At 69.9% G+C, this 112,165-nt stretch carries 113 protein-coding genes and 2 tRNA genes (1 of these 115 cut by a window edge); 48 read left to right on the top strand and 67 right to left on the bottom strand.

Annotation, left to right across the window (positions count from 1 at the left end):
- Positions 1-363: the 5' portion of an XRE family transcriptional regulator gene (locus ABZ194_RS06685; RefSeq protein WP_355593082.1), read on the bottom strand. Its footprint begins 222 nt before the window's first position; only the first 363 of its 585 coding nucleotides appear in the window; the start codon lies at positions 361-363; its stop codon lies off the left edge, out of view.
- A 77-nt stretch (positions 364-440) separates the two neighbouring features.
- Here ABZ194_RS06685 and ABZ194_RS06680 point away from each other — a divergent pair, with 77 nt between their 5' ends.
- Positions 441-1,367, top strand: coding sequence for a class I SAM-dependent methyltransferase (locus tag ABZ194_RS06680; RefSeq protein WP_355593080.1), 927 nt, complete (start codon positions 441-443; stop codon positions 1,365-1,367).
- 36 nt (positions 1,368-1,403) lie between these two features.
- On the opposite strand, the gene ABZ194_RS06675 is transcribed toward ABZ194_RS06680, so the two are convergent.
- From ABZ194_RS06675 to aceB, 6 genes are all read right to left on the bottom strand, one after another.
- Positions 1,404-1,682, bottom strand: coding sequence for a hypothetical protein (locus ABZ194_RS06675; protein ID WP_355593078.1), 279 nt, complete (start codon positions 1,680-1,682; stop codon positions 1,404-1,406).
- The gene (locus tag ABZ194_RS06670) at positions 1,679-2,401 is read right to left on the bottom strand and encodes an IclR family transcriptional regulator (RefSeq protein ID WP_355593076.1); all 723 of its coding nucleotides are present in this window, start codon (positions 2,399-2,401) and stop codon (positions 1,679-1,681) included. The genes ABZ194_RS06675 and ABZ194_RS06670 overlap by 4 nt, the downstream gene beginning before the upstream one ends.
- 131 nt (positions 2,402-2,532) lie before the next feature.
- Positions 2,533-3,771: a heterodisulfide reductase-related iron-sulfur binding cluster gene (locus ABZ194_RS06665; protein WP_355593074.1), complete on the bottom strand. Its 1,239-nt coding sequence runs from the start codon at positions 3,769-3,771 to the stop codon at positions 2,533-2,535.
- 1 nt (position 3,772) lies between these two features.
- Positions 3,773-4,987 (bottom strand): FAD-binding oxidoreductase, encoded by a 1,215-nt coding sequence (locus tag ABZ194_RS06660; protein ID WP_355593072.1) that lies wholly within the window; start codon positions 4,985-4,987, stop codon positions 3,773-3,775.
- Positions 4,987-6,444, bottom strand: a complete 1,458-nt coding sequence (locus ABZ194_RS06655; RefSeq protein WP_355593070.1) for an FAD-linked oxidase C-terminal domain-containing protein — start codon at positions 6,442-6,444, stop codon at positions 4,987-4,989. Before ABZ194_RS06655 ends, ABZ194_RS06660 begins: the two co-directional genes overlap by 1 nt.
- 122 nt (positions 6,445-6,566) lie before the next feature.
- Positions 6,567-8,153, bottom strand: coding sequence for a malate synthase A (aceB, locus tag ABZ194_RS06650; RefSeq protein ID WP_355593068.1), 1,587 nt, complete (start codon positions 8,151-8,153; stop codon positions 6,567-6,569).
- 228 nt (positions 8,154-8,381) lie between these two features.
- On the opposite strand from aceB, the gene ABZ194_RS06645 reads away from it, so the two are divergent.
- Together ABZ194_RS06645 and hflX are read left to right on the top strand one after the other, a co-directional pair.
- A complete protein-coding gene (locus tag ABZ194_RS06645; RefSeq protein ID WP_355593066.1) occupies positions 8,382-9,074 on the top strand; it encodes a DUF4097 family beta strand repeat-containing protein in 693 nt (230 codons plus the stop codon).
- 220 nt (positions 9,075-9,294) lie between these two features.
- Positions 9,295-10,662 carry a GTPase HflX gene (gene hflX, locus ABZ194_RS06640; RefSeq protein WP_355593064.1) on the top strand — a complete coding sequence of 456 codons (1,368 nt, stop codon included), beginning with the start codon at positions 9,295-9,297 and terminating at the stop codon, positions 10,660-10,662.
- A gap of 118 nt (positions 10,663-10,780) precedes the next feature.
- Here hflX and ABZ194_RS06635 read toward each other — a convergent pair whose 3' ends face one another.
- The 6 genes from ABZ194_RS06635 to ABZ194_RS06610 are packed head-to-tail and all read right to left on the bottom strand — an operon-like array spanning position 10,781 to position 16,719.
- Positions 10,781-12,334 carry a SpoIIE family protein phosphatase gene (locus ABZ194_RS06635; protein ID WP_355593062.1) on the bottom strand — a complete coding sequence of 518 codons (1,554 nt, stop codon included), beginning with the start codon at positions 12,332-12,334 and terminating at the stop codon, positions 10,781-10,783.
- A gap of 45 nt (positions 12,335-12,379) precedes the next feature.
- Positions 12,380-14,077, bottom strand: a complete 1,698-nt coding sequence (locus ABZ194_RS06630; protein WP_355593060.1) for an ATP-binding protein — start codon at positions 14,075-14,077, stop codon at positions 12,380-12,382.
- The gene (locus tag ABZ194_RS06625) at positions 14,074-15,084 is read right to left on the bottom strand and encodes an ATP-binding protein (RefSeq protein WP_355593058.1); all 1,011 of its coding nucleotides are present in this window, start codon (positions 15,082-15,084) and stop codon (positions 14,074-14,076) included. Before ABZ194_RS06625 ends, ABZ194_RS06630 begins: the two co-directional genes overlap by 4 nt.
- Complete coding sequence (locus ABZ194_RS06620; RefSeq protein ID WP_355593056.1) at positions 15,072-15,473, bottom strand: anti-sigma regulatory factor; 402 nt, start codon at positions 15,471-15,473, stop codon at positions 15,072-15,074. The genes ABZ194_RS06625 and ABZ194_RS06620 overlap by 13 nt, the downstream gene beginning before the upstream one ends.
- Positions 15,470-15,850 carry an STAS domain-containing protein gene (locus ABZ194_RS06615; RefSeq protein WP_355593054.1) on the bottom strand — a complete coding sequence of 127 codons (381 nt, stop codon included), beginning with the start codon at positions 15,848-15,850 and terminating at the stop codon, positions 15,470-15,472. The genes ABZ194_RS06620 and ABZ194_RS06615 overlap by 4 nt, the downstream gene beginning before the upstream one ends.
- Complete coding sequence (locus ABZ194_RS06610) at positions 15,850-16,719, bottom strand: STAS domain-containing protein (protein WP_355593052.1); 870 nt, start codon at positions 16,717-16,719, stop codon at positions 15,850-15,852. The genes ABZ194_RS06615 and ABZ194_RS06610 overlap by 1 nt, the downstream gene beginning before the upstream one ends.
- Before the next feature lie 770 nt (positions 16,720-17,489).
- On the opposite strand from ABZ194_RS06610, the gene hutI reads away from it, so the two are divergent.
- From hutI to ABZ194_RS06595, 3 genes are all read left to right on the top strand, one after another.
- On the top strand, positions 17,490-18,698 hold the full coding sequence (gene hutI, locus ABZ194_RS06605; protein ID WP_355593050.1) for an imidazolonepropionase: 1,209 nt from the start codon (positions 17,490-17,492) through the stop codon (positions 18,696-18,698).
- A gap of 632 nt (positions 18,699-19,330) precedes the next feature.
- Positions 19,331-20,008: a ComEA family DNA-binding protein gene (locus tag ABZ194_RS06600; protein ID WP_355593048.1), complete on the top strand. Its 678-nt coding sequence runs from the start codon at positions 19,331-19,333 to the stop codon at positions 20,006-20,008.
- A gap of 79 nt (positions 20,009-20,087) precedes the next feature.
- On the top strand, positions 20,088-22,484 hold the full coding sequence (locus ABZ194_RS06595) for a ComEC/Rec2 family competence protein (RefSeq protein ID WP_355593046.1): 2,397 nt from the start codon (positions 20,088-20,090) through the stop codon (positions 22,482-22,484).
- A gap of 32 nt (positions 22,485-22,516) precedes the next feature.
- Here the strand turns inward: ABZ194_RS06595 and ABZ194_RS06590 are convergent, their stop codons facing one another.
- A complete protein-coding gene (locus tag ABZ194_RS06590; protein WP_355593044.1) occupies positions 22,517-22,882 on the bottom strand; it encodes a glyoxalase superfamily protein in 366 nt (121 codons plus the stop codon).
- A 42-nt stretch (positions 22,883-22,924) separates the two neighbouring features.
- Positions 22,925-23,086 carry a hypothetical protein gene (locus tag ABZ194_RS06585; protein ID WP_355593042.1) on the bottom strand — a complete coding sequence of 54 codons (162 nt, stop codon included), beginning with the start codon at positions 23,084-23,086 and terminating at the stop codon, positions 22,925-22,927.
- Between the two features lie 100 nt (positions 23,087-23,186).
- On the opposite strand from ABZ194_RS06585, the gene holA reads away from it, so the two are divergent.
- The gene (holA, locus tag ABZ194_RS06580) at positions 23,187-24,170 is read left to right on the top strand and encodes a DNA polymerase III subunit delta (RefSeq protein ID WP_355593040.1); all 984 of its coding nucleotides are present in this window, start codon (positions 23,187-23,189) and stop codon (positions 24,168-24,170) included.
- Positions 24,171-24,504: 334 nt separating this feature from the next.
- On the opposite strand, the gene rpsT is transcribed toward holA, so the two are convergent.
- Positions 24,505-24,777 (bottom strand): 30S ribosomal protein S20, encoded by a 273-nt coding sequence (gene rpsT / locus ABZ194_RS06575; protein WP_355593038.1) that lies wholly within the window; start codon positions 24,775-24,777, stop codon positions 24,505-24,507.
- Positions 24,778-24,944: 167 nt separating this feature from the next.
- On the bottom strand, positions 24,945-25,946 hold the full coding sequence (locus ABZ194_RS06570; protein ID WP_355593036.1) for a hypothetical protein: 1,002 nt from the start codon (positions 25,944-25,946) through the stop codon (positions 24,945-24,947).
- Positions 25,947-26,020: 74 nt separating this feature from the next.
- On the opposite strand from ABZ194_RS06570, the gene lepA reads away from it, so the two are divergent.
- The 3 genes from lepA (at position 26,021) to ABZ194_RS06555 (ending at position 29,874) form a co-directional block, all read left to right on the top strand.
- Positions 26,021-27,859, top strand: a complete 1,839-nt coding sequence (gene lepA / locus ABZ194_RS06565; protein ID WP_355593034.1) for a translation elongation factor 4 — start codon at positions 26,021-26,023, stop codon at positions 27,857-27,859.
- Between the two features lie 147 nt (positions 27,860-28,006).
- On the top strand, positions 28,007-28,642 hold the full coding sequence (locus ABZ194_RS06560) for an MOSC domain-containing protein (protein WP_355593032.1): 636 nt from the start codon (positions 28,007-28,009) through the stop codon (positions 28,640-28,642).
- 575 nt (positions 28,643-29,217) lie between these two features.
- The gene (locus ABZ194_RS06555) at positions 29,218-29,874 is read left to right on the top strand and encodes a hypothetical protein (RefSeq protein ID WP_355593030.1); all 657 of its coding nucleotides are present in this window, start codon (positions 29,218-29,220) and stop codon (positions 29,872-29,874) included.
- A 45-nt stretch (positions 29,875-29,919) separates the two neighbouring features.
- On the opposite strand, the gene ABZ194_RS06550 is transcribed toward ABZ194_RS06555, so the two are convergent.
- Both ABZ194_RS06550 and ABZ194_RS06545 read right to left on the bottom strand, forming a co-directional pair.
- Positions 29,920-30,264 carry a hypothetical protein gene (locus tag ABZ194_RS06550; protein ID WP_355593028.1) on the bottom strand — a complete coding sequence of 115 codons (345 nt, stop codon included), beginning with the start codon at positions 30,262-30,264 and terminating at the stop codon, positions 29,920-29,922.
- Positions 30,261-31,991 carry a hypothetical protein gene (locus tag ABZ194_RS06545; RefSeq protein ID WP_355593026.1) on the bottom strand — a complete coding sequence of 577 codons (1,731 nt, stop codon included), beginning with the start codon at positions 31,989-31,991 and terminating at the stop codon, positions 30,261-30,263. The genes ABZ194_RS06550 and ABZ194_RS06545 overlap by 4 nt, the downstream gene beginning before the upstream one ends.
- Positions 31,992-32,194: 203 nt before the next feature.
- Here ABZ194_RS06545 and hemW point away from each other — a divergent pair, with 203 nt between their 5' ends.
- Positions 32,195-33,406, top strand: a complete 1,212-nt coding sequence (gene hemW / locus ABZ194_RS06540) for a radical SAM family heme chaperone HemW (protein ID WP_355593024.1) — start codon at positions 32,195-32,197, stop codon at positions 33,404-33,406.
- 50 nt (positions 33,407-33,456) lie between these two features.
- On the opposite strand, the gene ABZ194_RS06535 is transcribed toward hemW, so the two are convergent.
- Entirely contained in the window at positions 33,457-34,272 is an 816-nt protein-coding gene (locus ABZ194_RS06535; protein WP_355593160.1) for a DUF3097 domain-containing protein, read from the bottom strand.
- A gap of 52 nt (positions 34,273-34,324) precedes the next feature.
- Complete coding sequence (locus ABZ194_RS06530) at positions 34,325-35,071, bottom strand: hypothetical protein (protein ID WP_355593022.1); 747 nt, start codon at positions 35,069-35,071, stop codon at positions 34,325-34,327.
- Between the two features lie 184 nt (positions 35,072-35,255).
- Between ABZ194_RS06530 and hrcA the strand changes: the two genes are divergently transcribed.
- From hrcA to ABZ194_RS06515, 3 genes are read left to right on the top strand one after another with little or no spacing between them, the layout of a single operon-like run.
- Positions 35,256-36,269 (top strand): heat-inducible transcriptional repressor HrcA, encoded by a 1,014-nt coding sequence (gene hrcA, locus ABZ194_RS06525; RefSeq protein WP_355593158.1) that lies wholly within the window; start codon positions 35,256-35,258, stop codon positions 36,267-36,269.
- 12 nt (positions 36,270-36,281) lie between these two features.
- Positions 36,282-37,430 carry a molecular chaperone DnaJ gene (gene dnaJ / locus ABZ194_RS06520; RefSeq protein WP_355593020.1) on the top strand — a complete coding sequence of 383 codons (1,149 nt, stop codon included), beginning with the start codon at positions 36,282-36,284 and terminating at the stop codon, positions 37,428-37,430.
- A gap of 57 nt (positions 37,431-37,487) precedes the next feature.
- The gene (locus tag ABZ194_RS06515; protein ID WP_355593019.1) at positions 37,488-38,219 is read left to right on the top strand and encodes a 16S rRNA (uracil(1498)-N(3))-methyltransferase; all 732 of its coding nucleotides are present in this window, start codon (positions 37,488-37,490) and stop codon (positions 38,217-38,219) included.
- Positions 38,220-38,223: 4 nt separating this feature from the next.
- Here the strand turns inward: ABZ194_RS06515 and ABZ194_RS06510 are convergent, their stop codons facing one another.
- Complete coding sequence (locus ABZ194_RS06510; RefSeq protein WP_355593017.1) at positions 38,224-38,874, bottom strand: hypothetical protein; 651 nt, start codon at positions 38,872-38,874, stop codon at positions 38,224-38,226.
- Positions 38,871-39,350, bottom strand: coding sequence for a SigE family RNA polymerase sigma factor (locus tag ABZ194_RS06505; RefSeq protein ID WP_189792110.1), 480 nt, complete (start codon positions 39,348-39,350; stop codon positions 38,871-38,873). Before ABZ194_RS06505 ends, ABZ194_RS06510 begins: the two co-directional genes overlap by 4 nt.
- Positions 39,351-39,634: 284 nt before the next feature.
- On the opposite strand from ABZ194_RS06505, the gene ABZ194_RS06500 reads away from it, so the two are divergent.
- From ABZ194_RS06500 to era, 7 genes are all read left to right on the top strand, one after another.
- Positions 39,635-39,985, top strand: coding sequence for a histidine triad nucleotide-binding protein (locus ABZ194_RS06500; protein ID WP_355593155.1), 351 nt, complete (start codon positions 39,635-39,637; stop codon positions 39,983-39,985).
- Between the two features lie 91 nt (positions 39,986-40,076).
- Positions 40,077-41,153 carry a PhoH family protein gene (locus ABZ194_RS06495; RefSeq protein WP_355593015.1) on the top strand — a complete coding sequence of 359 codons (1,077 nt, stop codon included), beginning with the start codon at positions 40,077-40,079 and terminating at the stop codon, positions 41,151-41,153.
- A complete protein-coding gene (gene ybeY / locus ABZ194_RS06490) occupies positions 41,150-41,632 on the top strand; it encodes an rRNA maturation RNase YbeY (RefSeq protein ID WP_355593013.1) in 483 nt (160 codons plus the stop codon). Before ABZ194_RS06495 ends, ybeY begins: the two co-directional genes overlap by 4 nt.
- Entirely contained in the window at positions 41,629-42,933 is a 1,305-nt protein-coding gene (locus tag ABZ194_RS06485; RefSeq protein ID WP_355593011.1) for a hemolysin family protein, read from the top strand. The genes ybeY and ABZ194_RS06485 overlap by 4 nt, the downstream gene beginning before the upstream one ends.
- 450 nt (positions 42,934-43,383) lie before the next feature.
- Positions 43,384-44,031: a hypothetical protein gene (locus ABZ194_RS06480; protein WP_355593009.1), complete on the top strand. Its 648-nt coding sequence runs from the start codon at positions 43,384-43,386 to the stop codon at positions 44,029-44,031.
- 146 nt (positions 44,032-44,177) lie between these two features.
- Complete coding sequence (locus ABZ194_RS06475; protein WP_355593007.1) at positions 44,178-44,510, top strand: cytidine deaminase; 333 nt, start codon at positions 44,178-44,180, stop codon at positions 44,508-44,510.
- A 17-nt stretch (positions 44,511-44,527) separates the two neighbouring features.
- Positions 44,528-45,448: a GTPase Era gene (gene era, locus ABZ194_RS06470; RefSeq protein WP_355593005.1), complete on the top strand. Its 921-nt coding sequence runs from the start codon at positions 44,528-44,530 to the stop codon at positions 45,446-45,448.
- Between the two features lie 59 nt (positions 45,449-45,507).
- Here the strand turns inward: era and ABZ194_RS06465 are convergent, their stop codons facing one another.
- Positions 45,508-45,978 carry a hypothetical protein gene (locus ABZ194_RS06465; protein ID WP_355593003.1) on the bottom strand — a complete coding sequence of 157 codons (471 nt, stop codon included), beginning with the start codon at positions 45,976-45,978 and terminating at the stop codon, positions 45,508-45,510.
- 415 nt (positions 45,979-46,393) lie between these two features.
- Between ABZ194_RS06465 and ABZ194_RS06460 the strand changes: the two genes are divergently transcribed.
- Positions 46,394-47,521 (top strand): transporter substrate-binding domain-containing protein, encoded by a 1,128-nt coding sequence (locus ABZ194_RS06460; protein ID WP_355593001.1) that lies wholly within the window; start codon positions 46,394-46,396, stop codon positions 47,519-47,521.
- Positions 47,518-48,504, top strand: a complete 987-nt coding sequence (locus tag ABZ194_RS06455) for a hypothetical protein (protein ID WP_355592999.1) — start codon at positions 47,518-47,520, stop codon at positions 48,502-48,504. The genes ABZ194_RS06460 and ABZ194_RS06455 overlap by 4 nt, the downstream gene beginning before the upstream one ends.
- 26 nt (positions 48,505-48,530) lie before the next feature.
- Here ABZ194_RS06455 and ABZ194_RS06450 read toward each other — a convergent pair whose 3' ends face one another.
- Complete coding sequence (locus ABZ194_RS06450; protein WP_355592997.1) at positions 48,531-48,776, bottom strand: DUF2630 family protein; 246 nt, start codon at positions 48,774-48,776, stop codon at positions 48,531-48,533.
- Between the two features lie 317 nt (positions 48,777-49,093).
- Between ABZ194_RS06450 and leuA the strand changes: the two genes are divergently transcribed.
- The 5 genes from leuA (at position 49,094) to ABZ194_RS06425 (ending at position 54,605) form a co-directional block, all read left to right on the top strand.
- The gene (leuA, locus tag ABZ194_RS06445) at positions 49,094-50,806 is read left to right on the top strand and encodes a 2-isopropylmalate synthase (RefSeq protein ID WP_355592995.1); all 1,713 of its coding nucleotides are present in this window, start codon (positions 49,094-49,096) and stop codon (positions 50,804-50,806) included.
- Between the two features lie 337 nt (positions 50,807-51,143).
- Entirely contained in the window at positions 51,144-52,529 is a 1,386-nt protein-coding gene (locus ABZ194_RS06440; protein WP_355592993.1) for a HAMP domain-containing sensor histidine kinase, read from the top strand.
- A complete protein-coding gene (locus ABZ194_RS06435) occupies positions 52,483-52,932 on the top strand; it encodes a carotenoid oxygenase family protein (protein WP_355592990.1) in 450 nt (149 codons plus the stop codon). The genes ABZ194_RS06440 and ABZ194_RS06435 overlap by 47 nt, the downstream gene beginning before the upstream one ends.
- Positions 52,933-53,196: 264 nt before the next feature.
- Entirely contained in the window at positions 53,197-53,460 is a 264-nt protein-coding gene (locus tag ABZ194_RS06430) for a hypothetical protein (RefSeq protein ID WP_355592988.1), read from the top strand.
- Positions 53,457-54,605: a hypothetical protein gene (locus ABZ194_RS06425; protein WP_355592986.1), complete on the top strand. Its 1,149-nt coding sequence runs from the start codon at positions 53,457-53,459 to the stop codon at positions 54,603-54,605. The genes ABZ194_RS06430 and ABZ194_RS06425 overlap by 4 nt, the downstream gene beginning before the upstream one ends.
- Positions 54,606-54,703: 98 nt before the next feature.
- On the opposite strand, the gene ABZ194_RS06420 is transcribed toward ABZ194_RS06425, so the two are convergent.
- Positions 54,704-54,916: a DUF397 domain-containing protein gene (locus ABZ194_RS06420; protein WP_355592985.1), complete on the bottom strand. Its 213-nt coding sequence runs from the start codon at positions 54,914-54,916 to the stop codon at positions 54,704-54,706.
- A complete protein-coding gene (locus tag ABZ194_RS06415) occupies positions 54,904-55,731 on the bottom strand; it encodes a helix-turn-helix transcriptional regulator (protein ID WP_355592983.1) in 828 nt (275 codons plus the stop codon). Before ABZ194_RS06415 ends, ABZ194_RS06420 begins: the two co-directional genes overlap by 13 nt.
- Positions 55,732-55,882: 151 nt before the next feature.
- Here ABZ194_RS06415 and ABZ194_RS06410 point away from each other — a divergent pair, with 151 nt between their 5' ends.
- The gene (locus ABZ194_RS06410; protein WP_355592981.1) at positions 55,883-56,335 is read left to right on the top strand and encodes an ATP-binding protein; all 453 of its coding nucleotides are present in this window, start codon (positions 55,883-55,885) and stop codon (positions 56,333-56,335) included.
- Between the two features lie 262 nt (positions 56,336-56,597).
- On the opposite strand, the gene ABZ194_RS06405 is transcribed toward ABZ194_RS06410, so the two are convergent.
- Both ABZ194_RS06405 and ABZ194_RS06400 read right to left on the bottom strand, forming a co-directional pair.
- Positions 56,598-56,759 carry a hypothetical protein gene (locus tag ABZ194_RS06405; RefSeq protein ID WP_355592979.1) on the bottom strand — a complete coding sequence of 54 codons (162 nt, stop codon included), beginning with the start codon at positions 56,757-56,759 and terminating at the stop codon, positions 56,598-56,600.
- Positions 56,760-56,828: 69 nt separating this feature from the next.
- Positions 56,829-57,011, bottom strand: a complete 183-nt coding sequence (locus ABZ194_RS06400; protein ID WP_355592977.1) for a hypothetical protein — start codon at positions 57,009-57,011, stop codon at positions 56,829-56,831.
- Between the two features lie 54 nt (positions 57,012-57,065).
- Between ABZ194_RS06400 and ABZ194_RS06395 the strand changes: the two genes are divergently transcribed.
- Complete coding sequence (locus tag ABZ194_RS06395) at positions 57,066-58,298, top strand: transposase (RefSeq protein ID WP_355592975.1); 1,233 nt, start codon at positions 57,066-57,068, stop codon at positions 58,296-58,298.
- Here ABZ194_RS06395 and ABZ194_RS06390 read toward each other — a convergent pair.
- The 3 genes from ABZ194_RS06390 to ABZ194_RS06380 all read right to left on the bottom strand — a co-directional run bounded on the left by ABZ194_RS06390 (position 58,295) and on the right by ABZ194_RS06380 (position 61,784).
- A complete protein-coding gene (locus ABZ194_RS06390) occupies positions 58,295-58,594 on the bottom strand; it encodes a DUF262 domain-containing protein (RefSeq protein ID WP_355592973.1) in 300 nt (99 codons plus the stop codon). The genes ABZ194_RS06395 and ABZ194_RS06390 overlap by 4 nt on opposite strands.
- Positions 58,595-58,709: 115 nt before the next feature.
- On the bottom strand, positions 58,710-60,908 hold the full coding sequence (locus ABZ194_RS06385) for a DUF262 domain-containing protein (RefSeq protein WP_355592971.1): 2,199 nt from the start codon (positions 60,906-60,908) through the stop codon (positions 58,710-58,712).
- Positions 60,909-61,085: 177 nt separating this feature from the next.
- The gene (locus ABZ194_RS06380) at positions 61,086-61,784 is read right to left on the bottom strand and encodes a TetR/AcrR family transcriptional regulator (protein ID WP_355592968.1); all 699 of its coding nucleotides are present in this window, start codon (positions 61,782-61,784) and stop codon (positions 61,086-61,088) included.
- A gap of 249 nt (positions 61,785-62,033) precedes the next feature.
- Between ABZ194_RS06380 and ABZ194_RS06375 the strand changes: the two genes are divergently transcribed.
- On the top strand, positions 62,034-62,963 hold the full coding sequence (locus tag ABZ194_RS06375) for an NAD-dependent epimerase/dehydratase family protein (RefSeq protein WP_355592966.1): 930 nt from the start codon (positions 62,034-62,036) through the stop codon (positions 62,961-62,963).
- A 33-nt stretch (positions 62,964-62,996) separates the two neighbouring features.
- On the opposite strand, the gene ABZ194_RS06370 is transcribed toward ABZ194_RS06375, so the two are convergent.
- From ABZ194_RS06370 to ABZ194_RS06360, 3 genes are all read right to left on the bottom strand, one after another.
- Positions 62,997-64,007, bottom strand: coding sequence for an acetamidase/formamidase family protein (locus ABZ194_RS06370; protein WP_355592964.1), 1,011 nt, complete (start codon positions 64,005-64,007; stop codon positions 62,997-62,999).
- Between the two features lie 208 nt (positions 64,008-64,215).
- Positions 64,216-65,607: an APC family permease gene (locus tag ABZ194_RS06365; RefSeq protein ID WP_355592962.1), complete on the bottom strand. Its 1,392-nt coding sequence runs from the start codon at positions 65,605-65,607 to the stop codon at positions 64,216-64,218.
- A 79-nt stretch (positions 65,608-65,686) separates the two neighbouring features.
- The gene (locus ABZ194_RS06360; protein WP_355592960.1) at positions 65,687-66,775 is read right to left on the bottom strand and encodes a substrate-binding domain-containing protein; all 1,089 of its coding nucleotides are present in this window, start codon (positions 66,773-66,775) and stop codon (positions 65,687-65,689) included.
- A 79-nt stretch (positions 66,776-66,854) separates the two neighbouring features.
- Between ABZ194_RS06360 and ABZ194_RS06355 the strand changes: the two genes are divergently transcribed.
- Both ABZ194_RS06355 and ABZ194_RS06350 read left to right on the top strand, forming a co-directional pair.
- Complete coding sequence (locus ABZ194_RS06355; protein ID WP_355592958.1) at positions 66,855-67,340, top strand: MarR family transcriptional regulator; 486 nt, start codon at positions 66,855-66,857, stop codon at positions 67,338-67,340.
- Between the two features lie 469 nt (positions 67,341-67,809).
- Entirely contained in the window at positions 67,810-69,366 is a 1,557-nt protein-coding gene (locus tag ABZ194_RS06350; RefSeq protein ID WP_355592956.1) for an alkaline phosphatase D family protein, read from the top strand.
- A gap of 258 nt (positions 69,367-69,624) precedes the next feature.
- Here ABZ194_RS06350 and rocD read toward each other — a convergent pair whose 3' ends face one another.
- The 5 genes from rocD to ABZ194_RS06325 all read right to left on the bottom strand — a co-directional run bounded on the left by rocD (position 69,625) and on the right by ABZ194_RS06325 (position 74,754).
- Positions 69,625-70,836, bottom strand: a complete 1,212-nt coding sequence (gene rocD, locus ABZ194_RS06345) for an ornithine--oxo-acid transaminase (protein ID WP_355592954.1) — start codon at positions 70,834-70,836, stop codon at positions 69,625-69,627.
- 43 nt (positions 70,837-70,879) lie between these two features.
- Positions 70,880-71,674, bottom strand: coding sequence for a dimethylargininase (ddaH, locus tag ABZ194_RS06340; RefSeq protein ID WP_355592952.1), 795 nt, complete (start codon positions 71,672-71,674; stop codon positions 70,880-70,882).
- A gap of 108 nt (positions 71,675-71,782) precedes the next feature.
- Positions 71,783-72,256 (bottom strand): Lrp/AsnC family transcriptional regulator, encoded by a 474-nt coding sequence (locus ABZ194_RS06335; RefSeq protein ID WP_355592950.1) that lies wholly within the window; start codon positions 72,254-72,256, stop codon positions 71,783-71,785.
- 216 nt (positions 72,257-72,472) lie between these two features.
- Complete coding sequence (locus tag ABZ194_RS06330; protein WP_355592948.1) at positions 72,473-73,180, bottom strand: DUF5941 domain-containing protein; 708 nt, start codon at positions 73,178-73,180, stop codon at positions 72,473-72,475.
- A complete protein-coding gene (locus ABZ194_RS06325) occupies positions 73,177-74,754 on the bottom strand; it encodes a CDP-alcohol phosphatidyltransferase family protein (protein WP_355592946.1) in 1,578 nt (525 codons plus the stop codon). The genes ABZ194_RS06330 and ABZ194_RS06325 overlap by 4 nt, the downstream gene beginning before the upstream one ends.
- A gap of 160 nt (positions 74,755-74,914) precedes the next feature.
- Between ABZ194_RS06325 and recO the strand changes: the two genes are divergently transcribed.
- Both recO and ABZ194_RS06315 read left to right on the top strand, forming a co-directional pair.
- On the top strand, positions 74,915-75,652 hold the full coding sequence (gene recO, locus ABZ194_RS06320) for a DNA repair protein RecO (RefSeq protein WP_355592944.1): 738 nt from the start codon (positions 74,915-74,917) through the stop codon (positions 75,650-75,652).
- On the top strand, positions 75,649-76,428 hold the full coding sequence (locus ABZ194_RS06315; RefSeq protein ID WP_355592942.1) for an isoprenyl transferase: 780 nt from the start codon (positions 75,649-75,651) through the stop codon (positions 76,426-76,428). Before recO ends, ABZ194_RS06315 begins: the two co-directional genes overlap by 4 nt.
- 58 nt (positions 76,429-76,486) lie before the next feature.
- Here ABZ194_RS06315 and ABZ194_RS06310 read toward each other — a convergent pair whose 3' ends face one another.
- The 6 genes from ABZ194_RS06310 to ABZ194_RS06285 all read right to left on the bottom strand — a co-directional run bounded on the left by ABZ194_RS06310 (position 76,487) and on the right by ABZ194_RS06285 (position 80,630).
- Positions 76,487-77,035 (bottom strand): CGNR zinc finger domain-containing protein, encoded by a 549-nt coding sequence (locus tag ABZ194_RS06310; RefSeq protein ID WP_355592940.1) that lies wholly within the window; start codon positions 77,033-77,035, stop codon positions 76,487-76,489.
- A gap of 169 nt (positions 77,036-77,204) precedes the next feature.
- The gene (locus ABZ194_RS06305; RefSeq protein ID WP_355592938.1) at positions 77,205-77,609 is read right to left on the bottom strand and encodes a transcriptional repressor; all 405 of its coding nucleotides are present in this window, start codon (positions 77,607-77,609) and stop codon (positions 77,205-77,207) included.
- Positions 77,606-78,439, bottom strand: a complete 834-nt coding sequence (locus ABZ194_RS06300) for a metal ABC transporter permease (protein ID WP_355592936.1) — start codon at positions 78,437-78,439, stop codon at positions 77,606-77,608. The genes ABZ194_RS06305 and ABZ194_RS06300 overlap by 4 nt, the downstream gene beginning before the upstream one ends.
- Positions 78,436-79,188, bottom strand: a complete 753-nt coding sequence (locus ABZ194_RS06295; protein WP_355593153.1) for a metal ABC transporter ATP-binding protein — start codon at positions 79,186-79,188, stop codon at positions 78,436-78,438. Before ABZ194_RS06295 ends, ABZ194_RS06300 begins: the two co-directional genes overlap by 4 nt.
- A 57-nt stretch (positions 79,189-79,245) precedes the next feature.
- Complete coding sequence (locus ABZ194_RS06290) at positions 79,246-80,196, bottom strand: metal ABC transporter substrate-binding protein (RefSeq protein ID WP_355592934.1); 951 nt, start codon at positions 80,194-80,196, stop codon at positions 79,246-79,248.
- 44 nt (positions 80,197-80,240) lie between these two features.
- Positions 80,241-80,630, bottom strand: coding sequence for a DUF6703 family protein (locus ABZ194_RS06285; protein ID WP_355592932.1), 390 nt, complete (start codon positions 80,628-80,630; stop codon positions 80,241-80,243).
- A gap of 167 nt (positions 80,631-80,797) precedes the next feature.
- Here ABZ194_RS06285 and ABZ194_RS06280 point away from each other — a divergent pair, with 167 nt between their 5' ends.
- The 4 genes from ABZ194_RS06280 to ABZ194_RS06265 all read left to right on the top strand — a co-directional run bounded on the left by ABZ194_RS06280 (position 80,798) and on the right by ABZ194_RS06265 (position 87,173).
- Complete coding sequence (locus ABZ194_RS06280; protein ID WP_355592930.1) at positions 80,798-81,076, top strand: antibiotic biosynthesis monooxygenase family protein; 279 nt, start codon at positions 80,798-80,800, stop codon at positions 81,074-81,076.
- 122 nt (positions 81,077-81,198) lie between these two features.
- Positions 81,199-82,584: a glycine--tRNA ligase gene (locus ABZ194_RS06275; RefSeq protein WP_355592928.1), complete on the top strand. Its 1,386-nt coding sequence runs from the start codon at positions 81,199-81,201 to the stop codon at positions 82,582-82,584.
- 500 nt (positions 82,585-83,084) lie between these two features.
- Positions 83,085-85,727, top strand: coding sequence for a pyruvate, phosphate dikinase (gene ppdK, locus ABZ194_RS06270; protein ID WP_355592926.1), 2,643 nt, complete (start codon positions 83,085-83,087; stop codon positions 85,725-85,727).
- A gap of 213 nt (positions 85,728-85,940) precedes the next feature.
- Positions 85,941-87,173 carry a deoxyguanosinetriphosphate triphosphohydrolase gene (locus ABZ194_RS06265; RefSeq protein ID WP_355592924.1) on the top strand — a complete coding sequence of 411 codons (1,233 nt, stop codon included), beginning with the start codon at positions 85,941-85,943 and terminating at the stop codon, positions 87,171-87,173.
- Positions 87,174-87,217: 44 nt separating this feature from the next.
- Here ABZ194_RS06265 and ABZ194_RS06260 read toward each other — a convergent pair whose 3' ends face one another.
- Positions 87,218-88,042 (bottom strand): peptidoglycan DD-metalloendopeptidase family protein, encoded by an 825-nt coding sequence (locus tag ABZ194_RS06260; protein WP_355592922.1) that lies wholly within the window; start codon positions 88,040-88,042, stop codon positions 87,218-87,220.
- 189 nt (positions 88,043-88,231) lie between these two features.
- On the opposite strand from ABZ194_RS06260, the gene dnaG reads away from it, so the two are divergent.
- From dnaG to efeO, 3 genes are all read left to right on the top strand, one after another.
- Complete coding sequence (gene dnaG, locus ABZ194_RS06255; protein WP_355592920.1) at positions 88,232-90,094, top strand: DNA primase; 1,863 nt, start codon at positions 88,232-88,234, stop codon at positions 90,092-90,094.
- A 152-nt stretch (positions 90,095-90,246) separates the two neighbouring features.
- Positions 90,247-91,383 (top strand): RNA polymerase sigma factor RpoD, encoded by a 1,137-nt coding sequence (gene rpoD / locus ABZ194_RS06250; protein WP_355593151.1) that lies wholly within the window; start codon positions 90,247-90,249, stop codon positions 91,381-91,383.
- A gap of 252 nt (positions 91,384-91,635) precedes the next feature.
- Positions 91,636-92,493: an iron uptake system protein EfeO gene (efeO, locus tag ABZ194_RS06245; protein WP_355592917.1), complete on the top strand. Its 858-nt coding sequence runs from the start codon at positions 91,636-91,638 to the stop codon at positions 92,491-92,493.
- A 62-nt stretch (positions 92,494-92,555) separates the two neighbouring features.
- Here efeO and ABZ194_RS06240 read toward each other — a convergent pair whose 3' ends face one another.
- On the bottom strand, positions 92,556-93,047 hold the full coding sequence (locus tag ABZ194_RS06240) for a hypothetical protein (RefSeq protein WP_355592915.1): 492 nt from the start codon (positions 93,045-93,047) through the stop codon (positions 92,556-92,558).
- Between the two features lie 194 nt (positions 93,048-93,241).
- Here ABZ194_RS06240 and ABZ194_RS06235 point away from each other — a divergent pair, with 194 nt between their 5' ends.
- Positions 93,242-94,549 (top strand): hypothetical protein, encoded by a 1,308-nt coding sequence (locus tag ABZ194_RS06235; protein ID WP_355592913.1) that lies wholly within the window; start codon positions 93,242-93,244, stop codon positions 94,547-94,549.
- Complete coding sequence (locus ABZ194_RS06230) at positions 94,546-95,007, top strand: hypothetical protein (RefSeq protein WP_355592911.1); 462 nt, start codon at positions 94,546-94,548, stop codon at positions 95,005-95,007. The genes ABZ194_RS06235 and ABZ194_RS06230 overlap by 4 nt, the downstream gene beginning before the upstream one ends.
- Positions 95,008-95,185: 178 nt before the next feature.
- Here the strand turns inward: ABZ194_RS06230 and ABZ194_RS06225 are convergent, their stop codons facing one another.
- On the bottom strand, positions 95,186-95,509 hold the full coding sequence (locus ABZ194_RS06225) for a YtxH domain-containing protein (protein WP_355592909.1): 324 nt from the start codon (positions 95,507-95,509) through the stop codon (positions 95,186-95,188).
- A 163-nt stretch (positions 95,510-95,672) separates the two neighbouring features.
- Between ABZ194_RS06225 and ABZ194_RS06220 the strand changes: the two genes are divergently transcribed.
- The 3 genes from ABZ194_RS06220 to ABZ194_RS06210 all read left to right on the top strand — a co-directional run bounded on the left by ABZ194_RS06220 (position 95,673) and on the right by ABZ194_RS06210 (position 98,198).
- Positions 95,673-95,748: transfer RNA gene (locus ABZ194_RS06220), tRNA-Asn, on the top strand.
- A gap of 349 nt (positions 95,749-96,097) precedes the next feature.
- Positions 96,098-97,207: a nitric oxide synthase oxygenase gene (locus ABZ194_RS06215; RefSeq protein ID WP_355592907.1), complete on the top strand. Its 1,110-nt coding sequence runs from the start codon at positions 96,098-96,100 to the stop codon at positions 97,205-97,207.
- Positions 97,208-97,424: 217 nt separating this feature from the next.
- Entirely contained in the window at positions 97,425-98,198 is a 774-nt protein-coding gene (locus ABZ194_RS06210; RefSeq protein WP_355592905.1) for an enoyl-CoA hydratase-related protein, read from the top strand.
- A gap of 29 nt (positions 98,199-98,227) precedes the next feature.
- Here the strand turns inward: ABZ194_RS06210 and ABZ194_RS06205 are convergent, their stop codons facing one another.
- Both ABZ194_RS06205 and galK read right to left on the bottom strand, forming a co-directional pair.
- Positions 98,228-98,731, bottom strand: a complete 504-nt coding sequence (locus ABZ194_RS06205; protein WP_355592903.1) for a DUF402 domain-containing protein — start codon at positions 98,729-98,731, stop codon at positions 98,228-98,230.
- 97 nt (positions 98,732-98,828) lie between these two features.
- Positions 98,829-99,947, bottom strand: a complete 1,119-nt coding sequence (gene galK / locus ABZ194_RS06200) for a galactokinase (RefSeq protein ID WP_355592901.1) — start codon at positions 99,945-99,947, stop codon at positions 98,829-98,831.
- A 153-nt stretch (positions 99,948-100,100) separates the two neighbouring features.
- Between galK and ABZ194_RS06195 the strand changes: the two genes are divergently transcribed.
- Positions 100,101-100,174 (top strand) — tRNA-Ile (locus ABZ194_RS06195).
- Between the two features lie 141 nt (positions 100,175-100,315).
- Here the strand turns inward: ABZ194_RS06195 and ABZ194_RS06190 are convergent.
- The 16 genes from ABZ194_RS06190 to ABZ194_RS06115 form a co-directional block, all read right to left on the bottom strand.
- The gene (locus ABZ194_RS06190) at positions 100,316-101,713 is read right to left on the bottom strand and encodes an integrase (RefSeq protein WP_355592899.1); all 1,398 of its coding nucleotides are present in this window, start codon (positions 101,711-101,713) and stop codon (positions 100,316-100,318) included.
- The gene (locus tag ABZ194_RS06185) at positions 101,710-101,898 is read right to left on the bottom strand and encodes a helix-turn-helix domain-containing protein (protein ID WP_355592897.1); all 189 of its coding nucleotides are present in this window, start codon (positions 101,896-101,898) and stop codon (positions 101,710-101,712) included. The genes ABZ194_RS06190 and ABZ194_RS06185 overlap by 4 nt, the downstream gene beginning before the upstream one ends.
- Positions 101,899-102,060: 162 nt before the next feature.
- Positions 102,061-103,287 carry a DUF3631 domain-containing protein gene (locus ABZ194_RS06180; RefSeq protein WP_355592895.1) on the bottom strand — a complete coding sequence of 409 codons (1,227 nt, stop codon included), beginning with the start codon at positions 103,285-103,287 and terminating at the stop codon, positions 102,061-102,063.
- Positions 103,284-104,081: a bifunctional DNA primase/polymerase gene (locus tag ABZ194_RS06175; RefSeq protein WP_355592893.1), complete on the bottom strand. Its 798-nt coding sequence runs from the start codon at positions 104,079-104,081 to the stop codon at positions 103,284-103,286. Before ABZ194_RS06175 ends, ABZ194_RS06180 begins: the two co-directional genes overlap by 4 nt.
- Complete coding sequence (locus ABZ194_RS06170) at positions 104,081-104,608, bottom strand: bifunctional DNA primase/polymerase (protein WP_355592891.1); 528 nt, start codon at positions 104,606-104,608, stop codon at positions 104,081-104,083. Before ABZ194_RS06170 ends, ABZ194_RS06175 begins: the two co-directional genes overlap by 1 nt.
- Before the next feature lie 20 nt (positions 104,609-104,628).
- Positions 104,629-105,114 carry a hypothetical protein gene (locus ABZ194_RS06165; RefSeq protein ID WP_355592889.1) on the bottom strand — a complete coding sequence of 162 codons (486 nt, stop codon included), beginning with the start codon at positions 105,112-105,114 and terminating at the stop codon, positions 104,629-104,631.
- A 34-nt stretch (positions 105,115-105,148) separates the two neighbouring features.
- Positions 105,149-105,409, bottom strand: a complete 261-nt coding sequence (locus tag ABZ194_RS06160; protein WP_355592887.1) for a hypothetical protein — start codon at positions 105,407-105,409, stop codon at positions 105,149-105,151.
- 295 nt (positions 105,410-105,704) lie between these two features.
- Positions 105,705-107,840 carry a hypothetical protein gene (locus ABZ194_RS06155; RefSeq protein ID WP_355592885.1) on the bottom strand — a complete coding sequence of 712 codons (2,136 nt, stop codon included), beginning with the start codon at positions 107,838-107,840 and terminating at the stop codon, positions 105,705-105,707.
- 52 nt (positions 107,841-107,892) lie between these two features.
- A complete protein-coding gene (locus tag ABZ194_RS06150) occupies positions 107,893-109,689 on the bottom strand; it encodes a hypothetical protein (protein ID WP_355592883.1) in 1,797 nt (598 codons plus the stop codon).
- Positions 109,686-110,672 carry a hypothetical protein gene (locus tag ABZ194_RS06145; protein WP_355592881.1) on the bottom strand — a complete coding sequence of 329 codons (987 nt, stop codon included), beginning with the start codon at positions 110,670-110,672 and terminating at the stop codon, positions 109,686-109,688. Before ABZ194_RS06145 ends, ABZ194_RS06150 begins: the two co-directional genes overlap by 4 nt.
- Positions 110,669-110,830 carry a hypothetical protein gene (locus tag ABZ194_RS06140; RefSeq protein ID WP_355592880.1) on the bottom strand — a complete coding sequence of 54 codons (162 nt, stop codon included), beginning with the start codon at positions 110,828-110,830 and terminating at the stop codon, positions 110,669-110,671. The genes ABZ194_RS06145 and ABZ194_RS06140 overlap by 4 nt, the downstream gene beginning before the upstream one ends.
- 10 nt (positions 110,831-110,840) lie before the next feature.
- Positions 110,841-110,996, bottom strand: a complete 156-nt coding sequence (locus ABZ194_RS06135) for a hypothetical protein (protein WP_355592878.1) — start codon at positions 110,994-110,996, stop codon at positions 110,841-110,843.
- An 89-nt stretch (positions 110,997-111,085) separates the two neighbouring features.
- Positions 111,086-111,256, bottom strand: coding sequence for a hypothetical protein (locus tag ABZ194_RS06130; protein ID WP_355592876.1), 171 nt, complete (start codon positions 111,254-111,256; stop codon positions 111,086-111,088).
- A 2-nt stretch (positions 111,257-111,258) separates the two neighbouring features.
- Positions 111,259-111,504, bottom strand: a complete 246-nt coding sequence (locus ABZ194_RS06125) for a hypothetical protein (protein WP_355592874.1) — start codon at positions 111,502-111,504, stop codon at positions 111,259-111,261.
- Positions 111,504-111,821: a WhiB family transcriptional regulator gene (locus ABZ194_RS06120; protein WP_355592872.1), complete on the bottom strand. Its 318-nt coding sequence runs from the start codon at positions 111,819-111,821 to the stop codon at positions 111,504-111,506. The genes ABZ194_RS06125 and ABZ194_RS06120 overlap by 1 nt, the downstream gene beginning before the upstream one ends.
- 171 nt (positions 111,822-111,992) lie before the next feature.
- Positions 111,993-112,151 (bottom strand): hypothetical protein, encoded by a 159-nt coding sequence (locus ABZ194_RS06115; protein WP_355592871.1) that lies wholly within the window; start codon positions 112,149-112,151, stop codon positions 111,993-111,995.
- Positions 112,152-112,165: the final 14 nt, after the last annotated feature.

Raw genomic sequence — 112,165 nt, 5'->3', positions numbered from 1 at the left:
ATCCGGCTCGGCACCCCGGTCAGGGATGATCATTTTGTACGCCTGGAGGGGGCCCGGGCTCCGGGTCAGGGGGACGAACGTACCGCCGCTCGGCATGGCGCGGGGTGTCAGCCGTATCCGGGGATCCCCCACTTCGGGGGCGCCGACCAGGTCGTCCAGGGGCACGTGGTACGCGCCGGCGAGCGGCAGCAGCAGTTCCAGGCTGGGGCGGCGCTGTCCGGACTCCAGCCGGGAAAGGGTGCTCTTGGAGATGCCGGTCGCCTCGGAGAGCGCGGCCAGGGTGAGGCCGCGCTTGGCGCGCAGCCGTTTGAGGCGGGGGGCGACCCCGTCGAGGACCGCTTGGTAGGGCGGTGGGCTGTCCATGCGGACATTCCATCCCGCCGTCCCGGAATCGGCAACAGGAGTTGCCGTTATCGCCCGGCAGGTGCACGCTCCTCGGCATGAGCCCACACAGTGATTCCGGACATGGACATGGACATGGACACCACCACACCGACATCGACTGGGAGGTCATGGCCGACCAGCTGGAGAACAACGGCGAACTGCAACTCCCGGCCCTCCGCTGGACTGCGGCCCGTCTGAGGGAGCTGCTCGGCCCGGAGACGAAGGTCCGGCGCGTCCTCGACATCGGCAGCGGGCCGGGCGTGATGACCTGCGTGCTCGCCGAGGTCTTCGCGGACGCCGAGGTGGTCGCCGTGGACGGCGCTCCCGGACTGCTGGACCGCGCCCTGGCCCGCGCCGAGCGGCTCGGCCTCGGCGGCAGGGTGGCCGTCCGGCACGCGGAGCTGCCCGAGGGCCTGGACAGCGGTGACGAGCACGGGGAGGACGGCCTCGGTGAGGCGGACCTGGTCTGGAGCAGCCGGGCCGTGCACCACCTCGGCGATCAGCAGGGCGCGCTGAACGCGCTCGCCGGTGTGCTGAGGCCCGGCGGGCTGCTCGCCATAGCGGAGGGCGGTCTGCCGATGCGCTTCCTCCCACGCGACATCGGCGTCGGCCGGCCGGGTCTCCAGGCCCGGCTCGACGCCGCCCAGGAGCGCTGGTTCGAGATCATGCGAGCCGAGCTGCCCGGCAGCACCACCGTGGTCGAGGACTGGCCCGCGATGCTCGGCCGCGCCGGGCTCACCGGCGTCGGCGGCTTCGCCTCCCTCCTCGACCTGCCGGCACCCCTGGGCGAGACGACCCGCGCCTTCCTGCACGGCCATCTGACCCGGCTGCGCGAGACGGTGAGCGAGTCCCTGGACGTGGAGGACCGCGGGACACTCGACGTGCTGCTCGATCCCGGGGCGCCGGAGGGCGTCCTGCGGCGGCCCGACGCCTTCCTCCTCTCCGCCACCACGGTCTTCACGGGCGTGCGCCCGGCGCGGTGATCGCCGGGCCGGGCGGCCAAGATCAACTGCCTGGCGCTAACGGCTGTGCCGATGTTCCCCAAGGCCGAGTGAGGCCGGGGCCTCCTCCTGGCCGAAGGTGATCACGATGTACCTGCCGTTGGCGTAGCTGACCACGGGCCGCTGGAGCATCTCGCCCACCCGGCGGGCGACCGCCTGGAACAGCTCCACCATCTCCGGGGTGTCGGCGCTCACCCTGAACCGTCCGTCGGCGACGAGCCTCTGGGCGACATAGGGGGCGAAGTTCATCTCGCTCCGGGCCTTCTCCTCCGCGCTGAGAGGGGTGCGCCGGCTCATAGCCCGAGTTCGGAGGCGAAGTCGTCCGCGATCTTCCGCATGCCCCTGGCGAGTTCCTCCCGGTCGAGCGCGCCGATCCGCTCGGCGGGGCCCGACACCGACATCGCGGCGATCATCCGGCCGCCGTCGCGCACCCCCACGGCCAGGCAGTGCACGCCCGACTCCTCCTCGCCCAGGTCCACGGCGTATCCCTGCCTCCGCACCCGCTCCAGCTCGGCGAGCATGCCGGGCAGGTCGGTGATCGTGCCGGTGGTACGGCGGGGCATGCCGGTGCGCCCGACCAGCGACGCCACCTCACCGTCGGTCCGGCAGGCCATGAGGATCTTTCCCACCGCGGTGCTGTGCGGCAGCACCCGGCGGCCGACCTCGGCGAACATCCTCAGCCGCCGGGGTGACTGCACCTGCGCGACGTAGACCACGAAGTCTCCCTCCAGCACCGCCAGATTGGCCGTCTCACCGGACAGTTCGACCATTCTCGACAGGTACGGCTGCGCCCGGGTACCGACCATGCGTTCGGCCACCCCGCCCAGCCGTACCAGCGCGCCGCCCAGCGCGTAACGGCGGTCGGACTCCTGGCGCACGTAACCGCGGCCGAGCAGGGTGCGCAGCAGCCGGTGGATCGTCCCGTACGGCAGGCCCGTCCCGGCCGCGATCTCCGAGAGCCCGGCCTCCCCGCCCCGCTCGGCCAGCGCCTCCAGCACGTCCAGCGCCCGGTCCACCGACTGCACCGTGCCGCCGGCGCCCGTTCCGCCCGTTCCGCCCGTTCCGCCCGCACGTTCGGATGCCCCGGTGCCGGCTCCGCCGGTCCGGCCCGGGCCCCCCGGGTCCGCTCCACCCCTGTGCTCCGGGCTCATCGGACCTTCGCCAGACCGCGCAGCGAGGCGTCCAGGACCTGGGCGGTGTGCGCGACGGGGATCGGCTCGGCGCCCCGGCGGCGCAGGGCCGAGGTGATCTGCATGGTGCAGCCGGGATTGGCCGAGACCAGCAGGTCGGCGCCGGTGGCCAGCACCCGTTCCGCCTTGCGGTCGCCGAGGTCGCGGGCGGCCTCCGGCTGGAGGAGGTTGTAGATCCCCGCGGACCCGCAGCAGATGGCCGATTCGGAGATCTCCCTGAGCTCCAGGCCGGGAACGGCGGCCAGCAGCCGGCGGGGCTCGGACCGGATGCCCTGCGCGTGGGCCAGGTGACAGGCGTCGTGGTAGGCCACCGTGAGCGGCAGCGGATGCCGTTCGGCCGCCGGCCCGAGCTCGGCGAGATACTCGGCCAGGTCGACGGTCCGGATGGCCCGTGCCCGCTCGGCCCACTCGCCTTCGAGGATCTCGGCGTACTCCTTCATGGTCGACCCGCAGCCGGCGGCGTTGACCACGACCGTCGCCACGCCCGCCCGCTCGAAGGCGACGACGGTCCGCCTGGCGAACCGGGCGGCCTCCCGCGGGCGCCCGGAGTGCAGTGACAGCGCCCCGCAGCAGCCCTGCGACGCGGGGATCACCACGTCGCAGCCCTCCATCGCCAGCACCCGGGCCGTGGCCGCGTTGACCTGCGGGAAGAACTCGCCCTGTACGCACCCGGTGAGCATCCCGACCGTGGCTCTGCGCCTGCCCCGCGCCGTGACCCTGCGCGGCAGCCGTACCCCCGCCTGGGCCGGGGGAGCGAGATCGGCCATGGCCGCCAGGGACGGATTGATCCGCTCCAGCCTGGGCGTGATCCGGCGGCGCAGCCCCGCGCTGAGCCGCAGTGGCAGTCGCATCGCCCGCAGCCGCCGCGGGTAGGGGAAGAGCTGGAAGATCAGGGCGCGCAGCGCCCGGTCGTCCGGCTGCCTGACGTGTGTCCGCTCCACCTCGGCCCGCGTCCGCTCGATCAGCCGGTCGTACCGCACACCCGACGGGCAGGCCGTCACACAGGCCATGCACCCCAGGCAGGCGTCGAAGTGCCCGGCCATCTCCGGCGTCAGCGGCGTGCCCTCGACGTGCTGTTTCATCAGGTGGATCCGGCCTCGGGGAGAGTCCATCTCCTCGCCCCACAGGACGTAGGTGGGGCACGTGGGCAGGCAGAACCCGCAGTGCACACAGTCTTTGATCAGCTCGGGGTCCACATCAGATCCCTCCCACGAACCGGCCGGGAGACATTCTCCGGTCGGGATCGAACCGTTCCTTGACCCGCCGCATCAGCGGCAGCGCGCCCACCGGCCCCCAGCGGTCCACCAGGCTCGCCGGTCCGGGCGGCGCGGTGAGCACGGTCAGCCCGCCGCCGAGGCGGCGAAGTTCGTCGCGGACCGACGTGACGAACCCGGCGAACTCCGGCCCGTCGGTGTCCGGGGGCAGCGCCGTCCGAAGGACTCCCGACGCCGACGATCCCCGTACCCGCGCGGGCAGCCCGCGGGCCGCGATCGCCCGCAGCGCGCCGTCCACGGCGGCGGGCGGGACCCGCAGCTCCAGCAGCACGTCCTCGCCCGGCAGCGTGTTCCACCAGCCCGGCGGCCGGTCGGAGATCCGCACGGGGCCGTCGATCAGGGATCCCACGGCACGCGCCCGCTCCTCGGCGGCCGTCCCCTCGATGAGGACCGCCACGGTGAGCCCGCCCCGGAGGTCCGGCCAGTCCACCTCGATCGCGCTCGGCTCGGCCTGGGACGCCGCGAGCCCGGCGGGGACGCCGGGCGCGGGGAGTTCCGCGGTGATCCAGCGGCGGTCGGCCGGGACCGGATGGAGGCGGAAGATCGCCTCGGTGATGACGCCGAGCGTGCCGTAGGAGCCGCAGAACAGCTTGCCCAGGTCGTAGCCGGCGACGTTCTTGACCACTCGGCCGCCGGACCTGGCGATCGTGCCGTCGGCCAGTACGACCGTGACGCCGATCAGCAGGTCGCGGGCGGTGCCGTAGCGAAACCGGCGGGGGCCGGCGATCGCGGTGGCGAGCGTGCCGCCCACGGTGCCCGCCGGGAGCGGGTTGTCCAGCGCCAGCTCCTGCCGGAAGCCGGAGAAGCCGGGCAGCGAGGAGAGCGAGCCGACGGGCAGCCCCGCGCTGACCCGGGCCACCAGGTCGCCGGGGGCGTGCTCGACGGAGGATCCGCCGTCGAGGGTGAGGTAGCGGGTGTCGATCAGCAGGTCGCAGCGTTCCGGCGGGTTGCCCCAGTCCAGCTTCGTCCCGTCTCCCACCGGCACCACGGCGAGGTCGTGCTCGGCCGAGACCCGTAGCAGCGCGGCGACCTCCCCGGTGGTTTCGGGCAGCGCCACCCAGCGGGGTGACACCCCGGCCACGGCGTCGTCGGATACGGCCTTTCTGACCGTCACGCCCGTGTCGCGCAAGGCGTCCATCAGAACTGCTCCGCCCGCCCCGACTCGACCAGCGGATGCACGCCTCTGCGGACTCCCGGGGCCTCGCCGCACAGGCGCGGGGTGGGGAAGACCTTGCCCGGGTTCGACAGGCCGCGGGGGTCGAAGGCGCAGCGGACCAGTTGCATGGTGTCCAGATCGTCGTCGGAGAACATCTTCGTCATATATCGGGACTTGTCTACACCAACACCGTGTTCGCCGGTGATGGAGCCGCCGTGCTCGACGCAGAGATCGAGGATCCTGCCCGAGACGAGCTCGGCCCGCTCACCCGCGCCGGGCTCCGCGTCGTCGAACAGCACCAGCGGGTGCAGGTTGCCGTCTCCGGCGTGGAAGACGTTGGCCACCCGGATGCCGTACTTCCGCGACAGCCGGTCGATGCCCGCCAGCACCTCGGGCAGCGCGGTCCTGGGAACCACCCCGTCCTGCACGATGTAGGCGGAGCTGATCCGGCCCACCGCGGCGAAGGCCGACTTGCGGCCCTTCCAGATGGCCGCCCGCTCCACCGGGCCGGCGGCGGTCCGCAGCTCGAACGCCCCGCTCTCCCGGCAGATCCGCGTCACCTCGTCGAACTGGTGGGCCACCTCCCCGGCCGGACCGTCCAGCTCCACGATGAGCACCGCCCCGGCCCCCTCGGGGTAGGCGCAGGCCACCGCGGCCTCGGCCGCCTCGACCGCCAGGGCGTCCATCATCTCGATCGCCGCGGGCAGGATGCCGCCCCCGATGACGGCGGACACCGCCTGGCCGCCCCGCTCGACGCCGTCGAACGCCGCGAGCAGCGTCGTCACGGCCTCGGGGGCGCGCGTCAGCCGTACGGTGACCTTGGTGGCGATGCCGAGTGTGCCCTCCGAGCCGACGAAGACGCCCAGCAGGTCGTAACCCGGATCGGTGTCCGACAGCTCGACGATGTCGCCGTCCGGGGTGACGATCTCCAGGGCCGTCACGTGGTTGACCGTGAAACCGTGTTTCAGGCAGTGCGCGCCGCCGGAGTTCTCCGCAACGTTGCCGCCGATGGAGCAGACCTGCTGGCTGGAGGGGTCCGGCGCGTAGTAGTAACCCCGGTCGGCGACGGCCTCGGTGATCGCCAGGTTGGTGACGCCGGGCTCCACCACGGCTCGCCGGTTCGCCAGGTCGATCGAGAGGATCCGCCGCATCTTCGAGGTGACGATCAGTACCCCGTCCGTCCTGGGCAGCGCCCCGCCCGACAGCCCCGTCCCCGCGCCCCTGGCCACGAACGGCACGCCGTACTCGTCGCAGATCCTCACCACGGCCGCGACCTGCTCGGTGGTCTCCGGCAGCACGACGACCCCCGGGGTGGCGCGGTGGTGGGTCAGGCCGTCGCATTCGTAGGTGCGCAGCCGTACCGGATCGGTGATCACCGACCCGCGGTCGAGGAACTCCCGGAACCGCCGGGCCGGCTCGTCCAGTGCCCGCTCCGACATCGCCCCTCCTTCCGCGCGCCCGGGAGCCTCACCCCCCCGCCGCCGTGATCGATCAGCCGGTCGAGACCATCATCTCCCCGGGGCGGGAGGCCCTCGGCCGGGAGGGCCTCCCGCCCCGCGGTCTACGGCATGCGCTCGTAGGCGGGCAGGGTGAGGAAGTCCACGAAGTCGTCGTCCAGGGCGACCTCCTTGAACAGGGCGGTGGCCTGGGCGTAGAGCGCCTCGTCGTAGCCGGGTTCGGCCTTGATCCCGGCCAGCTCCTCGTCGATGATCCGCTCGACGAGATCCCTGGTGACCACGGCGCCGGTGTCGGCAAGCCTGATGTCGTTGTGGATCCACTGCCAGGTCTGGGAACGGGAGATCTCGGCGGTGGCGGCGTCCTCCATCAGGTTGTGGATCGCCACCGCCCCCAGCCCGCCCATCCAGGCCGCGAGGTAGCGCAGCGCCACGTCCACGTTGTTGCGCAGCCCCGCCTCGGTGATCTCACCGGGGGTCTTGGAGACCGCCAGCAGGTCGGCGGCGGAGACGGAGACGTCCTCGCGCAGCCGGTCGAGCTGGTTCGGCCGGTCGCCCAGGACGCCGTCGAAGACGTCGCGGCAGATCGGGACCAGATCGGGGTGAGCCACCCAGGAGCCGTCGAATCCGTCGGTGGACTCGCGGGTCTTGTCGGCGGTGACCTTCTCCAGGGCGACCCTGTTGACCTCGGGGTCGCGGCGGGAGGGGATGAACGCGGCCATGCCGCCGATGGCGTGGGCGCCGCGCCTGTGACAGGTGCGGACCAGGAGTTCGGTGTAGGCGCGCATGAACGGGGCTGTCATGGTCACCGCGTTCCGCTCGGGCAGCAGGAACTCCCGGCCCCGGGTACGGAACTTCTTGATCACACTGAACAGGTAGTCCCAGCGGCCCGCGTTGAGACCGGCGGAGTGGTCGCGCAGCTCGTAGAGGATCTCCTCCATCTCGAACGCGGCCGGGTAGGTCTCGATCAGGACGGTCGCCCGGATCGTGCCCCGCGGGATGCCGAGCAGGTCCTGGGCCCTGACGAAGACGTCGTTCCAGAGGCGGGCCTCCAGATGCGACTCCATCTTCGGCAGGTAGAAGTAGGGGCCTCTGCCCTTGGCGAGCTGCCGCCGCGCGCAGTGGAAGAAGTAGAGGGCGAAGTCGACGATCGAGGCGGAGAACGGGGCGCCGTCGAGGGTGAGGTGCTTCTCCTCCAGATGCCAGCCGCGCGGACGCACGACGACGGTGGCGAGCTCCTCGTCGGGCTTGAGCGCGTAGTGCTTGTCACCCGCCGAGAAATCGATGGTCCGGTCCAGCGCGTCACGCAGGTTGAGCTGGCCGTTGACCGTGTTCTCCCAGGTCGGGGCGTTGGCATCCTCGAAGTCGGCCAGCCAGACCTTGGCCCCGGAGTTCAGTGCGTTGATCGTCATCTTCCGGTCCACCGGGCCGGTGATCTCCACGCGGCGGTCCACCAGGCCGGGGGCGGGCGGGGCGACCCGCCACTCGGACTCGCGCACCCGCCGGGTCTCGGGCAGGAAGTCGAGGGTGCCGCCGGCAGACAGCTCCGCCTGGCGTGCCTGGCGGGCGTCCAGCAGCTCAAGACGCCGGGGGTCGAACTCCCGCTGGAGGGTGGCCGTGAAGGCCAGGGCCTCCGGCGTGAGGATCTCCTCGAACCGGTCCTGCGGGGGACCGGTGATCTCAACGCCGTCCATGGGCTTCCTTTCCGCATAGTGGAAAACCACTTCTGAATTGTGGAATCGACGCTACTTCATGGTCACTTACCGGTCAAAAACAGGGGTCTCCTAAGGGGCCGCGTCGGGGGCTTCCCCGATGAACGGGGGGACGCGCTCGACGACAGTTGAGGTGGCTCCCTCCACAGGGGAGAGGCGGAGCCGTTCGTGGGAGGCGAGACGCCTCCCGGAAATCGAGGACTGGGACTCATGAAGAAGACGATCGCCGCGGGGGCACTCCTGGGTTCGGTCCTCGTGCTGTCCGGCTGCCGCCTCGACGTCGACCTCGGTGACCAGGAGCAGGCCATCACCTCCTACGACGTAGGCGGGAGTCTGACCGCGCTGGAGGTTCACACCGACTCCGGGGACATCGAGGTCAACGAGTCGGATCGGTCCGGGGTCCGGGTGACCGAGACGCTCCACTGGACCGGCGACCAGAGGAACAGGCCCAAGACCGAGCACCCCGTGTCGGGCGGCACGCTCACCCTGAGCCAGGAGTGCTCCGGCGAGAACTGCTCGGTGGACTACAAGGTCGAGGTTCCCAGGGGCCTCAAGGCGACGCTCGGATCCAGCGCGGGTGACATCACCATGCGCGGGCTGACGGGTGAGGTGAACGCCCAAGCCGCCTCCGGCGACATCGAGGCCGCCTCCACGGGGGCCAAGCGGTTCGTCGCCACCACCGGCTCCGGCGACGTCGAGCTGAGGTTCGACGCCGTGCCCGACCACGTCGAGATCGAGACCGGCTCCGGCGACGCCGCCGTACGGCTGCCGCGGGCCGACTACAACGTGACGGCCGAGACCGGCTCGGGAGAGAGAACCGTCAAGGTCACCGACGTCCCGTCCTCCTCCCACCGCGTCTCGGTGCGGGCCGGCGCGGGGAGCGTCGACGTGCTGCCCTCCTGAGGTCGTCCACGGAACCCGGCCGGCGGTGACGGTGGGTGAGCGGCCGGATAACCAGATGAAGGCCCGGACGTTCGCGTGGCACCATCATGGGGAAGAGACCTGAGGTGTTCGGGCGTTCTCCTAAGAGAACACGGACCACGCATCTGAATGGAGCAACGACATAGACACTCGTGAGCCGCTGGACCTTGACCGATTCGACGACCTGCCCGAGACCGGTGAGATGGATCTGGCCGAGCGCCAGGCGCTGCGCCGGGTCGTGGGCCTCTCCACCGAGCTGGAGGACGTCACCGAGGTCGAATACCGCCAGCTGCGACTTGAGCGGGTCGTCCTGGTCGGCGTCTGGACCTCGGGTACGGCGATCGACGCCGAGAACTCGCTCCTCGAACTGAAGCTGCTCGCCGAGACCGCCGGCTCGGAGGTGCTGGAAGGGCTGATCCAGCGCCGTCAGAAGCCCGACACGGCGACCTATATCGGTTCGGGCAAGGCACAGGAACTCGCCGACATCGTCTCCGCCACCGGCGCCGACACCGTCGTGTGTGACGGCGAGCTGAGTCCCGGCCAGCTCCGCCAGCTTGAGGAGGTCGTCAAGGTCAAGGTCATCGACCGGACCATGCTGATCCTCGACATCTTCGCCCAGCACGCCAAGAGCCGCGAGGGCAAGGCGCAGGTGGAGCTCGCCCAGCTCAGCTACCTGCTGCCGCGCCTGCGAGGCTGGGGTGGCAACCTGTCCCGCCAGGTCGGTGGACGCGCCGCGGGCGGCGCCGGCATCGGCGGACGAGGCCCCGGTGAGACCAAGATCGAGCTGGACCGGCGCCGGATCCGCGAGCGGATGGCCAAGCTGCGCCGCCAGATCGTCGAGATGACCGCCTCGCGTGAGACCAAGCGGGCGCGGCGACTGGAGCGCGAGGTTCCGGCCGTCGCCATCGCCGGTTACACCAACGCGGGCAAGTCCTCGCTGCTGAACCGGCTCACCGGTGCCGGAGTGCTGGTGGAGGACGCCCTGTTCGCCACGCTGGACCCGACCGTCCGCAGGGCGCACACGCCGGACGGCCGCCTGTTCACGCTGGCCGACACGGTCGGATTCGTCCGGCATCTGCCGCACCAGCTCGTTGAGGCGTTCCGCTCCACCCTGGAGGAGGTCGGCGACGCCGACCTGATCCTGCACGTGGTCGACGGCTCGCACCCCGATCCGGAGTCGCAGCTCGCCGCGGTGCGGGAGGTGGTCGCCGACATCGAGGGCGCCCGCGACATTCCGGAGATCGTGGTCATCAACAAGGCCGACGTCGCCGACCCGGTGGTGCTGGCCCAGCTGACCGCCAGGGAGAGGCACACCGTCGTCGTCTCGGCCCGCACCGGCGCCGGCATGGACGAGCTGATGGCCGTGATCGAGCGGGAGCTGCCCCGCTTCGACCAGGAGGTCCGGCTGCTCGTGCCGTACCAGCGCGGCGACCTCATCTCCCGGGCCCACCGGGAGGGCGAGGTGCTCGGCCTTGAGCACACCGGAGACGGCACGATCCTGCACGCCAGGGTTCTGCCCGGTCTCTTCGCCGAGCTGGAGAGGACCGCCAAGCCGGTCGAGACCGTCTGAGCCGGCCGCCCGTCCCGTCCGCGCCCCGCCTCGACCACAGGTGCGGTGGGGCGCGGCGTGGCGGGCACCGGTCCGGTTTCCCCGAGGCGACCCGCTTCCCCGAGGCGGCCCGCGGCTTTCAGCGAGAGGGGCTGCGGCGGAACGCCACGAGCGCCACGTCGTCCTCCCGGGCGCCGAACTGCTTGATCAGCCGGTCGCAGAAGAGCTCCAGATCGTCCTCCACGGTCTCCGCCAGGTGCCGCACGATCTCCAGGCTCTCGTCGAGCAGCTTGTCGCGGTCCTCGACGAGCCCATCGGTGAACAGCAGCACGCCCCCCTCCTCAGGCAGGGTCAGCCGGTCGATCCGGTAGGTCTCCTCGGCCACGCCCAGCAGGAGATTGCCCAGGCGGTCGTAGCGGGACTCCCCGTGACCGATGAACAACGGCGGGATGTGACCCGCGTTGGCGATCTCCATCTTCCCGGTGGCCGGATCGACGATGATCAGGCAGACCGTGGCGGTCATGCCGGGGTGATAGCGCCGCAGGACGTTGTTGAGCAGTGCCATGGAGGCGCCCAGGTCCACGGTGCCGATGAGGGAGGCGCGCAGCGCGTGGCGGAGTTCCGCCATGACCGTCGCGGCGAGTAACGAGTGCCCCTGGACGTCCCCGATGGCGATGAGCACCCGATCGTCAAGCCGCAGCACCTCGTAGAAGTCGCCGCCGACCTCCACGTTGTCCAGCGACGGCTGATAGCGCCAGCTGATCTCCAGCCCCGGTGTCTCGGGGATCCGAGCGGGCAGCAGGCTGCGCTGCAGGGTGAGGGCGATCGCGTGCTCCTCGGCGTAGGCGCGCAGCGCGTCCACCGCCAGGGCCAGGGCCTGCCCGAGCTGGCGCAGGATGTTGGACTCGTCCTCGTCGAGCGACGGCACCGCCTCCACCCCGAGGTAGACGGCCGGCCGGCCGGCCTTGGTGCGGCAGAGCACCCCCAAGACGTCGCCGCCGATCTCCGCGTCGGGCATCAGCCTCAGCCAGTCGCCCGCCGGGACAGTGAAGACCTGGGTCCCGGCCGCGTCGCCCAGCGACATCGCGCTTAGCTTGAGCAGCGTGTCCGGCGTCGTGGCCCTGGGCGTGGCGGCGCCCGCCCCAGGCATGGCCGTGTACCTCCGGACCCGGCCGTCCGGCGGGAGCGTCAGCGTGCCGGACTGCCGGCCGAGGATCCGGGAGGCGCCCTCGACGGCGGTGGTGAGGAGCGCGTCGAAGGTCTCGGCGGAGTTCATCGCGAGGGTGACCTCGGTGAGGGCCGCCAGCCGCCCGGCCATCCGCTCCGCCCGCTGCCGCGCCCGGTAGTAGCGCAGGGTGGCCTCGATCGTCGCGGTGAACTCGTCCGGTTCGACCGGTTCGGCCAGGTAGGCGTCGGCTCCGCGTTCGAGCCCGTGGGCCCGGTCGGCGGGGGTGATGGCCGCCCCGGAGATCTGGACGACCGGTATCGAGGCCGTCGCCGGATCGGCCTTGATCTGCTCGCAGACCTCGTGGCCGCTGATGTCGGGCAACCGTACGTCGAGGACGACCAGGTCGGGGCGGAGCTCCCTGACCTTGACGAGCGCCTCCAGCCCACCGGTGGCCTGCAGCACCTGATGTCCCGACCGCCGCAGCCAGCTGGACAGGATGTAGAGCTTGGTCGGCGTGTCGTCCACGACCAGTATCGTTCCCGGCCCCTCAGGCATCGCGCTGCCCCCCTCTCACCGCGCTCCTGACTCCGAGCCGTCGCTTCGCCGCAGCGCACTCCGCACGGCCTCCCGCAGGTTGTCCCCGCGCAGCTCGCTCTTGGCGATGACGGTGTGCGCCTCCTGCGGATACTGGTGGGCGGCCGCGAGGGTCACCACGACCACCGGTATCTCGCGCAGCCGTTCGTCGTCGGCCAGCCGCTGGAGCAGGGCCGTACCGTCGAGGCGGGGCATCAGCAGGTCCACCAGCGCGACGTCCGGCGGGTTCTCCGCCATCATCTCCAGCGCGGCCAGCCCGTCGGCGGCCTCGTCGACGTGGGTGGCGAACCCGGCGAGCATCCGCCGTACGGTGGCGCGGAACTCCGCGTCGTCGTCCGCGACGAGCACCCGGCCGACCACCGGCGCCCCGTCGTGCCGGTGTGGCAGCCTCAGGGTGACCGTGGTCCCCTTCCCGGCCGTGCTGACCAGCCGGAGCGTGCCGCCCATCGCCTCCGCCAGCCGGCGGGCGTACGGCAGGCCGAGCCCGGTGCCCTTGGTCCGCACCTGAATCGGCCCCGGCACCTGGTAGAACTCCTCGAAGACGCGCTCCTGGTGCTCCTCGGGGATGCCGATCCCGGTGTCGGTCACCCTGAAGACCACCTCGTGGGTGGCGGCGTCGAGGCTGACGTCCAGGAGGACCTCGCCCTCCTCGGTGAACTTCAGCGCGTTCGACATCAGGTTGCGCAGGGTCCGGGTGAGCATCACCTCGTCCGCCGACATCTCGGGCGACTCCTGCGCGATCCGCACCGAGAGTTTGACCCGGTCGGTCTCGCTGGTGGGGCGGAGCGTCCTGCGCAGCTGCTCGGCCAGGGCGACCAGGTCCACCGCCGACGGCTGCGGGTCCAGCCGGCCCGACTCGGCCTTGGCCATGTCGAGCAGCTCGCTCACCAGGGTGAGGAGCGTTCCCGCGGAGGAGCCGATGAGCTGTATCTGGTGGAGCTGCTCGTCGGTCAGCGGTTCCCCGCCGGGACCCACCAGCAGACGGACCAGGCCGATGATCGAGTTGAGCGGGGTGCGCAGCTCGTGGCTGACCGTGGCCCAGAACCGATCCTTGGCGTCGCTCGCCTTCCGTAGCTGCGCGGACTTCTCGTCCAGCTCCGCGTAGAGCGCCACCACGCCGCGATTGGTCTCCTCCAGCTCCTCGGAGAGCTGGTTGTACAGGGCGAGCACACCCTGGTTGGTCTCCTCCAGCTCGGAGTTGAGCTGGAGGACCTCCTCCAGGGTCGCGGCGAGTTCGCGGTTCTGCCGGCGCAGCTCCTCGAAGGCCGTCGCGGGTGTCAGCTCGGCGAGCCTGGCGCGTATCTCCTCCGCGGAGGGCCTCGGGCCGCCGTGCGGAAGCCGTTTGAGCATGCTCACTGTCCCCTTGGCGGGGTCCAACTCGATCATGTCGACGAGACGCCCCGCCAGCGTAACGCCGTCCGCCGATTGAAAATCCGTCCGCGGCGGGAAGCCGATCGTGACGAGCAGGCCGTCCTGTTCCAGCAGGAAGACGACCGACGCCTCAAACCCCTGGTTGAGGATATCCCGCCCGACCTCGCTCAGGGCCGTGGCCAGCCGGATCTGGTCCTGGGACTGCAGCCCGGCGGCCTTCGCCGCCTCGCGGCCCAGCTTGCGCATGGCGAGCACGTCCTGCTCCCGCAGGACGCGCATCCGGATCAGTTCGTCGCCGGTCATGTCCCCGGCTTCACGGTGACCACGCAGGCGTCGTCTCTGCGGGTTCCGGCGTCGCGCAGCAGCGTGGCGGCGATGACGGAGGGGGCGCGCGTGACGAGCCCCGGATAGGAGGTGATGTCCCAGCGGTCGGAGAGCCCGTCGGAGTGGAGCACGACCACGCTGTGCGGTGGCGCGGCGTATTCGTACTGGCGCAGGGTCCTGGCCTGGTGGCCCGCTATACCGGGCACCGAGATCATTCCCTGCCTGCCGTCCTGGTGGGCGATCCACGCCGAGACGTTGCCCAGGCCGGCGAAGCTCACCGTGGCCGCCGTACGGTCGATCCGGGCCACGGCGACCGCGCCGCCCCTGGTCTGCCCCAGCCCCAGGTGGATCCGTTCCAGGGCGCCGGCCGGTGCGAGGTCCGGGCGCTCAAGGAACAGCCGTACCGCCTCCTGCGAGGCGTGGGCAGCCAGGCTGCCGTGGCCGAGCCCGTCGCAGAGCATCACGGTCACCACGGCGCCGGTGTCGACGGCGGCGAACGCGTCACCACAGGCGACCTCCTCGCCGATCGGGCGCCGCACGCCGCTCAGCCGGCCCGAGGGCCGTGGAGCGTCGCGCGCGGTGAAGTACATGCCGAGCACCGTGCCCCGTCCCGGTACGGAGTGAACCTCGTATCCGCTGGCCATCCGCGCGATGCCGCCCAGGCCGATGCCGAGGGTGCCCGCCGTGGAGTAACCGTCGCGCAGGGCACGCGAGATGTCGCGCATGCCCGGCCCTCGGTCGGCGGCGACGACCTCGATCGCCGAGGCCATCTCCGGATGCGGCCGGATCAGCATGGTCCCCTCCACGGCGTGCTTGACCAGGTTCGACGCGGCCTCGCTCACCGCGACGGCCACCCGCCCGGCGTCCTCCTCGTCGAATCCCCGCCGCTCGGCCAGCACGACCGCCGATCGGCGCAGGGCGCCGATCGCGCTGGCGTCCTCGGCCCTCGTCCATGTGTCGTCGTGGGAACGGATCACCTGGCCCATTTGGTCACCGTGATCAGTGTCCCCTCGCCGGGAGCCGACTTCACATCGAACTCGTCGACCAGGCGGCGGGAGCCGCTGAGGCCCAGGCCGAGCCCGCCGCCGGTGGTCCACCCGTCGACGAGCGCCTGCTGGATGTCGGGGATGCCGGGTCCCTCGTCGCTGAAGGTCAGGCGCAGGCCCCGGCGCACGCCACTGTGCACGATCTCGATGCGGACCTGCCCGCCTCCCGCGTAGACCAGCGCGTTGCGGGCCAGTTCGCTGGCCGCGGTCACCACCTTGGTCTGGTCGACGAGCGAGAGCCCCACGTCCAGGGCCGCGGTCCTGACGTTCTGCCGTACCAGGACGACGTCGCTGTTGCTGTTGACGGGCAGCTCGGCGGGGGATGTCACCGGGCGGCCGAGGCGATCTGCGCGCCCTCGATGTGGTTGAGCAGCGCGACGCCCTTTTCGAGGTTGAGGGCGGTGCGCACGCCTCCGAGGGAGAGGCCGAGCTCCACCAGGGTGATTGCCACCGCCGGACGCATGCCGACGACCACCGTCTCGGCGTCGAGCATGCGGGAGATCGCCGCGATGGTGGCCAGCATGCGGCCGATGAACGAGTCGACGATCTCCACGGCGGTGATGTCGATGATCACTCCTCGTGCGCCCGTCGAGACCACCTTGTCCGCCAGGTCCTCCTGAAGCGCGAGGACGCTCTGGTCCTGGAGGTCGATCTGGATGGAGACGATGAGGATGTCCCCGAGCTTGAGGACGGGTACGCGGTCCATCAGCCCTCCTCGGTTCTCACGGCGACGCGGGTCTTCCTGCTGACGAACTCGACGCCGCTCTCCCGAAGCGCGTGCGCGAGGGCGTCGGCGAGCGAGGACTTGGTCACGATGTCGCCGAACTCGATGCCGAGGGTGACGATGGTGTGGGCGATCTGCGGGCGGATGCCGGAGATCACGCACTCGGCGCCCATCAGCCGTGCCGCGACCACGGTCTTGAGCAGGTGCTGGGCGACCTGGGTGTCCACCGCCGGCACGCCGGTGATGTCGATGACCGCGTGCTCGGAACCGGTGTCCACCAGCGTCTGCAGCAGCTTCTCCATCACCACCTGGGTCCTGGCCGAGTCGAGCGTGCCGACCAGCGGCACCGCCACGATGCCATCCCAGAGCTTGACCACCGGGGTGGAGAGCTCCAGGAGCTGCTCCGCCTGATCGATGATGACCTTCTCCCTCGCCGTCGCGTAGTTCTCCATCGTGAGAAGTCCCAGGTCGTCGATGACCCGGGAGAACCAGATGAAACCTCGCAGGGCCTCCGGAGAGCCGTCGTCCTCGACGCTCTCGTAGAGCGCCTCCTTCAGCCCGAACACCATGACGGCCGTCTCGGTCGGGGTGAACCCCTGGCGGGCGCGGGTCCGGGAGAGCTCGGCGAGCAGCCCGCGCAGGTCGCTGAGGTCTCCGGAGTCGGCGAACGCCCCCTGTAGCGCCTGGTAGAGCTCCTGGAGCCGATCGGCCGTGTCGGCGCGACCGGTGTGACCGGTGTGACCGCCGGAGGGCGATCCGGCTATCTTCAGCCAGCGTTTGAAGATGCGCTCCTCGTTCTCTCGGAGCAGCTCTTCGATGCGACGCCGACCGGCGTCTGCGGAGACGGACAAGGTGACTCCCCCATACATGCGTCTTACAGATAGCTCGCACGAAAGGTTACACGGAATGTCCTGCTTAGAGCCTATTTAGGAGACGGGGGCGGCGGGCGTGTCCACTGGCCGGACGGCCCTGGACCCGTGGAGTGCCGGTGTGGGCGGCCGTGCGCTCCGCAGACCTTGATCACCGGCTGTCGCCGGGGCGTCCGGGAGGCGTTCCGATTTCCCCGAGTATCACCCTAGGTGGATCGAAGGCCGCGCCGCAATCGTCAAGCTTGCGCCGGAGAGGGGCTGTGGGCTGCACTGATGGTGCGACAAACCCGACAAAAGCCGTAAAAGTGACAGTGGTCGGGCGGGGTTTGGATTGCTACCATAAGTCAAATCCCGCGAGATGTTGGGCCGCCTGTTGTCCTGGCGGCCGCTGTTACGGATGAGCAAACAGTGGCTTGAGCTGTGCAAACGTACTCGGGCCGAGTGAAACCATGAAGCCGGTGAGCCGGATGTGGCTATGGTGAAACGGCGTTCTTCCCAATTAGCCTGTACAGCGAGCTCACTTGTGAAATAACGTAACTGAACTGAAATCGCCCGATCATGATCTCGGCGATACTGTCGCCGCACAACAATATGCGGATGAGAGCAGGAGACCCCCCAATGTCGTCCGGATACAGAGCGGACCCGGTGGGCATGGCGCCCCGCACCGGCCGGGTCGGCTCGTCCTGTCCTGAGACGGTTCCTGAGACGGTCTCCCTCCAGACGTCTTCCCCTGCGCGCAAGGCGGTGATGCTATGACGGTCCGCCTTCTGACCAACATCGGCCGGCTCTGGACCGGCAACGACGTGTGCAGCAACGCCGCGATCCTGGTGCACAACGACCGGATCGCGTGGGTCGGCCGCGCGGCGGACCTGCCTCAGAGCGTGCCCGGCGTGGTGGATGACATCGTCGATGTCGACCACGTCGAGAACCTCGGCGGCGCGCTGGTCACGCCCGGCCTGATCGACGCTCACACCCACCCGGTCTACGCCGGCAACCGCTACGCCGAGATGGCCATGCGCTCCGGCGGCTCCACCTCGTCCGCGATCACCGCGGCCGGCGGCGGCGTCGGGTCCACCGTCACGGTGACCCGCGGCACCGACCCGTGGACCCTCTGCAACGGCGTCCGCGAGCGTCTGCGCGAATGGCTGCTCAGCGGCACCACGACGGTCGAGGCCAAAACCGGCTACCACCTCACCCGCGACGGCGAGCTGGCCGACGTGCGGCTCCTGCGCGAGCTCGAAAAAGAGCCGATGATGCCGCGCGTGCACGTCACCTTCCTCGCCGCCCACGTCGTCCCGCCGGAATACTTCGGCCGTCAGCGCGACTACGTCGAGGCCGTGGGCGCCTGGTGCGCCGACGCGGCGGCGGCCGGAGCCGACAGCGTCGACGTCTACTGCGACGAAGGCCACTTCACCACCGACGAGGCACGCTGGGTCCTCGCCTCCGGCCGCAACGTCGGACTGCTGCCCCGCGTGCACGCCGGCGCCTACAGCCGGCGCGGAGCCGTCCAACTCGCCGCCGAGCTCGGCTGTGCCTCCGCCGACCTGCTGCACCACACCTCCGACGAGGACATCTCGATCCTGGCCCGCTACGGCGTCCCCGCCGTGGTCTGTCCGGGAACCGCGCTTCAGCGTGGCAGCCTGCCACCGGTGCGGCGGATGCTCTCCCAAGGGGTCACCGTGGCACTCGGCAGCGACCACAACCCCGGTCACTGCGGGATCACCTCCATGTCCCTGGTCATCAGCCTCGCGGTGGCCGCCTTCGGCATGAGTGTCGGCGACGCGCTCCGTGCCGCCACCATCGGCGGAGCCGCCGTGCTCGGTGTTCCCGACCGAGGTGTTCTCGCTCCCGGCCGCCTGGCCGACATCGTCCAGTGGGACGCCGACCACGAAGGCGCCTTCGCCTGGTCGTTCGGCCTCAAGCCCCGCCGAGTCTGGCGCGGCGGCACCCCCGTCCAGTAGTCCCCCGTCCTTCCGCCCCTTCGTCCCACCCGTCCGGCCGCCCCCTCATCCCCCGCCTCCCCGTCCCATCTGTTCGGCCGCCCCCGTCCGGCCGTCCACCTGCCCGGCCCTGTGGGCCCACTTTCGGCCCGGGGCCTACGGCCCCTATGGGCTTCGCCCTTGAGCGTCCTATCCGTCCTGGCGTTGTCCACAGCTCAACGGGGACGTCGTTGAGTTTTCCCCAGAGTCGGATTCGGTTGAGAACCGCGGTGCGCCGCCGTCATAGCGTCCGGAACGTGCGGACCACAGATCAGGCCACCGAGCGGTTCCGGGCAGAGGCGCGGCTGCGGGCGCTGACGGCGTTCACCGCCCGCGATCCCTGGCCCCTTCCAGGTCACCCCCCTGACCGGGCTCGCCCAGGCCACCCGGCCGCGCAACCTGTCCCCACCTCCCCAGCCGATCAGACGCGCCCAGCTCATCCGGTCGCTTCACCCTGTCCCACCCCCGTGGCGGACCCGGCCTATCCGGTTCACCCGGCCGGCCAGGTTTACCGCCCCACCCATCTGGCCCCCGAGGACGGCGCTCCAGGCCCTGGCGGTTCCGCCGCCCGGATCCGCTCCGCTCCGCTCCCGCCCTCGTTCGAAGCCCTCCGTATGGCTGTCGCCGCGCAGGGGCCCATGTTCGACCCGGGCCGCCCCGGGCTGCGTGTGCTCCTCCTCGTCGCCCTCATCGCGGTCGTGGCGGGTGGTGTCTACGCCTGGCGCTCCCAACCGGAGCCCGAGCCTCTCGCTCCACCCACGCCCGCCGGGTCTTCCCTTTCGGCGCCGTCAGCCGGCTCGTCCCCGCGGCCCGCCACCGTCGGCGGTGGCACGGTGGGCGGGGCCGGAGCCGGGGTCGGCGGTGGCACGGCCGGCGAGGTCACCGTCCACGTGACCGGCAAGGTTCGCCGCTCCGGAGTGATCAGTCTGCCCGCCGGCTCCCGGGTCGCCGACGCGCTCCGGGCCGCCGGAGGCACGCGCGAAGGTGCCACGGCCGGTTCTCTCAACCTCGCCCGCAGGCTCGTCGACGGAGAGCAGATCACCGTCGGTGCCTCCGGTCCCGCAGGGGCGGCAGCGCCCGTCCCCGCCGACCCCGCCGCGGCCGTCCTCGACCTCAACACCGCCACTCCGCAGCAGCTCGAACAACTCCCGGGCGTCGGTGAGGTGCTCGCCCACCGCATCACCGAGTATCGCGACGGCCACGGCGGCTTCCGGAACGTCGAACAACTCCGCGAGATCAGTGGCATCGGCGACCGGAAGTACAGGGATATGAAAGACAAGGTTCGTGTATGACCGGCCACTTCCACCGAGCGCGGCCGACCGGGCGCCTCCGCCGAGGACGGCTGATGGGGGACTCCCGTGGAGCACGGCCGTGAGGGGCACGGCCGTGGGGCGTCCCGGCGTCCCCGCCGCCGCGATCGACGACGGCCCAGACCGGCGGAGCTCGCGGTCCCACACGCTTCACCTGGTCCTTCCAGCCCTCGCCTCCTGGGGGATCGCTCTTGTCCTGCTGGGCTGTCCCGCGTCGACGGGGGCCGTGGCGGCCCTGGTCGCCGCCGCGACCGTACTGTTCGTGGCGGTGACGGTGCCCGCGGACGGGATCGCCGGCTGGCGGAACGTGGTGCTCGCGGTGCTGGTGTGCGTGGCGGCCGTGGCCGGGACGGTCGCCTTCCACGTGCACGCGACCGGCACGGGGCCGGTGGCCGCCCTGGCGGCCGAACGGGCTTCGGCACTGGTGGAGGCGGTGGTGACGGACGACCCTCGGCGACGAGTGCAGCACGGGGGAGTCTCCCGCAGGGAGAGCTTCGTGGTGCCCGCGCGGATCGAGGTGGTCGAGACGGCCACGGGCAGGGTGACGTCACGGGCTCCGGTGGTGCTGCTCACGTCGGGAGAGGCGTGGCGGACCTTACTGCCCAGCCAGCGGATCGCCGTTCGGGGACGGTTCGGCCCGGCGGACGTGAGTGAGTTGCTCGCCGCGGTGGTGCTGGTGCGAGGCCCGCCACGGGTCCTGAGTGGGCCCTCGTGGATCCAGCGCGTGGCGGGGGAGCTCAGATCGGGGCTGCGCGAGGCCGCGGATGTGCTGCCCCTCGCGCAGCGCGGCCTGTTGCCGGGGCTGGTGGTCGGCGACGTGTCCCGGATGGACGAGCAGGTCAAAGCCGACTTCAAACAGGCCGGGCTCAGCCATCTCACCGCCGTCTCCGGAGCCAATCTCGCGATCGTGGCCGGAGCGGCGATCGCGCTGGCCCGGGGGGCGGGGTCGCCCCTCGCGGTCCGGGGGGTGCTGGCCGTGCTCGCCATGCTTTCCTTCGCGATCGTCGCGCGCCCGTCGCCCAGTGTGCTCCGCGCCCTCCTGATGGGAGGCGTCGCCGCCGTGGCGCTCGGCACCGGCCGCTCACGCGACGGCGTCACGGCCCTGTCTGTGACCGTTCTGGGGCTGATCCTCTTCGACCCCGTCCTCGCCAGGTCCTACGGCTTCGCCCTGTCGGTATGCGCCACCGCCGGCATCCTGGTCCTCGCTCCCCGATGGCGAGACCGGCTCGCGGCGCGTCTGCCCCGCTGGGCGGCGGAGGCGATCGCCGTGCCGACGGCGGCACAGGCCGCCGTCACCCCGGTGCTGGTTCTGATGTCCGGGCAGCTGGCTCCGGTGGCGATCCCCGCCAACCTGCTCGCGGGTCCCGCCGTCGCGCCCGCCACCCTGCTGGGCTTCGTCGCGGCGCTGACGGCACCCCTGCACATGGGCATCGCGCGGCTGCTGGTCCGACCGGCGGGTCTGGCCACCGGATGGATCGTCGAGGTGGCGGAGCACGCCGCCGGACTCCCACTGGGCGTGCTTCCCTGGCCCGGCGGCCTCGTCGGGCTGACCGCCCTGGCCGTCGCAGCCCCGCTCGCCGTTCTGACGCTGCGATACCGGTGGTCGCGCGGACTGGTCTTGGCCGGGTTGACCGGAGTGGCCGCCACCGCCCTCGTGGCCGGATCGGTGGTGGCCCACTGGCCGCCCGGAGGGTGGCTGCTGGTCGCCTGTGACGTCGGCCAGGGAGACGCGCTGCTGGTCGCCGCAGGGCCCGGCCGTGCCGTGGTGGTGGACGCCGGTCCCGACCCGGTGCTGATGGATCGGTGTCTGAGATCCGCAGGGGTGCGGCAGGTGCCGCTGGTCATCCTCACCCACCCCCACTTCGACCATGTGGGTGGGCTGGACGGCGTCTTCCGCGGGCGCGAGGTGGGAGCGGTGGTGGTCACCCCGCATCGGGGCGCCGAGCGTGAGAACGCCCGGCTGAGCGCCGACCTCGCCCGCCGCCGGACCGTCGAATGGGCGGCGAGGCCCGGGGCGAGCTGGCGGTTCGGCCCCTCGGCGCTCACCGTCATCGGTCCACCGGCTGACACATCGCGGACAGGGGGAGGGGAGGGGAGCGACCTCAACAACGCCAGCGTCGTGGTGCATGTGCGCTGGGCGCGGGGAACGGCGTTGCTCAGCGGAGACATCGAGACCGAGGCACAGGCTGAGCTGTTCCGGCGTGGCCTGCCGAAGGTGGACGTCCTGAAGGTTCCCCATCACGGGTCGGCCAGGTACGATCCTGCGTTCTTCGCGGCGACCGGTGCCCGTGCCGCGCTGATCAGCGTCGGCGCGGGCAACGACTACGGCCATCCCGCTCCGTCGACCCTCGCCGGGCTGAACCGCCTCGGCGCGCGGATCTACCGGACGGACCTGTCGGGAGACCTCGCCGTGGTGGCCGGTGAAACCGGGTTGGCCGTCGTCCCCCGAGGCCGTTGACCAGGTGCGGTGATCTCATACCGCCGTCGGGCTCATCCGGAGGTCACGGCGCGCTCATCGCGAGGCCGGTCTGCCGGGGTGCCCACGCGGAGGCGGTTGCCGTCCGGATCGCGGAGTTCGATCTCCCGGCCCCACGGCATCTCCTCCGCCCGCACACCGAACTCCGCGGACACGGCGTCGACGTCGCGGACGCGGAGATACACCAGGGTGCCGGGGCCTGCGTCGCCCTTGTGCTCCGACAGGAAGATCCGTACGCGCCCCCTGGTGACCTCGACGAACGCGGGAAGACGCGGCTCGAAGCGGTGTTCCCACTGCATGGTGAAGCCGAGGCGTTCGTACCACCCGACGGCCAGGGCGGCATCCTCAACGCGAAGGATGGGGATCACTTCTTCGTCCACGAAGATCATCCTTCCAGGTGGAGGTCGGCTTCCGGCATGACGTCAGCAGAGCTTGACGGAGACCTTGGCCGGGCGGTGGAACTCGGTGTTCACGTCTGCCGCGTAGATCGAACGGCAGCAGTGCGCGCAGCGATACATGATGGGCCCCTCGTCGAGGGCCGTGCCGCACCGGGGGCAGGCGTGACGGCTGACGGTGGAATTCATCGTGTCCTCAGCTCCTCTGGTCATCCAAAGTCTGTCTCACCTCACCTGCATTCGAATTGCGAATCGCTTGCTGATTGCGATTCGGCCACCGGTACATGGCATGCTGCTGAGCATGGCGGCAACCGACCCAGCACCCGTGACCTTGGTAGTCGGCGACGAGGAGTTGCTGGCCGACCGCGCGGTGGGCGAGGTGATCGCCGCGGCGCGGGCGGCCGACCCGGGCGCCGAGGTTTACGACCTGATCGGCGGGAAGGTCGAGCTCGGGGAGCTGACCCGGCTGACCTCGCCGTCGCTGTTCGGCGACAGCTCGGTGGTGGTGATCCGTTCGGCCCAGGACGTGGTCAAGGACGTCGCCGCCGAAATCGTCTCCTACACCGCCAATCCGGCGGAGGACACCGTGCTGGTCCTGGTCCACCCCGGCGGGGTCAAGGGGAAGGCCATGGTCGACGGGGTCAGGAAAGCCGGCGCCCGCGTGGTCACCGTCACCAAGATGACCAAACCGGCCGAGCGGCTCGCGTTCGTCAAGGCCGAGCTGAAGCGGGCGGGCCGGACCATCGGGGGTGACGCGGCCGGTGCCCTGCTCGAAGCGGTCGGCAACGACTTGCGGGAGCTCGCCGCCGCCTGTGGTCAGCTGGCCTTCGACACCCCGGGCAAGGCCATCGACGGGGCGGCCGTGGCCCGCTATCACCGGGGGCGGGCGGAGGTCAGCGGGTTCACCGTGGCGGACTCCGCGGTCGAGGGCCGTCTGGGGGACGCTCTTGAGCAACTCCGCTGGGCGCTCGCCACCGGTACGGCCCCGGTCCTGCTGGTGAGCGCGGTCGCCGGTGGCCTGCGCTCGCTGGCCAAGGTGGGGGGCGCTCCTCGCAACCTGCGCGGTGGGCAGCTCGCCAGCCACCTCGGCATGCCGCCCTGGAAGATCGGCAGAGCTCAGCAGCAGCTGAACGGCTGGGGCCCCGACGGCATCGCCCGCGCGCTCCAGGCGGTGGCCAGGGCCGACGAGCAGGTCAAGGGAGGCGGTGCGGATCCCGCCTACGCGCTGGAGTACATGATCCAGACCGTCGTCGCCAGCCGTACCGGCCGTTAGCGCGGTCGTCACAAGCACCGGCCGGGGCTTGTGACATTGTCACCAACGGGTAACCGACTCTCCTCGCCAGGGCGCGGTCGTGACAGGCGCCGGCCGGGCTCGTGACGCCTCCGGCCGAAACGGCGCGGCACGCGAGGTCGGAAGACGGAAACGCCGGAAGGGATGACGCCGGAAGGCGGTGACGGTGGAAGGCGGTGACGAGGGTGCCGGAAGACGGTGCCACGGCGGAAGACGGTGCCGCAGCGGGCAGCGGGCGGCGGGCGTACACGGTGCGACGTGTGACGCCAGAAAGCCGCACCCCCGGCGGGGAGTGCGGCGTCCGGAAGAACCTGGGTTACTTGGCGGCCGACAGGGCGGCGACGCGCTGGGCGATCGCCGACTTGCGGTTGGCGGCCTGGTTCTTGTGGATCACGCCCTTGCTGGCGGCCTTGTCCAGCTGGCGGGAGGCGGCGCGCATGAGCTCAACGGCCTCGTCGGCCTTACCCTGATCGGCGGCCTCGCGGAACTTGCGGACGGCCGTCTTCAGGGACGACTTGACAGCCTTGTTGCGCAGCCGGGCCTTCTCGTTCTGCCGGTTGCGCTTGATCTGGGACTTGATGTTCGCCACGAAGAAGCCTCGGTGAATGTCGTCGGAGTGGGGCGCGCGGGCAGAGAGGGCGCGCCACACGCAGTTCAATAGGCTACCAACCATCCAGGTGATCGCTCAAATCGACAACCTGGACAGAGGAATGCCGGGCCAGTTTACCGTGCTCCCGCCACGCCCGGAACCACGCCTCACCGGCGGTACCAGGCCCGGTCGTACTCCGCCCAGTCGTCGGCGGTGGCCGCGTAGTCGACGTAGAGCGCGAGGCCGAACCGTTCCCGGTGCCTTCCGTACGAGGTCAGGGCCAGTCGCGCGCCCTCCGCCGCGGTCGCCACGCTCTCCGCCGCGTCACTCCACACCGCGCCGTGGTCGTGGTAGGCGGGTGCGCCGAGCAGCACGGTCTTCTCCTTGGGCACGAGCTCCAGTGCCAGGGAGCCCTGCCGGACGACATGGCCGCCGTAGAGCAGTTCGGAGGGGAGGAAGGAGTCGTAGGTCATGATCGCCACCTGGTCGGTGCGTGCCACGACCTCCCGGAAGTAGGCGGGCGACCAGTACTTGTCATGGCCGATGACCGTGCGGACGACCGGGCGGGTGAGCGGGAACGGCTCGATCTGCGGGGTCGAGGTGGAGATCAGGCCGTCACCGACGATCGGGCGGGTCCGCGTCAACAGGTCCAGGAAGTCGGTGTCGTCGTCTCCGAGCGGCTCGAAGTCGTAGTGCACGCCGTCGAAGCCGAGCGCCATGACGGCGCCGACGCCGTCCAGTACCCGTTGCCTGGCGGCCGGGTCGTCGAGATCCAGGGCTCCGTCGACCTTCTGGCCAAGCCACGCCGACACCCGGACCTTCGGCAGCTCCGCGCGCCACCACTTCAGGAAATTTTGTGCTTTGGGGTATTTAGTCGGGGAAAGTGTGCCGTCGACGTCGAACGGACCCGAGTGGACGTAGACGTCCTTGATCCCGGTCTTGCGCAGCCGTACGGCCAGAGCCTTCACGTCGGCGGCGTCCTTACGGCCGTCCACCCAGGCGTGGCCGAGCCAGAGGGCGTCGTGGCCGGTGCTCTTCGCCCAGGAGGCGGGTGTCCCGGTAAACTGGATCGTGAGGGTGGCCGCGGCCACCCCGGGCAGCACGAGGAGCAAGGCCGCCACCGCCACGAGAAACCGCAGGCCGCGCTCTGCTCTGGTCCGGGCAATCACCTGGACATGTCACCATGGAAGGCGGCTGGCATGCCAGCCGTAGATCGTCATCAATCCCGTCGAAACGGACACCGGTGCGCATTCAGCCTGGCCAGACCGATCCCGCGGTGATCCGCAACTTCTGCATCATCGCGCACATCGACCATGGTAAGTCGACGCTTGCCGACCGCATGCTGCAGATCACCGGTGTGGTCGACGACCGTTCCATGCGCGCCCAGTACCTCGACCGGATGGACATCGAGCGCGAGCGCGGTATCACGATCAAGTCGCAGGCGGTCCGGCTGCCGTGGCGGATGGACGGCGCCGACTACGTCCTCAACATGATCGACACTCCCGGGCACGTGGACTTCACCTACGAGGTCTCGCGCTCGCTCCAGGCGTGCGAGGGCGCCATCCTGCTGGTCGACGCCGCGCAGGGCATCGAGGCGCAGACCCTGGCCAACCTCTACCTGGCCATGAACAACGATATGACGATCATTCCGGTGCTCAACAAGATCGACCTTCCGGCCGCCCAGCCGGAGAAGTACGCCGCGGAGATCGCCCACCTCATCGGCTGTGAGCCGGAGGAGGTCCTCAGGGTCTCCGGCAAGACCGGCGTGGGAGTCAGGGAACTGCTCGACCACGTCGTCAACAGCGTTCCGGCCCCGGTCGGCGCGGCCGACGCGCCGGCCCGCGCGCTGATCTTCGACTCCGTCTACGACACCTATCGCGGTGTGGTCACCTACGTCCGGGTCATGGACGGGCACCTGGGCAAGCGCGAGCGCATCCTGATGATGTCCAGCGGCGCGGCCCACGAGACCCTGGAGATCGGCGTCATCTCCCCCGAGCCCAAGGTCGCCGAGAAGGGCCTGGGAGTCGGCGAGGTGGGCTACCTGATCACGGGCGTGAAGGACGTGCGCCAGTCGCGGGTCGGTGACACGGTCACCTCCGGCACCCGGCCCGCCGCCTCGCCGCTCAGCGGCTACGACCACCCCAAGCCGATGGTGTTCTCGGGCCTCTACCCGATCGACGGCGACGACTATCCCGAGCTCCGCGAGGCCCTGGACAAGCTCCAGCTCAACGACGCCGCGCTGGTGTACGAGCCGGAGACCTCCGCGGCCCTCGGCTTCGGCTTCCGCTGCGGGTTCCTCGGCCTGCTCCACATGGAGATCGTCCGGGAGCGCCTGGAGCGCGAGTTCAACCTCTCGCTCATCTCCACCGCGCCCAACGTGGTATATCGAGTGATCATGGAGGACGGCAAGGAGGTCGTCGTCACCAATCCCTCGGAGTTCCCCTCGGGCAAGGTCGAGACGGTCTTCGAGCCGATGGTGAAGGCGACCGTGCTCGTCCCGTCGGAGTTCATCGGCGCGATCATGGAGCTCTGCCAGAATCGCCGGGGAAACCTGCAGGGCATGGACTACCTGTCGGAGGACCGCGTCGAGATCCGCTACACCATGCCGCTCGGCGAGATCATCTTCGACTTCTTCGACCAGCTCAAGTCCCGCACGCGTGGTTACGCCTCGCTCGACTACGAACCCTCGGGCGAGCAGGAGTCCGAGCTGGTCAAGGTCGACATCCTGCTCCAGGGCGAGGCCGTCGACGCCTTCAGCGCCATCGTCCACAAGGACAAGGCGTACGCCTACGGCGTCGAGATGGCCAAGAAGCTCCGCGAGCTCATCCCGAGGCAGCAGTTCGAGGTGCCGATTCAGGCCGCGATCGGTGCCCGTGTCATCGCCCGCGAGAACATCCGCGCGATCCGCAAGGACGTCCTCGCCAAGTGCTACGGCGGAGACATCTCCCGCAAGCGCAAGCTGCTGGAGAAGCAGAAGGAGGGCAAGAAGCGGATGAAGATGGTCGGCCGCGTCGAGGTGCCCCAGGAGGCCTTCGTCGCCGCGCTCTCCACCGAGTCCGCCGGCGACAAGTCCAAGAAGTAGCCTTCCGCCCGTCGTCCGGGACGGGTTCGGCGGCATGTCTCCGTGGCAGGTCTCCGCACGGAGCGGCGGCGGCCGGGCCGTACCCCGCGGGGTGGGCGGGTGGATTATCGGCTCGCCCCGAAGGGGGAATAGGGCTAACGTCTATTTATGCGTGTCATCACCGTTAACGTGGGCTTGGTCGTCGACGCGGCCTGGGCGGGCAAGCTCAACCGGACCGCGATCGACAAATCGGCGGTGGACGGCCGGGTCAGGGTGGAGGACAACGGCCTGGCCGGTGACGAGCGGGGCGACCAGGTGAACCACGGCTCGTCCGACCAGGCGGTCTACTCCTACGCACGCGAGGACTACGACTGGTGGCAGGAGGAGCTGGGCCGCGAGCTGCGCGACGGCCAGTTCGGGGAGAACCTCACCACCGAGGGGATCGACGTCAACGGCGCCATGCTCGGTGAGCGCTGGCGGATCGGCACCGCGCTCCTGGAGGTCACCCGCCCCCGGGTACCGTGCGTGGTGTTCCGCAACTGGATGGGTGAGCAGGGCTGGATGAAGCGCTTCACCCAGGTCGGCAGGGTCGGCGCCTACCTGCGGGTGATCGAGCGGGGTGAACTGGGCCGGGGCGACACGATCGAGATCGTCGCACGGCCGGACAACAGCGTCACGGTCACCGAGGCATTCCGCGCCTACCACGGGGACAAGGAGCTGATGCGCCGCCTGCTGGCCTCCCCGAGCCGTTCCGCCCGGTGGGAAAAGGTCGCCGAACGGGTTCTGGGCAGCGCGACGCCCTAGCCCCGGAGCCTCTGCGGTTGCGGGGGAGGCGTGCGGGGAGCGCCGAGTCGTAAGGGCCGGCCTACCGGCGACCCTGCCCGGGGCTTCCGGAGCACGGACCTGGGCGATGTGGATGTCAACGGTCTACCGGCATTCGCTGCGTGGACGCGGTCGGCTCGCTACCGTCGAAACCTGTGGAGCAGCAGGCTTTTTGCAACCGGTGCGGCACGCGGACGGTCGGACTGCCGAGATGTCCCCGATGTGGTGCCCCGACCGAACAGCCACCCCCGTCCCCGCCGCCCCCCGCCACTCCGGCCGAAGGCCCGGCCGTCCCCGCGGGGCCGTGGGACGGCTCGCAGCGGGGTGGCCCCGAACCCGGCCCGTGGCGGGGCCCGCAGCCGGATCCGTGGGGAGGCGGACCCCGGCCGGGTCCTCAGTACGGTGTCCAGCCTGGTTCCCAGCCGGGTCCGTGGCCGGACCCGCAGCGGCGGGAGCGGGGTGACATCGGGCCGGGGGAGTGGTCCACGCCTCCCGCCTCCGATGGCTCCGGCGAAATGTGGCGGGGCGAGAGGGGGCGCGGAAGGTGGCCGCTGATCGTGGCCGCCGCCGCGCTGCTGGTCGCGGTAGGGGTCGTGTGGTTCGCCGTGCGCGGCGACGGCTCCGGTTCGGCCTCAAGCGCCGGCCCCGCGTCCGGAGGGCAGTCCGAGCCGCGGCCCGAGAAGCAGGGCGGGGAGGCGGCGGAGAGCCCGGACTCCGGTGACACGGATCAGGACGGGCGGTCCGATCCGTCCAGTGGGCCGGACCAGGCCGACCGGCTGCAGGCCGGGGCACTCGACTCCCTGCTCACCGACAGCGGCGGGAGCAGGTCGGGTCTCGGCCCCGCCCTTAACAGGCTGCGGTCGTGCTCCGGCACCGCCGACGGGCTCGCGGCGGTCCGCCGGGTCACCGAGGCCAGGCGCGAGCAGGTCACCCAGCTTCAGGCGCTTGCCGTCGACGCGCTGGACGGCGGGGCCGAGGTCAAGGAGGAACTGGCCACGGCCCTCACCGCCTCACGCGACGCCGACGAGGCGTTCCTCAGGTGGGCGATCCGCCAGGACGGCGACTGCCGTGCCGACTGGAGCGATGACCAGGACTACCGGAACGGCCTGTCGCACTCCGGGAGGGCCACCGACGCCAAGCGGGGCTTCCTGGAGCTGTGGAACCCGCTCGCCGAGCGGTACGGTCTGCCCCGGCGCGCCGAACACGAGATCTAATACGGTGACCGCGGGCGTCCCCCCCTGTGGTCACCGTGGCGGTCCCTATGACACCAGGGCGGCGAGTGCCGCCACCGCCTCGGCGATGGCGGTGACCGGGGCGACCCGGGCCGCCATCCTGGCCAGGGAGCCGGACAGGTGGTCCTGGTCGGGATTCTCCTCCTGGAGTTCGGCCTCGACCTGGTCGGCGTCCCTGAGCACCGGCCGGGTGTCGCCGAGTTCGGCGGCGTGCCGCCGTACCAGGTCGCGGATGAGGGCGAGCAGTTCGGTGGTGCGGTCCCCGCTCGTGGCGGCGCCGGTGTGCTGCACGGCCTGGGCGCCGGCTCCGGCGGCCATCGGGCCGTTGAAGGTGCCGCCGGTGATGTGGAAACCGCTGTTGTCCTGGGTCACTTGTCTCCTCCGTGCTGGGTCGCGTTCGCTCCGGGCCCGGCGGCGACCGGGCCGTTGAAGGTGCCGCCGGTGATCAGGGCACCGTTGTTGATGAGGTTCGTGGCCTGCGCCCGGTATTCGCGGGTGTCGATCTTCTTGGACTCCAGGTAGTCGAGGACCGCCTCGGTGAGCCGCCGTTCGATGAGCTTGGTGTACTTGTCGGTGTCGAGTCGCTGGATGAACCCTCCCTGGCTGTAGGCGGATCCCAGCTCCCGCACGCTCTCCCGCGCGCCGAAGGGGTAGACGGGGAATTCGGCGGGGTTTCGCGTCTCCCGCTGCCACCGGACCGCCCGTACCCCGGCGCGGATGAGCCGTAACGGTGCGAAGAGGGTGTCGGCGACCAGGTCCAGTTTGCCGCGGCTGACCGCCCGCCAGGCGAGCGCCGGCCTGGTCAGGTTGGGCAGTTCGTCGACGATGTGGTACTCACGGAGGATCGGCGGCAGCACGGTCAGCACGAACTGCGTGTAGAGCATCCGCCCCTCGACCGCGAGATGGATGAAGGCGGAGATCACGATCTCCCTGTCCTCGCCGGGGGCGAGGAGGAGGCCGTTGGAGCCGATCATCTCCTGACCGTCGGTGCCGACGGTGACGCGCTGGTAGTACTTCAGGCTGCCCTGCGGCTGCCGGGTCGCGTCGCTGATCACCTCCGGCGGGGCGGCGAAGTGCGGCCGGCCGTTCGCGGTGTTGATCAGCGGATGGCTCTGCCCCTCCCAGCGGCGTGGGGCACCCGAGTCGGGCCAGTCGAGCCGGGTGAACGTGCCCCGGGCGGTGAGGTGGTCGCCGACGTACATCTGGGTGATCCGCTCTGGAGCGGCGTTGACCGCGTCGCGCATCTCCAGCAGCCGCCGCCTGACGAAGGAGTGCAGGTCCGCCGGGTCGATCTGCACGTATGGGCGGGGCGAGGCCGACGGGGCGTTGTCGGAGTGCGTCAGCCGGTCCATCTCCGCCACGATCGACCATGAGCGCCGCACGGGGCCCGCGCCGATGAACGGGTTGTCGGTGCCGAAGAGCGTGATGTTGCCCCACTGCGCCTGATCGAGATAGGCCATGCGGCTGCGCTGCCGGCCCGTGTCCACGCCGGCTCCGGCGGGGGCGCCGGGGCGCAGTTCGGCGGTCAGCGCCAGGTAGCGCTGGATCCGGTAGCCGACCGCGATGGCCAGGGGGGCGAGCGTGATCAGCAGGACGAACAGGAGGCTCCCCGCGAGCTGTGTCACGGACGGCGACGCGTCCGTCTCCAGGTTGAAGGCCGATGCCGGGTTGAGCAGGGAGAGGATGCTCACCCAGACCAGGGAGAGGAGGAGCCCCGTGAGGTTGACCAGGGCCCAGAGGGTCAGCAGCACCCGCCAGATCAGCGGCCCCCGCCGGACGCGGGGAAGGGACAGCAGCGCCAGCGGGAACAGGGAGAGCATCCAGAGCCCGCCGGCGAGGTAGAGGACGAACATCGACACGGTGATCAGAGCGTCGCGGATCAGGGCCATCCGCTGGGCCCGCAGGCAGTGCGACAGCACGGGGGTCAGGTCGAACCCGCCGTAGGACGGGGCGACGGCACGGTAGGGGTCGCTCAGCAGTTCGTTCAGTACGCCGTCGCGGAAGTGGTCGTCGAGGTAGGCACCCGCGGACAGGTAGCGGGTGGCGTTCTGCAGGGGTGGTGTGGCCCGGTCGCCGCCGGTGGGGGCTGCATGGCTCATCGGCTCTCCGAAGGGGGACGCATAGCGATATGCCGGAAAGATCAACCACACAGCGTGTACCACTTTCCCCCCGAGGGTGACCGGAACCGCACGTCAAGTTGGAGTCCAGGTTCGATCTGTCCGGCCCTGAGGTGTCCGATACGCTCTCGCACGGGCGTGCCCGCTGTGCGGGGCACCGCGGGCGGAGCGGCAGACTTGGTGTCGTGCCATCCACACTTCCCGACGGCGATCCCGTACCGGCCTCAGGCAGCCTCCCCGACAGCGCGCTCCACGGGCTGGGGGAGCGGCCCTTCGGCTTCTACGTCCACGTGCCCTTCTGCGTGACCCGCTGCGGCTACTGCGACTTCAACACCTACACGGCCTCCGAGCTCGGCCCCGGCGCCTCGCACCGGGACTACGCCGACACCGCGGCCGACGAGGTACGCCGGGCGCGGGCCAACCTCGGCGAGGCGGATCTCCCGGTCGAGACCGTGTTCTTCGGCGGCGGCACCCCGACCCTGCTGCCCGCGGCCGACCTGGTCCGGATCCTGGGCGTGATCGAGCGGGAGTTCGGCCTCGCTCCCGGGGCCGAGGTGACCACCGAGGCCAATCCGGAGTCGGTGGACCGGGCATATCTGGAGGAGCTGCGCGCCGGGGGGTTCACCCGGATGAGCTTCGGCATGCAGAGCGCCCGCGAGCACGTGCTGCGGGTGCTGGAGCGCGGGCACACCCCCGGGCGCCCCGCGCGTGCCGTGCGGGAGGCACGGGAGGCCGGGTTCGACCACGTCAATCTGGACCTGATCTACAGCACGCCGGGGGAAAGTGACGACGACTGGCGCGCCTCGCTGGCCGCCGCCGTCGAGGCGGGGCCCGACCACGTGTCGGCCTACTCTCTGATCGTGGAGGACGGCACCAGGCTGGCGGCCAGGATCCGGCGTGGCGAGCTGCCGATGCCCGACGACGACGTGGCCGCCGACCGCTATCTCATCGCCGACGCCATGCTGGCCGAGGCCGGGTTCGCGTGGTACGAGGTGTCCAACTGGGCGACCTCGGAGGCCGGGCGCTGCCGGCACAACCTGCTCTACTGGACCGGCGGCGACTGGTGGGGTGTCGGCCCCGGCGCGCACAGCCACGTCGGCGGCACCCGGTGGTGGAACGTCAAACATCCGGCGGCCTACGCCCGTCGCCTCGCCTCCGGCGTCTCGCCCGCGCACGCGCGCGAGGTGCTGACCTCGCGGGACCGGGCGGTGGAACGGCTGATGCTGGAGCTCAGGCTCGCCGGCGGATATCCGCTGAAGGAGATCGAGCGTCCGTCGGTGGTCGCCCGGGCACTGGCCGAGGGGTTGCTGGAGGTGGAGCCGTTCAAGGCGGGCCGCGCGGTCCTGACGTTGCGCGGCCGTCTCCTGGCCGACGGGCTGGTGCGTGACCTGACGTGAGGCCGGGTGGCCGGAGCCGTCGCTCACGGCCCCTCGCGACGGGGGTGGGATCAGCCGTCCCGACCGGGAACGGTCACGAAGTCGATCAACTCCTCGACCGGGCCGAGCAGCTCCGGCTCCAGATCCGCGTATGAGGTGACCGATCCGAGAACGCGGCGCCACGCGTCACCGGGGTCCACCCCCCAGCCCAGGGCGGCGATGACGCCCTCCTTCCAGGGGACGCAGCGCGGCACCGCCGGCCAGGCGGGGATGCCGAGCGCCGACGGCTTGACCGCCTGCCAGACGTCCACGAACGGGTGTCCGACGATCAGTACGTGCGGGGAGGAGACCCTGGCGGCGATCCTGCTCTCCTTCGAGCCGGGGACCAGATGGTCGACGAGCACGCCCAGGCGGCGGTCCGGGCCGGGCTCGAACTCCTCGACGATCGAGGGCAGGTGGTCGACGCCCTCCAGATACTCGACGACCACGCCCTCGACCCGCAGGTCGTGGCCCCAGACCCTCTCCACGAGCGCGGCGTCGTGCACGCCCTCCACGTAGATCCGGCTCTCCCTGGCCACCCGGGCCCGCAGGCCCTCGACCACGATGGAGCCCGAGGCGCTCCGCCTCGGTCCCCGCGGCGCGGCGGCGGGCCGTACCAGTGTCACGACCTTGCCCTCCAGCAGGAAGGCGGCGCTCTCCAGGGGGAACACCCGCCGTCGCCCGAATCGGTCCTCAAGTGTGACGGCCTCCTTGTCGCAGGCCACCACGGCGCCGCAGAAGCCCCCTTCCGCGTCCTCCACGACCAGGTCCGGATCCGCGGGAACCTCCGGGACACTTCCCTTCAGGGGACGCCGGCTGCTTCCCGCCAGAACGTCACGCTCGTACATCACCGACCGCCCACCCTCTCCTGTCGGGGATCAAGTGGACGGTAGCAAATCATCACCTGCCGTACGGTCCCTGCTGCCCCCACGGGCCGGCCGCGGCCGCCTGGCGCTTGCGCGCGCCGCTCCGCTTGACCAGCACGATGATCGTCACGAGAACGGCCAGCAGGAAACCCGTGCCCGGCACCGCGATCAGCGCGATCGCGCCGCCCACCACCGAGTCGGCGGCGATCTCCTTGCCCACGCCGAACGTGGCGGCCGACCCCTCGGAGGCGGTGCAGGTGAGCTGGTAGTCGCCGGCCTTGTCCACCCCCACCCGCAGCGCCAGCTCCCACAGCACGCCGTCGTTGGTGACGGTCTGCTGCGTGCCCGGCTGCTGAAGCCGGACCGTTCCGGGGGCACCTTGGATCTGGCACTCGAACTTGGTGCCCTTGTCGGCGGAGACGTAGATGGCGGGTCTGTCCGCCGGGTTCAGCGTGACCGTCACGTTCTCGCCGGGGCCGAACGAGCTGGTGGGCGCGGCGTCGGTGACCGCGCTGAAGACGCCGCCGGCGAAGCCGGCCACACCGACGATCACGCTGAGCACGAAGACGAGCCAGGCGCCGACGATCCAGCCGATGCCGGGCTTGACCTTCGGCTTCGGCGGAGGCCCCTGGGGGGCGCCGTATCCGGGGGGTGGATAACCGTAGGGGGGGCCGCCCTGGTACTGCTGCTGGTGCGGCTGGCCGTAGGGCTGCTGGGGGGCGCCGTATCCGGGCGGGCCCGAACCGGCGTCGCCCGAGGGGGATCCGAAATCATGGGACATATATCAAATTGTGGGGCTTACCGGTTGGATAGCGATAGCAGGTGACTTGATAACGACTTGGCCCCATCATCGTGCTGCCGTGTTATCGCACCCCGAGGACGGGAGCCGTACACTTGGCACTCGGGAACACAGAGTGCCAGACCTGACGTTTTCCCGTCCGAACGCAGGTAGGGAGGTGAGCACGTTGGTCGACGACCGTAAACTGGCGGTCCTTCGGGCCATCGTCGAGGACTACGTGTCCACCAACGAGCCGGTGGGTTCCAAGGCCCTCGCGGACCGTCACAGCCTGGGTGTGTCGCCGGCGACCATCCGCAACGACATGGCGGTGCTGGAGGAGCAGGGCTACATCGCCCAGCCCCACACCAGTGCGGGCCGGGTGCCGACCGACAAGGGCTATCGGCTCTTCGTCGACCGGCTCTCGCAGGTCAAGCCATTGTCCGCCCCGGAGAGAAGGGCCATCGAGACCTTCCTCGCGGGCGCGGTCGACATCGACGACGTCGTGATGCGCACGGTCCGGCTGCTGGCCCAGCTGACCCGCCAGGTCGCCGTGGTCCAATACCCCACGATGACCAACTCCAAGGTGCGGCACGTCGAGCTGGTCCCGCTGAGCGAGCGCCGGCTGATGTTCGTGCTCATCACCAACACCGGGCGGGTCGAGCAGCGCGTGGTCGAGCTTCCCGACGTCGTCGACGAGAACCGCGTGGCCCACCTGCGCGCGACCCTCAACGCCTGTCTGGACGGCTGCGGTCTGGCGGGGGTTCCCGACATGGTCGCGGACCTGCCCGAGCGGCTTCCGGCGGAGGACCGGCCGCTCGCGGCCACGATCCTGTCGGTGCTGCTGGAGTCTCTTGTGGACCGGCACGATGAGAAGATCGTTTTTGCCGGGGCCGCCAACCTCGCGGGAGCCGACTTCACCGTCGGCCTGCGCGATGTGCTGGAGGCCCTGGAGGAGCAGGTGGTGCTCATGCGCCTGCTCGGCGAGACCTCGGATCTTTCGGCGCTGACGGTGCGGATCGGCTCGGAGAACCCCTACACCGGGCTTCAGGGCACATCCATCGTCGTCGCCGGATACGGTTCGGGGGACAAGCAACTGGCCCGGCTCGGTGTGCTGGGGCCGACGCGAATGGACTACCCGGTCACGATGGGCGCGGTGCGCGCGGTGGCACGCTACGTCAGCCAGATCCTGGCTGCATCCTAAGAGGTCAACTAAGTGGCTAAGAGTGACTACTACGGCACCCTCGGGGTGCGCCGCGATGCCAGTGCGGAAGAGATCAAGAAGGCTTACCGCCGCCTGGCCAGGGAACTGCATCCCGATGTGAACCCCGACCCTGAGACTCAGGAGCGGTTCAAGGACATCACGCAGGCGTACGAGGTGCTGTCCGACCCCGGCAAGCGCCAGATGTACGACATGGGAGCCGATCCGTTCGCCGCCGGTGGCGGTGCGGGCGCCGGGGGGTTCGGCGCGGGTTTCCCGTTCAGCGACATCATGGACGCCTTCTTCGGCGCGGCCGGCGGCGGTGGAGGAGGGGGCCGAGGCCCACGTTCGCGCGCCCGCCGCGGCCGCAACGCCACCATCCGGGTGGAGCTCGACCTGCGGGAGTCGGCCTTCGGCACCACCCGTGAGCTGGTCGTCGACACCGCCGTGCTCTGCGAGGTCTGCACCGGCTCCGGCGCGGCCTCCGGCACCCACCCCGACACCTGTGACGTCTGCCACGGACGAGGTGAGGTCTCCCAGGTCACGCGGTCCTTCCTCGGCCAGGTCATGACGTCCCGCCCCTGTCCCCAGTGCGGCGGGTTCGGTTCGATCATCCGTCACCCCTGCCAGGAGTGCTCCGGCGACGGCCGGGTCCGCACCCGGCGGACCATCAAGGTCCGCATCCCCGCCGGGGTGGAGGACGGCACCCACATCCAGCTCGCCGGCGAAGGCGAGATCGGCCCCGGCGGAGGGCCGCCCGGCGACCTGTTCCTGGAGATCGTCGAGCGTCCGCACGACACCTTCGAGCGCCGCGGCGACGACCTGCACTGCACCGTGCAGATCCCGATGAGCGCGGCGGCCCTCGGCACGATCCTGACCATGGAGACGCTCGACGGCGCCGAGGAGCTGGACGTCCGGCCGGGCACCCAGTCCGGGCAGACCATCCCGCTGTACGGCCGGGGCGTCCAGCGTCTCAACGGGACCGGCCGGGGAGACCTGTTGATACACGTCAGTGTGGAGACGCCCAACCGTCTGGACCCCGCCCAGGAGGAGCTCCTGCGCGAGCTCGCCAAGCTCCGCGGCGAGGAGCGCCCGCCCGGCAAGTTCGCCCCGGGGCAGCAGAGCCTCTTCTCCCGGCTCAGGGACGCCTTCAATGGCCGCTGAGCGGGCCGCTCAGCGGGTCGTCCGGGTCATTGGGGCCGCCCGGCGGGCCGCCGGCCGATGACCGTCCCGGTCTTCCTGGCCGAGGCCGCCGACCTGGCGCGACCGGAGTTCACCCTCGGCGGCCCCGAGGGACACCACGCGGCGGCGGTACGGCGGCTGCGCGCGGGGGAGCGGCTCGACCTCACCGACGGCGCGGGCGCCGTCGCCGAGTGCGTGGTCCGCGACGTGGGCAGGGACTCGCTCCGTGTCGAGGTGCTGCGCCGCTACGACGTGCCCCCGCCGAGCCCGCGACTGGTCGTGGTGCAGGGGCTGCCCAAGGGCGACCGGGGCGAGCTGGCCGTGGAGATGATGACCGAGACCGGCGTCGACGTGATCGTGCCCTGGGCCGCGGGCCGGTCCGTCACCCGGTGGAAGGGCGACCGGGCGGCCAGGTCACTGGCCCGCTGGCGATCCACGGCGCGGGAGGCGGGCAAGCAGTCCCGCCGTTTCCACCTGCCCGAGGTGACCGAGCCCGCCGCCACCTCCGGTGTCGCCGCCCTGCTGGCGTCGGCCGCGCTCGGCCTGGTGCTGCACGAGGAGGCCGCCTCCCCCCTGTCCACCCTGGATCTGCCGACCGGCGGCGACATCGTGGTGGTGGTCGGGCCGGAGGGAGGTGTCGCCGAGGAGGAGATCACCGCGTTCCGCGAGGCGGGAGCCGTACCGGCGCTGCTCGGGCCGACGGTGCTGCGCACCTCGACGGCGGGGGTCGCCGCGGCGGCGGTGCTTCAGGCGCGCACCGGTCGCTGGTGACGGGCTAGCGCCCGCTGGGGGTCGGGGTCGCCGCCGCCGTCGGCAGCAGGGGCTGCCGGTTGTCCACCGGCGGCGGGCACTCGCCGACCGCGCACGGGGGGTCGGAGGGACCACCGGGCTCCGCGGGCGTCGGAGTCGGCGTCTCCGTCTCCTTGCACTCCTTGGGCAGTCCCTCCGGCTCGACCGTGGTGGCCGGCGTGGTGGGGCAGGTGGGCGACGGCGTGGGCTTCGGGGTCCTGGAGGGCCTCGGGGTCGCCGTTGGGCTCGGGGCCGAGGTCTTGGACGGGCCGATCGACGGCGACGTGACGCCCGGCCTGATGACGGGCAGAGGCCGCTGATCTCTTTCCACGGGTGGGCGCGAGGTGGCCGACATCTCCGGCGAGGTCGACTCGGTGAAGTTGACCTCGCCGCTCGTGACCTGCTCGGTCACCTGCTCACGCAGTTGCGGGACCACCATGACGACGGTGGCCGCGACGAGGACGGCCCCGGCGACCGAGGCCCCGGCGCGCCACCACATCAGCCCGCGGAGCCCCCGCCTCTCTATCCGAGTGCGGATGATCTCCAGCCCGTCGGGGGAGGGAACGACCGAGTTCGCCTCCGCGTTCAGGGCACGGCGGAGCAGCTCGCCGTACTCATCATCGGGAGAGTCGGTCATGACAGTTGCTCCAGTGAGGTTCGTAGGGCGGCCATGCCACGAGCCGTGTGACTCTTGACCGCACCCTTGCTGATGCCCATGGCATGGGCGATCTGCGCCTCGGACAGGTCGCCGTAATAGCGCAGAACCAGTGCCTCGCGCTGTCGCGCGGGCAGGCCGCGAAGCGCCTCGATGACGGCCGACCGTTCCAGCTCGCCGATCGCGCCGTTCTCGGCGCTGGGCGCGTCGGGCAGTCCCTTGGGGGCGTACTTCTCCACGACCGCTCGATGCCGAAGCACCGAGCGCGATCGGTTGACGACCGATTGGCGCAGGTAGGCGAGTGCCTTGTCGGTGTCGCGCAGTCGACGCCAGGCGCCATGGATGGCGACGAACGCGTCCTGCACGACCTCCTCCGCGGTTGCGATATCGCGGACGAGCAACACTGCGAGACGCACAAGAGACCGATAGTGCGCGCTGTAGAGCGCGGTAACGGCCATGTCGGCATCCCACCCGACGGGCACCGCCCCGAGCGACCTGTCGGCCACGAGGGTCTCGGTGGTCACATCAGTAGGACGCTCGGCCTTCCCAGAGGGTTTACGCTCTTCCGGTTCATTAGGGGGCATGACCCAGTCGTGTCCTCGCCAGGCAGCCATATCGCGCTAATCGCATGGTCTGTCGTTGTTGAAGTTTTACATACCCACCTTATCCGGGTGGATCTTTCTTTGCCGACGATGAACCATCACCGATTGACAACGTCACCAAGGGATAGGGTGCCTGCATGGTGAGCGAAGCCGACTGCCTGTTCTGCAGGATCGCAGCCGGGGAGATCCCCGCGAAGATCGTCCATGAGACCGACCGCACCCTGGCCTTCCGGGACGTCAATCCCCAGGCGCCGACCCACGTGCTGGTGATCCCCAAGGAGCACTACCCGGACGCGGCGGCGCTGGCCGAGGCCGACGACGGGCTCGCCGACGACGTGTTCAAGGCGGCGCACGCGGTCGCGGAGCAGGAGGGCATCGCGGGCTCGGGTTACCGGGTGGTTTTCAACACCGGCCCCGAAGCGGGTCAGACCGTCTTCCACGTGCACGGACACGTGCTCGGCGGGCGCGGCATGGCCTGGCCGCCCGGGTAAAACCGGCAGGCGCGATCGCGCCGATCACGGATACGATGGCGTGGAAGTGACACGCCGATATCTGGAGGCGAACAGGCCGTAAGGCCCGCCCATGTCCGAGACAAACGATTCCAGCAGAGCCCCCCAGCCTAGGTCGAAGGGCCCCAGTCGGACCCAGGCAAAGGTGGTGATTCCGGACGAGCATTCGATGGTGAGCCTGCTGGGCTCAGGTGACGAGCTGTTGCGGGTCATCGAGGCCGCCTTCCGCGCCGACGTTCACGTCCGGGGCAACGAGATCACCATCACCGGCAGCCCGGAGGAGAGCAGCACCCTGGTGCGCCTCTTCGAGGAGCTGTCCGAGCTCGTCCGGGGAGGGGCGGAGCTCAGCACGGACGCTGTGGAACGCAGCATCGCGATGCTGCGGATGACCTCCGACCGCCCCGCCGAGGTGCTCTCCCTCGACATCATCTCCTCACGGGGCCGGACGATCCGCCCGAAGACCGTGAACCAGAAGCGCTACGTCGACGCGATCGACCGGCACACCATCGTCTTCGGTATCGGCCCGGCCGGCACCGGCAAGACCTACCTGGCGATGGCCAAGGCCGTCAGGGCGCTACAGGAGAAGAAGGTCAACCGGATCATCCTCACCCGCCCGGCGGTCGAGGCCGGCGAACGGCTCGGCTTCCTGCCCGGCACCCTCTACGAGAAGATCGACCCCTACCTGCGCCCGCTCTACGACGCGCTGCACGACATGCTCGACCCCGACTCCATCCCCCGGCTGATGGCCGCGGGCACGATCGAGGTCGCCCCTCTGGCCTACATGCGCGGCCGTACGCTCAACGACGCCTACATCATCCTGGACGAGGCGCAGAACACCTCGCCGGAGCAGATGAAAATGTTCCTGACGCGACTGGGGTTCAACTCGAAGATCGTTGTCACCGGTGACGTGACCCAGGTCGACCTGCCCGGAGGCACGCAGAGCGGCCTGAAGGTCGTTCAGGAGATCCTCGACGGCATCCCCGACATTCACTTCAGCCGGCTGACCAGCGCCGACGTGGTACGGCACAAGCTGGTCAGCGACATCGTGGATGCCTATGGGCGCTATGACGAGACGCTGCGGCGGAGCGAGCCGCAGCCGATCAAGGGCATGGTCAAGCGGCCCCGGGGAAGAACGGTGAGCGACCGATGAGCGTCGAGGTCAACAACGAGTCCGGCGTCGAGATCGACGAGGGGATCATCGTCTCGCTGGCCGGGCACGTGCTGGAGCGGATGGACATCAACCCGCTCGCCGAGCTGTCCATCCTGGTGGTGGACGAGCAGGCCATGTCGGTGCTGCACGAGCAGTGGATGGGGGAGCCCGGCCCGACCGACGTGCTCGCCTTCCCGATGGACGAACTGCGTCCCGGCCCCGGCAGCGGTGCCCGGCAGGAGGGCGACGCCCCCACCGATCCGGCGCTCCTGGGCGATGTGGTGCTCTGTCCGCAGGTGGCCGCCAGGCAGGCGGCCGAGGCGGGACACAGCACCGAGGCGGAGCTGGAGCTGCTGTGCACGCACGGCATCCTCCACCTGCTCGGCTACGACCACGCCGAGCCCGAGGAGCACAAGGAGATGTTCGGTCTGCAGGGCGAGCTCCTGGAAACGTGGCGGGAGGTGCGCCCCCAGCGGTGAACCTCGCCAACGGGTGGTTGTTCTCGGCCGTCGTCCTCGTTGTGGTCGGCGGCCTGATAGCCAGTGCGGAGACGGCCCTGACCCGCATATCGCGGGTACGGGCCGAGGAGTTCGTCCGCGACGGGCGCAGGGGGGCGGTGCGCCTGCAGGCGATCGTCGCCGACCCGCCGCGCTACCTCAACCTGCTGCTCCTGCTCAGGCTGAGCTGCGAGCTGGTCGCCACGGTGATCGCCACCCTGCTCTTCATCGACTGGGTCGGCGACCAGGGCGGGGCCTACGCCGCCGCGGCGGCTGTCATGATCGTGATCAGTTACGTGATCGTCGGGGTCTCCCCCCGCACGCTGGGCCGCCAGCACGCCGAAGCGATCGCGCTCGCCAGCGCCCCCCTGGTGTACGGCCTCACCAGGATCTTCGGTCCCCTGCCCAAGCTGCTCATCCTGCTCGGCAACGCGGTGACCCCCGGCAAGGGCTTCAGGGAGGGGCCGTTCACCTCCGAGGCCGAACTGCGCGACCTGGTCGACCTGGCCGAGGAGCGCAGGGTCATCGAGCCGGACGAGCGGGAGATGATCCACTCGGTCTTCGAGCTCGGCGACACCCTGGTCCGCGAGGTCATGGTGCCCCGCACCGACATGGTGTTCATCGAACGCGGCAAGACTCTGAACCAGGCCCTGTCGCTCGCCCTGCGCAGCGGCTTCTCCCGGATTCCCGTGGTCGGCGAGAACGAGGACGACGTCATCGGCATCGCCTATCTCAAGGACATCGTGCGCCGGGTGCAGGAGACGGGCGGCGGCAGCGGCGCCGAGCAGGTCGAGACGATCATGCGTCCGGCCACCTACGTGCCGGAGAGCAAGCCGATCGACCAGCTCCTGCGTGAGATGCAGGCCCGGCGGATCCACCAGGCCATCGTCATCGACGAGTACGGCGGGACGGCGGGCCTGGTCACCATCGAGGACATCCTTGAGGAGATCGTGGGCGAGATCACCGACGAGTACGACCAGGAGGCTCCCCGGGTGGAGCCGCTGGACGACGGCTCGGTCCGGGTGACCGCCAGACTGCCCGTGGACGATCTGGAGGACCTGTTCGACATCGAGCTTGAGGTGGACGACGTCGAGACCGTGGGCGGGCTGCTGGCCCACGCGCTGGGCCGGGTGCCGATCGCCGGCTCCCACGCGGTGGTGGAGGGGCTCAGCCTGACCGCGGAGAGCCTCGCCGGGCGCCGTAACCGGATCGGCACGGTTCTCGTCCGCAGGACCGTCTCCGCCGAGCCCGACTCGGTCACCACCGCCGCGGACCAGGACTGACGTCCCCTCCACGGCACCGCCCTCTCCGCGATCCCGTCTCCACACGTCTTGGTCGGTTCTCCACCGGGTCCCCGCGGCCGGCCTCGTTCGCGCCGGTGTCCACGGTGGGCGGCACCCCAAGCGGTCCGCAAGCGTTCTGCAAGCGGCACGCGTCATCCTCCTGTCGCGGCGCCTGGTTGCGCGGGTGCCGTCGGGGAGGTCCCCGGCGCCGGGAGGGGTTCGCGGCGCGAGGACAGCCCCTCGGGAAAGAGCGCGCGAGGCCGCCGACAGACGGCCCGCGTCTCTCGCTGAAGGGTGTTCTCGGCCACATAAGGCGGTTGAGGGCACCCTTAGGCGTTTCTTGATGATTGCCGTTTTTGCCGATGGGGAAGAAAGGGGATCGGCGGGGACAAGGGGACAAGACGCCTCGCATGTGACATCGGGGGAAGATTCATGACGCGGGGGATTCGAGTGGTCATTGCCGCTGCCGTCTGCGGGGTTCTGGCCGGAGGCGCGGCGGGGTGCGGTGGCGGGGCGGCGGACGGTCTCCCCGACAGGGACGCCCGCGCGGAGCTGACGCGGCTGCGGGGAATGCTGCGGGAGGAGGCGTCGAGGCTGCCGGACGGGTTCTCGGCCAAGCCGCGTGACGGCTGGGCACCCCCGTTCCAGGCGTCCAACCGCCACTGCCGGCTGATCCTCGACACCGCCGGCGGCCACCCGCCCCTGCGGGAGCCGGAGGCGCGGGTGGCCGTGACCTACCCGGGCGACCGGCTGGGCGAGCTGGCCGGGGTCAGCCTGGCCTCCTACGCCGGCGAGGACGCGCGACTCCACTTCGCCGAGCTCACCAAGGCGCTGAGCACCTGCCGGGTCGCGAAGAGCTCCACGGCGGGCAGAGGCACCTCCTTCAAGGTGTCCGGCCTGAAGCTGGGCGCCGTCGGCGGAGACGTTCAGGGCAGGCGGCTGCGCGGTCGGCTGAACGGATATCCGTACGAGATGCACCTTGTCTTCGCCCTCACCGGGCACACCCTGGTCTCCCTGGTGCACACCGGGGTCGCCCGGGTCGACGCCGAGCGCACCGGGCGGCTCGCGCGGTTCCTGCTCGACCGAGCAGCCGCCTGACCGCAGGCCGCAAGACATCCGCGCCGTCCGCCCGCGGCGGTGGAACAGGCCCGTGCCGGTCGTCGGGGCGGATCGGCGCGGAGGCGGCCCAGGCGGCGGGGCGGGCCTGGTCGCGCCGGGTCCGGTGAGCTGAATACCCTTGTGCCGTGAGTGACGCGACCCTCGACCCCGAGGACAACAAGATCATCGTGCTGGCCCGTTCAGCCCGTGCCCGAAACGGCGCCGCCGAGGGGGCGGCCGTGCGTGACGAGACCGGCCGGACCTACGTGGCGACCAACGTGGCGCTGCCGTCGCTGACGCTGTCGGCGCTGCAGGTGGCCGTGGCGATGGCCGTGTCCAGTGGAGCCGAGTCCCTGGAGGCGGCCGCGCTGGTCACCGAGGGGGACGGGCCGACTCCGGCGGACGCGCAGGCGGTCCGGGATCTGGGCGGGCGGACGCCGCTCGTGGCCGGTCCCGACGGGACGTTGCGTCAGAGCTGAGTCCGGCATCGGGGACAATGGTTGACGTGAGTTCCTCAGCTACAGATTTCCATGCCGGTTTCGCCTGCTTCGTCGGTAGGCCCAACGTCGGCAAATCCACGCTGATGAACGCGTTGGTCGGCACGAAGGTGGCCATCACCTCGTCCAAGCCCCAGACGACCCGCCGGGCGATCAGAGGCATCGTGCACCGTCCGGACGCCCAACTCGTGATCGTGGACACCCCCGGCCTGCACCGGCCCCGCACCCTGCTGGGCGAGCGGCTGGACAGCCTGGTGCTGTCCACCCTCACCGAGGTCGATGTGATCGGCTTCTGCCTGCCCGCCAACGAGCCCGTCGGCAAGGGCGACCGGTTCATCGCCGAGAAACTTGCCGCGATCAGGAAGACCCCGGTCGTCGCCGTGGTGACCAAGTGCGACCTGGCGACCCGCGAGCAGATCGCCGCGCAGCTCCTGGCGGTCTCCCGGCTCGCTGATTTCGCGGAGATCGTCCCGGTCTCGGCGCAGTCGGGGGAGCAGCTCGACGTCCTGGCCGAGGTGCTGATCGACCGGCTCCCGGAGAGTCCGCCGCTGTACGAGGGCGGCCGGCTCACCGACGAGCCCGAGCAGGTGCTGGTGGGCGAGCTGATCCGTGAGGCCGCCCTGGAGGGGGTCAGGGACGAGTTGCCGCACTCGATCGCGGTCGTCGTCGACGAGATGCTGCCCCGTGAGGGCCGTGACGGCCTGCTCGACATCTACGCCCACATGTTCGTCGAGCGTCCCTCGCAGAAGGCCATCGTCATCGGGCACAAGGGCGCCAGGCTCAAAGAGGTCGGCAGTCAGGCCCGCCGGCAGATCGAGGCGCTGCTCGGCACCCGGGTCTATCTCGACCTGCGGATCAGCGTCGCCAAGGACTGGCAGCGCGATCCCAAGCAGCTGCGCCGCCTGGGCTTCTACGACTGAGGCGCCGCGCGGGCGCCGATTCCCGGAAAACAGGTGACGGCACTTTCCCTCCTTCCAGGCTACTGCTGAGGGCGGCTGCCGGCCTTCTCGATGAGGTGGCTGATCTGCGCGATCGTCTCCTCGATGGAAAGGTCGCGGAGTGTCTTTTGCACCAGGAGCGGCTGACCTGTCGTGACGTCGGTGTGACCGTCCGCGTAGGTCGTGGCCTGGTCGAGCAGGACGGAGCGCGTGCCGGCCGCGCGGAGCTCTTCCGGGTCGCCTTCCTCTCCGTAGTCGATCTTCACTCTCATCTCCCTGACCAGCCGGTCCGGCGGGGTGGTCGGAGGGACGTTGTCCACGGAGAAGGTGGTCAGCCACTCGGTGAACCGGCCCCGGTGGGATATGCCGCCGGACAGGTTCCAGTTTCCCACCACGCCGTTGCTGTACGTGAAGCGCAGGTGTGCGATCCAGTCGTAGCCGTCCGAGCGGTCCGTTCTGTTGACGGAGACCACTTCCCGGTCTGTTATGGTCGCCGGCCATTGCGGAGCCATTGGCGCCTCCCGGGTTTCTGCTTTCACGCGTTGGACACCGCTCAAGATACAGGCGGGTAAATGCGGAGTCCATGAGTTGGATGAGGTATTCCAAGGAAGCGTTTTGGGGTTCTGACCTTTGTGTATGGAGGTGGTTTATGTGGCGCATTTCGGGTGGATCGGGATTTTATCTGCACGCCTGGAATGAAATAATATTAAAGATGTGTGTAAATTGAAGGTGATTCTTCGGGGCTCCGGAGCGGCCGGGGCGGCGGGTGGAGTGAATGGGCGGAGGGGGCGGGCGGGCCGGGTAGCCGCATCGGACGACGGTCACCGGAACTCCGGGGCGCGGCTGGTTTATCTCGTCTTGGTCAAGGCGTGCCCGATTTCGGTAATCGCGACATAGCCTGCGGGTAAACAGGAGTTCAGGGGGATCATGGCTGAGGAACCTGTGGACGCGGAGACACCGGCTGAGGAGCCAACGGCCCCCGTCGAGGACCACGGATCGCGGTCGGGGCCGCCGCCGGAGTCCACTCGTACGGCCGATCGGGCCCGGCCGTATCGGATGAGGCGGTTCCGGCTCCTCGCGTGGATCGCGCTGGTTCTGGCCGCGGTCGTGGTCGGCGCGTCGGTCCTGTGGGTGAGGGCGTCGCCCACCGAGGCCGAGCTGTGGGAGCAGGCCAGGCTGATCGGCAAGGACAAGCTCCGGATCGGCGTGAAGGGCGACATCCCCGGCATCTCCTACCGGGAACGGTCCGGCAGCGACGTCTTCACGGGGTTCGAGATCGACATCGCTCGCATGATCGCCGCGGATCTGGGTTTCCCGTCCGGCAAGGTCGAGTTTCTGCCCATCGAGACCGAGGACAGGGCGCGCATGATGGCCACGGACGGCAAGGGCAAGCCTGTCAAGGTGGACCTCGTGATCTCCAGCTTCAGCGTGACGCCCGATCGCGAGAAGAAGCCCGCCATCGGCTTCTCCATGCCCTACCTCTACACCGAGCAGTCGGTGATAACCAGATCCGGCTATCTGGGGAACATCACCTCGCTGGGACAGCTGAAGGACATGAAGGTCTGCACGCTCGGCACCTCCACCTCCGAGCAGGAGTTGGCGAAGGCGACGAAGGCCACCGTCACCGGCAAGAACCTGCTCAGTGACTGTGTGGCCGGCCTGAAGGACGACGAGTTCGACGCGGTGACCACCGACGCGGCCCTTCTAGCCGGATTCGTCAATGAGTCCTTGAAATCGAAGGAGACCGCCAAGAGACTCAAGTATCACGACATCGCACTGGACAAGGATGAGATGTGGGCGGTCAACGTGGGCCCCAACAAGGCGCTGCGCACCCTGGTCAACCTCTCGCTCTACCGGTCCTGCGCCGATCCGCATGACCAGAGGTGGGAGAAGGCCTACGAGAAGCACATCGGCTCGATGTTTCCGGACGTTCCTCCCCATGAGCGTCCCCCCATGGGCGTGGCTCAGCCGGAGCAGCCGTGCGGGCCCCCTCCCGAGGTGCGCAGATGGCCGTGGGAGCGGACCTTCCCCGTTCGGGAGGGCCTCTCCCGGTGAAGGAGACCGGACGGGTCAAGGCCGCACCGAGGAACCAGGAGTGGCTGCTCGCGCTGCTCCCGGTGTTCCCCCTCGTCCTGCTGGTGACCCGGCTCTGGTACGCCAGCGGGCAGGACACCCAGACGCTGCTCCTGCTGGTGCAGAGCATCAGCCCGCTGGGCCTGCTCAGCGGTGTTCTCCTGACGACGATATGGGTCCTGCCCGCCCTCATCCTGGGCGGCCGTGTGCTCGGCACCCTCTACTCGATCAGCGCGCGCCGCTCCTCCTGGCTGGTGCGCGCCGCCGAACGGCTCCCCGGCTGGGTGGTGCTCCTGGCCGTCGTGGTGGGGGTGTTCTCCTGGCAACTGCGTTTCCTGCCGACGCTGGCGATGCTGTCGACGGCCGCGGTGGGATTGCTCGTCCGAGACCGGTTCCCGGACCGCCGGGAACTGCGGGCCGTGGTGTGCTATGGGCTGCCCGTGCTGATCGCCGTGCTCTCCTACGCGGTGCTGTGGCCGGCGATCGGCGCGGCGCTCGCCGCGCGTGACGTGGCGACCGCGATCCTCCTCACGCTTCCGCCGGGGGCCACGGTCCTGCTGACCGGTCCGGTTCCCGAGGCGTCGGCCCGGAGCCTCACCCACGGCATCGCGATCGTGATCGCGATTTTCACGCCGTTCCTGGTGGGGGTGGTCGTGATGAAGGCGCCGATTCTCCCCCTGACGGCCCTGCAGCTGACCGAGAACAGCTCGTCACGGGTCCTCGTGGGCTACCTGGTCTCCAGTGACGACCAGATGTCCACCATTCTGGAGCGTGAGGGCGCGGTGAGCTTCGTCAAGAACAGTGCGATCCACTCCCGAGTCCTGTGCCCGGATCCCGGCGCGGTCCCCGGGACCTGGGTGGACCTGCACGGCTGGTACGTCGAGCAGAGCGTGGTCTCCTGGCTTGCCCCGACCCGGCCGCAGGGCCCGGTCGATCCGCGCTGTCAGGGCCGCTCCAGCGACTAGAGCGGCGCTGTCAGGGCCGTTCCGGTCTACTGGCGGTACTCCTCGACCTCGTCGATCGGGCGCGGCGCCGCCGAGTTGGGGTCCTCCCCGAACTCCCGGCGCGCCCGGCGCTGTCTGAGCAGGTCCCAGGCCTGGTCGAGGGCCTCCTCCAACTGGACGATCCGGTTGTTCTCCTCGTGCGAGGAGATGGCGCCGGAGGAGAGCCGGCCGCGGAGCGCGTGCTCCTCGGCGATCAACTCGTGGATGTGGGCGAGAATATCGTCATCCTTCATTTCGTCCCCCTGTTGTCGGCGGTAGCGCCACTGTAACTCCCGGTCCGGAACGGCCGGCGTGAGGCCGTGCGGGGGCGTGAGGCCGGTGTGCGGGCGGTCGTCTCCGTCCCCGGTGCCCCATCGGGCGCCGTGACCTCCCGCGTTTCGCCATGTGAGACCGTGGCTCAGGTATCCGGGATGGTCTGCTAACGTGCTAGGCATGCTGCGCGTGCTGCTTCTTAGCTGCCGCGACGAGGGCCTGTAGAAGGCCGGCTCCCTCGTCGCGGAGCGAGCCATGCGTGTCGGCCGCGACTGTCTTCCCCGTCGAGGAGCCTTGCATGTATCCGCAGCAGCAGCCCAGTCCCATGCCTTTTGAGCGTTATCAGTCCTACGTCCCGATCCGGCTGGACGACCGTACCTGGCCGGGCAAGGTCATCGACCGGGCTCCCCGGTGGTGCGCGGTGGACCTGCGTGACGGAAACCAGGCACTGATCGACCCGATGGACTCCCACCGCAAGCTCAAGATGTTCGAGCTGCTGGTGAGGACGGGTTACCAGGAGATCGAGGTGGGTTTCCCCGCCGCGTCGCAGACCGACTTCGACTTCGTCCGGCGGATCATCGAGGAGGACCGGATCCCCGACGACGTGGTGATCCAGGTCCTCACCCAGGCCAGGCCCGAGCTGATCGAGCGGACCTTCGAGTCCCTGCGCGGAGCCAGGCGGGCCATCGTCCATCTGTACAACTCCACCTCGACGCTGCAGCGCCGGGTCGTCTTCGGCCAGGACAGGGACGGCATCACCGCGATCGCGGTCGAGGGCGCCAAGCTGTGCGGGAAGCTGGCCGCTGAGATGGAGGGCACGGAGATCTACTTCCAGTACTCGCCGGAGTCCTTCACCGGGACCGAGCTGGAGTACGCCGTGGAGGTCTGCAACGCCGTCAACGACGTCTGGCAGCCGACCCCGGAGCGCAAGGTCATCGTCAACCTGCCCGCCACGGTCGAGATGGCCACGCCGAACGTCTACGCCGACCAGATCGAGTGGATGCACCGCAACCTGGCCTACCGCGACTCGATCGTGCTCTCCCTGCACCCGCACAACGACCGGGGCACCGCGGTGGCCGCCGCCGAGCTGGGCTACATGGCGGGGGCCGACCGCATCGAGGGCTGCCTGTTCGGCAACGGCGAGCGCACCGGCAACGTCTGCCTGGTCACGCTCGGCATGAACCTGTTCTCCCAGGGCGTCGACCCGGAGGTCGACTTCTCCGACATCGACGAGATCCGCAGGGTAACCGAGTATTGCAACCAGCTGCCCGTCCACCCGCGCCACCCCTGGGGCGGCGAGCTCGTCTACACCGCCTTCTCCGGCTCCCACCAGGACGCCATCAAGAAGGGCTTCGAGCACCTGGAGCGCGACGCGGCCGCGGCGGGGGTGCCGGTGGACGAGTTCACCTGGGCGGTGCCGTACCTGCCGATCGATCCCAAGGACATCGGCCGCAGCTACGAGGCGGTCATCCGGGTCAACAGCCAGTCCGGCAAGGGCGGGGTCGCCTACATCATGAAGGCCGACCACCATCTGGACCTGCCGCGCCGCCTGCAGATCGAGTTCTCCCGTGTCGTCCAGGCCCGCACCGACGCCCTCGGCGGCGAGGTGAACCCGGCGCAGATGTGGGAGGTCTTCACCGACGAGTACCTCCCGAACCCGGCCGGCCCCTGGGGCCGCCTGGGCCTGCTGTCCCACCGGACCGTCTCCAGGGGCGACGACCAGGACGCGATCGCCGCCGACCTGCGGGTCGAGGGTGAGATCCGCGAGGTGGAGGGGGTCGGCAACGGCCCGATCTCCGCCTTCTGCGACGCCCTGTCCGGGATCGGGATCCAGGTCCGGGTCCTGGACTACGCCGAGCACGCGATGAGCGCGGGCACCGACGCCAAGGCCGCCTCCTACATCGAGTGCGAGGTGGCGGGCCGGGCGCTCTGGGGCGTCGGCATCGACGCCAACACCACCGCCGCCGCTCTCAAGGCCATCATCTCCGCCGTCAACCGCGCCACCCGCTAGGTACGGCCCCGCGCCGCCCGGCACGACCTGCCGGGGCACGCGTCCGACGGCCGCCCACAAGGCGACCACGTCCCTCACCCGACCGCGCCCACCGCGAAACCCGCGTGCGGCGCGGTCGAGTCATATCCGAATCAATGCGGTTGGTTGTGGAACCCCGCGGAAGGGCCCGGCTGCCGAGTCCGCGGCGAGCATGATCAGCTCGTCCCTGTGCCTCCTTCGCCATGAAATGGGCATTCCATGTGTTCCAGCTGACGTTTACGCGGCTTTGGTCGTAAGTCTCCCCAGGAGCGGTAAGAAGTCGTCAGGGGGTGCGTCCGGTCGTGAGGGGAGAATCACGGTGAGCACGTGGCATCGGTGCTCCATCAGGGGCCGCTTGACCGTGGTGGCCGGTGCCGTCATGGCGCTGCTCTGTACCGCCGTCGCGGTGTTCGCCCTGGTAACGGTACGGGAGGCCGCCGTTGAGTATCGGACGAGACAACTCGTCGCCCAGGCCGTGGACATGGGCAAGCAGATACGCCAGAGCGGCGTATCCCCGCAGCTGCCGTCGGGTGCGCCCAACGAGGCGGTTCAGGTGTTCGACCCGGCCGGCACGCTGGTCGCCGCCACCTCGGGCTTCTTGGCGCGCGAGCCGCCGATAACCAACCTTCGCCCCGATGTCGACTCTTATGCGGTTGCACGGTTGTGTGACCTTCGTGCGTTCCCCGGCCAGTGCAAGATCGTGATCTCTTACCCCCTGCACAAGGCCAGCGGCGTGTGGTGGCTCAACATGGCCGTCGCCGATGTTCCCTGGTACGTGGGCCCTCAGCTGCTGATCCCGCTCGCCGCCTGCTGGCTCCTGCTGGTCGGGGCGACCACGGTGGGCACCTACCGGACCGTGAGCAAGACCCTGGAGCCGGTGGGCGCGATCAGCGGCAAGCTCGCCCAGATCACCGCGAGTGATCTCGGCCACCGGGTGCCGGTCCCGAAGTACCAGGACGAGTTGCGCGACCTCGCCGAGATCGCGAACAAGACCCTGGACCGGGCCCAGTCGGCGGTCGAACAGCAGCTGCGGTTCGCCTCGGACGCCTCCCACGATCTGCGCAGCCCGCTGGCCGCCATGCGCGTGCAGATCGAGGAGGCACTCATGTACCCGCGGGAGGCCAACTGGCCGCGAACGGCGAACGCACTGCTGAGCAGTGTGGAACGGCTTCAGGACCTGGTCACCGACCTGTTGCAGATCGCCCGGCTGGACGCCGGCATCAGCGGCCGGCGCGACCCCGTCAACCTGACCGGCCTCGTGACATTCGAGCTGGACCGGCGGCCACGCCGGGTCGCGGTGATCCGCCACCTCACCCCCGGCGTGATGATGAACGGGGAGCGGATCGGCCTGACCCGGCTGCTGAACAACCTGCTGGACAACGCCGAACGCCACGCCGACTCCGCCATCACGGTCACCCTCACGCTCGAATCGGATACGGCGGTGCTGAAGGTGTCCGACGACGGCGAGGGCATCGCCCCTGACCAGCGGGAGGCCGTCTTTCAGCGGTTCACCCGCCTGGAGGCCTCCCGCATAAAGGACACCGGCGGCACGGGGCTCGGCCTGCCGATCGCCCGGCAGATCGCCGAAACCCACGGCGGCACCCTCACCATCGAAGACAGCCCCCGCGGCGCACGGCTCGTGCTGCGCCTGCCCGGCTATGCCGCACCCCCCACGGATCACGCTCGCCTGCCGGCGGAGGTATGACCTCGGGGACCCCCGGACCGCGACCCGCCGCTGGCGGCAACTGCGGAAAGTCCGGGAAACGGCGTCCGCCGCGCGGCGCTGCAGCGGCAGCGAGGGCCGGCTCGGCCGGGCCGGTCGCCTGCTGTACACGGTCTTCGACGACGCGGTGGTCAAGTACGACACCGAGACCGGCGTGGGACAGGTCAAGGAGGTCGGCGGCAGGCCGGGCGAGGCGATCTTCGTGCCCGCGGCCGGTGCCGAGACGGAGGACGGCGGCTGGCTGCTGTCGATCGTCACCGACCACTCGGGGGACGGCTCGCGGCTGCTCGTCCTGGACGCGGCCGGCCTGGACCTCGTCGCCTCGGTACGGCTCCCGCGCCGCGTCCCGTCCGGTTTCCACGGTTCCTGGATGGCCGACCGCTGAGGCGCGTTCCGGCCGCTGCGCACCGAATCTCTGGTGTTATGTCACGGTCCGGTGGAGCCGGCGGCGTCTGCCGGGCTTGTCGCGTAATAATTTGCTGTGGCGAATGAATCCCCCAGTCCAAATGAGAGCGAAACCCGGCGGACGCTCGTCGAGCACGACCTGAAACTGGCGGGATGGGACCGCGACCAGCTCGTCGACGAATGAGACCTGGTTCTACGAGATCGCCCCCCCGACGGGCGCAAGGGTTACAGCAAGACCAAGCCCATGCGGGACGAGGAGTTCGACGAGTGCATCGCCTGGTGGGGTGGGCGCGAGCGCGAGAACCGCGAGGAGAACGAGCGCGCCTGGCGGGTTCCGTTCGCCGACATCATGGCGGGTGGTTACAACCTCGACCTGACCAACCCCGACACCGGAGACGACCTCGCCCACCGATCTCCTCAGGAACTGATCGCCGACCTTGTCGCCACCGAACGGGAAATCCTGGGTCTTCTCGAAGGGCTCGCAGCGGAGCTTGAGGTGTCGAAGTGAGCCGCTATCCAATGCGTCCACTCGGGGTGGCGATCTCTCAGGCGTCCGGTTCAACAGAAGTTGATCCCGATGGGAAGTATCCCATCGCGGGGATTTACAGTTTTGGTCGTGGTCTAATCAAAAGGCCTGATATTCAAGGATTTGAGACCGCATATCAGCGGTTGACTCCGCTGAAGGCCGGTCAGCTCGTGATGAGCAAGCTGAACGCATGGGAGGGCGCCATTGCCCTTGTGTCGTCAGAGTTCGACGGAAGCCATGTGTCTCCCGAGTATCCGGTGTTCAACATTAACGAGTTGGAAGCTGATGCCAGATATGTCGGATATCTGGTGACTTGGCCAGAGCTTTGGGAAAGGCTTACCCCGCGTGGTTCCATGGTCCGCCGGAAGCGGACAGCTCCGCAAGCTTTGATGGATCTCGAAGTTCCGCTTCCTGATCTCGATGAGCAGTGCCGTATTGCTGATCGATTGGACGTCGCCTTCGTTAATTTAAGGCGCGTTGATATTCTCCGAGATCATATGCGTCGAACCAGTGCTGCGGCCTTCGAATCTCTTCTTGTCTCGGTGTCCGGCGATAATACACCTAGAGTTTCGATCGCTGAAGTTTTGCGAGCTGAGCGCACCTCGATTGAGGTTGACCCAGACAGTCCATATCGGGCTCTTGGACTTCGATCATTTGGAAAGGGAACTATTCGATATGCTCCCGCCCCTGGTGCTGAACTAAGCAAGCTGCGTTACTTCACATTCCTTGAGGATGCTCTTGTTCTCAGTAACATCAAGGCATGGGAAGGTGCCATAAGCGTCACTGTGGCCGAGGATCTTGAATGTGTAGCATCGAATCGCTTCCTTTTTTATCTGCCACGCGACTCCAGGGTGAATATTGGATTCGTTCGTTACTACCTGCTCACGAGGGCTGGGCTCATCGATGTGGGTGCTTGCTCGCCAGGTATGGCGGATCGCAATCGAACCCTTGGCGTCAAGGCGTTCGAGCGGCTGCGCATCCCTCTGCCCGAGCGTGCGGTACAGGACCATGTCGTCCAAGTGCTCGACGGAGTCATGGACAGTCTCGCAAAAACAACTGCTGCGGACGAGTGTGCCGCAGCGTTGAGAACGTCCTTGTTGAACGCAGCTTTTAGCGGTCAAATCTGACCTTGCCGGTTACTCTCGCTTATGAGCGTTCCCGGTTATGAACTGCAAGGAAGGTCCTCGCTATGCTGAGGACCTTCCTTGAGATAGTGGTGAATTTACTAGTCGAACTCGCCGCTCTTTACCCCCGCGATGAAGGTGCTCCACTCAGTGGGGGCGAAGATCAGTGTTGGGCCGGCGGAGTCCTTGCTGTCGCGGAGACCCCGGTGTCCGCTGGACAGTTCGGCGACCTCAACACAGTCGCCGCCATCGGGCCCCGACAGGGTGGACTTCCGCCATGTGGCCGTGTCGAGTTCCTGGATCAGCTCGTCCATCGCTGCAGCGTCTCCTTGATCAATTCTAGGGACTCGCGCTTGGACAGTGCTTCGGAGCGAATCCCTTCGTATCTGTATGTTAGAACGCTGACGTCTTCTGGCCGCTCCGTCACCCGGCTCATTACTCCGGCGGACTCGACGTATGCCGTATCGAACACTCCCTGTGTTTGTGCGATAGCGAATCCACCGCCAAGACCGGTCGTGGAGCAGGCGCTAAGCGGAAGAACCTGGATGGTGACTCGGGAAGTTCGGCCGACTTCGAGGAGGTGGGTGAGCTGTGCCGCCATCACGGCAGGACTGCCGATCGGGCGATGGAGAACCGCCTCGTCGATAACCGCCCAGAACAAGGGGGGCACGGCGCGTTTAAGAATGGCCTGACGTTCTATGCGGGCGGTTACCTGGTCCTCGATCTGTTCGGGCGTCACGCCAATCTCACCGCTCAAGATGGCCCTGGCGTAGTCTTCGGTCTGGAGCAGGCCGGGAACAACCAGTGGCTGCCAGGTGCGGAGAGACTCCGCTGTGGCCTCCACGTCGAGCCATGGCCGGAACCACATGGGGGCCGCCGTGTGGCTGACCATCGGCCACAGCCGCACCAACGCCCCTTCCGCTCCCAGCGCCTCGTCGCAGAATCGGGCGAACTCCTCCGAGGGGGACCGCTGTGCGGTCTCGATCATGCTGATCGTCCCGACGGAATAGGGCACGAGTTTCGACAGTTGGATCTGAGACCAGCCTCGGACCTTGCGGAGTCGTCGCAGCTCAAAGCCGAAGAGGGCGGTCGGCGACTCGGATGGATAGAGATCACTTTCCTTTGGCATCTGACCTCCGGGGGAGCTTTTCACCAACGTTTCAGTAAGTTCACTCTGAATCCGTTGATAGCAGCATGAAGTCAATCGACTACTTAATGTAGCTGATCCTTGGCATGGTTGGAAGGCCGGACAGGGACGAATTCTTCGGGTGGGTGAAGCCGTGAGGGTAACGAGCGTGGAGCCGAGGGTTCTCGGGGAGACCGGCCTGGCCGGTGCCCGTATGTCCGTTTCACTGGCGCGCTCCGAGGTGCGCCGGTGGCTCGGGGACGCTCACCCCGCGATCGACGACGTCGTGCTGGCCGTCTCGGAGCTGGTGACGAACGCGATCACGCACTCCGACGTCAGACCGGGTGATCTCATCCGTCTCACCGTCACCGAGGCGAGGGAGTTCGTCGGCGTGGAGGTCACCGATCCGGGGTCGGCGTTCTCCGGCCCTCACGTCCGGGGGGAGCCGAACGCGGAGGACGGCCGGGGTCTGCTGCTCGTTCGTGAGATCTCGCTGGCGTGGGGCGTCCGCGAGCGGGGCTGCGGCCTGGGCCGTACGGTCTGGTGCGCCATCGGGACCGCTCCGCTCTCCACTGACCCGTCCGCTCCCGAACCGGTTTCCGGATAGGGAGACGGACGCGGCCCCGGCCATCGCGCGCCGATCCCGGGGCCGGGCGGCTCCGTCCTCTCTTCGGAGGGGGAGGGAGGCGGTCTTCGGAGGGGGAGGGAGGCGGAGCCGCCGTCGTCCGTCCGGCCTGGGCTTTCCCCCGTAGCCCGGCCGGATCAACCCCCGGCGAGGCACATCCCACCTCGCCGGGGGGCGAACATCCGCCGAGAGCGCTTCGCCGGGGCGGTCCGGCCGCCACCGGAGCCGGGGAGAACCGGCGGGATCAAGAGAGAAAATCGAGTCCGGCGAGTTCGAGGACACGGCGGTGCAGGGTCTCCGAGCGGATGCGCAGGAACTCCGGGTAGTCGTTGCGCATCGCCGCCTCGAAGGCCTCCTCGGTCACCAGGCAACTGGCGAGGTGGGCAAGAATCCTCTCTTTGCCCATCTCGTTGACCGAATCGAAGGGCGCAAGCCTCGGCCTTCAGGCCGAGGTTAGCCCGAGCGGGAGCGCCCACTAGGGCGCGAGCGTGCTTGAGCCTGCGCGTTCGCGTTGTTCGGCCCACCAGGTGTAGGGGACGAGGACGGCTTGGGTTTCGCCGTATTTCTCCACGATGGTGTGTTCCCCGGTCAGGTGTGCCGCTTCGACGCGGCGGCCGAGGCTGTTCCGGAGTTCTCGAACACTCATACGGTTAGTCATGATTCCTTATGGTACCGTGAGGGGTCTTGAACGTTTCCACGAAGGGGGTGTTTTGTGCTGACCGGGCGCCGCTACCGGGCGGAGTTCACCCCCGGCCAGGCCACGTTCGCCGAACAGATCGGCGGCATCTGCCGGTCGGTGTGGAACACCGCGTTGGAACAACGCCGCACCTACCGGCGGCGCGGTGCGTTCATCGGGTACGCCGAGCAGTGTAAACAGCTCGCCGACGCCAAACGGGATTTCGGGTGGCTGTCGGACGCACCTGCTCACGTGCTCCAGCAGACACTCAAAGACCTGGACCAGGCGGTCAAAACTCACGGGGCCTGGAAGGTGCGGTGGCGCTCCCACCGCCGGTGGTCGCCGTCGTTTCGGTTCCCCGACGCCAAACAGATCGTGGTGGAGCGGGTCGGCCGCCGTTGGGGCCGGGCGAAACTGCCGAAACTCGGATGGGTGCGGTTCCGCTGGTCGCGCCCCCTCGGCGGCACCGTGCGCTCAGCCACGATCTCCCGCGACGGGCGACACTGGTTCGTGTCGTTCCTCGTCGAGGACGGACAGACCACCCCGGAGGCGCACCCAGGCCCGGCGGTGGGCATCGACCGGGGTGTGGTGGTCGCCGCCACCACCAGCGATGGGGACTTCCACAACCGGCCGTTCATCACCGCCGGGGAGGCGCAGCGATACCGGCGCCTCCAACAGCAACTCGCCCGCACCCGCAAGGGGAGCAACCGGCGCAAGCTCGTGGTGGCCGAACTGGGCGCGGTCATGCGGCGCATCCGGTGCCGTCGCGCGGACTTCAACGCCCGCACCGCCGCGACGCTCACCGGCCGGTACGGCACGATCGTGCTGGAAAACCTCACAACGAAGAACATGACGGCCGGCGCGAAGGGCACCGTGGAGCAGCCCGGTTCGCGGGTTGCTCAGAAGTCGGGTCTCAACAGAGCGATTTTGGATAAGGGCTGGTACGGGCTGGAACTCGCGGTGAACAACGCGGCCAGGTACACCGGCAGCACGGTGATCAAGGTACCGGCGGCGTACACGTCTCAGACGTGCTCGGCGTGCAGGGTGGTGGAGGCGGCATCGCGTGAGAGCCAAGCGCGGTTCGCCTGCACCTCCTGCGGCCATGTCGAGCACGCCGACGTCAACGCCGCCAAGAACATCAAGGCCGCAGGACTTGCGGTGTCAGGACGTGGAGACCTCGCCGCTGGGCGGTCTGTGAAACGTCAACCACCTCGGCCACGAACGCGGCAGCATGCCGCGTCAGCGGCACGGAGAATCCCGGTCCTTTAGGGCCGGGAGGAAGTCAAATGATGGCCACTTGGTAACGAGTCGACCTCCAGGTCCGCGATCGCCCTCTCACTGGCCAGTTCCTGGTTGCTCTCCCACAGGAGAATGCTGCCGATCGGGTAGTTCCGCGTCACGGAGTCGAGCAGGTTCAGTATCTGCTGGCGTGACCAGACAAAGCCTCGCTGGAACTTGGGCAGTACAACGCGACCCGCGAGGATGTCGCCGGCGACGGTGACCAGTCTCGGTGTCGAGGGCTCCGGGTCACGGGGAAGTTGCCTGCGAGGCGATGAACGCTGCACTGGTTCTCCGGAAAGACGATGGTGGGGCAGACGACTGTGCCAAAGGACGGAAGGCGTGTCCAGGGATCGGTGGCCGCATCGCCCGGATCACGTTTCACCCGTGGCCGGTGGAAGTTCAGCGCTTGATGTCGGTAAGGCCGCGGTTGACGGCCTCTTCGCGGAGGCTCTTCAACGGGATGGCGGCGCCGTCGCGGTCGATTCGCCAGACGTCCCAGCCCGCGCATGCGCTGGTCTTGGCGACCGCCCGGCCAGCCGCCGACAGGGAGTGGAACGGTTCCCCGGTGTCCAGCCTGATCACGCCATCCTGCTCGATGGTGGCGAAGTGGACATCGCCCCTGACCCGTCGGAAGATCTTGGAGCCTGGCGGTATCAGCCCGGTCTCGATGAGATCGCGGAGCCCGACGCGCGAGGTGCGGGGGCGCGGCGGGGTGACCGGCTTGGGGACGGGGATCACGGGCAGCCTGAAGCCGAGTCCGGCCGGGTTCCAGATCTCCTCGCAGAGCAGCCGGTACAGATGTTGCCGCTGCTCGATCTGCTGGACGCCGAACGCCGGGCAGGGCTGGAAGGCCATGTCGAGGCCGGAGGACCTCAGGTAGTTGGTGAACGGTGTGTTTCGCGTCCGGCTCTTGGGGTGCAGGGAGGCGGCGAGCCGGTTCTCGGCGTAGTAATGCTCAAGCTTGCGCTCGTAGGGATCGTCGCGGAAGCTCGCGTTGACGGACTTGGGCAGGAGCAGCAGAGCGCCGAGCCGGTTGCGCCAGTGGTCGAAGTCCCTCTCGGTCTCGACCCTCGCGGCCCGATGACGCTCGAAGTGGTTGGCCCAGATGTGCTCGATCTCGTAGCTGCCCGTCCCGTGGAGGTAGTTGCCCTCCTCGTTCCTGCCCTCGCACTGGCGCTGGACGTGGGCGGTCATGCGGGCGAGCAGGTAGCGGACGACGCGGCGGTTGTTCGGCCGGAGTCCGAAGGAACCCAGCTCCTGGAACCCTGGTTGCGGCAGGGATGCCTCCCGGCCGAGAACCGTGGCGACGTCGCCGGGCGTCCGGCAGATCCGCAGGAGGGGGATCGTCCGATGAACGATCTCGTTGAGGTCGCGACGCTGTACCGGCAGGTTGTTGACGCATCGCCGGACGTAGACCAGGTCGAGGAAGGCGGCGGCCATCGAGCACTTCTCGATGAACACCCGGTCGGGGTCGTCGGGGGAGGCGATGGCGAGCAGCAGGGTGAACTGGTCGTCGATGCCGTTGTAGCCGTTGAAGAAGACCGAGGCGAGGTCGGGCCTGAACCTCTGGCGGGCCCGGAGCATCACGCAGTAGCGCTCGGACATGTGGGTGAGCCTCTTGATGAACTCCCGGGTGCCGGCCTGGCCATCGAGGCCCAGGTGGATCTCGTTGCGCAGGACCCACTCGTGGAAGGCCCGCTCGATCTCGGCGGCGTCGGTGGACGTCTCACCGAGACTCGCGTACTGACTGAGGAGGAATGAGCGGACATAGGAACTGGGCGCGTTGGCCTCGGGGGAGTCGCCCTCGGAGGCCGTGAGACGGGCCAGCATATCGGCCCACGACCTGCCGAGATCGTCGCGTTCCGGTGGGCTGAGCCGCCGGAACAGGTGCCCCTTGAGCAGGTCGACGGGGCTCGGCCGCAGGCCCCGGTCGTTCATGGACACGAAGATCTCGCGCCCGTTCTCCTGGTCGAGGGCCTTGATGCCGACCAGGCACACCCGGTCGAGCAGCCACTGTACGAAGGGCACCAGCGCCTCGTCCCGCAGCGTCTCGGGGAAGTCCTCGTCGATCTCCCTGCTCCGGTCGTGCAGATTGCGCACCGAGACATGCGCGTCGTCGGGCAGGAGAAAGCCGCCGAGACCGTTCCAATCGGTGACGAGGGCGTTGAGCAGCCGCGCGCGGGTGAGCTCCTCGGAGGCCCCGACCTTGAAGCTGCGCCTGCCGTGCCGGGCGGTGTAGGAGAGCCCCTCCAGTTCCTTGGCGTAGATGTTCTCGCCCTGATCGTCCAGCAGTTGCCGGAGATAGATCAGCAGCAGGTGCAGCGTGGTGATCCGCTGCTGGCCGTCGACGAGGAACGTACGGCCCTCGCTCAGGTGATAGACGTAGGGGCCGAGAAAGTAGGGGGAGTAGGCGTTGACCTTGTCGCGTCCGTGCCGGGGGTGCCACTGGGCCAGGAATCGATGGCTGAGGTCTTCGATCAGCGTCCGGACCTCGTCGCGAGTCCAGGTGTATTCCCGCTGGTAGTAGTCCAGTGCGAAGGAATTCTTCTCGAAGAGAGCGCGGACCGTTACGCCTTCGCCGTGAATGGGACTGTCCACCATGAAATCGGAAACGCCTCTCGCCTGCGGGGGTGGCTCACCGAGAGCCAATTTACTCTCAAATATCACACCAGACGCGAAAGCGTTACGAATCTCGTGACTTCCTGTGGAGGAGACAGGCCGGAATCCCCCGCCCTCACGCGGGGGAGGACGTCAGCCTCCTATGGGTTTCCCGGCTCAGCCGGGCAGGCCGAGGAAGCGGGCGTGGCAGTGGGCGGCGTGGTCGAAGGCCGTGCCGGGGTCGAGGATCGCGTTGGTGAACTGGCCGAACAGTTCGAAGCCGATCCAGCCGAACAGGCCGGTCCACACGATCAGGGCGCGTGCCACCACGTCGTCGGGGACCTCGGGCATCATCTCGCGCACCCGGGCCGCGTCCTCGGCGAAGGAGGGGGGCGGGGGCGGGCAGATGTCCGGAGGGTTCAGGGTTCCGGCGTGCCAGGCGTCGGAGATGATCCGGCCGTAGACGACGGTGTCGCGGACCGCGGCGGCGACGGTGTCGGCCGGGGCCCGGTAGCCGGGCACCGGCGAGCCGTACAGCAGGGCGTACTCGTGTGGATGGGCCAGTGCCCAGCCCCGTACGGCATGGCACACCGCCAGCCATCGGCCGGTGTGGTCCTCGCGGGGGCGGGCCGCGTCGGCCTGTTCCACGGCTTCGCCGACGGCGTTGTAGCCGTCGATGATCAGGGCTGTGAGCAGGTCGTCTCGCGACGGGAAGTAGCGGTAGACCGCCGAGGAGACCATTCCCATCTCGCGGGCGACCGCGCGCAGTGAGAGGCCGGCGGCCCCGTCGACGGCCAGCTGACCGCGGGCGATGTCGGTGATCTCGCGGGTCAGCTCGGCCCGGACCCGTTCTCGCGCTGTACGGCTTGAGCTCATGCCGGGACCTTACCAGAGCGCTGTAAATAAAAGAGAGCAGCGCTCTTGACCGGCATCGCTCTTTAGGGAGAGCATTGCTCTCAGAACGGAGCGGCGCTGTCGCTCTGGAGACGTTCCGGTCCGGTGGCGGCGCCGCGGCGCCGGTCGCGGCCGGTCGCCCGGGATCGCCTTCGCCGTCCTCTACGCCGCGCCACGGCCGTTGTGAAACCGGTGAGCGATCGGTGAAAACCAGTGAAAGGAAAGGTTCCGATGGGTAAGCACGTCGTCGCGGGGGCCGGGCAGGTCGGCTCCCAGGTCGCCCGGTTGCTGGCGGAGCAGGGGCACGAGGTCGTCCTGGTCAGCCGGTCGGGCTCCGGGCCCGACCTCCCGGGAGTCCGGAAGGTGGCCGCGGACGCGGCCGACCGGGAGCGGATGGCCCACCTGACCCGGGGGGCCGGCACCCTCTACAACTGCGTCAACCCGTCCTACCACCGCTGGGCGCGGGACTGGCCGCCGCTCGCCGGGTCGCTGCTGGCCGCGGCCGAGACCACCGGCGCCGGCTACGTCATCCTCGGAAACCTCTACGTCTACGCCGCGCCGGATCGTCCGATGCGGGAGGACGACCCGCTCACACCGCCCAGCGTCAAGGGCGCCGTCCGGGTCCGCATGTGGCGGGAGGCGCTGGCCGCGCACGCCGCCGGCCGGGTCCGGGTGACGGAGGTGCGCGGATCCGACTACTTCGGCCCCGGCTGCCGCGACCAGTCGCACCTGGGGGACAGGTTCGTCCCCCGGCTGCTCGGCGGCAGGCCGGTGCGCCATCTCGGCGACCCGGACCTGCCGCACAGCTGGACCTACGTGCCCGACGTGGCCCGCGCCCTCGTGGCGGCCGCCGCCGACGACCGGTCGTGGGGCCGTGCCTGGCACATCCCGACGGGTGAGCCGATGACGGTCCGCCGGATCGCGGACCGGCTGTGCGCGCTCGCCGGGGTCCCGAACCCGGGGGTCAAGGTCATGCCGCACTGGCTGGTCCGTACGGCGGGGGCCTTCTCACCGTTGCTCGGCGAGCTGGAGGAACTGCGCTACCAGTTCGTCCGGCCCTTCGTGCTCGACTCCACCGCCTTCCGGCACACCTTCGGCCTGGCGCCGACCCCGATGGACGAGGCGCTGGCCGCGACGGTCGCCTGGTGGCGCGCGGTGTGACACGGGACGCCCCTCCGGGGTGACGGCCGGGCGTCAGCGCCGGGCCAGATACCGCCGGCCCAGGGCCCGCAGGCGCTCGTGGGCCGACCCGTAGACGTCCGCCCCGCGGAGGCAGGACTTGGGGAGCTTGGCGACCATCGTGTAGTTGCCGTCGCAGACGTTGCCGACCGGAGCCTCGCCGATCTGGCTGACCAGCTGGTAGGCGTCCAGGATGTCCAGGCCGGTGAGCTCGGAGGTCCAGGTGACCAGGTCGTGCTGGCTGATCCGGTACGCGTCCTCCAGCGGGCGCGCCGAACCGGTCGACATCAGGTGGCCGTCGTCCTCCATCCGCGGCCAGGGGGTGACGACGCCCTTGATCAGCCCGACCGCGACCACGGTGTCCATGGCCGCCTCCACGGCCGTTCCGCACACCTCGCCGTGTCCCTGGCGGGCGTGCCCGTCGCCCACCGAGAACAGCCCGCCCTCGACGTTGACCCCGAGGTAGACGGTCACCCCGGCGCGCAGCTCGGGGGTGTCCATGTTGCCGCCGTGGGTGTCCGGGACGATCGTCATGCGGACCTCGGACGCGGCGGGCGCCACCCCGACCGTGCCGTGCATCGGGTCCAGCGGGAGTTCGGCGGTGAAGTCGCTCCTGCGGGCGTGGTAGCGGACCACCCCTCTCTCCACGTCGATGTCGTAGCGCCAGACGACCTCGTCCAGTGGCGGGGCGAGCATGGGCGTGGCATGCGTGCCGGTCAGCGCGCCGAAGTGCGGGAAGGTGGCGGACACCGCCCAGTCCCTGGCCGGGGTGATGGAGACGAAGTGCAGCGCGAGCGTGTCGCCGGGTTCGGCGCCCTCGACGTGGAAGGGGCCGGTGACCGGGTTCAGGAAGGGGAAGTCGCAGACCCGGGACGGCATGTCCTCGACCGAGCGGACCCGGCCGGCGAAGCAGTCCTCGGTGAACATCTCGACGATCGTGCCGGGCCTGATCACGGCCACGGCGGCCCGGCCGCCGAAGGTGTAGCTCAGGTCCCGCGGTGACGGACGGTAGGAGAGGACGTTCACCGGGCGCCCGTCCGGCCGCGGCCCGTCACCGCGCTGAGAAGGGCCGTTCTGGAGAGAGCCGGGGTGAGGAGGGCCGGGGTGAGGCTCTCTTCCACCGTGGGAAGGATGTCGAACATGTCTGTCCTCGTGTGATCTGATGGGCGGGGCGGAGGGGCCGCGCGTTGTGGGAGGCCGCCGGCGGGGATCGTCCGGCGGGGGTCTACGGGGTCTACGGGGTCTCCTGAGGTTCGTTCAGGGTGTGCAGTGTGGGGCGGCGGCCGAGGGCGTAGGAGACGACGAGCAGCACCACGCCGATGCCGAGCCAGGTGAGGCCGAGGGTCTGCGCCGCGATGCCGGCGTTGATCACCACATAGATCAGGATCGCGAAGCCGATCACCGGGGCGATCAGGTGCCGCCACCAGTCGCGGCTGCCCCGCCGCGCGAAGTAGTGGACGACCACCGAGACGTGCAGCGCCAGGAAGGCGGTCATCGCGCCGAAGTTGACCAGCCCGCTGATCAGCGGAATGCCGTCGTCCCTGGTGGTCAGGTAGAGCCCGACGACCAGGGAGACCGCGGCCACGAGCAGGGTGGCGTTGACCGGCACCCGGTGCCTGGGATGGACCTTGGCCAGGAAGGCGGGCAGCTGGTGGTCGCGGGCCATCGCGTACAGCAGGCGCGAGGTCGCCGCCTGGGCGACCAGGGAGTTGGCGAAGCCCCAGGCGATGGCCGTGGCGACGGCGGTCAGGATTCCGAGCCAGTGGCCGCCGGCGAACTCGGCCATGTCGTAGAACGCGGAGCCCGCGGGATCGCCCTTGGTCAGCAGTTCGTGCCTGTCGGGCGTCAGCAGCGCGGCCACCCAGGTCTGCGCGATGAACAGCACGCCCGCCAGCCCCAGCGCGGCGATCATGGACGTGCCGAGCCTGCGGCTGTCCACCCGGCTCTCCTCGGCCAGCATCGAGATGCCGTCGAAGCCGAGGAAGGAGAGCACCGCGATCGAGACCGCGCCGAAGACGAGTGGCCAGGAGAAGGTCGAGGAGTCGAACAGCGGGGTGAGCGCGCCCGACTGGGCCTTGCCCCGGGCCAGCGCGACCAGGCCGACGACGATGAAGATCCCCAGCACGATGAGCTCACCGACCAGCATGATCTTCGTGATCCGCGCGGTCATCCGGATGCCGGCGTGGTTGACGGCCGTGTTGAGCACCACGAACATGATCAGCCAGCCCCAGATCGGGATGACCGGCACGAAGGAGGCCATCGCCGCGCTCGCGATGAGATAGAGCAGCGCGGGCACCAGGACGTAGTCGAGCAGGATCACCCACCCGGCCAGGAAGCCGACGGGCGCCGCGATGCCGCGGCCCGCGTAGGTGTAGACCGATCCGGCCATCGGGAAGGCCCGGGCCATCTGCGCGTAGGACAGCGCGGTGAAGGCCATCGCGATCATGCCGATGACGTACGCGAGCGCGACCATGCCCCCCGAGGCCTGGAAGACCCCGCCGAAGATGCCGAACGGCGCGATCGGGACCATGAAGATCAGGCCGTAGACGAGCAGGTCGGTGAAGCTGAGGGACCTGTGGAGTTCCTGCCGGTAACCGAACTGCTCCAGGGAGGGTTCAGTGGTCATGGACCTGCTCCTCGTAGAGAGTGCTCGTGATCACTTTAGGATCAATCCTTGAAACGGAAAGGTTTTCCGGTGCGGATTCTCAGCGGACTATGTCGAAGTCGAGGCCGTCCGCCCGGCCGATGTGCGCGCCCCGCCGTACCATCCGGTTCCGCATGGTCAGGCGCCCGCGCGCGGTGACGACGGAGGTGCCGTCGGCGATCGCGTCCACCACCGGGACGTGGAGGGTCCCGGCGCGGCGGGCGAGGGCGGTGAGCATCAGAACCGCCTCGTAGCAGCCCTGGCCGTGCCCGTTCAGCAGGGGCGCGCTGGAGCCGAAGCGGCGGGCGTAGCGCTCGCCGAGGCTGAGGCTGTCGTCGGTGACGAGGCTCGCGAAGTATCCCATCGCGCCGTAGAGCTCGCCGGTCGCGTCGCCGCCGATGCCGAGCAGGCCGTGCTCCTCCAGCGCTCCGCAGAGCCGGGGATAGGGCAGGCCGGCCGCGCCGTAGGCCCGGTTGAAGGTGACCAGGTCGCTGCCGATCAGGCTGAGCAGCACCGCGTCGGGCCGGCTGGCGACCAGCTCCTCCAGCACCGGGGCCAGATTCCGGCTGCCGTACGGGACGAATCGCTCGCCGACCACCGTCACGCCGCCGGCGGCCAGATGACGGCGGGCCGCCGCGTGGACCAGACGGGGCCAGACGTAGTCGTTGCCCAGCATGAACCACCTGCGGGCCCGGCGCCGCTCGATCAGCCAGTCGAGGCCGGGTCGGAGCTGGTGTTCGGGCGTCTCGCCCAGGAAGTAGACCCCCGGGGCCTGGCCGCCCCCCTCGTACGGCGGGGCGTAGACGAACGGTATGCGCCCGGCCAGCGCCCGGACCGTCGCGATCCGCACGTCGCTGCCGCAGGTGCCGACCACCGCGTCGACCACCCCGGTGCGCGCCAGCCCGCCGACCTCGGCCGCCACCTGTTCCTGCGGGCGGCCACCGTCGATGAGCACCAGCTCGATCGGCCTGCCGAGCATCCCGCCCGCGAGGTTCACCTCGTCGGCGGCGAGGATCGCGCAGTTGATCGCGCACGGCCCCACAAGCCCGAGGACTCCGGAGACGGGGACCACGAGCCCGACGCGCAGACCGTTTCCCTGGAGCAGCTGTGCTTCCAGGGGCTCGATGACCGGTGTGATGGCTTCTGCCACAGGGACGAGTATCCTCCTGAAAAGACGGGTATGGCAGGTCCATTACTTAGCCGGGATAGCAGGCGGGAGTTTTCACGTGGTGACGACCGGACTGGGATCCTCGCTCGCCTACCTCCTCAGCAGGGCCGAACGCAGTGTCAACCGGGGGCTCGCGGCCGTGCTGACCGCCGAGGACGTGACCGTGGAGCAGTGGCGCATCCTGCGTGCTCTCGCCGACGATCGCGGCCACTCCATGGGAGACCTGGCCGAGGCCGTGCTGATGCCGCACCCGACGCTGACCAAGGCGATCGACCGGCTCATCGACCGTTCGCTGGTCTACCGCGGACACGACCCGGCCGACCGCCGCAAGGTCGCGGTCTTCCTCGCCGGCCGGGGAGCCGAGCTGCTGGACCGGGTCGAGGGCGGGGTCGCCGGACACCACCGGGTGATCGAGGACGCCTACGGCACCGAGCGCACCGAGCGGCTCATGCTCGAACTGGAGAGACTGGTCCACGCCCTGGACGCGCCGGCCTCCGGCAGGCCGTCGGCCGAGCGTCTCGTCGTGGGCCCGGCCCTCCGTTCCTGAGGGGCGCCGGGAACCCGCCCGAGTTTTCCGAGGGTCCCCCCGCGACCTGCCCGAGTGCCCGGTGACGCCGGGCACGGACGCCCTTGACGACCTTAAAGAGAGGGTAAAAAAGCTCAAAGATCCCGCGGGCGGCCCCGGGGGCCGTCATCGCGGCGCCCGCCCGGATGAGCCGCCGTGCGGCCCGGCCCCGCCGGGGATCTGACCGTGTCGTGGGCGAGAGCGCGGCCGGCGGTCACCTTGCACGGCGGACGGTGGCCACCGGATGATTTGTCATACTTTTACCAGGTGGTGCGGTCACTTGCGATCCTGTGGCCGCGTTTTGGGTATTCCCCTACTTTGGTGTCATCCGTTGTTATCCGCCCCGGTGTCCGGGCACTGTGAAGGTCCGGGCACCGTGATGGGACGTGCCGACAGGGCGGGCTTCAGGACGTCGGAGCCCGCCGGTTGAGTAGTGGCTGAGGGGTTGAACGTGCCGGAACTGGTGGTCGGGCCGCTGCTGCGTTACGTGGACGAGACGAGCGCGTCGATATGGGTGGAGACCAGCGAGCCGTGTGAGGTGACGGTCGAGGTCGGCGGGGTGGAGACGCGGGCGCGGACGTTCTCCGTGCACGGCCACCACTATGCGATCGTGGACGTCTCCGGGGAAGGGACCTATGAGGTCCGCCTCGGCGGGAGGGCCGTCTGGCCGTTGCCGGACCAGCCGCCCAGCCACATCCGGCTTCTCGGCCCCGGAGGGCCGCGGCGGGTGATGTTCGGTTCCTGCCGGACCAGCGTGCCGCACGACATGCCGCACACCGTCTCCCACGGGGTGGACGTTCTGCGCGCCTACGGCTGCACGTTGATGGAGCGGCCGCGGGAGGAGTGGCCCGACATGCTCCTGCTGCTCGGCGACCAGGTCTACGCCGACGAGCCCTCCGCGGAGATGCTGAAGTTCATCGCCGGGCGCAGGGACGACGAGCCGAAGACCGAGATCGCCGACTTCGAGGAGTACGCCGAGCTGTACCGGGTCGCCTGGACCGACCCGGAGATCCGCTGGATCCTCTCCACGGTGCCCAGCGCCATGATCTTCGACGACCATGACCTGCGGGACGACTTCAACACCTCCGCCTCCTGGCGCGAGAAGATGGCCGGGGTTTCGTGGTGGCGGCGCCGGGTCGTCTCCGGGCTCGGCGCCTACTGGGTCTACCAGCATCTGGGCAACCTGTCCCCGGCGGAGCGCGCGTCCGACGAACTGCTCGGCAAGCTGTGCGCCGGGGAGGAAGACGGGGCCGATCTTCTCGACGCCTTCGCCGAACACTCCTACCAGGTCCCCGCCGACAACCGCTGGAGCTACTGCCGCGACCTCGGCGACACCCGTCTGATCATGCTCGACTCGCGCTGTGCCCGCCAGCTCACCCCCGGCGACCGGCGCATGATCGATCCGGTGGAGTGGGAGTGGCTCACCGAGCAGCTCCACCGGGACGGCGCCGAGCGCTTCGTGATCGGCACCTCGGTGCCGTTCCTGCTGCCCGCAGGCATCCACCACATCCAGAACTGGAACGAGGCCCTGGCCCAGGGCGCCTGGGGCAGGCGGGTGGCCCGGTGGTCCGAGGCGCTCCGCCAAGCCGTCGACCTGGAGCACTGGGCGGCCTTCCGCCGCTCCTTCGAGGACCTGTCCAGGCTGCTCGCGGCGCTGGGCAAGCCCGTGGTCCTGCTCTCCGGCGACGTGCACTACTCCTATGTGGCCAAGGCCAAGGGGCTGCCCATCTACCAGCTTGTCTGCTCGCCGATCCGCAATCCGCTGAGCCGTACGCTCCGGCTGGCCAACATCGTCGCGCAGTTCGGCCTCGCCACCCTGATCGGCGGCAGCCTGTCCCGTCTGGCCAGGATCCCCAGGCCGCCGTTCAGCTGGCGGATCATCCACGGCCCGTGGTTCTCCAACGCGGTGGCCGGCCTGTCGCTGGACACCGTGCCGCTCTCCGTCCGGTGGGACACCGCCGGAACCAACGGGATCTCGGAGATCAGCACGGTGGAGCTCACCCCCTAGGGACGTCTCCGGGGAGTGCCCGCGAGGGAGCGCCGCCGGTACCGGCGCAGGGCGGACGGTGGCGCGAGCGCTCCCGGGGTCCGTCCGCCCGGATACGGCCCGCGCCCCGTGAGCGCTCTCGCTCCCCCCGGCTCCCGCGGCGCGTCGCGGCCCTCGGCCGAGGTGTCGCGACGACCACGAGAACGACAGGCGGGACGCGGGCCGTACTCGCGTGGTCCTGTACGGTCCTGTACGGTGCCGTACCGGGCCCGTGCCGGGTTACCCGGCGTATTCCCTGAGGGCGTCGGCGAGCTGGTCGACGGCCCAGTTGAGGTCCTCCTCGGAGACGACGATCGGCGGGGCGAGGCGGATGGTGGAGCCGTGGGTGTCCTTGGCCAGGACGCCGCGGCGCATCAGCGCCTTGGAGATCTCCCGGCCGGTGGCGAGGGAGGGGTCGACGTCGATGCCGGCCCACAGGCCCCGGCAGCGTACCGAGACCACGCCCTGGCCGATCAGGCCGCGGAGCCTGTCGTGCAGCACCGCCCCGAGCTCCTTGGCCCTGGCCTGGTACTCGCCGGTGTTGAGCATCTCGATGACGGCGCCGGCCACCGCGCAGGCGAGCGGGTTGCCGCCGAAGGTGGAGCCGTGCTGGCCCGGCCTGATCACGCCGAGCACGTCCTCGTCGGCGGTGATCGCCGAGACCGGGACGACACCGCCGCCCAGGGCCTTGCCCAGCACGTAGACGTCGGGCACGACCCCCTCGTGGTCGCAGGCGAAGGTCTCTCCGGTGCGGCCGAGGCCGGACTGGATCTCGTCGGCGATCATCAGGATGTTCTCCGCGGTGCACAGCTCGCGGACCTGGGCGAGGTAGCCGTCCGGGGGGATCAGCACGCCGGCCTCGCCCTGGATGGGCTCCAGCAGCACCGCGACGGTGTTGGCGTCGACGGCCTCGCGGATCGCCTCGATCGAGCCGTACTTCACGACCTTGAAACCGGGGGTGTAGGGGCCGAAGTCGTCGTGGGCGTCCGGATCGGTGGAGAAGCTGATGATCGTGGTGGTGCGGCCGTGGAAGTTGTCCTCCATCACGATGATGTTGGCCTGGTCCTGGGCCACGCCCTTGACCTGGTAACCCCACTTGCGGGCCACCTTGACGGCGGTCTCCACGGCCTCGGCGCCGGTGTTCATCGGCAGGACCATGTCCTTGCCGGTGAGGTCGCCCAGGCCGGCGGCGAAGGTGGCGAACTGGTCGTGGAAGAAGGCGCGGCTGGTCAGAGTGAGCTTCGCCAGCTGCTCCTGGGCCGCTCCGATGATCTTCGGGTTGCCGTGGCCGAAGTTCAGCGATGAGTAGCCCGACAGGCAGTCCAGGAACCTCTTGCCCTCCACGTCGGTCACCCAGGCGCCCTGCGCCTCGGCGATCACGACGGGAAGAGGATGGTAGTTATGCGCGCTACGGCGCTCGCTGAGTTCAATGAACTCTTCTGTGCTCGTCATCCGATACTCGCCGTTCCTTGGTTCGTGACCGTCCTACCTTGAGTTATCCCCGGATCTCCAACGTGCAGCACTTGGGGCCGCCGCCTGCCTTGCGGAGCTCCGACAGCTCCACCGGGACGACCTCGAAGCCGCGACGCTTGAGCTCCAGCTGGAGGCCGGTCGCCTCTGCGTTGATGACCACGTTGGTGCCGTCGCTGACCGCGTTGAGTCCCAGCACGGTCGCGTCATTCTCGTCTGCGATGACGGCGTCGGGGAAGAGGCTTCGCAGCACCTCCTGGCTCCCCGCCGAGAAGGCCCCTGGGAAGTATGCCACGTTATGTCCGTTTAGCGGGAACAGGGCGGTGTCCAGGTGGTAGAACCGCGGGTCCACCAGCCGCAGCGACACCGTCGGCCGGCCGAGGAACTCCTGGGCCTCGCCGTGCGCGCCGACGTCGGTGCGGAACCCCGTCCCGGCCAGCACCAGATGGTCGAGCGTGAGGAAGTCGCCCTCGCCCTCGTTGGTGAAGGCGGGCTCGTGCAGCCGGTCGTAGCCGTTGCGGGCGAACCAGTCCAGGTAGGCGGGCCCCTCGGCCGCGCGCTCCCGGTGGGTGAACCGCGCGCCGTACACCCGGCCGCCGACGACCAGTGCCCCGTTGGCGGCGAAGACCATGTCCGGCAGGCCTTCCACCGGGTCGATCAGGCTGACCCGGTGTCCGAGGTCCTCGTAGGCGCTCTTGAGCCCCTCCCACTGCCGGACCGCCACCTCACGGTCGGCGCCGGACTCGGGGTCCATCCACGGATTGATCGCGTACTCGACCGCGAAGTGGTCGGGCCGACACATGAGGTAGTGCTTGGTCATGGAAACCCCGTAAGGGACGTCGTGGTGAGGACGGCATAAGCCTAGAAACGGGGGTTCACGCGGGCCAAGAGCTTGTTTTTGCGTGTTGGCGCGGGTTTGTTGCGTATTTCAGGCGACGAACGGCGATTCGTTGTGTGAGGTGATCAATGGCGCGTCGATCAGGCGGGAGAGCACGATGGAGCTCTTGGTCCGCACCACGAACGTCTCCGAGGCGATGCGCTCGATCACCTGCTCCACGTGGCGCACATCGGTGGCCCTGATGTGCAGCAGGGCGTCGGCCTCACCGGTGATGGTGCACGCGGAGACCACCTCGGGATGACGGGTGACGGCCACCCCGATCTCCGCCGGCGAGGTCTTACCCGCGCAGAACAGCTCCACATAGGCCTCGGTGGTCCAGCCGAGCGCCGCGGGTTCCACCCGGGCGGTGAATCCGGTGATGGCCCCCGTCTCGCGCAGCCGGTCCACTCGCCGTTTCACCGCCGACGCCGACAGGCCCACACGCTGGCCGATCTCCGCGTAGGTGGCACGGGCATCCTCGACGAGCGCCCCGATAATGTCACGATCCAATCTGTCTAGTTCCACGTTGTTTTCTAGCACAGTGAGAGACCGCGAGAGACTTTCGCGGCCCCCCCGGGAGGCCCGGGAGGATCCCCGATGGTCCAGGCCGTTTTGGAACGAGTCCACCTGCGGCGGGTGTCCCGGGCCCCGCCCCGCGGCGGTCCCGGGATCGCTCCATGTCCCCGGCGGACGGCCGCTCCGGGTCTCACGGCGGGCCGGGGTCTCGGCCGCGCAGGTGTCTCAGGCGGTCTCGGCCTCGCCGGTGGCCTGCTCCATGGCCTCCTCGGGGGAGGCCTCCAGGTCGTCACCGGCCTGGGCGAGCGCCGTCGCCTTGTCCAGGCGGACCCAGCTCGTCACGCTCTCCACGGCGAACAGCACGCCGAGGTAGAGCGTGAGCGCGGCCAGCACCCAGGTCAGCACGCCCAGCGCGGCCCCGGCGCCGATCAGCAGCAGCCGGATCTCCCAGCCCAGGCCCGCCTTGAACACCCAGTCGGGCGGCCAGATGCTCTGCCGCGTCCGGTACACCGTGTCGTAGGTGTGGTAACCGATCACGTAGATCAGCACGAACAGCATCCACTTGGGCGCCCCGGCGTCCAGGCCGATCAGGATGATCGTGAGAAACTCGGTCCCCCGGATCAGCGGCGGCACCAGCCAGTCGAGCCGGCCCAGGTGGTCGCGGGCCGCGGTCGGCAGTACCAGGGCCACCATGATCAGCACTGGGACGAGCAGGATCGGGCCGTCCTTCAGCAGCCCGGTCGCCGCCATCGCGACGATCGCGAGCAGCGCGACGGCGACGGACGGAACCGGGGGCAGTCCCGGGCCGACCCGGCCGCGGAGCGCCGCCACCAGCGGGCCGTCGTCGCGGTAGGCGAGGAGCCGGGCGGTCTGGACGCGCAGCCGCTCCTCGTAGGGGTCCGGGGCGGGGGTGGTCTGCGGCTGGGTGATCATGCGAGTGACCTCATCAGACGTCCGGTGAGAGAGTAGGTGGCGCCGATGCCACCCCAGATGATCAGGGTGAGGAAGGTGACCCGGGCGTCGAAGAGGGCGCCGACGATCGCGATGGCGGCGAAGCGCTCGCCGATCGGGAACACGATCATCTTGCGGACCCAATAAACGATCTTGTACTTGCCCGCCTTGGCCCAGATCCTCAGCAGGCCGCGGATCCCGCCGCTGCGTGCGATCTTCCGCTGCTCCAGGGCCGCGCGAAGGTCGGTGTCGGGACTGACCGACAGCGATACCGAGGGCAGCGGCGACGGGGGCCTGCGCCGGTTGGCCGCGCCGAAGGAGAAGTCCAGCAGGTGCCTGATGGACTGCACGCCGAGCGCGATCAGTGCCAGTGTCCACACGTCGCCCACGCCGGAGACGGCCGCGCCGACCGCCAGACCGGCGAAGACCACATACTCTTTGAACCGGTCGAAGGTGGCGTCCAGCCACGCCCCGAGCACACCGAACTTGCGGGCGTAGCGGGCGACCTGCCCGTCCACGCAGTCGAACACGAACGCGAAGTAGATCAGGATGCCGCCGGCGACCATCCCGGCCCGCGCGCCGGTGGCGAAACAGGCCGCCGCCACCACGCCCAGCGCGATCGAGATCAGTGTGACCTGGTTGGGCGTGAGCCCGCGCCGGGCGGCCCAGCGGGCGATGAAGCGCGAGTAGGTGCTGACGAAGTAGGTCGTGAAGAAACCGTCGGCGCCCTTGACCGCGTTGTTCAGCCGGGCCTGGTCCTCGTTGAACGACGACATCTCGGCCACCGCCTGGGCGGCCTCCTCCGGGGTGTTCAGCCGGCGGAAGAACAGGTCCCGCCGCCCCCGGACGCCGACCGAGACGCCCCGCCGTACCAACCCCAGGACCAGGAGCTGGACCAGGTCGTCCTCCGGGCCGAACAGGTGGGCCATGTCCGCGAGCTCGCGGGCGGCCTCCGCCAGCGTGGCCGCGTGTTTGTGGTGCAGGTGCAGCGGGCCGAGGAGGACGGAGTTGGGACGGGTGACCGCGTGGAAGGCCGAGCCCACCGAGATCACCCGGGACTTGCCGGCGCGGACCCGGACGGGGAGGCCCTCCAGGGTCCGGTCGCCGATCTCCGGCAGCGCCTCCTCGATGGGGACGTCGGGGACGATGGCGTCGCCGTTCTCGTCCTCCTCGCGGGGCTCCTTGACGATCAGCGCGAGCGCGCCGCGCTTCGATTTGGTGATCTGGTAGATCAGCTCGTCGTGGATCAGTGAGCCGGCCGGGAGGATAAGCAGGTTCTCGGTGGCGTGCTCGACCGCGTCGGCCACGGCGCGCAGGTCGCCGGCCAGATCGGAGGTCTGGACGAGCCGCCCTGGCAGGCCCCGGTAGGCCGCGGCGTCGCCCGAGCGGGCGATCGTCACCGGTGCGGGGTCGAGGGAGGCGAGCTGGCCGTGCAGCTTGCCGATCACCGTGGGGCAGCCGGGCAGCGCGGGCAGAGTCAGCGCGGCGGACGGGGTCGACTGACCGGGAGCGGCATCGGGGCCGGGGGATGAACCCAGCAGGACCACGCGGGGCATGGGACCCTTTCATGCAGGGATGGGGTGAAACATGGCGCGGAGAGGTCGCCAGGGGCCAAAGTTTAATGAGTTTTAGGGGAACAACACGCACTCGTGATCCATCCGTGCCCGTTGATCATGATTGAAGCCCCGCCACGCAGGTCACCGCTAGACTGATCGGGTGAGTCTGTACCGTGACGAGGGCGTCGTGCTCCGCACCCACAAGCTGGGCGAGGCCGACCGCATCGTCACCGTTCTGACCAGACGGACCGGCAAGATCCGGGGTGTGGCCAAGGGGGTCAGGCGGACCATGTCGCGCTTCGGCGCGCGGCTGGAGCCGTTCACCCACGTCGACCTTCAACTCCACACCGGCCGCACGCTCGATGTGATCACCCAGGCCGAGACCATCCGCCCGTACGGCGAGGCGCTCGTGGCCGACTACCCGCGCTACACGGCGGGCACCGCGATGCTGGAGACCGCGGACCGGCTGATCATGGCGGAGAAGGAGCCGGCCCTGCGGCAGTTCCTGCTGCTGGTCGGAGGGCTGCGCACACTCGGGGGCGGGGAGCACGAGCCCCGGCTGGTGCTCGACGCCTACTTCCTGCGCTCGCTGGCCGTCGCCGGTTACGCCCCCGCGCTGGAGGCGTGCGCCCGGTGCAAGGGCACCGCGCTGCGGGCCTTCGCCATCGTGGCGGGGGGAGTGGTGTGCGGGGCCTGCCGTCCCGCGGGCGCCGCGGTGCCCGCCGGGGAGACGATCACCCTGATGGCCTCGCTGCTCAAGGGCGACTGGCCCACCGCCGACGCCTCCGACCACCGGCACCGCGTCGAGTGCAGCGGCCTGGTCGCCGCTTATCTCCAATGGCACCTGGAGCACGGCATACGCTCTCTCCGACACGTAGAAAGGGAGCCCGCCACGTGAACATCCGTCCCCCGTCCCCTCACCCGTCCGGCGCCACCCCGCCCCCCATCCCCCGTGACCTCGTGCCGCGGCACGTGGCGATCGTGATGGACGGCAACGGCAGATGGGCCAAGCAGCGCGGTCTGCCGCGCACCGAGGGGCACAAGGCGGGGGAGGCGTCGCTCTTCGACGTGATCGAGGGCGCGATCGAACTGGGCGTCCCCTACCTGTCGGCCTATGCCTTCTCCACCGAGAACTGGAAGCGCTCCCCCGACGAGGTGCGCTTCCTGATGGGCTTCAACCGCGACGTCATCCGCCGCCGCCGGGACGACCTCCACGCGATGGGGGTCCGGGTCCGGTGGGCCGGTCGGCCGGGACGGCTCTGGAAGAGCGTCATCCAGGAGTTGCAGGACGCCGAGCGGATGACCGAGGGCAACTCCACGCTGACCCTGCAGTTCTGCGTCAACTACGGCGGTCGCGCCGAGATCGTGGACGCCGCGCTGCGCCTGGCCCAGGACATCGCCGACGGGCGGGTCAAGCCGGGCCGGGTGAAGGAGGAGACCTTCGCCCGCTATCTGGACGAGCCGGGGATCCCCGACGTGGACCTGTTCGTGCGCTCCTCCGGCGAGCAGCGCACCTCCAACTTCCTGATCTGGCAGACGGCCTACGCCGAGATGGTCTTCCTCAACCGCCTCTGGCCCGACTTCGACCGCCGTGACCTGTGGGAGGCCTGCGAGACCTACGCCAAGCGCGACAGGAGGTACGGCGGGGCCGTGCCCAACGCGGTGCGGACCTGAGCTGAGCCGGCCGGCCCCCGCCGCGCCAGCCCGGTCCGGGTGGTCCCCGGGGGGCGTCTCAGGCGCGGCGGCGGGCCCGGTAGGCGGCGACGTGCATCCGGTTGCCGCAGGTGCGGCTGTCGCAGTACACCCGGGAGCGGTTGCGCGACTCGTCCACGAAGAAGTTGTCGCAGTCGGGGGCCGAGCATGTGCGCAGGCGCTCCCACTCGCCCTCGACGAGCAGGTGGGCCAGGGCGACGCCCAGGTCGGCCGAGAGATGCTCGTTGAGCGAGGCCCCCGGCGCGAAGTAGTGGATGTGCAGGGGGTGGCCGTCGTGCTCGGTCAGCCGGGGGATGATCCGGGTCCCGCTCAGCAGCGTGTTCAGCCGAATGGCCGCGGTGGCCTGGTCGGGGGCGGCGAAGACCTTGAGGAACGCCTCGCGGAGGGCCCGAACCCGGGTCAGGTCCGTGGTGGTCAGCTCGCCTATGCCGCTGACCTCGCGGCGTTCCACGAACGCGCCGAGCTGGCGCAGGTCGGTCAGGCAGTCCGGGCCTCCGGTGGCCGGGGAGGTGTTGACCAGGTCGACCACGGTTGCGAGTGAGTGCACCATGTCATGTCCGAATGGCACGTTGACTCCTGTTGGGTGCGGTTTTGGCGCGGGGAACGTGCACGGGGGTCCGCCGTTCCGGAAGATTATCTCTCCGGCACGTGATCGGGGGGCTTTCCCCGCCGCGCGTCACGGGTTCGCCGCGGGCGGGGCCCGCGGCCGTGTGAGCCCACCGTGACACCGGGGCGGTTCAGGCCCGGCCCACGACCTCGGGTACCTGGACGGTCGCGCACGAGGCGCAGGTGCCGAAGACCTCGACCGTGTGGGTCACCTCGGTGAAGCCGTGCTCGGAGCCGACCGCCTCGGCCCAGCGCTCCACCGCGGGACCGGCGACCTCCACGGTCCGGCCGCAGTGGCGGCAGACCAGGTGGTGATGGTGGTCCCCGCTGGTGCACGCGCGGTAGACCGACTCCCCGTCGTCGGTCCTGAGCATGTCGACGTGGCCGCTGTCGGCGAGAGCCTGCAGCGCCCGGTAGACGGTTGTAAGCCCAATTTTGGCTCCTTCTGCACGCATTTCGGCGTAGACGTCCTGCGCGCTACGGAAGCCCTCGCTGTGGCGGAGAACGTCATGGACGGCATCGCGTCTGTTGCTCATGGAATGGACTCCTGTGGTCGGCTCCGGCGTACGAATCTACCGAGCCCGAGGGCCAGGACGAACCCTCCGAGCGCTACGATCACAATGATGGCACCCGGGGGCACCTTGACATAGAACGACGAGGTGAGCCCTCCGAGCGTGGCGGCCATTCCGAACAGCATGGAGAGCAGCATCGTGCTCCGGAAGCTCCGGGTGAACTGCTGGCTGGTCGCCACCGGGACCACCATCAGCGCGCTGACCAGAAGCAGCCCCACCACGCGCATGGCGATGACCACGGTCAGCGCAGCGGTGACGGCGATCAGCAGGCTCAGGAAGCGCACCGGCAGGCCACTGGCCTTGGCGACCTCCTCGTCCTGGCAGAGCACGTAGAGTTCGCGTCCGAAAAAGAGGACGACACCCAGAACCGCCGCGGCCAGCACGGCGATCACCCACACGTCCTCGACGGTGACGCTGCTGATCGACCCGAACAGATAGGACATCAGGGTGGAGTTGCCGCGGCCCGGCGCGAGCGAGATGAGCAGCACGCCTCCGGCGATGCCGCCGTAGAACAGCAGCGCGAGCGCCACGTCGCCGCCGGTCCTGCCGCGCTCGCGGACCAGCTCGATGGCCACGGCGCCGGCCACCGAGACCACCACGGCGGTCAGCACCGGGGCGGTGTCGGTCAGGAAGCCGAGCGCCACACCGGTCAGCGCGACGTGCCCGATGCCGTCGCCGAGCAGGGCCAGGCGGCGCTGCACCATGAAGGTGCCGATGGCGGGGGCGGCCAGGCCGACCAGGAGGGCCGCGATCAGCGCCCGCTGCATGAAGTCGAATCGCAGAAGCTCGATCACGACGTGGGCCTCCAGTCGAGCGGGCTCAGGGGGGTCTCGTCGGCGTGCGGATGCACGTGGTCGTGGCCGGGCAGGGCGTGCGTGCCGACCGCGTGGGGTGGCGGCCCATCGTGGCACACGCACCCGTCCCTGAGCACCACCGCGCGGGTGATCAGCGGTTCCAGCGGGCCGAGCTCGTGGGCGACCAGCAGAACCGTCCTGCCCTGGCCGATGAGCCTGCCCAGCGTGTCGGCCAGCAGTTGCCGGCTCTCGTGGTCCACGCCGGCCGTGGGCTCGTCCATGACGAAGGTGTCGGGTTCCCCGGCGAGGGCGCGGGCGATCAGCACCCGCTGCTGCTGTCCCCCGGACAGGGCCTGAACCGGATCGGCGGCCCGATGCGCCATGCCGACGGCCTCCAGGGCGCGGTCGGTCGCCCGGCGGTCGGCCGCGCCGGTCGGGCGGAACCGCCGCTGTCTGGCGATCCTGCCGGAGGCGACGACCTCGCGGATGGTGGTCGGCACGCCGCCGCCCACCGAGAGCCGCTGGGGCACGTAGCCGATCCGCCGCCACTCGCGGAATCGCGCGGGTGGAGTGCCGTACAGCAGGGTCGTGCCGCCGGACAGGGGGCGTAGACCGAGCAGGGCGCGGATGAGGGTGGACTTGCCCGACCCGTTGGCCCCCAGCACGGCCACCGCCTCGCCGGGTTCGATGGTCAGGTCGATGCCGCGGAGCACCGGGCGGCGGTCCAGGGTGACCTGGCCCCCGTTCATGCTGAAAACCGCTTGGTTGGATGTCACAGATCGCCTTATGAGCAGCGGAAGGGCGTTTTACGAGCAGCGCAGGGCTGCCTGAAGGGCGCTGAGGTTCTGGCGCATGGCGGACAGGTAGTCGCCGTTCGCCGGTCGGCTCTCGACCGGGTCCAGGACCGCGGTCGTGGCGCCGACCTCTTTGGCGAGAACCTCGGCGACCTTCGGGCTGACGAGGGTCTCGGTGAAAATCGTAGTCACCTTCTCCTGCTTGGCCACTTTCGCCACCTCGGCGAGACGGGCCGGAGCGGGCTCGGACTCCGGATCGAGACCACTGATCCCGATCTGACGGAGTTTGTAGCGGTCGGCGAGGTAGCCGAACGCGCTGTGGCTGGTGACGATCGCCGTCGAAGCGCACCTGCCCAGGCCCTGGGCCAGCTCGCCGTCCAGGGCGTTGAGATCGGCCGCGGTCTTGTTGGCACGGTCCCTGTAGGCCTGTGCGTGGGCGGGGTCGGCCGCGGCGAGCCTCTCGCCGAGCTCGGTCGCGATCGTCGCGAGACGGGAGGGGTCGAGCCAGATGTGCGGGTCGTGGCCGGTGTTCACGCCGTCCGCCTGCTCGCCCTCCTCCGGGGGGCCGGGGAGGACCTTCACCGCGCCCGTCACGTCGAAGCCGCGACCGGGCGCGTGCTGCTCGACCGCCTCGTCCACGGCGGGCTGGACGCCCTTGACGTAGACGACGAGCCTGGTCCTCTCCAGTTCGGCGATCTGGTTGAGCGTCAACTCCAGGTCGTGCGGCTCGACCCCCGGCCTGGTCAGGCCGGTGACGACGGCGTCGCCGCCGCCGACCCGCTCGGCCAGCCACTGCAGCGGGTACATGGCGGCGGTGACGTCGGTCCTGCCTCCCTGGGCGCCGCTGGGCTGGGCGGAGCCGGTGGAACCGGAGCCGCAGGCGGTCGTGGCGGCGAGAACGGTGGTGAGAGCGAGCAGCCCTACGGTGCACATGCGGGTACGTCGGGAGGAGTCGGACATCATGCGTATCAGTATGCGCGCAAATGAAAACGATTGTCAAAATCGCCTTAGAACGCTCCGAAACGGTCGGCGGCGAGCAGCAGCAAAAAGGTGAGCAGGGCGACGCGCAGGATCCGGCCCCTGACGCCCAGTGACGGCCACGACATGTAGGCCAGCCAGCCGACGAACCCGATCACCGGCAGCGCCGCGAGGGCGCCCCAGAAAGACGGCACGGCGAAGGCGGTCAGGAGCAGCGCCACCAGCACCACGGGAAGCACCCACCGGGGGAGCTGGAACAGGAGGACCAGCGGGGCCGCGCTCCGTCTTTCGACCCTCCGCCGCAGGCCGGTGGCGCCCGGGGTGAAGAACCGCTCGCCCGGCGGGAGCGGGCGTCTCTCCTTGCCGGGGCGGCGCCGGGCCAGTGGATGTACGGGGCGCTCACGGCGTCTGTCGGCCACGGCCAGAGCCTAGCGCCGGGGCCCCCGCCGGGACATGCCCCCGCGCCGGTCGGCTTACGCGCGATGTGCCGGTCCACGCGCGCCGGCCGTACGCGCCGGACCGGTCCACGGGAGCCGGGGAGCGGCCCGTGCCGGGACCCGGGCGGGGACTCTGGCATGCTGGGCGGATGCTCGCCGTCATCCGTTACTCGGTGCCGCCAGGCCGGGCCGAGGAGTTCCTGAAGCAGGCTCACGACATCGTCGGCACCCTGGCCGGGCAGCCGGGGTACGTGCGCGGCCGGGTGGTCCGCTCGGTGGACGAGCCGGAGCTGTGGGCGCTGGTCAGCGAGTGGGAGGGCGCCGGATTCTACCGGCGGGCACTGGGGGCGGCGCGGATGACGATGTATCCGCTGATGACCCTGATGATCAACGAGCCGAGCGCGTTCGAGGACGTAGATCATCCCTAATTACCTTTATGCACACAAGGCGGGCGCGATGGTTTATGCGCGCCTGCCGGTTGCCCGGCTCCCCTAAGCTGGGAACTCAATCAATTCCTCGCCGACCTCCAGCCGGATGGAGATTTTCCGTTATGGCACGCCGCACCGACATCATGGACACCATCGTCAGCCTCGCCAAGCGACGTGGGCTCGTCTACCCCTCCAGCGAGATCTACGGCGGCCTGCGGGCCTCGTGGGACTACGGACCACTGGGGGTGGAGCTCAAGAACAACGTGAAGCGGCAGTGGTGGAAGGCCGTGGTGCAGGGCCGTGACGACGTGGTCGGCCTCGACTCCTGTGTGATCCTGGCCCGTGAGGTGTGGCAGGCCAGCGGCCACGTTGACACCTTCAGCGATCCGCTGACCGAGTGCCAGTCCTGCCACAAGCGCTACCGCGCCGACCACCTTGAAGAGGGGTATCAGGACAAACACGGTAAGCCGCCGGTCAACGGCCTGGCCGACATCACCTGCCCCAACTGCGGCACCAAGGGCTCCTTCACCGCGCCCAGGCAGTTCAGCGGGCTGCTGAAGACCTACCTCGGCCCGGTCGAGGACGAGTCCGGGCTGGCCTACCTGCGGCCGGAGACCGCCCAGGGCATCTTCATCAACTACCTCAACGTGCAGCAGTCGGCGCGCCGGAAGGTGCCGTTCGGCATCGGCCAGATCGGCAAGTCGTTCCGTAACGAGATCACCCCGGGCAACTTCATCTTCCGCACCCGCGAGTTCGAGCAGATGGAGATGGAGTTCTTCGTCAAGCCCGGCACCGACGAGGAGTGGCACCAGTTCTGGATCGACGAGCGCTTCCGCTGGTACACCGACCTGGGCATCAACCCGGAGAACCTGCGCCTGTACGAGCACCCGCAGGAGAAGCTGTCGCACTACTCCAAGCGGACCGTCGACATCGAGTACCGCTTCAACTTCACCGGCGGGGAGTGGGGGGAGCTTGAGGGCGTCGCCAACCGCACCGACTTCGACCTCACCGCGCACGGCAAGGCGTCCGGCACCGACCTCAGCTTCTTCGAGCAGGAGAGCGGCGAGCGCTACGTCCCCTACGTCATCGAGCCCGCCGCCGGTGTGGACCGCGCCACTCTCACCTTCCTGATCGACGCCTACGACGAGGACGAGGTGCCCAACTCCAAGGGCGTCATGGAGAAGCGCACGGTGCTCCGCCTCGACCACCGTCTCGCCCCGGTCAAGGTCGCGGTGCTGCCGCTGTCGCGCAACGCCGACCTGTCGCCGAAGGCCAAGGACCTGGCCGCCCAGCTCCGCCGCCGGTGGAACGTCGAGTTCGACGACGCGGGCGCGATCGGCCGCCGCTACCGCCGCCAGGACGAGATCGGCACGCCCTTCTGTGTCACCGTCGACTTCGACACCCTCGACGACCACGCGGTGACCATCCGCGAGCGCGATTCGAGGGGGCAGGAGCGGGTGGCCCTGGACAAGGCCGAGTCCTATCTCCGCCAGCACCTCAACGACTGAGGACGGATCCGTCCGACCGCCGGCGGCCGGTGTCCCCGTGAGGGGCCGCCGGCCGCCGTTTTTCGGCGCTCCGCCTCTCGGCGACCCATCCCCCGGGCTCCGCCGGAAGGGCCGTCCCGCTCCGCGGTTCTGAAACGATGGCCCGGAGCGGTGCGGAACGGCGTCCCGGAACGGCCCGCGGAACGGTCCGCCGCGCCGTACGGCCGGGCCGCTCCCGCGGCGGTACGGCCCGGCGGTCGTATACCCCGGATGGTGAACCTTCGGTGAACCCGTTTGAATACTGAGACAATTGGTTTATACCAATTGGTTTATACCAGTTCTTGGGGTGGACCATATCGTACGGGTTTTGGCGCCGATTTAAATTGGATTAGACCGCTATATGGGCCTTGACCTGCATAAATGCGTCTTCGTCGGGTGGGTGGTGTTTCGTCGGGTTCTCCGTCGGTAGAGTCCCAAGCAGGCGGAACCACACGTCGCTTGAAGTCGCAGAAGGAGCAACCGTGCCCAAGTACGTTTACGACTTCACCGAGGGCAACAAAGATCTTAAGGATCTGCTCGGCGGTAAGGGGGCCAATCTGGCGGAGATGACCAATCTCGGGTTGCCGGTGCCCCCCGGCTTCATCATCACCACCGACGCGTGCCGCCGCTTCCTGCAGGACGGCGAACTCCCCGAGGGGCTGGAGGAGGAGATCTCCCACCACCTAGCCGAGCTGGAGAGCCGGATGGGCCGTCGCCTCGGCCAGGCGGACGACCCGCTGCTGGTGAGCGTCCGCTCCGGCGCCAAGTTCTCCATGCCGGGCATGATGGAGACCGTCCTGAACATCGGCCTGAACGACGAGTCGGTACACGGCCTGGCCAAGCAGGCCGGCGGCAACGAGCGGTTCGCCTGGGACTCCTACCGGCGTCTCATCCAGATGTTCGGCCGGACCGTGCAGAACATCGACGCCGAGCTGTTCGACGACGCCCTGGAGGAGCTCAAGAACGGCCGCGACGACCTGGAGCTCGACGCCGCCGACTTCCGGAGCCTGGTCAAGACCTACAAGGGCATCGTCCGCGACCGGACCGGGCGCGACTTCCCCGCCGACCCGCACGAGCAGATGCGCATGGCGGTCACCGCCGTCTTCGACTCCTGGAACGCCCCGCGCGCCACCCTCTACCGCCGTCAGGAGCGCATCCCCGCCGACCTCGGCACGGCGGTCAACATCTGCTCCATGGTCTTCGGCAACTGCGGCATGGACTCCGGCACCGGGGTGGCCTTCACCCGCGACCCCGGCAGCGGCCACCAGGGCGTCTACGGCGACTACCTGCAGAACGCCCAGGGCGAGGACGTGGTGGCCGGCATCCGCAACACCATGCCGCTGCAGGACCTGGAGCGGCTCGACAAGTCCGTCTACGACGAGCTCATGAAGATCATGGAGACGCTGGAGAACCACTACCGCGACCTGTGCGACATCGAGTTCACCGTTGAGCGCGGCAAGCTGTGGATGCTCCAGACCCGGGTGGGCAAGCGGACCGCGGGCGCCGCGTTCCGCATCGCCGTACAGCTGGTCGACCAGGGCCTGATCGACCTCGACGAGGCCGTGACCCGGGTGACCGGCGCCCAGCTCGCCCAGCTCATGTTCCCGCGCTTCGCCGGTGACGCGGAGAGCGTCAGGATCACCAGGGGGATGAACGCCTCCCCGGGCGCGGCCGTCGGCAAGGCCGTCTTCTCCTCCGAGCGGGCCGTCGAGCTGGCCGCCGCGGGCGAGGCCGTCATCCTGGTCCGCCGCGAGACCAACCCCGACGACCTGGCCGGCATGATCGCCGCCCAGGGGGTGCTGACCAGCCGGGGCGGCAAGACCTCGCACGCCGCCGTGGTCGCCCGGGGTATGGGCAAGACCTGCGTCTGCGGCGCCGAGGAGCTGGAGGTCTCCACCAAGGAGCGCAGGTTCACCGCCCCCGGCGGCGTCGTGGTCTCCGAGGGGGACGTCATCTCCATCGACGGTTCCAGCGGCGCCGTCTACCTCGGCGAGGTGCCCGTGGTCCCCTCCCCGGTCGTGGAGTACTTCGAGGGCGCGGTCGACCAGGGCGACGAGCTCGTCCGGGCCGTGCATCGCGTCATGACCCACGCCGACGCCTCCCGGAGGCTGCGGGTGCGGGCCAACGCCGACAACGCCGAGGACTCCGCCCGCGCCCGCCGGTTCGGCGCCGAGGGCATCGGGCTCTGCCGTACCGAGCACATGTTCCTCGGCGACCGGCGGAAACTGGTCGAGGACCTCGTCCTGGCCACCTCGGACGAGGAGCGCGAGCACGCGCTGGCCGCGCTGGAGCCGCTGCAGAAGTCGGACTTCACGGAGATCTTCCAGGAGATGGCCGGGCTGCCGGTCACGATCCGGCTGATCGACCCGCCGTTGCACGAGTTCCTGCCCGACTACAGCGAGCTGTCGGTGAAGGTCGCCCTCGCCGGGGACCTGGCGGACGCCAAGGACCGCAGGCTGCTCGCCGCCGTCAAGCGTCTGCACGAGCAGAACCCGATGCTGGGCCTGCGCGGGGTACGGCTCGGCCTGGTCGTCCCCGGCCTGTTCGCCATGCAGGTCCGGGCGATCGCCGAGGCGGCCAAGGCCGTCGACGGCGCCCGCGCGGAGATCATGATCCCGCTGGTGGCCGCGGTGCAGGAGCTGGAGCACGTCAAGGACGAGGCGAGGCGGATCCTGACCGAGGCCGGTGTCGAGGCGCTGGTCGGCACGATGATCGAGGTGCCGCGTGCGGCGCTGACCGCCGGGCAGATCGCCGAGGCCGCCGAGTTCTTCTCCTTCGGCACCAACGACCTGACCCAGATGACCTGGGGATTCTCCCGTGACGACGTTGAGGCCGCGTTCTTCTCCAAGTATCTGGAGCTGGGCGTCTTCGGCGTCTCCCCGTTCGAGTCGCTGGACCGCGACGGGGTGGGCAGGCTGGTGCGGATCGCCGTGGAGGAGGGGCGGAGGACCCGTCCCGACCTCAAGCTCGGTATCTGCGGCGAGCACGGTGGCGACCCCGACTCGGTCCACTTCTGCCACCAGGTGGGGCTGGACTACGTGTCCTGCTCGCCGTTCCGCATCCCCGTCGCCCGGCTGGAGGCCGGACGGGCGGCCCTGGCCGCCACGGGCTCCGACACCCGCTGACCCGCTGACCCGCTGACCCGCTGGACCGCTGGACCGCCGGGACGCCCGCCGCCGATGTCCTCCGGCGGCGGGTACCGGCGGTGAAGGAGGACGGCCTCGGGGCCGGTGGGGAGGTTCCGCGCGTTCTGGACGTCGTCCGCGTCCCGCAGTCAACAGGTGTTTCACCGCTGTTCGGCATGGGACGCCACTTTCCTGGATAAAATCACTGCACTTATGCATCCCTACGACGAGCATGACCAGGACAGATGGGTACCGGAACCACCCGGCAACCCCGAGAGAGGCTCGTTCGAGCGGGACCGCGCCCGGGTGCTGCACAGCGCCGGGCTGCGCCGCCTCGCGGCCAAGACCCAGGTGGTCGGGCCGGGGGAGACGCTCGGCAGCGGGCAGCACATCCCGCGTACCCGGCTGACCCACTCGCTGGAGTGCGCGCAGATCGGCCGGGAGATGGGCCAGGTGCTCTGCAGGGATCCCGATCTGGTGGAGACCGCCTGCCTGGCCCACGATCTCGGGCATCCGCCGTTCGGGCACAACGGGGAGACCGCGCTCAACGAGCTGGCCGCCGGCTGCGGCGGGTTCGAGGGGAACGCGCAGAGCCTGCGCCTGCTGACCCGGCTGGAGGCCAAGGTCCTCACCGAGGACGGCCGCAGCGCCGGCCTCAACCTCACCCGTGCCTCCCTGGACGCCGCGGTCAAATATCCCTGGACCCGTGAGACGAGCCCCAAGTACTGCGCCTACGGCGACGACATGGTGGTCTTCGACTGGATCAGGGAGGGCGCCCCCGAGGGACAGGTCAGCTTCGAGGCCCAGATCATGGACTGGGCCGACGACGTCGCCTACTCGGTGCACGACCTGGAGGACGCGCTCCACTCGGGCGCCGTCGTGCCGCGGGCGCTGCGTGACCCCGGCGAGCGTCAGGAGGTCTGCGTGACCACCCGGGCCTGGTACGCCCCGGACGCCGACCCCGGCGAGCTGGAGGACATCTTCGATCGGCTGGTCGCCCAGCCGCTCTGGCCCCGCCACTTCGACGGCTCCCTGGCCGACCTCGCCGCGACCAAGGGGCTCACCAGCGCCCTGATCGGTCACCTCTGCCGTTCCGCCCAGGTCGCCACCCGCGAGGCGTACGGCCCCGCCGCCGGCCGTTACAGCGCCGACCTGGTCGTTCCCCGGGACGCCCGCCTGGAGTGCGCCCTGCTGAAGGGGCTGACCGCTCACTACGTGATGACCAGGGACGAGCACAGCGCCAAACAGGCCAGGCAGCGTGAGCTCATCCACGACCTGGCCCACCTGATCATGTTGGGCGCCCCCGGCACACTGGAGCCCGCGCTCCGCCCCTCCTTCACCAGGGCCGCCGGCGACGGCGGGCGGCTGCGGGTGGTGATCGACCAGATCGCCTCCCTCACCGACACCTCGGCCGTCACCTGGCACAGGCACCTGTCCGGGCGCTGAACCCCCGGCCGCCCGCCGTACGGATCGATCGCGGCGTCCGGCCTCTAGCCGCCCAGCGGGATCTTCTCCTCCGGGGTTCTCCCCGGCTTCGTGGTGGGCGTGGGGCCGGATTTGGGGGCGCACAGCGTCGCGCACTGGGGCGCGGCCCCGGTCTTGCTCATCACCGCCCGTGTCTCGTCCGAGGGGGAGAGCGTCCGGTTGCCCTTCAGCCAGGCGTCCAGGTAGTTCCACGGCTTGACCATGCCTCGCCGTACCCACCAGAGCGAGGGGTCGGCCTTCCAGGAGATCGCGAAGTAGAGGTTGCTGGCGGTGGACCGGGCGTTGCCCGAGTTGCCGACCTGGCCGAGGACCTGGCCCCCGCTGACCCGTGTTCCCGGCTTGATCCCCGGGGTGATCCGGTCCAGGTGGCCGCCGAGGTAGCGCACGCCGTCGTCGCCGATCACGGTGACGAAGCGCCCCTCACGGTCGGGGCCGCGGTCGGTGGAGGGCTTCCACCGGTTCTGGGCGTTGACCTCGTCGACCACCCCGTTCACCGGGGAGACGAACGAGCATCCCCGGTGTGACCAGATCGTGCTCTTGGGCAGGATGAGCAGCTTTCTCTCGTAGGTCACCCGGCAGTCCTTCACCGGGAAGGTATAGGTGAACTTCGAGATCTTGGGCGGCGGCACCTGCACCGGATCGTCGGCCGCCGGACGCGGCACGGTCGACTCGGGCCCCGGTGTCGGCGCGGGAATCGTCGCGGTGGCCACTCCTGGCGAAGCGGCGGCCACCTCGACCGCCGGAACCGGGGGCAGGGTGCTGATGCCCGCCACCCCACCCGGTGACGCGCAGGCTCCGGTGACGAACACCGCGCCGCTGACGATGATCAATCGTGCTATATGCCCCGATCGCATGGTCTCCACCCGCGTAACGTTATCGAGAATCAGCCTTTACCTTTGTAACCGACCTTCCGATTGGTCATGACCTGTTCCGGAAAGTCGCCCGTCCCAACCGGCCTCCGACCCCGGAGCGTTCCGCCGGAGCGCCAACCTGTCGGGGCGCCCCACTAGACTCGCGGCGTGGCAGGCCGGATCAGTGACGAGGACATCGCGCTCGTGCGGGAGCGCTCGCCGATCGCGGACATCGTGGGTGAGCACATCCAGCTCCGCAACGCGGGCGGCGGCAACCTGAAGGGGCTCTGCCCCTTCCACGAGGAGAAAAGCCCGTCCTTCAACGTCACCCCCACCCGTGGTTACTGGTACTGCTTCGGCTGTGCCGAGGGCGGGGACGTCATCACCTTCGTCCGGCGGCTGGAGCACCTCTCGTTCGGCGAGGCCGTGGAGCGGCTGGCGAACCGGGCGGGCATCCAGCTCCGCTACGAGCAGGGCGGCTACGTTCCAGGACGGGAGCAGGGGGAGCGCAGCCGGCTCGTCGAGGCGCACCGGGCCGCGGCGGAGTTCTACGTGGCGAAGCTGGGCGGGCCGGACGCCGCGCTCGGACGCACGTTCCTGTCGGAGCGCGGGTTCGAGCGGGTCGACGCCGAGCATTTCGGGGTGGGCTACGCGCCCGCCGAGTGGGAGGCGCTCTCCCGGCATCTGATGGCCCGGGGTTTCACCGCCGCCGAGCTGATCAAGGGGGGGCTGGCCAAGGAGGGCCGCCGGGGCCCGATCGACCGGTTCCGAGGGCGGCTCGTCTGGCCCATCCGTGACATAACCGGCGATGTCATCGGTTTCGGTGCGCGAAAACTTAATGAGGCCGAAGATGGCCCAAAATACCTCAATACCCCTGAGAGTCCGCTCTATAAGAAGAGCGAGGTCCTCTACGGCGTGGACCTGGCCAAGCGGGAGATCTCCAAACGTTCCCAGGCGGTGATCGTCGAGGGGTACACCGACGTGATGGCCTGTCACCTGTCGGGCGTGCCGACGGCGGTGGCCACCTGCGGCACCGCGTTCGGCCAGGAGCACATCAAGGTGCTGCGGCGGCTGCTGCTCGACCAGTCGGGGTCACAGGGTGAGGTGATCTTCACCTTCGACGGCGACGCGGCGGGGCAGAAGGCGGCGCTGCGGGCCTTCGCCGACGAGCAGAGGTTCGTCACCCAGACCTTCGTGGCCGTCCAGCCCGACGGGCTCGACCCGTGTGATCTCCGCGTCACCCGCGGCGAGGCCGCCGTGCGGGATCTGATCGCCGGCCGGGAGCCGCTGTTCGCCTTCGCGATCCGCAGCGTGATCTCCCGCTACGACGTGAGCACCAACGAGGGGCGGCTGTCCGCGCTGGACGCGGCGGCGCCGATCGTGGCGGGCATCAAGGACAGGGCGCTGCGCCAGCTGTACGCCGTGGACCTCGACCGCTGGCTCGGTTTCAACAACGAGCGGTTCGTCATGGACCGGATCGCCGAGATCTCCGTCACGGCTCAGGCCACCGTCCGGGCGCGCGAGAGGCGGCCCGCCGGGCCACGCCGGGTCGCCGATCTCACCGACCCCGGCGTGCGGACCGAGGCCGAGGTGCTGAAGCTGGCGGTGCAGCGTCCGGCGCTGCTCGGACCGGGCTTCGAGGCGATCGGGCCGGAGGCGTTCACGCTGCCCGAGCACATCGCCCTCCACAAGCTGATCCTGGACACCGGGGGCATCGCCGCGGCGGGTCCCGGCGGGCGCGAGTGGGTGGACCGGCTGCTCGGCGAGGTGCCCGACACCTTGCGCGCGGTGGTCACCCGCTTCGCGGTGGAGGAGCTCCGCGCCGACCTGGCGAACGAGGAACGGTACGCCTCGGCCATGCTGGCCGCGCTGGAACTCATCTCGGTGACCCGGGCGATCGAGGAGCTGAAGTCGCGGATGCAGCGGACCAACCCGGTGGAGGAACAGCAGGACTACAACCGGCTGTTCGCCGAGCTGGTCGCTCTGGAGCAGCAGCGGCGAGTGCTGAGGGAACGCGCCGCCGGAAGCTGATCGTGTAGTCGGCTTTAATTTCCAGACATCGATTCGACCAAACCTGAATGAGGTCTCGGTTCGATAATGATCGCAGCCTTACCTTCGGTGACAAAAATAGGTCTGCCATTTAGGGGACCGAATACAGCAGACTGTCTCCCGTGGGTGCATCGGTGCTGCCAAGTGGGCCGCCATCGGTAGACCAGGTGGCCGACCTCGTCGCGAAGGGAAGGGAACGCGGGAGCGTCACGGTTGACGACGTCGCCGCGGCTCTCGACAGATCCGAGCTGCCGTCCGACGCGCTTGAACGCGTCGTGCGCATGCTCGCCGAGCACGGAGTGGAGGTCCTTGAGCCCCAGGGTGACGAGGACACCACCCGATCCGATGAGGAGGACGTCGGTAAACGGGCCCCGACCAGCGATCTGGTCCGCATCTATCTGCGGGAGATCGGCCGGGTGCCACTGCTCACGGCTGAGGAGGAGGTGGAGCTCGCCAAATGCATTGAAGCCGGCCTGTTCGCCGAGGACAGGCTCACCAGCGTCGTCTCGCGGCTGGTCTTTCCGGAGTTCAAGGAGCTCGTCTGGCAGGGAACACAGGCCAAACAGCGGTTGATCGAGGCCAATCTGCGGCTCGTCGTCTCGATCGCCAAAAGATACGTGGGCAGGGGGATGCTGTTCCTGGATCTCATCCAGGAGGGCAATCTCGGGCTCATCCGGGCAGTCGAGAAATTCGACTACACCAAGGGATACAAGTTCTCCACCTATGCCACATGGTGGATTCGCCAGGCCATCACCCGGGCCATCGCCGACCAGGCGCGCACTATTCGCATTCCGGTGCACATGGTCGAGACGATCAACAAGCTGGTCCGGGTCCAGCGCCAGCTCCACCAGGACCTCGGCCGCGAGCCGGCGCCAGAGGAGATCGCGCTGGAGATGGACCTGCCGATCGACCGGGTGATCGAGATCCAGCGCATCGCCCAGGAGCCCGTCTCGCTCCAGTCGCCCATCGGGGAGGAGGACTCCGACCTCGGCGACTTCATCGAGGACGCCGACGCGGTCGTGCCGATGGAGGCCGCGGCCTTCATCATGCTGCAGGACCAGCTCGACGACATCCTCGCGACGCTGTCGGAGCGTGAGCAGCGCATCATCCAGCTGCGGTTCGGCCTCGCGGACGGCCACCCCCGGACGCTGGAGGAGGTCGGCAGGGAGTTCGGCGTGACACGGGAGCGCATCCGGCAGATCGAGTCCAAGACACTCGCCAAACTGCGCCATCCGACCCGGGCCCAGATGCTGCGGGACTATCTCGACTGAACACCTCGGTACGGCGGAGGCCCCCGGAGACATCCCGTCCCGGGGGCCTCCGCCGTACCCGGGTCCGGTGCGCGGGAACGTCGTCCCTGGACGCCCTGGTATTTCTCGGGACGCTCTTGGACGTTCCGGGGATCCGGGGGGTGGAGGCCGGGAGATCGCGGCCGGTGGGATCATCATGATGATCGGCATGTCGTCCGGGCGGCGCCGTGAGCTTGCAGGATCCTGGAAGCCTCACGACATCCAGGAGCGTTCATGCCCGCCGTCCTCCGCCCCGTCGCAGCCTGCGGCCTTCTCGCCGTCGCCCTCACCGGGTGCGGTCCGGCCGTCGACGGCACCCGCCGGGACGTCACGGTCCCGGCTGTGTCCGCCGGGACCGGCCCGCGGGCCGTGCGCGCGGTCGAGCGGTATCGGGCCTACGCCGGCGATCGGATCGATCGCACCATCGCCAGGACCGAGGAGTTCGTCGCCGCGTTCAAGGAGGGGCAGGTGCGCAGGGCCAGGGCACTCTACGCGCCGAGCCGCCTGGGCTGGGAGAGCGTCGAGCCGGTGGCGGAGGCGTTCGCGGACATCGACTCCAGGGTGGACGCGCGCGAGGCCGACCTCGGACAGGGGCAGAGATGGACGGGCTGGCACCGCCTGGAGAAGGCGCTCTGGCGGACGCCGGGAAGAACCGGGCGGGAGGCCGAATACGGTGATCTCCTACTGGCCGACCTCGGCACGCTCAGGGCCCGGCTGCCCAGCGTCGAGATCACCGTGGACTCCATGGCCAACGGGGCCAGGGAACTCCTCGACGAGGCGGCGTCGGGCAAGGTCACCGGTGAGGAGGAGACCTTCTCACATACCGACCTGTGGGATTTCAAGGGCAACGTGGACGGTGCGGCCAAGGTTTACCGGCTCCTGCGGCCGATCGTGCGGGAGAGGAGTCCCGGACTCGTCACCACGCTGGACACCGGGTTCGCCGACCTGAAAGCCCTGCTGGCCGGGCACGCCAGAGGCCACGGGTTCGTCTCCTACACCGAGCTGTCGCGGGGCCAGGTCAGAGAACTCTCCGACGCACTCAACGCGGTGGCCGAGCCACTGTCGAACCTGGCCGCGGTCACCGCGGGCTGACCCCTCCCCGGGCCTCCGGGCCCGGCGGGTGGTGTCGTGCCGGCCTCATGCGGCGGACGGGGCTAATAGCCGCCTTGGCCGCCTCGGCCTCCGTTGCCCCCATTACCTCCATCACCCCCGTTGCCGCCATTGCCGTCCTGCCCGTCCCGGCCGTCTTGTTCGCCCTGGCCGTTCCGCTGATCCCGCTGTGGACTCCGCCGTCCGTCCTGATCCTCCCCGGGGCGTCCGCTCCATCCGTCTTCCTGGCCTTGCCCGTATCCCCGGTCCCGGCCGTTCTCGTCCCGCTCGTCCTCCCAGCCCCGGCCGCCTTGACCGCCCCGGCCTCCATCGCCCCCATTGCCGTCGTGGCCGTCGTGGCCGTCGTGGCCGTTTCGGCCGTGCTGCCACTGCTCGTCCTGGCGGTACTCCCCGTTCCGCCCGCCCTGCCGATCGGGAGCGGCCGGCGCGGTGGGGGCGTCGGTGCCCGGTGCCTGAGGCGGAGGTGTGTCGGCACTGGCTGTGGCCAGGGTGGCCGCCACCCCTCCCAGAGTGGTGAGAGACAGTGCACCGATCATGATTTTCCGTTTTATGTCCATGAGTGCCCCCTTTTAGGTGTTCTGCCCGGTGAATGCCGACGGCATTCCCGGGCCGCGCGCCGGACCCCGGAGAGGGGGCGTCTTTTGGGGTTCTTTCAGTCTCTTTGGCCGACTGGCACTTGTCGGCGGGCCGGCCCCTGTTCTCTTGGCGGATGTGAGCGCAGACTGAGCCAATGGAGGCACGGGAGGCACGATCGGCCGTGGACGACACCGCGCTCGGACGCGAGGCGTGGTCCGTGCTCGACGCGAACCGCACGGGGTCCGCGACCGTGCCCGCCCCCGGTCTCTACCCCCACCAGTGGAACTGGGACTCCACCTTTGTCGCGCTGGGCCTGGCCCGCTCGAACACCCGCAGGGCCGGCGCCGAGATGCTCAGCCTGCTGTCCGGGCAGTGGAGCACCGGCATGGTGCCGCACATCGTCTTCCACCCGGTCCGGGCCGGAACCTACTTCCCCGGCCCCTCCGTCTGGGGCTCCCGAGACCATCCGGCCGCCCCCAACGGGGTGCCCACCTCCGGACTGACCCAGCCGCCGCTGCAGGCCCTGGCCGTCTGGTGGACGTGGCGGCACGCGGTGGACCGGGACGAGGCCGCGGCCCTCGTCCGCCGGCTGTATCCAATGCTGGTGGCCCAGAACGACTACCTCGCCGCGACCAGGGACCTGGGCGGGGGAGGACTGGCCGCGATCGTCCATCCGTGGGAGTCCGGCATGGACGACAGCCCCGTGTGGGACGCCCCGCTGGAGGCCCTGACCCCGGACGATCGGATGTGCCCGCTGGAGGCGCGCCCCGGCCGTCACCTCGACGGCCACCACGACCGCTACGTCTGGCTGGCCCTGCGCTACCGCGACTCCGGCTACGACGGGACCTACCTGCGCGAGGATCATCCGTTCGCGGTCGAGGACCCGATGTTCAACGGGATCTGGCTGGCGTCCTGCCACGCTCTCACCGAGCTGGCGCCGCTGGCCGGGGCCGACCCTGGACCGCACCGGGAGAGGGCCGAGAGGATCCGTGCCGGGCTGCTGGAGCGGCTCTGGACCGGCGACGCCTTCCACGCCCGCGATCTGCGTGCCGGGCGGCTCAGTCCCGTCTGCACGATCGGCTGCTTCGGGCCGCTGCTCGATCCCGGCCTGCCCTCGGAGCGGGTGGCGGATCTGGTGAGCGTGCTGGAGTCCCCCCGGTTCATGGGGACCACCGGATATCCCGTGCCGAGCTGTGAGATCCGCGCCCCGCAGTTCGACCGGTCCCGCTACTGGCGGGGGCCGTCCTGGGTGAACGCCAACTGGCTGCTGCGCCGGGGCGCCGCCGTACACGGTCTGACCGGGCTGGAGCGGCTGCTGGGGGCCGTCACCATGCGCCTGGTACGGCAGTCGGGCTTCCGCGAGTGCTTCGACCCCTTCGACGGCAGTGGCCGGGGCAGCCGGGACTTCTCCTGGTCCGCGGCGCTCACCCTCGACCTGCTCGCCGATACCGTGGAGGGATGAAGCTCTTCAACCGGATGCCCTCCGAGGTCCGTACGGCCGTCGCGCCGGCCGACCGGGTGCTCACCTACGCCGAGGGGGCCGGCGGCTACGTGATCGCCACGGACAGGGCGCTCTACCTGGGCGGGATCCGGCTGCCGTGGTTCCAGGTGGAACGGGGAGTGTGGGACGAGGAGGGGCTGACGGTCGTCACCACCGAGGGGGAGTCGCATCGCGCGCCGCTGCCCGAGCCCGGGCGGATTCCCGAGGCGGTGAGGGAGCGGGTGACCGCCTCGATCGTGGTGAACCACTACGTCCCGTTGGACGCCCGTGGGGGAGTGCGGCTGGTGGCCAGGAAGACCGACGACGACCGGATGGTCTGGAGGTTCGTCTTCGACCCGGACCTGGATCCCGCCGACCCCGGCCTGCGGGCCCTTGCCGAGCAGGCGCTGGAGGAGACCCGCCGGAGCTTCGGCGTCTGAACCCGCCCGGGGCGCCCGGATTCGAGTGCGGGGGAAGGCCGGGGCCCGAACACGCCGGAAGGCCCCGGGAGGGGCCTTCCATCAAAGATCATGGACTGTTTTTCCGGGCTCCGGGCTCCAGGCTCCGCTCCGAGGGCCGTCGCCGTCGCCGTCGGCTCAGGGGGCTCGGCGGGGCGCCTCAGTAGGGCTCTCCGCGAGGGGTGGTGGTCCTGTCCTTCTCCGGCCAGCCGGTGCCCGTGTCGTCGTGCTTGTCACTCTCCCAGTCGTTCTCCGACTGCAGGAAGGGCAGCCGGTTCCTGGCGACGTCCGCCACCTTGGTCCTGGCCACGTCGGTGACCTTGGAGACCTGGGCGCCGATCAGGCCCGCGGCCTCCTGGACCGCCGGGCTGTCGGACACCCGATGGACCATCCGCTTGATCTGTTCGTAACGTTCCCGACCGGCGCGGCTTCCGAGGATGTAACCCACCGCAAGACCCACGCCGAACATCAGTCGATAGCGCATCTCCACCTCCACAGCCTGCTCCGCCGGACCCTACCCACAGATCGCGAGTCTTCTCCGACCTACCCCCGAGTATCGATGCGACACACACTCACGGAGTGCGCTAATCTATTCGTGCGCCGCAAGGAACGGGGGAGACGCCCCGGCCGGGCGGCTTGGAGCACGATCCCGTGTAGCTCAATCGGCAGAGCAGCCGGCTGTTAACCGGCAGGTTATAGGTTCGAGTCCTATCGCGGGAGCCATGATGAAGGGCCCCGGGAGCGCAGCTCCCGGGGCCCTCGCTTTTTGTCGTCCTGATTTCGCGGACAAATCGTGGTGAATCACAGAAAATAAGGGTCGCTGCGCCCTGTGCCGCCGTGCTCGCCCTCGGTGACGCCGGACGCCGCCGCCGCGGACCAGCGAGCGCAGTGGGGTGAGGGCCACTGCGTCCAGGACACCCGGCCGCCCCGGAACGGCCGTCGTGCCCGTGAGCGATACATGGGTGGTTTTTCTGTGCTGACCTGGCGAAGGTCCGATCGGTGTGCGCCGGAGACGGTCCACGGTGTTCACGAGGGCGTTAAGGAGAGGGGGCGGCCGACGCCGGCCGCGGACGTGGCAACGGCCCGGGAGTATCTGGAGCTGTTCTACGCGGAGAACCCCGGGGCGGGGTCGATGAGGTCCCGGCTGCGCGAGGTACGGGCTGAGATCGAGAGAACGGGAACCTACACGCACACGCTCGACGAACTCACCTTCGGGGCGCGGGCGGCCTGGCGTAACAGCGGCAGGTGTATCGGGCGGCTCTACTGGCACTCGCTGCGCGTGCGCGACCGGCGTCGGGTGAGCACGGCCGAGGGGGTCGCCGTCGAGTGCGTGAACCACCTGCGCGCCGCGGTGTCCGGCCGCCGGATCCGGCCGACGATCACGGTGTTCGCCCCGGACCGCCCGGGGGCGCCGGGGCCGCGGATCTGGAACGAGCAGCTGATCCGGTACGCCGGATACCAGATGGACGACGGCTCGGTCGTCGGCGATCCCCGATACGCCGGCTTCACCACGATGGCGCGCGAGCTCGGCTGGCGGGGCGGCCCCGGCACACCCTTCGACGTGCTTCCCCTGGTGATCTCGATGGGCGACGGGGCGCCCCCGCTGCTCTGCGGTGTTCCGGGGGACGCCGTGCTGGAGGTGCCGCTCTCCCACCCCCGCTATCCGTGGTTCGAGCGGCTGGGGTTGCGCTGGCATGCCGTACCGGCCATATCGAGCATGTGCCTGGAGATCGGCGGGATCTGCTACCGGGCGGCGCCGTTCAACGGCTGGTACATGGGCACCGAGATCGGGGCCCGTAACCTGGCCGACCCCGACCGCTACAACCTGATGCCCGTGATCGCGGCCCATCTCGGCCTGGACACCCGGGACGACCGCTCGCTCTGGCGCGACCGCGCCCTGGTGGAGCTGAACCTGGCGGTCCTGCACTCCTTCGATCGGGCGGGGGTGACGGTGACGGACCATCACACCGAGTCCCGGCGCTTCCTGGTCCACCTGGAGCGCGAGGAGAGGGCGGGGCGGGTCTGCCCGGCGGACTGGAGCTGGATCGTTCCGCCGATATCGGCCTCCGCCACGCCGGTCTTCCACCGCTACTACGACGACGTGGAGTTGTCGCCGAACTTCGCGTACCACCCCGGCTCCGTGGAGCGGGCCCTCGGCCGCCGGTCCGTGACGGGAGGGTGAGTGTGGCCCGCCGGGGTGGGCGACGGCTCCCCCCGGCGGGACCTGACAGGGTGGGGCGGCACCGGAGCCGGCCGCGACGATGTCCTTCCTCCCCCGGAGGTGCCCGTACGGGGTGATGAGACGGGGCCGGGGCGGCACCGGGGAAGCACTGCTGTGGGCGGCGTTGCGGACACCGTACCGAACATGATTCGGTGTGGAGGTGGGCAAGGAGGGTCACATGCTGGATCTGGTGCTGTCGTCCATCGAGCAGGGTGTGCTGACGCTGACGTTCAACCGCCCGGACCGGCTCAACGCCTGGACCGACACGATGGGGCGGCGATACTTCGACCAGCTCGCCGAGGCGGAGCGTGACCCGGAGGTCCGGGTGATCGTCGTGACCGGAGCGGGCAGGGGCTTCTGCGCCGGAGCGGACCTGCGGGTCCTCGACGCCATCCGGGACGGCTCCTACGAGGGGGAGCCGGACAGACGTCCCGTCACCTTCCCCATCACGATCGGCAAGCCCGTCATCGCCGCGGTCAACGGCGCCTGCGCCGGGCTCGGCATGATCCACGCCCTGGTCTGCGATGTGGTCTTCACCGCGGCCGAGGCCACCTGGACCACCGCCTTCGCCCGTCGCGGCCTGATCGCCGAGTACGGCCTGTCGTGGATCCTGCCCCGGCTGATCGGCCAGGCCGGAGCCATGGACCTGCTGCTGTCCGGGCGGGCCTTCACCGGCGCCGAAGCGCGTGAGCTGGGTCTGGTCAGCCGGTCCGTACCCGGTGAGAGCCTGCTCGACGAGACCCTGGCCTACGCGCGGGAGCTGGCCGTCCACAGCTCACCGGCGTCGATGGCCGTGATGAAGCGCCAGGTCTGGGGCGACTGGAACCGGACCCTGGAGCAGTCGGAGGCCGACGCGACGCGCCTGATGACCGACGCCTTCCGCCGCCCCGACTTCGCCGAGGGCGTCGCGAGCTTCGTCGAGCGCCGCGTCCCCCGGTTCCCGCCGCTGTAGCCGAGTCCCCGGCCGCCCGGTTGCCCAGGTCAGATGACGCGGGAGAGCCAGCGGGGGACGGAGTCGAAGGGGGCGGTGCGGGTGGTGACGGCCTCCAGCAGCGTGGCGGCCGCGGCGCGGGCGCCCTCGACCACCCCGGGAGGGTAGGAGTAACGGGTCCGGTGCTCCTCGAACTCGTCCTCGTCGTCCAGGAACACCCGGCCGTCCTCGCGCACCCGGATCACGTCGAGATCGAGATCGACCATGGTCACCCGGCCGTCGTTCCACCGGGGCACGGTCGAGACGTCGCAGTAGATCTCAAACTTGTGCGGCGCGGCGTTGAAGGTGGCCGTCCACCAGGTGTCGCGGGGAAAGAGCATGACGAACGGTTGAGTCCAGGTGACCGGCGGCTCGTCACCCCTGCTGCCCCGGGTGCCCGCCGGGCAGCCGGTCCACACACCGTGCTCGTCCTCGCCCAGGAGCAGGGCGGGATGGTTCCAGTGCAGGGAGCCGTCGTACTTGCGGTAGACCACGTGCACGCTCTGAGGGGGCATCCCCCGACTTTAATCCGAGCCGTCCGAGGGAAAGACCCGACGGCCTGCCCCACCAGGACGTGACGCCCCCCACGGCGACAGCCCGCCCGCGCCTCGGTCAGGCCAGGCGGCGGGCTCCGGCGGCCGGGGTGGCGGGGTGGATCCCGGGCGCCGCCCAGCCGCGCTCGGCGTAGGCACGTGTCACCGCATCCCGTACGGTCTTCACCCGGTCGTCGGCGACCAGCGCGACGGCCGACCCGCCGAACCCGCCGCCGGTCATCCGCGCGCCTCTGGCCCCGCCCCGGATCGACGCCTCCACCGCCACGTCCAGCTCCGGGCAGGAGACCTCGAACTGGTCCCGCAGCGACAGGTGGGAGGCGTTCAGCAGGGCGCCGATCTCCCGCACCGCTCCGGCCCGCAGCAGCCCGATCACCGCCTCGACCCGGTGGTTCTCGGTGACCACGTGCTGGGTGCGCCTGCGTTCGTCGCCGCTGAGCCGGCCGAGCGCGCCCGCCAGGTCGGTGACGTCGCGCAGCGCGTCCACCCCCAGGCGCTTGGCGGCGTTCTCACAGTCCTGGCGGCGGCGGGCGTACCGCCCGTCGGCGAGCTCGTGGTGGACGCCGGTGTTGATGATCAGTAGTTGGAGGCCGTGCGCGGCGAGGTCCAGCGGGATCGTCCTGCCCGCCAGGCTCCGGCAGTCCAGGAACAGCGCCTTCCCCTGCTCCCCGAGCGCCGAGGCGGCCTGATCCATGATCCCGCACGGCATGCCCACGAAGTCGTTCTCGGCCCGCTGCGCCACCAGCGCGACCTCCATCTTGGCCAGGCCCAGGCCGTACAGCTCGTTGAGCGCCGTCCCGACGGCGACCTCCAGCGCCGCGCTCGACGACAACCCCGCCCCCCGCGGCACGTCCCCGTCGATCACCAGGTCCGCGCCCCCGACCGGATGCCCGGCCTCGCGCAGCGCCCAGAACACGCCGACGGCATACCGCGCCCACCCCTCGGCCTCGTCGAGGGTCTCGACGGTCAGCGGCGTGCCCGCCTGGAGCGACCACAGCCTGACAACGCCGTCCGCGCGCGGTGAGACCGCGGCGGTGACCCCCCACGGCACCGCGAACGGAAGCACGAACCCGTCGTTGTAGTCGGTGTGTTCCCCGATCAGGTTCACCCGCCCCGGAGCGTGCCACACCCCCCGCGGCTCCGCGTCGAACGTCTCACGGAAAGCCTCGACAACCCGCATTCGCCAACCCCCTCGACAACGTCCCCCCGTAGGGTAGCGAGTCCCGGCACCCCCCGATTTCCCCGTCCAAGGTCACATCTTGAACCCGTACCGCTCGGCGGATGTGCGAACGGGGCCGACGTTTGGTTGAATGCGGCAGTACGGCGTGCGCGAGGGGCGGTAGCTCAGCCGGTTAGAGCAGGGGACTCATAATCCCTGGGTCGCGGGTTCGAGTCCCGCCCGCCCTACCCCTTGTGATCACACGAAAAGCGCCCCCGACCTGCGTGTTCGCGGTCGGGGGCGCTTTCGTCATGTCCGGCTGTCCACGGCTATCGCCGGTTGTTTACGGTTGGCTGTGCCGAATACGTGCCGAAGTTTCGGGGAGATCATCAGCCCTCGCCGAGAGCGTCGGCGATCCTGCGTTTGGCCGTCTCGTCCTGGCCCACGATGCACTTGGCGTAGATCTTCAACAGCACGTCCACACTGTGCCCTGCCCACGCGGCGACCTGGGTAGGAGGCACCCCGGCATTGAGCCAGGTGGACAGGCAGGCGTGCCGTAGATCGTAGATCCGCTTGCCAAGCGGGGAGGCGTACTCGGCCTCGCTCAGCACCACCGTCCGGGCCTTGTCCCACGCGCGCCGGTAGGTGATGGTCGGCAGGTCGCCACCGTTGACCCCGGTGAACAACCGCCGGTCCTTATCGGGTGGGAAGGTGGCCAGGTGGGCGCGGAGAAGGCCAACCAACTCGGGAGCACAGGGAACGGAACGGCTCTCACCTTCGGCACGGTGCTTGAGCTGGCGTTCCTCTCGCTGGGTTCCCTCGTCGGTCCACTCCTTGCCGACGTCGGGCGCCGCGGTGCGGAACCGCAGCTCCCCCCAGGCGTTCGGCGGCTCCTCCCACTGGTCGGTCTCCTCGTTCCAGACCAGGGCGGGCAGGATCACATTCGCCGTACGGAGATCCATAGCCTCCTCAGGGCGCAGGCCCGCGAAGTACAGGACCGCGAAAAAGGCCACCAGCCTCGGGCCGCTCCGCCTCTGTGCAGCCACGGCGGCCAGAAGGCGCCGGGCCTGAGTAGGGTTGACGACGCAGTCCCGGTTGACCTCATGCGAACTCTTCGGCGCCTGCCACTTCAGCCCCTGGATCGGATTGGAACCGAGCAACTTCAGCTCAACGGCGTAGTCCAGGGCATTGAAGAGAATCGCCCGATTCCGGCGCGCGGTGCTCGCCGCAGCGGGCTTGCCGTCAAGCTTGGACGTCGCGCTATCCAGCACCCCGCGCACGGTCGCGGGGTCTTCCAGCGTTGAAACCGCACAGGTGTTGCGCTTCAGCCAATCAAGGGCGCGGTCGTCAGCGGAATTCCTATCTTTTGAATTGAAGGCCCATCGGATGAGCGCCTTCCGAATCTCCTTGTCGGACGGCTTGCCACGGCTGGAAACGAGCATGGCCGGTGTTGCTGCCGTCAACGCCCGCGCGATGTCTCGCCGGTAGCCGGCAGAGGCACGCTTCCACTTCATGTCCACGTAAGCGATGGCGAAGCCGTACCAACTCATCTCGGGCCGATCGGCACGGCTCCACGAGACAGGCTCACCGGTGGCCAGACTGAACGCTTCACCCTTGCGTGCGGCGGCCTGCAACTCGCCGCGGAAGGTGTCAGCCTGAGCCGCTTTCCGAAACGGTCGCTTCCAAGGCTTGCCCGCTGTCTTCCACCGGACGGTGTAGGTGGTGACTTTGGCGCCGTTGTAGATCTCGGTTTTGTAGACGCGGACGTCGTAGGTGATGTCCTTCATCTGGAGGCGTCCTCCAGGCTGGCCAGCCAGCGGTCATAGTCGGCACGGCGGACGCGAAGGTCTCCGTTGGGGAGCTTCATGCACTTGGGCGCGCGGCCCTTCTGCCGCCAGTCGTAGAAGGTGGATCGGCTGATGTCGAGGTCTTCGCAGATGTCGGCGATAGTGAGCTTTTCGCCCTTGGGCACGGGGGTCTCCTGACGGGTCCGCAGTAGGTCGAAGCGGTTTAGGGAGGGGTAGCCGTCCCAGCCGTCCCAGCCTCATTTGTGCTGGTCAGGCTGGGACGGCTTGCTGCGGTGGGACGGCTTAGCCGTCCCAAAGACGGAAAACAACCTGAGTCGCTGGGACGGCTAAGCCGTCCCACGGACGGAAGCCGTCCCGCTCTGACCTGCGATGACGAGGCTGGGACGGCTGGGACGGCTACCCCCCTCGAACAGGGGGATCTCGCTGTTCTTCGGGGTATCCGGGGGACTCGGCAGCGGGCAGTAGCGTGCCCAGGCGTCGAGGAAGTCGGCGCGCTGGTAGCCCTTGGCCTGGGTGCCGTCCAGGAAGCGGATGTTGGCCGACCGAATGTCGTACTCGCGCAGGATCACGCCGAGCTTCATCGCGCTCAGCCCGGTCGGCCCGTAGTCGGCCCACGGCGCTTCGGAGTCGGCCTTAAGCCGCTCCAAAAGGACGGCGGTGGGTAGGGCGGGGTCGGCGCTGAACGCGGTGCGGCAGTCGGCCAGCAGGCGGACCCGGTTCGAGGTTTCGCCGTTGTCGTCGGCTTCGGTGGTGAGTGCGAGTACTGCGGCGCGGGCGCGTTCGGGCCAGTGGCCCCCGGCGTGGTCGGCGACGGCGACCAGGGGTTCCCAGGTGTCGGCGGCGCGGTCTTCCACCGGCATGGGCGGTTCGGCCTGCTCCAGGACGGGCAGGTCGGCGCGCAGCCAGGCCGACAGGTCTTCGGCCAGCCGGCGCAGCGCGGGCCGATCCCGGCGGTGCCGGTACGGGGCCACCGATTCCCCCGGGCCGCGGCGGCGCATGCGGACCACGACGGCGCGGTCTTCGATGGTGTCGGGCATCGCGCCGATCCCCGCCAGGGCGGCCATGGCGAAGGTGGGGATGGACTCCACCCGGTTGGCGTTGGCGTCGTAGCGCTTGGCCGGGCGGTTGCGCTGGTGACCGGCGTTCAGCAGCCCGCGCAGATCCTCGTTCCCGTCCGCCTTCGGACCGAAGATGGTGTCGGCCTCATCGACCAACATCGTGGGCGGGTCCTCGCTGATCGACCGGTAGACCGCCGCGCTGGACGAGTTGACGGTGATGAACGGGTTGTGGCAGGTGGCCTCGACCACGTCCAGCAGCCGGGACTTGCCGCACCGCTTTTCCGGGGCGCGGATCACCAGCCGGGGCGCGTGCGCCCACGCGGGCTGAGCGTGACTGGCCGCGATCCACAACACCACCGCATCCGCGGCCTCGGGGGTCGGCAGGATCACGTAGCGGGTCAGGGCGGCCAGCAGGGCGTCAAGCAGCAGCGCGCCGCGGGTGATGGGTTCAGGCATGAGATCGGCTCCGGTGTGGGTCGTGGTGGTGGGTGTCATGCGCTTCTCCTGGCGGTGCGCAGGGCGTCGGAGGCGGTGCGGCGGGCTTCGCGCTCGCCCAGGCCCTGGCCGACGATCACGGTGACCAGCTCCTCCAGATCGAGTTCGGTGGCGCCGTTTTCGACCGCGCGGCAACAAGCCCAAAACAGGCCGCGGTTGCGGTTGCCCTTGGCCTGGGTGGCCAGCCAGGCGGCCAGACCAGGAATGCCCGTGCCGATCGTCGGCCGGGTGTGCGGCGCGGGGATCGCGGCGCGGGGCCGGGGTGGGTTGAGGAACTGACAGACCGCCCCCCAGTTGAGTTGGTCTCCCGTGTTGGCGGGCGCCGCGGTGAGACGGTAGGCCGTGCCGTCGACCACACTTGGCGGGGTCAGGACGTAGCCGCCGGTGGCTTTGAAGTCCAGGAAGTGACTGCGCAGCGAACCGCAGGCCTGGGCGGTGCCGGGGTAGTAACAGTGCATCCCGCCCGAGGGGGTGGCGATGATGGCCAGCGGGGGCGGCAGGATGCCCGCGGCTTTGAGCCGGTTGAAGGCGACGTAGCCGCTTCCGGCGGGTTTGAGATCGATGTCTAGGACGTCGAAGCTGCCTTGACCTGTGGGGATGGCGACGTTGGCGGTTGGGCAGTGCTTCCACCAGCGGGAGACCAACTCAGAATCGTCGCTCGCCCCGTGAAAGCCGTTGGGGACCAACCTGCCCAAAGGCCACTTAGCTCCGGGGACGCACGGAAAGATTTTCCGGCCTTGAGCAACGTGATGCAGGGCACCGGCCAGCAGGGAGATAGCGAGATCGGTAGCCATCACGCGGTTGTCCCTTCCAAAGACTGAGGGACGTGGTTAACGTCGGGCTCATGACTGAAGAGACCCGCATTGCGCTGAAGAACTACGACAATCTGATCCGCTCTCGCGGTCTGGACGATGTCCAGCTTCATTGGGACAGCGACACCCTCGTCTACGGAGACGGTGGAGCCGTCATCGACACCCTCCTTGATCCCGGTTTCACCGGGGTGTCCTGACGCGGCGGCCAGCACGTCGGCGCCGTCGGTGACCCCCGGCAGGTCCCAGGGGGGCGGGGGGCGAAGCCCCTCCTTCGTGTTCTTGGGGGTGTCCAGGTCGATCACGACCAGGCCGGAGGGGCCGCAGGCGATGCCAACGTTCCAGGGCGCCCGCGCCCACCACCGCCGGATGGTGGCAGGGTCGGTGGTGGCGTTGGCCTCCCAGTCGGTGAAACCCTTGACGGGGGGCTTGTCTCCGATGGAGACGGGGAAGACGTGCCAGCCGCGGGCGGCGGCGGCCAGGGCATAGCGCAGGGTCGGATGCGGGCTCATGTGGAACCTCCTTTGGACCTTTAGAACAGGGCGTCGGGGACGGGCACGGTCCGGTTGCGGGTCTTGCGGCGTCGGGTCAGCAAAGCTCTGTGGCAGCTGTCGCACAGGGCTATGAGGTCGCCGGGTGGGAGTGCGGCGGCCGACTCGGGGCGGATGTCGTCGCGCGCGACGACGTGCAGCGGTGCGGCCGGGGTGTGGCGGGTCAGGCAGCGGCCCGCGCCGCAGGTGTGGGGCCGTCCGCAGGCGGTGGGAGTGCCGGTCCGGCACTGGCAGGCGCCACCGTCACGGGTGATGACCTGGGCCTGGAGGTCGCGGCGCTTGGCGTTCGTCGGCGGGTTGACGGATGGCATCGGTGTCTCCTCCTTGGGGCGGCGCAGGCCACGGAACGGGCGCACGACCTTCGAGCCGTCGGCGCGTTGGATCAGGACGTTGCGGGGGCCAGGGCCGTTCCAGCGGATGAGCACCACGACCGGTTCACCCCGTTCGAGGTAGGTGCGGCCGATCACGTCGCGGCTTCCGCGTCGGGCGGGGTGGGCGCGCTCATCGGGTGTCGCCGGAGTGCGGGCGCCGGGTGTAGAGGTGGACCTGTTGGCCGAGGCGGGGCCGTATGCCGGTGCCGGTGCAGTCGGGGCAGTAACCGGCCGAGTGGGCGAACAGGCGGCTACGGCGGTAGCCGGTACCGCGGCAGGGGCGGCAGGTGGTGTAGGGGCGGCGGGTCAGCAGATGGTGGTAGCCGATCAGGGCGGCCCCGGCGGCGAGCAGGGGCAGGGCAAGCAGGAGGAGGCAGGCGATTTTTAGCATGGCGAATCACAGCCTTCGGCGATTGCAGAGGTGGCGGGGAAAGTGACCTAAACAGTTTTGGTCACTGTGAGTGAAGAAGCGGCAGGGGTGCGCAGGGGGGTGGGGCGGGGGGTGTGGGACCCCCACGTGGGAGTGGACGGGAGAGGGGGGAGGGGGCCGTCAGAGGTGGGGAACCGGGGGGTTCACGGGACCCCCACACCCCCACAGTGGGGGTGTTTTCGCTGCTGGTGGCGGGTGTGGGGGTCCCACGTGGGGGGTGTGGGGGTGTGGGGGTCCCACGTGGGGGTCCCACACCTCATGCGGCGGGCCACCGGGACACCTCCTCGGGGACGTCGATCTCGCGGCGGTGGATACGCTGCGCAGCCGCGATCAGGTCGTCACGGGCGTAGCCCCGGCGGGTGACGCCGTCGCGGCTGAAGGCGTTGTCCAGGGGGGCGATGCCCAGAGCGCGTAGCAGGGGGGCCAGTTCGGTGGGGGTGGTGCCGAGGGTTTCGGCGAGGGTGGCGCTGTGCATGCGGTCGTCGCCGGTGTCGGTGAAGGCTTGCAGGGCGCGGCGGAGTATCTCCGGCAGCGGCCATCCAGGGGTGGGGGCGGCCGGCGTGACGGAGATTGGCGAGGTCGTCGCGGTTAGGGGACGGATCTGTTCGGCGTGCAGCATGCGGGGGTGCGGGGCGGGCCAGTCGGCGGCCGACGTCGGCGCCGGGCCGGGGCCGGGGCGGCGGGCGAGGGTGAACGGGTCGGCCCAGGAATCCGCGCCGTGCCCGCCGGGCAGCACGGTGAGGCGCCGCGCCGGCGCCACCGGCGTAGCAGGAATGGCCAGCTCGTAGCCTGCGGTGGTGTCGTCGGTGTCGTGGTCGGTGAACGCCTGACGCATACGGTCGTAGCGTTCGGCGTAGGCGCGTCCGGCGAGCCGCTGGGCGCGTGGGTCCAGGTCGGGCCGTGCGGCAGCGATCTGCACGGCGGCGGTGATGACGGTGGAGGGCAGCATGTACCGGCCCTTGAACGGGCGCGGGGTGGCCTGGCCGATCTGGACGAACCCGCAGCCCGGGCCGGGGAGGTCGGCGACGTTGACCGCCCGGTTGTGCTCATACATCAGCCCCAGCTCGGACTGGTCTTGCACGTACATGGCGATCCGCACGTGCGACATCTTTTTGATCATGGGCGGTAACACGTCGGAGGTCGATCGCAGGGAGGAGGCGACGATCCGCACCGCCGAGTCGCGGCCGATGCGCTGGATTTCCTCCAGCGCATCGCGCAGCTCACGCACCGACCGGTCACCGGGTGAGACGGCCTCGGCGCCTTCGTCCAGGAAGATGACGATCTCGGGCAGGTCGGGGGAGACCGGCATGAGCGTGGCATCGGCGGCGATCTTGAGTTTACGGGCGCTGGTTTTGCGGTCCTTGGCGATGCACAGCGCGGCCTCGGCCATCTGAAGCGCTTCGCCGGGGGTGGAGGCGGCCCAGTCGACGGCCGGGCGGTCGGTGCGCCCGTCCAGCCAGGGGGCCAGCCACATCTGTGACAGGGACCCGCCGTTGAGGTCGATGTGCCACACCAGCGCATCCCGGCAGCGGCCCACCCCTGCGGTGAGCACGTTGAGCAGGATCGTCTTACCCGATCCGGTCTGGCCGATGGCCAGCACCGACGCTTGGCGTAGCGGCACCTGGACGACGTCGCCGTTGCGGTACTCGCCGATCTCGACCGCGTCCATGATGCTCGCGCCGACGGTCAGCACCGGGTACGGGATTTCCTCCTCCAGCCGGTTGACGGTGGAGACCCGCAGCACGACGGCGGCGCGGTGCAGGCCGGGGCCGACCTCCACCCCGCAGCCCTCGGGAAGGCGAGCGTCGGTGGCCAGCGCGTCGGCGGCGCCGGAGATCTGGGTCAGGGTGGAACCTGCTCCGGGCAGGTCCAGGTGGACGTCGTAGCCGGTCCGGGTAGCCCACATGGTCACCTCCGTCACGGTGACCCGGATGCGGCATACCCGTTGGACGCGGGCCTCCCATTCGGCGCCGATACGGCTGGCGTGCCGTAGTACCAGGGCGGTGCCGGGCCGCTGGCCGTTGCGGGGAGTGCTGCGTCCCAGCGGGGCCAGCAGCCCGGCGGTCAAGGCGCCCACCCCGAGGGCGGCGAAGGTGTTGAGGTTCCACGGGGTGGTAGCCAGGGTGTAGGTCCACCATGTTCCGGCGCTCAGCCAGCAGCCCAGCCGATACAGCAGCGCGGCGGGGCCATGGTTGTGGTGGGCGCCGGCCACGATCGTGCCCAGCGCGCCGGCGACAGTGGCGGCCCCGCCCCACAGGGGGTTCAGGGCGGTCAGGTCACCGGCCGCGGCCAGCGCGGCCAGGGCGAGCGCGCCTTGGGCGGTCGCGCTGGCCGTGCCGCGTGGTTTCAACGACCAGTCGGGGCGCGGGGTGCGGGTCGTGGTGGTGCCCACCGGGCATCTCCTTTCAGTGGGTGGTGCGGGTCAGCCGGTTACCCGGTCGGCGTCAGACGTTCCACAGGGGCTCGCCGGTTCGGGGGGCCTCCTCGCGCTTGAGGTCGTCGGCGTGCACCCGGCGAAACAGCGGCCCGATCTCCTCGGCCACGCTCACCAGCTGGGCCTGGGCCTGATAGAGGCGGTGGATCGCCTCGACCACCGCCGGGTCGATCGGGTATTCGCCCTGCAGGCGGGTGGTGTAGGTGCGGATGGCCAGCGCGACGTAGGCGGGCACCTCGGTGAGCTGGTCCAGCTCCCGGGCGACGACCCACATGTCGGCGGGGGCGTGGCTGGCGGCGGCGGCGTTCATCTCGGCGGCCACGGTGGCCAGCGGGAAGGTGCTCATGGTGCGGGTCCTCCTGGAACTGGAAGTGGTGGTTGGCGCGGTGGAGGGGTGGTGGTGCTGGGCGGAGCTGGTCGATGCCGTGGCCTCGGTCTTGTCCCAGTCGTCGGGCGGGTCGACCGGTTTGCGGAAGGCGCAGATCTTCAGGCCGCACCCGCAGGTGATCCAGGTGTCGTCTTCCTCGGCGGGAATATGGATCTTGTGTGTGGCGCCGCAGCGGGGACATTCGATGCGTGTGGTGATGGCCGGGTCGCCGTCGGCCGGGGCGGTCCCGGCGGTTTCGGCGGTCCCGGTGGTTTCGGTGGTCGTGCCGGATGCGGTCGTGGGGGTGCGGCGCCACCGGGCGGTCAGCCAGGCCACCAGCGCCACCAGACCGGCGGTCATCTCCGCATCCCACCGGCGCGCCCCGGACCGCGCGGCCAGCGCGGCCCGGCGCGCGGCCCGAAACCCTCGGCCGGTGCGGGCGGCGGCCCACGCGGTGCTGACACGGCGGCCGGTGCGCCGATCAGCCCACACCCCCGCCCGGCGCACACCCCGGCGGGCGGCGCGGCCTGTCCGCCCAACGGTCCGGCGTGCGGCGCGTCCGGCGGTGCGGCCTGCCCGGCGCACGCCCCGGCCGGTGGCGTCGAACGCACGGCTGGCGCGCTGCCCGGTCGCCCGGTCGGCCCATGCTCCGGCGCGCCGCACGCCTCGCCCGGTCGCGGCCACCGCGCCCCCGATCTGGCGAGCGCCCCGGCGGGTGGCGCGGACGGCGCCACCGGCCACCCGCCGAACACCGTGCCCGCCGTGCCTGGTGCGGCCCCGTCCGCTGCGACGCTGCCCACGCCCGGACCCAGGCGTCCCGGTGCCTGCGGCGCCGCTGCGCCCGGCCCGCTTCGATCGGTTCGATCGGCCCGCCCTGCCCAGCAGCCCGCCCGTCCGGGCCGCTCCGGCGGGCGAGCCGCCGGAGCGGCCGGACCGCGCGCGGCCCCCACGCTGCGCACCGCCCGCCAGACGGCCACCGGACCGCCCGCCGGACTGGCCGGACCGGCCGACACGCCCCAGCAGCCCCCCACCGGTCCGGCGGGCGCCGCCGGAGGAGGACGCGCCGGTCCGGCCGGTGCGCCGCCCCCCGGACGGCCCGCCGGAACCGAGCGGACCGCCCGCGCGGCCCCGGCGACGCCTGCGGAGGTAGGCGAACGCCCCGCCCCCGGCGGTGGCACCGGCGGCGGCCACCCCCCACGCCCCGGCCACCTGATACAAGCCGGCTAGCAGCGCGGCAGCCACCGACAGCCCACCGGCGGCCAGCTGCCCGGCCGGAAACCCCCGCTCCCGCTCCTGCTCTGGCCTGTTGTCCGCCGGGACGGACGGCTCAGCGCGATGCGCGGCGTCAGCGGCGCCGGTAACGGTGCCGGCGGCCTGCGGTCCGGCCTCTTCGTCGGCCGGACCGGCGGCGGGCTGCTGAATGGTTGATTCCCTGGTCATCGGTCCGCCTCCCCCCGGGCGAGGGCATCGCGCAGGGCGCGGGCGATGTCCATGCCGCAGCGCAGCTCCCGGCGGATCGCGGCGGCACTGGGGCGGGCGGGCAGTTCCCCGGCGGTGATCAGATGCCGCACGTGCGTGGTCAAGACGGCGGTGGCGGGGTTACCGTCCGGCGGATCGCTGGGGTGGCCGACGGCGGCGTTTGGCCTGTACTCCGGGCCGGTAAGGGGGTTACCGGCCTCCCTGCCCGTGTGGCCGTGGTCCAGGCGGGTGAACGCGGCCAGGATGATCGGCAGGGCGGTCACGACGGCCACGGCGACGATCGGCCCCAGGATGTGCAGCACCAGCCGCGACAGACTGAACGTCTCGGCGACGCTGGGCAGGTAGGGCCAGGCGTTCATGCCCAGCGTCAGCGCCAGGAACAGCCACTCGATCCGCACCAGGGAACGGGAGGTGATCGGGGCGCCCTGGGTGGCGAGGTAGGCGCGGGCGCCGACCACGACCAGCAGAGCCAGGGACATGAACGGCTCGACCAGCCAGGCGAACACCCACGACGGCGACCACGCCGGGGCGCGGTCGGCGGCGAAGACCTGAACCCCGGCCGTTGACCAGGCCAGCGCCAACGTCAGCGACACCATGCCCGCGGCCACCAGGACGCGCCGCATGCGGGCGGCCTGGAAGGCACGCATCGCCGGGTCCTGACCGAGCTCGTGCAATCGGGCCGCCTCCCGGGCGGCCTTGCGGCGCTTACGCACCTTCGCGGTGTCCAGCATGAGCGGCGCGTCGTCGTCTTGCAGACCGGCCAGCAGATGGGCCTCGGCCACCTCGGCGCGTAACCGCCGCACACGCCGGGTCTGACCCTCAGCCTCAACCGGCCGCACCGACGCAACGGCCGGAACCTGCTCGGCGAGGTGACGTTCCAGCGCGGCCAGACCGCGCGTAACGTCCTCGGGCATCGGCTCCGGGGTCGGGGTGGTGATGGTCATCGGTCCTCCTGTTCGTCGTCGCAGTTGTCGGGGTCGGGGTGGGTGGCCAGCATCCGCACGTAGGCTTCGGCCTCGGCGCGGGTGCCGTGGAAGCGGACGGTGCGGCCGTCCGCGCCGGGGAGACGCTGGACCTTCCGGCCGGTGACGTCTTTAGCCATGTCGATCCCCCTACTTCCTGGTCTTCATGGACTTGCCGCCCTTGCCGCTCAAGGTGATGCCGACCCGGGCGACCACCTCACCGGCCTCGTTCATCACCTCGGTGCCCCGGATCGTCACAGGGCCGGTGACGGTGACCACGTGCTGTGCCTTCTGCGTGATCTTCACGTTCGGCTCCTCGTTACTCATGCGCTCTTTTCGCGGTGCGGGCCGCGACAAAAGTTGAGGTGAATGGTCATGTCAGGAGTCCTTGGAGGTCAGATGCCGGCCTGGGACCGGGCCAGGGTGCGGCAGGCGCCGCAGCGGGCCAGCGGCCGGGCGCCGTGGGAGCGGCAGACCTCCACCTGACCGCGCAACTGCCGGCAGCGCGGGCAGGAGACGGCCGTGTGGTGCTCGTGGTCGCAGTCGACGCACTGAAAACGGCTCATCCTCAGCCCTCCCCGCCGGTGGTGGCCTGAGAGGTCGCCCACTCCGGGGCGGGGCCGAAGACGGCCGGCAGGGCGTTGCCCAGCGCCGTCCACAGCGCCCACGCCTCATCGGCGCTCATACCGCTGCGGTCGTTGCCCACGCACAGGTACACCTCATAGGCGCCACCGGTACGCACCGTGATACGGGCCTTGCCGGACTTGTTCCACGGCGCCGGCGCTATGACGCTGAAGTACCGGGGAGTGCTCATCAGGCCACCTCCGCCAGCTCGCCGGGAGCGGAGGCGGTGAGCTCCCGGGCGGTCCAGGCCGCCCACACGCCCGTGGTGGGGGCGGCGGCCAGGGCGTAGGCCAGGCACCGCGGCAGCACCGGGCAGGCCGAGCAGACCTCGCGGGCCACCTCCTGGCGGGCCGCCCGCTCCATGGGCGACTCCGCACCGGCGGGGCCGGTGTGCAACTCGGGGTCGTAAACACACTCGGCGCCCTCCCCCAGGGCGCCCCGCGAGGGGTGAACGGACCGGAGGAAGAACGGGAACGGGGTGGGCTTCGGTATCGACCCGTGGGTCATGATGGGTGCGCTCCTTCGTACTGATCAGGGGAGTTGAAAGTCCCGGGCCGCGGTCGAGTCGCGGCCCGGGACCGGTTTGTCAGCGGGGCACGTTGCCGTCACCGTCACAGGTGCGGCAGGTCAGCCCCCAGGTCTGGCCGGTGCCTTTGCAGGTGGGGCAGGTTTTGGTCATCAGCGGGCGCGCTTCTCCAGCAGGGAGATGACGACCCGGCATTTGGCGGCGCACTCGTCGGCCTCGCGGCCGACCTCCTCGCAGGAGGTCGAGCAGTACAGCCGTCGCGAGTAGTAGGGGGCGCCGCACACGCGGCACTCGGTGGGGTCGTCGGTCATCAGTCGATCTCCTC

The organism is Streptosporangium sp. NPDC006007, assembly GCF_040614315.1.
Lineage (GTDB): Bacteria > Actinomycetota > Actinomycetes > Streptosporangiales > Streptosporangiaceae > Streptosporangium.
Note: the sequence above shows the minus strand (reverse complement) of the source record. Positions and strands in the feature narration are given on the sequence as shown.

Coding starts and splice junctions, on each gene's coding strand:
- ABZ194_RS06680 (WP_355593080.1), top strand. CDS start 441: ATGAGCCCACACAGTGATTCCGGACATGGACATGGACATGGACACCAC.
- ABZ194_RS06675 (WP_355593078.1), bottom strand. CDS start 1,682: ATGAGCCGGCGCACCCCTCTCAGCGCGGAGGAGAAGGCCCGGAGCGAG.
- ABZ194_RS06660 (WP_355593072.1), bottom strand. CDS start 4,987: ATGGACGCCTTGCGCGACACGGGCGTGACGGTCAGAAAGGCCGTATCC.
- ABZ194_RS06655 (WP_355593070.1), bottom strand. CDS start 6,444: ATGTCGGAGCGGGCACTGGACGAGCCGGCCCGGCGGTTCCGGGAGTTC.
- aceB (WP_355593068.1), bottom strand. CDS start 8,153: ATGGACGGCGTTGAGATCACCGGTCCCCCGCAGGACCGGTTCGAGGAG.
- ABZ194_RS06645 (WP_355593066.1), top strand. CDS start 8,382: ATGAAGAAGACGATCGCCGCGGGGGCACTCCTGGGTTCGGTCCTCGTG.
- hflX (WP_355593064.1), top strand. CDS start 9,295: ATGGATCTGGCCGAGCGCCAGGCGCTGCGCCGGGTCGTGGGCCTCTCC.
- ABZ194_RS06630 (WP_355593060.1), bottom strand. CDS start 14,077: ATGACCGGCGACGAACTGATCCGGATGCGCGTCCTGCGGGAGCAGGAC.
- ABZ194_RS06625 (WP_355593058.1), bottom strand. CDS start 15,084: ATGGGCCAGGTGATCCGTTCCCACGACGACACATGGACGAGGGCCGAG.
- ABZ194_RS06615 (WP_355593054.1), bottom strand. CDS start 15,850: ATGGACCGCGTACCCGTCCTCAAGCTCGGGGACATCCTCATCGTCTCC.
- hutI (WP_355593050.1), top strand. CDS start 17,490: ATGACGGTCCGCCTTCTGACCAACATCGGCCGGCTCTGGACCGGCAAC.
- ABZ194_RS06600 (WP_355593048.1), top strand. CDS start 19,331: ATGGCTGTCGCCGCGCAGGGGCCCATGTTCGACCCGGGCCGCCCCGGG.
- ABZ194_RS06585 (WP_355593042.1), bottom strand. CDS start 23,086: ATGAATTCCACCGTCAGCCGTCACGCCTGCCCCCGGTGCGGCACGGCC.
- holA (WP_355593040.1), top strand. CDS start 23,187: ATGCTGCTGAGCATGGCGGCAACCGACCCAGCACCCGTGACCTTGGTA.
- ABZ194_RS06560 (WP_355593032.1), top strand. CDS start 28,007: ATGCGTGTCATCACCGTTAACGTGGGCTTGGTCGTCGACGCGGCCTGG.
- ABZ194_RS06545 (WP_355593026.1), bottom strand. CDS start 31,991: ATGAGCCATGCAGCCCCCACCGGCGGCGACCGGGCCACACCACCCCTG.
- ABZ194_RS06535 (WP_355593160.1), bottom strand. CDS start 34,272: ATGTACGAGCGTGACGTTCTGGCGGGAAGCAGCCGGCGTCCCCTGAAG.
- ABZ194_RS06530 (WP_355593022.1), bottom strand. CDS start 35,071: ATGTCCCATGATTTCGGATCCCCCTCGGGCGACGCCGGTTCGGGCCCG.
- ABZ194_RS06515 (WP_355593019.1), top strand. CDS start 37,488: ATGACCGTCCCGGTCTTCCTGGCCGAGGCCGCCGACCTGGCGCGACCG.
- ABZ194_RS06510 (WP_355593017.1), bottom strand. CDS start 38,874: ATGACCGACTCTCCCGATGATGAGTACGGCGAGCTGCTCCGCCGTGCC.
- ABZ194_RS06505 (WP_189792110.1), bottom strand. CDS start 39,350: ATGGCCGTTACCGCGCTCTACAGCGCGCACTATCGGTCTCTTGTGCGT.
- ABZ194_RS06495 (WP_355593015.1), top strand. CDS start 40,077: ATGTCCGAGACAAACGATTCCAGCAGAGCCCCCCAGCCTAGGTCGAAG.
- ybeY (WP_355593013.1), top strand. CDS start 41,150: ATGAGCGTCGAGGTCAACAACGAGTCCGGCGTCGAGATCGACGAGGGG.
- era (WP_355593005.1), top strand. CDS start 44,528: ATGGTTGACGTGAGTTCCTCAGCTACAGATTTCCATGCCGGTTTCGCC.
- ABZ194_RS06465 (WP_355593003.1), bottom strand. CDS start 45,978: ATGGCTCCGCAATGGCCGGCGACCATAACAGACCGGGAAGTGGTCTCC.
- ABZ194_RS06460 (WP_355593001.1), top strand. CDS start 46,394: ATGGCTGAGGAACCTGTGGACGCGGAGACACCGGCTGAGGAGCCAACG.
- ABZ194_RS06450 (WP_355592997.1), bottom strand. CDS start 48,776: ATGAAGGATGACGATATTCTCGCCCACATCCACGAGTTGATCGCCGAG.
- leuA (WP_355592995.1), top strand. CDS start 49,094: ATGTATCCGCAGCAGCAGCCCAGTCCCATGCCTTTTGAGCGTTATCAG.
- ABZ194_RS06435 (WP_355592990.1), top strand. CDS start 52,483: ATGCCGCACCCCCCACGGATCACGCTCGCCTGCCGGCGGAGGTATGAC.
- ABZ194_RS06430 (WP_355592988.1), top strand. CDS start 53,197: ATGCGGGACGAGGAGTTCGACGAGTGCATCGCCTGGTGGGGTGGGCGC.
- ABZ194_RS06420 (WP_355592985.1), bottom strand. CDS start 54,916: ATGGACGAGCTGATCCAGGAACTCGACACGGCCACATGGCGGAAGTCC.
- ABZ194_RS06415 (WP_355592983.1), bottom strand. CDS start 55,731: ATGCCAAAGGAAAGTGATCTCTATCCATCCGAGTCGCCGACCGCCCTC.
- ABZ194_RS06405 (WP_355592979.1), bottom strand. CDS start 56,759: ATGGGCAAAGAGAGGATTCTTGCCCACCTCGCCAGTTGCCTGGTGACC.
- ABZ194_RS06400 (WP_355592977.1), bottom strand. CDS start 57,011: ATGACTAACCGTATGAGTGTTCGAGAACTCCGGAACAGCCTCGGCCGC.
- ABZ194_RS06380 (WP_355592968.1), bottom strand. CDS start 61,784: ATGAGCTCAAGCCGTACAGCGCGAGAACGGGTCCGGGCCGAGCTGACC.
- ABZ194_RS06375 (WP_355592966.1), top strand. CDS start 62,034: ATGGGTAAGCACGTCGTCGCGGGGGCCGGGCAGGTCGGCTCCCAGGTC.
- ABZ194_RS06365 (WP_355592962.1), bottom strand. CDS start 65,607: ATGACCACTGAACCCTCCCTGGAGCAGTTCGGTTACCGGCAGGAACTC.
- rocD (WP_355592954.1), bottom strand. CDS start 70,836: ATGACGAGCACAGAAGAGTTCATTGAACTCAGCGAGCGCCGTAGCGCG.
- ddaH (WP_355592952.1), bottom strand. CDS start 71,674: ATGACCAAGCACTACCTCATGTGTCGGCCCGACCACTTCGCGGTCGAG.
- ABZ194_RS06330 (WP_355592948.1), bottom strand. CDS start 73,180: ATGATCACCCAGCCGCAGACCACCCCCGCCCCGGACCCCTACGAGGAG.
- ABZ194_RS06325 (WP_355592946.1), bottom strand. CDS start 74,754: ATGCCCCGCGTGGTCCTGCTGGGTTCATCCCCCGGCCCCGATGCCGCT.
- ABZ194_RS06305 (WP_355592938.1), bottom strand. CDS start 77,609: ATGAGCAACAGACGCGATGCCGTCCATGACGTTCTCCGCCACAGCGAG.
- ABZ194_RS06295 (WP_355593153.1), bottom strand. CDS start 79,188: ATGAACGGGGGCCAGGTCACCCTGGACCGCCGCCCGGTGCTCCGCGGC.
- ABZ194_RS06290 (WP_355592934.1), bottom strand. CDS start 80,196: ATGATGTCCGACTCCTCCCGACGTACCCGCATGTGCACCGTAGGGCTG.
- ABZ194_RS06280 (WP_355592930.1), top strand. CDS start 80,798: ATGCTCGCCGTCATCCGTTACTCGGTGCCGCCAGGCCGGGCCGAGGAG.
- ABZ194_RS06275 (WP_355592928.1), top strand. CDS start 81,199: ATGGCACGCCGCACCGACATCATGGACACCATCGTCAGCCTCGCCAAG.
- ABZ194_RS06265 (WP_355592924.1), top strand. CDS start 85,941: ATGCATCCCTACGACGAGCATGACCAGGACAGATGGGTACCGGAACCA.
- efeO (WP_355592917.1), top strand. CDS start 91,636: ATGCCCGCCGTCCTCCGCCCCGTCGCAGCCTGCGGCCTTCTCGCCGTC.
- ABZ194_RS06240 (WP_355592915.1), bottom strand. CDS start 93,047: ATGATCGGTGCACTGTCTCTCACCACTCTGGGAGGGGTGGCGGCCACC.
- ABZ194_RS06235 (WP_355592913.1), top strand. CDS start 93,242: ATGGAGGCACGGGAGGCACGATCGGCCGTGGACGACACCGCGCTCGGA.
- ABZ194_RS06230 (WP_355592911.1), top strand. CDS start 94,546: ATGAAGCTCTTCAACCGGATGCCCTCCGAGGTCCGTACGGCCGTCGCG.
- ABZ194_RS06225 (WP_355592909.1), bottom strand. CDS start 95,509: ATGCGCTATCGACTGATGTTCGGCGTGGGTCTTGCGGTGGGTTACATC.
- ABZ194_RS06210 (WP_355592905.1), top strand. CDS start 97,425: ATGCTGGATCTGGTGCTGTCGTCCATCGAGCAGGGTGTGCTGACGCTG.
- ABZ194_RS06205 (WP_355592903.1), bottom strand. CDS start 98,731: ATGCCCCCTCAGAGCGTGCACGTGGTCTACCGCAAGTACGACGGCTCC.
- galK (WP_355592901.1), bottom strand. CDS start 99,947: ATGCGGGTTGTCGAGGCTTTCCGTGAGACGTTCGACGCGGAGCCGCGG.
- ABZ194_RS06190 (WP_355592899.1), bottom strand. CDS start 101,713: ATGAAGGACATCACCTACGACGTCCGCGTCTACAAAACCGAGATCTAC.
- ABZ194_RS06180 (WP_355592895.1), bottom strand. CDS start 103,287: ATGACACCCACCACCACGACCCACACCGGAGCCGATCTCATGCCTGAA.
- ABZ194_RS06175 (WP_355592893.1), bottom strand. CDS start 104,081: ATGGCTACCGATCTCGCTATCTCCCTGCTGGCCGGTGCCCTGCATCAC.
- ABZ194_RS06170 (WP_355592891.1), bottom strand. CDS start 104,608: ATGAGCCCGCATCCGACCCTGCGCTATGCCCTGGCCGCCGCCGCCCGC.
- ABZ194_RS06160 (WP_355592887.1), bottom strand. CDS start 105,409: ATGCTAAAAATCGCCTGCCTCCTCCTGCTTGCCCTGCCCCTGCTCGCC.
- ABZ194_RS06150 (WP_355592883.1), bottom strand. CDS start 109,689: ATGACCAGGGAATCAACCATTCAGCAGCCCGCCGCCGGTCCGGCCGAC.
- ABZ194_RS06145 (WP_355592881.1), bottom strand. CDS start 110,672: ATGACCATCACCACCCCGACCCCGGAGCCGATGCCCGAGGACGTTACG.
- ABZ194_RS06140 (WP_355592880.1), bottom strand. CDS start 110,830: ATGGCTAAAGACGTCACCGGCCGGAAGGTCCAGCGTCTCCCCGGCGCG.
- ABZ194_RS06130 (WP_355592876.1), bottom strand. CDS start 111,256: ATGAGCCGTTTTCAGTGCGTCGACTGCGACCACGAGCACCACACGGCC.
- ABZ194_RS06125 (WP_355592874.1), bottom strand. CDS start 111,504: ATGAGCACTCCCCGGTACTTCAGCGTCATAGCGCCGGCGCCGTGGAAC.
- ABZ194_RS06120 (WP_355592872.1), bottom strand. CDS start 111,821: ATGACCCACGGGTCGATACCGAAGCCCACCCCGTTCCCGTTCTTCCTC.
- ABZ194_RS06115 (WP_355592871.1), bottom strand. CDS start 112,151: ATGACCGACGACCCCACCGAGTGCCGCGTGTGCGGCGCCCCCTACTAC.